This is a genomic window from Microbacterium sp. CH1 (genome assembly GCF_001595495.1).
GTDB lineage: Bacteria > Actinomycetota > Actinomycetes > Actinomycetales > Microbacteriaceae > Microbacterium.
In genome coordinates, this window is the sequence record NZ_LOSO01000015.1 from 98,350 (window position 1) to 191,393 (window position 93,044).

Annotated in this window: 104 protein-coding genes, 6 tRNA genes and 1 pseudogene (1 of these 111 running past the window's edge); 56 read left to right on the top strand and 55 right to left on the bottom strand. The window is 67.8% G+C overall.

Annotated elements, in window-relative coordinates:
• From AUV07_RS08715 to AUV07_RS17585, 11 genes are all read right to left on the bottom strand, one after another.
• Positions 1 to 95, bottom strand: the start of a protein-coding gene (locus AUV07_RS08715) for a cytochrome c oxidase assembly protein (RefSeq protein WP_062635481.1). Its footprint begins 1,810 nt before the window's first position; the window shows 95 of its 1,905 coding nt (coding positions 1-95); the start codon lies at positions 93 to 95; its stop codon lies beyond the left edge, outside the window.
• Positions 92 to 595 carry a DUF3515 family protein gene (locus AUV07_RS17305; protein WP_036331304.1) on the bottom strand — a complete coding sequence of 168 codons (504 nt, stop codon included), beginning with the start codon at positions 593 to 595 and terminating at the stop codon, positions 92 to 94. The genes AUV07_RS08715 and AUV07_RS17305 overlap by 4 nt, the downstream gene beginning before the upstream one ends.
• Positions 592 to 2,115: an apolipoprotein N-acyltransferase gene (lnt, locus tag AUV07_RS08720; RefSeq protein WP_051667918.1), complete on the bottom strand. Its 1,524-nt coding sequence runs from the start codon at positions 2,113 to 2,115 to the stop codon at positions 592 to 594. The genes AUV07_RS17305 and lnt overlap by 4 nt, the downstream gene beginning before the upstream one ends.
• A 70-nt stretch (positions 2,116 to 2,185) precedes the next feature.
• The gene (locus tag AUV07_RS08725) at positions 2,186 to 3,136 is read right to left on the bottom strand and encodes a cytochrome c oxidase assembly protein (RefSeq protein ID WP_029266234.1); all 951 of its coding nucleotides are present in this window, start codon (positions 3,134 to 3,136) and stop codon (positions 2,186 to 2,188) included.
• A 25-nt stretch (positions 3,137 to 3,161) separates the two neighbouring features.
• Positions 3,162 to 3,497, bottom strand: coding sequence for a DUF6804 family protein (locus AUV07_RS08730; RefSeq protein WP_029266233.1), 336 nt, complete (start codon positions 3,495 to 3,497; stop codon positions 3,162 to 3,164).
• Positions 3,494 to 4,003 (bottom strand): signal peptidase II, encoded by a 510-nt coding sequence (locus AUV07_RS08735; protein ID WP_231868231.1) that lies wholly within the window; start codon positions 4,001 to 4,003, stop codon positions 3,494 to 3,496. Before AUV07_RS08735 ends, AUV07_RS08730 begins: the two co-directional genes overlap by 4 nt.
• 19 nt (positions 4,004 to 4,022) lie before the next feature.
• The gene (locus tag AUV07_RS17310) at positions 4,023 to 4,715 is read right to left on the bottom strand and encodes a copper resistance CopC family protein (RefSeq protein WP_029266231.1); all 693 of its coding nucleotides are present in this window, start codon (positions 4,713 to 4,715) and stop codon (positions 4,023 to 4,025) included.
• Positions 4,708 to 5,622, bottom strand: coding sequence for a cation diffusion facilitator family transporter (locus AUV07_RS08740; protein ID WP_029266230.1), 915 nt, complete (start codon positions 5,620 to 5,622; stop codon positions 4,708 to 4,710). Before AUV07_RS08740 ends, AUV07_RS17310 begins: the two co-directional genes overlap by 8 nt.
• Before the next feature lie 10 nt (positions 5,623 to 5,632).
• Entirely contained in the window at positions 5,633 to 6,622 is a 990-nt protein-coding gene (locus AUV07_RS17315; protein WP_029266228.1) for a flavin-containing monooxygenase, read from the bottom strand.
• A complete protein-coding gene (locus AUV07_RS08745; protein ID WP_029266226.1) occupies positions 6,622 to 7,287 on the bottom strand; it encodes a DsbA family protein in 666 nt (221 codons plus the stop codon). Before AUV07_RS08745 ends, AUV07_RS17315 begins: the two co-directional genes overlap by 1 nt.
• A 79-nt stretch (positions 7,288 to 7,366) precedes the next feature.
• Complete coding sequence (locus AUV07_RS17585) at positions 7,367 to 7,837, bottom strand: hypothetical protein (protein ID WP_136025418.1); 471 nt, start codon at positions 7,835 to 7,837, stop codon at positions 7,367 to 7,369.
• Between the two features lie 94 nt (positions 7,838 to 7,931).
• Between AUV07_RS17585 and AUV07_RS08750 the strand changes: the two are divergent.
• From AUV07_RS08750 to AUV07_RS08775, 6 genes and pseudogenes are all read left to right on the top strand, one after another.
• Positions 7,932 to 8,340: pseudogene (locus AUV07_RS08750) on the top strand (arsenate reductase/protein-tyrosine-phosphatase family protein).
• A 251-nt stretch (positions 8,341 to 8,591) separates the two neighbouring features.
• Positions 8,592 to 9,029 carry a hypothetical protein gene (locus AUV07_RS08755; RefSeq protein ID WP_136025417.1) on the top strand — a complete coding sequence of 146 codons (438 nt, stop codon included), beginning with the start codon at positions 8,592 to 8,594 and terminating at the stop codon, positions 9,027 to 9,029.
• Complete coding sequence (locus AUV07_RS08760) at positions 9,029 to 9,415, top strand: hypothetical protein (protein WP_029266222.1); 387 nt, start codon at positions 9,029 to 9,031, stop codon at positions 9,413 to 9,415. Before AUV07_RS08755 ends, AUV07_RS08760 begins: the two co-directional genes overlap by 1 nt.
• Positions 9,416 to 9,535: 120 nt before the next feature.
• Positions 9,536 to 9,871 carry a Cd(II)/Pb(II)-sensing metalloregulatory transcriptional regulator CmtR gene (cmtR, locus tag AUV07_RS08765; RefSeq protein WP_029266220.1) on the top strand — a complete coding sequence of 112 codons (336 nt, stop codon included), beginning with the start codon at positions 9,536 to 9,538 and terminating at the stop codon, positions 9,869 to 9,871.
• Entirely contained in the window at positions 9,868 to 11,952 is a 2,085-nt protein-coding gene (locus AUV07_RS08770; protein ID WP_231479865.1) for a heavy metal translocating P-type ATPase, read from the top strand. Before cmtR ends, AUV07_RS08770 begins: the two co-directional genes overlap by 4 nt.
• A 44-nt stretch (positions 11,953 to 11,996) precedes the next feature.
• Positions 11,997 to 12,653, top strand: coding sequence for a DsbA family protein (locus tag AUV07_RS08775; protein WP_029266216.1), 657 nt, complete (start codon positions 11,997 to 11,999; stop codon positions 12,651 to 12,653).
• Positions 12,654 to 12,699: 46 nt separating this feature from the next.
• On the opposite strand, the gene AUV07_RS08780 is transcribed toward AUV07_RS08775, so the two are convergent.
• The 12 genes from AUV07_RS08780 to AUV07_RS08835 form a co-directional block, all read right to left on the bottom strand.
• Positions 12,700 to 13,104 carry an arsenate reductase ArsC gene (locus tag AUV07_RS08780; protein ID WP_029266214.1) on the bottom strand — a complete coding sequence of 135 codons (405 nt, stop codon included), beginning with the start codon at positions 13,102 to 13,104 and terminating at the stop codon, positions 12,700 to 12,702.
• Positions 13,105 to 13,125: 21 nt separating this feature from the next.
• Positions 13,126 to 14,124, bottom strand: a complete 999-nt coding sequence (locus tag AUV07_RS08785; protein WP_029266212.1) for a metalloregulator ArsR/SmtB family transcription factor — start codon at positions 14,122 to 14,124, stop codon at positions 13,126 to 13,128.
• Positions 14,121 to 15,218 carry an ACR3 family arsenite efflux transporter gene (gene arsB / locus AUV07_RS08790; protein ID WP_029266210.1) on the bottom strand — a complete coding sequence of 366 codons (1,098 nt, stop codon included), beginning with the start codon at positions 15,216 to 15,218 and terminating at the stop codon, positions 14,121 to 14,123. Before arsB ends, AUV07_RS08785 begins: the two co-directional genes overlap by 4 nt.
• Positions 15,215 to 15,541 carry a thioredoxin gene (gene trxA / locus AUV07_RS08795; RefSeq protein WP_029266209.1) on the bottom strand — a complete coding sequence of 109 codons (327 nt, stop codon included), beginning with the start codon at positions 15,539 to 15,541 and terminating at the stop codon, positions 15,215 to 15,217. Before trxA ends, arsB begins: the two co-directional genes overlap by 4 nt.
• The gene (trxB, locus tag AUV07_RS08800; RefSeq protein ID WP_029266208.1) at positions 15,538 to 16,515 is read right to left on the bottom strand and encodes a thioredoxin-disulfide reductase; all 978 of its coding nucleotides are present in this window, start codon (positions 16,513 to 16,515) and stop codon (positions 15,538 to 15,540) included. The genes trxA and trxB overlap by 4 nt, the downstream gene beginning before the upstream one ends.
• A 304-nt stretch (positions 16,516 to 16,819) precedes the next feature.
• Positions 16,820 to 17,008, bottom strand: coding sequence for a hypothetical protein (locus AUV07_RS18215; protein ID WP_371511042.1), 189 nt, complete (start codon positions 17,006 to 17,008; stop codon positions 16,820 to 16,822).
• A gap of 531 nt (positions 17,009 to 17,539) precedes the next feature.
• A complete protein-coding gene (locus tag AUV07_RS08805; RefSeq protein WP_029266204.1) occupies positions 17,540 to 17,884 on the bottom strand; it encodes a metal-sensitive transcriptional regulator in 345 nt (114 codons plus the stop codon).
• A 23-nt stretch (positions 17,885 to 17,907) separates the two neighbouring features.
• Positions 17,908 to 20,151 carry a heavy metal translocating P-type ATPase gene (locus AUV07_RS08810; RefSeq protein WP_371511043.1) on the bottom strand — a complete coding sequence of 748 codons (2,244 nt, stop codon included), beginning with the start codon at positions 20,149 to 20,151 and terminating at the stop codon, positions 17,908 to 17,910.
• 73 nt (positions 20,152 to 20,224) lie between these two features.
• Complete coding sequence (locus AUV07_RS08820; RefSeq protein WP_029266198.1) at positions 20,225 to 20,479, bottom strand: YHS domain-containing protein; 255 nt, start codon at positions 20,477 to 20,479, stop codon at positions 20,225 to 20,227.
• A gap of 21 nt (positions 20,480 to 20,500) precedes the next feature.
• A complete protein-coding gene (locus AUV07_RS08825; RefSeq protein ID WP_062635483.1) occupies positions 20,501 to 22,822 on the bottom strand; it encodes a heavy metal translocating P-type ATPase in 2,322 nt (773 codons plus the stop codon).
• A 45-nt stretch (positions 22,823 to 22,867) separates the two neighbouring features.
• Positions 22,868 to 23,818, bottom strand: coding sequence for a hypothetical protein (locus AUV07_RS08830; RefSeq protein WP_029266194.1), 951 nt, complete (start codon positions 23,816 to 23,818; stop codon positions 22,868 to 22,870).
• A complete protein-coding gene (locus tag AUV07_RS08835) occupies positions 23,815 to 24,027 on the bottom strand; it encodes a heavy-metal-associated domain-containing protein (protein WP_029266192.1) in 213 nt (70 codons plus the stop codon). The genes AUV07_RS08830 and AUV07_RS08835 overlap by 4 nt, the downstream gene beginning before the upstream one ends.
• Before the next feature lie 104 nt (positions 24,028 to 24,131).
• Here AUV07_RS08835 and AUV07_RS08840 point away from each other — a divergent pair, with 104 nt between their 5' ends.
• From AUV07_RS08840 to AUV07_RS08860, 5 genes are all read left to right on the top strand, one after another.
• Complete coding sequence (locus AUV07_RS08840) at positions 24,132 to 25,292, top strand: FAD-dependent oxidoreductase (RefSeq protein ID WP_051667917.1); 1,161 nt, start codon at positions 24,132 to 24,134, stop codon at positions 25,290 to 25,292.
• A 70-nt stretch (positions 25,293 to 25,362) separates the two neighbouring features.
• Positions 25,363 to 25,809 carry a DUF6153 family protein gene (locus AUV07_RS08845; protein WP_029266188.1) on the top strand — a complete coding sequence of 149 codons (447 nt, stop codon included), beginning with the start codon at positions 25,363 to 25,365 and terminating at the stop codon, positions 25,807 to 25,809.
• A gap of 94 nt (positions 25,810 to 25,903) precedes the next feature.
• Positions 25,904 to 26,512 carry a DUF305 domain-containing protein gene (locus AUV07_RS08850; RefSeq protein WP_029266186.1) on the top strand — a complete coding sequence of 203 codons (609 nt, stop codon included), beginning with the start codon at positions 25,904 to 25,906 and terminating at the stop codon, positions 26,510 to 26,512.
• Positions 26,513 to 26,657: 145 nt separating this feature from the next.
• Positions 26,658 to 27,497: a F510_1955 family glycosylhydrolase gene (locus AUV07_RS08855; RefSeq protein ID WP_029266184.1), complete on the top strand. Its 840-nt coding sequence runs from the start codon at positions 26,658 to 26,660 to the stop codon at positions 27,495 to 27,497.
• Between the two features lie 1,004 nt (positions 27,498 to 28,501).
• Complete coding sequence (locus AUV07_RS08860; protein ID WP_036331298.1) at positions 28,502 to 28,942, top strand: VOC family protein; 441 nt, start codon at positions 28,502 to 28,504, stop codon at positions 28,940 to 28,942.
• On the opposite strand, the gene lspA is transcribed toward AUV07_RS08860, so the two are convergent.
• The 3 genes from lspA to AUV07_RS08875 form a co-directional block, all read right to left on the bottom strand.
• Positions 28,943 to 29,461, bottom strand: a complete 519-nt coding sequence (gene lspA, locus AUV07_RS08865; protein WP_081859717.1) for a signal peptidase II — start codon at positions 29,459 to 29,461, stop codon at positions 28,943 to 28,945.
• A gap of 109 nt (positions 29,462 to 29,570) precedes the next feature.
• Positions 29,571 to 30,194: a hypothetical protein gene (locus tag AUV07_RS08870; protein ID WP_051667916.1), complete on the bottom strand. Its 624-nt coding sequence runs from the start codon at positions 30,192 to 30,194 to the stop codon at positions 29,571 to 29,573.
• A 12-nt stretch (positions 30,195 to 30,206) separates the two neighbouring features.
• Positions 30,207 to 32,075 (bottom strand): alkyl/aryl-sulfatase, encoded by a 1,869-nt coding sequence (locus AUV07_RS08875; protein WP_036331343.1) that lies wholly within the window; start codon positions 32,073 to 32,075, stop codon positions 30,207 to 30,209.
• Between the two features lie 266 nt (positions 32,076 to 32,341).
• Here AUV07_RS08875 and AUV07_RS08880 point away from each other — a divergent pair, with 266 nt between their 5' ends.
• The 3 genes from AUV07_RS08880 to AUV07_RS08890 all read left to right on the top strand — a co-directional run bounded on the left by AUV07_RS08880 (position 32,342) and on the right by AUV07_RS08890 (position 34,210).
• A complete protein-coding gene (locus tag AUV07_RS08880; RefSeq protein WP_029266173.1) occupies positions 32,342 to 32,983 on the top strand; it encodes a uracil-DNA glycosylase in 642 nt (213 codons plus the stop codon).
• Positions 32,984 to 33,131: 148 nt separating this feature from the next.
• The gene (locus AUV07_RS08885; protein WP_029266170.1) at positions 33,132 to 33,620 is read left to right on the top strand and encodes a hypothetical protein; all 489 of its coding nucleotides are present in this window, start codon (positions 33,132 to 33,134) and stop codon (positions 33,618 to 33,620) included.
• A 188-nt stretch (positions 33,621 to 33,808) separates the two neighbouring features.
• A complete protein-coding gene (locus tag AUV07_RS08890; RefSeq protein WP_197971866.1) occupies positions 33,809 to 34,210 on the top strand; it encodes a DUF3224 domain-containing protein in 402 nt (133 codons plus the stop codon).
• A 59-nt stretch (positions 34,211 to 34,269) separates the two neighbouring features.
• On the opposite strand, the gene AUV07_RS08895 is transcribed toward AUV07_RS08890, so the two are convergent.
• The 5 genes from AUV07_RS08895 to AUV07_RS08915 all read right to left on the bottom strand — a co-directional run bounded on the left by AUV07_RS08895 (position 34,270) and on the right by AUV07_RS08915 (position 37,162).
• Positions 34,270 to 35,409, bottom strand: coding sequence for a hypothetical protein (locus tag AUV07_RS08895; protein WP_062635485.1), 1,140 nt, complete (start codon positions 35,407 to 35,409; stop codon positions 34,270 to 34,272).
• Positions 35,391 to 35,996: a GIY-YIG nuclease family protein gene (locus tag AUV07_RS08900; RefSeq protein WP_029266166.1), complete on the bottom strand. Its 606-nt coding sequence runs from the start codon at positions 35,994 to 35,996 to the stop codon at positions 35,391 to 35,393. Before AUV07_RS08900 ends, AUV07_RS08895 begins: the two co-directional genes overlap by 19 nt.
• Positions 35,993 to 36,190 (bottom strand): hypothetical protein, encoded by a 198-nt coding sequence (locus AUV07_RS08905; protein ID WP_071327683.1) that lies wholly within the window; start codon positions 36,188 to 36,190, stop codon positions 35,993 to 35,995. Before AUV07_RS08905 ends, AUV07_RS08900 begins: the two co-directional genes overlap by 4 nt.
• A gap of 79 nt (positions 36,191 to 36,269) precedes the next feature.
• Positions 36,270 to 36,920, bottom strand: a complete 651-nt coding sequence (locus AUV07_RS08910; RefSeq protein WP_029266162.1) for a hypothetical protein — start codon at positions 36,918 to 36,920, stop codon at positions 36,270 to 36,272.
• Positions 36,917 to 37,162 carry a hypothetical protein gene (locus tag AUV07_RS08915; protein ID WP_029266161.1) on the bottom strand — a complete coding sequence of 82 codons (246 nt, stop codon included), beginning with the start codon at positions 37,160 to 37,162 and terminating at the stop codon, positions 36,917 to 36,919. Before AUV07_RS08915 ends, AUV07_RS08910 begins: the two co-directional genes overlap by 4 nt.
• A gap of 150 nt (positions 37,163 to 37,312) precedes the next feature.
• Here AUV07_RS08915 and AUV07_RS08920 point away from each other — a divergent pair, with 150 nt between their 5' ends.
• A complete protein-coding gene (locus tag AUV07_RS08920; RefSeq protein ID WP_029266159.1) occupies positions 37,313 to 37,660 on the top strand; it encodes a histone-like nucleoid-structuring protein Lsr2 in 348 nt (115 codons plus the stop codon).
• A gap of 413 nt (positions 37,661 to 38,073) precedes the next feature.
• On the opposite strand, the gene AUV07_RS08925 is transcribed toward AUV07_RS08920, so the two are convergent.
• A complete protein-coding gene (locus tag AUV07_RS08925; protein WP_029266155.1) occupies positions 38,074 to 38,355 on the bottom strand; it encodes a hypothetical protein in 282 nt (93 codons plus the stop codon).
• A gap of 29 nt (positions 38,356 to 38,384) precedes the next feature.
• On the opposite strand from AUV07_RS08925, the gene AUV07_RS17600 reads away from it, so the two are divergent.
• The gene (locus tag AUV07_RS17600) at positions 38,385 to 38,528 is read left to right on the top strand and encodes a hypothetical protein (RefSeq protein ID WP_156040315.1); all 144 of its coding nucleotides are present in this window, start codon (positions 38,385 to 38,387) and stop codon (positions 38,526 to 38,528) included.
• Positions 38,529 to 38,533: 5 nt separating this feature from the next.
• Here AUV07_RS17600 and AUV07_RS08930 read toward each other — a convergent pair whose 3' ends face one another.
• The 9 genes from AUV07_RS08930 to AUV07_RS08970 form a co-directional block, all read right to left on the bottom strand.
• Complete coding sequence (locus AUV07_RS08930) at positions 38,534 to 38,833, bottom strand: hypothetical protein (protein WP_029266153.1); 300 nt, start codon at positions 38,831 to 38,833, stop codon at positions 38,534 to 38,536.
• 20 nt (positions 38,834 to 38,853) lie between these two features.
• Entirely contained in the window at positions 38,854 to 39,198 is a 345-nt protein-coding gene (locus AUV07_RS17605; protein ID WP_143049226.1) for a hypothetical protein, read from the bottom strand.
• Between the two features lie 362 nt (positions 39,199 to 39,560).
• Positions 39,561 to 40,271, bottom strand: coding sequence for a hypothetical protein (locus tag AUV07_RS08940; protein ID WP_157523992.1), 711 nt, complete (start codon positions 40,269 to 40,271; stop codon positions 39,561 to 39,563).
• A gap of 571 nt (positions 40,272 to 40,842) precedes the next feature.
• Entirely contained in the window at positions 40,843 to 41,709 is an 867-nt protein-coding gene (locus AUV07_RS08945) for a metallophosphoesterase family protein (protein WP_062635489.1), read from the bottom strand.
• Positions 41,710 to 41,995: 286 nt separating this feature from the next.
• Positions 41,996 to 43,402, bottom strand: coding sequence for a relaxase/mobilization nuclease domain-containing protein (locus AUV07_RS08950; protein ID WP_029266145.1), 1,407 nt, complete (start codon positions 43,400 to 43,402; stop codon positions 41,996 to 41,998).
• Between the two features lie 2 nt (positions 43,403 to 43,404).
• The gene (mobC, locus tag AUV07_RS08955) at positions 43,405 to 43,923 is read right to left on the bottom strand and encodes a plasmid mobilization relaxosome protein MobC (RefSeq protein WP_029266142.1); all 519 of its coding nucleotides are present in this window, start codon (positions 43,921 to 43,923) and stop codon (positions 43,405 to 43,407) included.
• A gap of 303 nt (positions 43,924 to 44,226) precedes the next feature.
• Positions 44,227 to 44,643, bottom strand: a complete 417-nt coding sequence (locus AUV07_RS08960; protein WP_029266140.1) for a hypothetical protein — start codon at positions 44,641 to 44,643, stop codon at positions 44,227 to 44,229.
• Positions 44,644 to 44,682: 39 nt separating this feature from the next.
• Positions 44,683 to 46,503, bottom strand: a complete 1,821-nt coding sequence (locus tag AUV07_RS08965; protein WP_051667911.1) for a hypothetical protein — start codon at positions 46,501 to 46,503, stop codon at positions 44,683 to 44,685.
• Positions 46,504 to 46,967: 464 nt separating this feature from the next.
• Positions 46,968 to 47,162, bottom strand: coding sequence for a helix-turn-helix transcriptional regulator (locus AUV07_RS08970; RefSeq protein ID WP_062635491.1), 195 nt, complete (start codon positions 47,160 to 47,162; stop codon positions 46,968 to 46,970).
• Between the two features lie 95 nt (positions 47,163 to 47,257).
• Between AUV07_RS08970 and AUV07_RS08975 the strand changes: the two genes are divergently transcribed.
• The 3 genes from AUV07_RS08975 (at position 47,258) to AUV07_RS08985 (ending at position 50,178) form a co-directional block, all read left to right on the top strand.
• The gene (locus tag AUV07_RS08975) at positions 47,258 to 47,995 is read left to right on the top strand and encodes a helix-turn-helix domain-containing protein (RefSeq protein ID WP_062635493.1); all 738 of its coding nucleotides are present in this window, start codon (positions 47,258 to 47,260) and stop codon (positions 47,993 to 47,995) included.
• 14 nt (positions 47,996 to 48,009) lie between these two features.
• Positions 48,010 to 49,140, top strand: a complete 1,131-nt coding sequence (locus AUV07_RS08980) for a site-specific integrase (RefSeq protein ID WP_062635495.1) — start codon at positions 48,010 to 48,012, stop codon at positions 49,138 to 49,140.
• Between the two features lie 90 nt (positions 49,141 to 49,230).
• Positions 49,231 to 50,178, top strand: coding sequence for a hypothetical protein (locus tag AUV07_RS08985; RefSeq protein WP_029266130.1), 948 nt, complete (start codon positions 49,231 to 49,233; stop codon positions 50,176 to 50,178).
• Between the two features lie 168 nt (positions 50,179 to 50,346).
• Here AUV07_RS08985 and AUV07_RS08990 read toward each other — a convergent pair.
• From AUV07_RS08990 to AUV07_RS09000, 3 genes are all read right to left on the bottom strand, one after another.
• Positions 50,347 to 50,419: transfer RNA gene (locus tag AUV07_RS08990), tRNA-Phe, on the bottom strand.
• 68 nt (positions 50,420 to 50,487) lie between these two features.
• Positions 50,488 to 50,561, bottom strand: a tRNA-Asp gene (locus tag AUV07_RS08995).
• Positions 50,562 to 50,592: 31 nt separating this feature from the next.
• Positions 50,593 to 50,665: transfer RNA gene (locus tag AUV07_RS09000), tRNA-Glu, on the bottom strand.
• Between the two features lie 210 nt (positions 50,666 to 50,875).
• Between AUV07_RS09000 and AUV07_RS09005 the strand changes: the two genes are divergently transcribed.
• Complete coding sequence (locus AUV07_RS09005) at positions 50,876 to 52,225, top strand: M23 family metallopeptidase (RefSeq protein ID WP_062635499.1); 1,350 nt, start codon at positions 50,876 to 50,878, stop codon at positions 52,223 to 52,225.
• Between the two features lie 99 nt (positions 52,226 to 52,324).
• Here the strand turns inward: AUV07_RS09005 and ppa are convergent, their stop codons facing one another.
• Positions 52,325 to 52,816 carry an inorganic diphosphatase gene (gene ppa / locus AUV07_RS09010; RefSeq protein WP_025104593.1) on the bottom strand — a complete coding sequence of 164 codons (492 nt, stop codon included), beginning with the start codon at positions 52,814 to 52,816 and terminating at the stop codon, positions 52,325 to 52,327.
• A gap of 44 nt (positions 52,817 to 52,860) precedes the next feature.
• Complete coding sequence (locus AUV07_RS09015) at positions 52,861 to 53,517, bottom strand: TMEM175 family protein (protein WP_062635501.1); 657 nt, start codon at positions 53,515 to 53,517, stop codon at positions 52,861 to 52,863.
• A gap of 67 nt (positions 53,518 to 53,584) precedes the next feature.
• On the opposite strand from AUV07_RS09015, the gene tilS reads away from it, so the two are divergent.
• Positions 53,585 to 54,577, top strand: coding sequence for a tRNA lysidine(34) synthetase TilS (gene tilS / locus AUV07_RS09020; protein ID WP_062635503.1), 993 nt, complete (start codon positions 53,585 to 53,587; stop codon positions 54,575 to 54,577).
• A 26-nt stretch (positions 54,578 to 54,603) separates the two neighbouring features.
• Here tilS and AUV07_RS09025 read toward each other — a convergent pair whose 3' ends face one another.
• Positions 54,604 to 55,194, bottom strand: a complete 591-nt coding sequence (locus tag AUV07_RS09025; RefSeq protein ID WP_062635505.1) for a DUF937 domain-containing protein — start codon at positions 55,192 to 55,194, stop codon at positions 54,604 to 54,606.
• A gap of 120 nt (positions 55,195 to 55,314) precedes the next feature.
• Between AUV07_RS09025 and hpt the strand changes: the two genes are divergently transcribed.
• The 10 genes from hpt (at position 55,315) to AUV07_RS09075 (ending at position 64,296) form a co-directional block, all read left to right on the top strand.
• On the top strand, positions 55,315 to 55,866 hold the full coding sequence (gene hpt, locus AUV07_RS09030; protein ID WP_062635507.1) for a hypoxanthine phosphoribosyltransferase: 552 nt from the start codon (positions 55,315 to 55,317) through the stop codon (positions 55,864 to 55,866).
• Positions 55,867 to 56,138: 272 nt separating this feature from the next.
• A complete protein-coding gene (gene ftsH / locus AUV07_RS09035) occupies positions 56,139 to 58,139 on the top strand; it encodes an ATP-dependent zinc metalloprotease FtsH (RefSeq protein WP_062635509.1) in 2,001 nt (666 codons plus the stop codon).
• Position 58,140: 1 nt separating this feature from the next.
• Positions 58,141 to 58,752: a GTP cyclohydrolase I gene (folE, locus tag AUV07_RS09040; RefSeq protein WP_025104588.1), complete on the top strand. Its 612-nt coding sequence runs from the start codon at positions 58,141 to 58,143 to the stop codon at positions 58,750 to 58,752.
• Positions 58,749 to 59,558 carry a dihydropteroate synthase gene (folP, locus tag AUV07_RS09045; RefSeq protein WP_062635511.1) on the top strand — a complete coding sequence of 270 codons (810 nt, stop codon included), beginning with the start codon at positions 58,749 to 58,751 and terminating at the stop codon, positions 59,556 to 59,558. The genes folE and folP overlap by 4 nt, the downstream gene beginning before the upstream one ends.
• Positions 59,559 to 59,592: 34 nt before the next feature.
• Positions 59,593 to 59,988 carry a dihydroneopterin aldolase gene (folB, locus tag AUV07_RS09050; RefSeq protein ID WP_062635513.1) on the top strand — a complete coding sequence of 132 codons (396 nt, stop codon included), beginning with the start codon at positions 59,593 to 59,595 and terminating at the stop codon, positions 59,986 to 59,988.
• A complete protein-coding gene (gene folK, locus AUV07_RS09055; RefSeq protein ID WP_062635515.1) occupies positions 59,985 to 60,524 on the top strand; it encodes a 2-amino-4-hydroxy-6-hydroxymethyldihydropteridine diphosphokinase in 540 nt (179 codons plus the stop codon). The genes folB and folK overlap by 4 nt, the downstream gene beginning before the upstream one ends.
• Positions 60,521 to 61,003, top strand: a complete 483-nt coding sequence (locus AUV07_RS09060) for a DUF3180 domain-containing protein (protein WP_062635517.1) — start codon at positions 60,521 to 60,523, stop codon at positions 61,001 to 61,003. Before folK ends, AUV07_RS09060 begins: the two co-directional genes overlap by 4 nt.
• Positions 60,954 to 61,535: a PH domain-containing protein gene (locus AUV07_RS09065; protein WP_062635519.1), complete on the top strand. Its 582-nt coding sequence runs from the start codon at positions 60,954 to 60,956 to the stop codon at positions 61,533 to 61,535. The genes AUV07_RS09060 and AUV07_RS09065 overlap by 50 nt, the downstream gene beginning before the upstream one ends.
• A complete protein-coding gene (locus tag AUV07_RS09070; protein WP_062635521.1) occupies positions 61,532 to 63,601 on the top strand; it encodes a PH domain-containing protein in 2,070 nt (689 codons plus the stop codon). The genes AUV07_RS09065 and AUV07_RS09070 overlap by 4 nt, the downstream gene beginning before the upstream one ends.
• Positions 63,602 to 63,603: 2 nt before the next feature.
• Positions 63,604 to 64,296, top strand: coding sequence for a DUF2520 domain-containing protein (locus tag AUV07_RS09075; protein ID WP_062635523.1), 693 nt, complete (start codon positions 63,604 to 63,606; stop codon positions 64,294 to 64,296).
• Between the two features lie 27 nt (positions 64,297 to 64,323).
• Here AUV07_RS09075 and AUV07_RS09080 read toward each other — a convergent pair whose 3' ends face one another.
• A complete protein-coding gene (locus AUV07_RS09080; RefSeq protein ID WP_062635525.1) occupies positions 64,324 to 66,177 on the bottom strand; it encodes a DUF2207 family protein in 1,854 nt (617 codons plus the stop codon).
• Positions 66,178 to 66,263: 86 nt separating this feature from the next.
• Between AUV07_RS09080 and lysS the strand changes: the two genes are divergently transcribed.
• A complete protein-coding gene (lysS, locus tag AUV07_RS09085) occupies positions 66,264 to 67,796 on the top strand; it encodes a lysine--tRNA ligase (protein ID WP_062635527.1) in 1,533 nt (510 codons plus the stop codon).
• A gap of 11 nt (positions 67,797 to 67,807) precedes the next feature.
• Here the strand turns inward: lysS and AUV07_RS09090 are convergent, their stop codons facing one another.
• Entirely contained in the window at positions 67,808 to 68,917 is a 1,110-nt protein-coding gene (locus AUV07_RS09090) for a DUF4192 family protein (protein ID WP_062635529.1), read from the bottom strand.
• Positions 68,918 to 69,029: 112 nt separating this feature from the next.
• Between AUV07_RS09090 and AUV07_RS17810 the strand changes: the two genes are divergently transcribed.
• From AUV07_RS17810 to AUV07_RS09100, 3 genes are all read left to right on the top strand, one after another.
• Positions 69,030 to 69,203 (top strand): hypothetical protein, encoded by a 174-nt coding sequence (locus tag AUV07_RS17810; RefSeq protein WP_180964499.1) that lies wholly within the window; start codon positions 69,030 to 69,032, stop codon positions 69,201 to 69,203.
• 86 nt (positions 69,204 to 69,289) lie between these two features.
• A complete protein-coding gene (gene cls / locus AUV07_RS09095; protein ID WP_062635530.1) occupies positions 69,290 to 70,750 on the top strand; it encodes a cardiolipin synthase in 1,461 nt (486 codons plus the stop codon).
• A 57-nt stretch (positions 70,751 to 70,807) separates the two neighbouring features.
• Entirely contained in the window at positions 70,808 to 71,554 is a 747-nt protein-coding gene (locus AUV07_RS09100; protein ID WP_062635532.1) for a hypothetical protein, read from the top strand.
• A gap of 14 nt (positions 71,555 to 71,568) precedes the next feature.
• Here the strand turns inward: AUV07_RS09100 and AUV07_RS09105 are convergent, their stop codons facing one another.
• Positions 71,569 to 72,567 (bottom strand): diacylglycerol/lipid kinase family protein, encoded by a 999-nt coding sequence (locus AUV07_RS09105; RefSeq protein WP_062635534.1) that lies wholly within the window; start codon positions 72,565 to 72,567, stop codon positions 71,569 to 71,571.
• 98 nt (positions 72,568 to 72,665) lie between these two features.
• Here AUV07_RS09105 and serS point away from each other — a divergent pair, with 98 nt between their 5' ends.
• From serS to AUV07_RS09125, 4 genes are all read left to right on the top strand, one after another.
• A complete protein-coding gene (serS, locus tag AUV07_RS09110) occupies positions 72,666 to 73,970 on the top strand; it encodes a serine--tRNA ligase (protein WP_062635536.1) in 1,305 nt (434 codons plus the stop codon).
• A complete protein-coding gene (locus AUV07_RS09115) occupies positions 73,967 to 74,788 on the top strand; it encodes an HAD family hydrolase (protein ID WP_062635538.1) in 822 nt (273 codons plus the stop codon). Before serS ends, AUV07_RS09115 begins: the two co-directional genes overlap by 4 nt.
• Before the next feature lie 42 nt (positions 74,789 to 74,830).
• Positions 74,831 to 74,915 (top strand) — tRNA-Ser (locus AUV07_RS09120).
• 48 nt (positions 74,916 to 74,963) lie between these two features.
• A complete protein-coding gene (locus tag AUV07_RS09125) occupies positions 74,964 to 76,220 on the top strand; it encodes an LCP family protein (protein ID WP_062635540.1) in 1,257 nt (418 codons plus the stop codon).
• Between the two features lie 42 nt (positions 76,221 to 76,262).
• Here the strand turns inward: AUV07_RS09125 and AUV07_RS09130 are convergent, their stop codons facing one another.
• A complete protein-coding gene (locus AUV07_RS09130) occupies positions 76,263 to 77,108 on the bottom strand; it encodes an alpha/beta hydrolase fold domain-containing protein (RefSeq protein WP_062635548.1) in 846 nt (281 codons plus the stop codon).
• A 25-nt stretch (positions 77,109 to 77,133) separates the two neighbouring features.
• Positions 77,134 to 77,841, bottom strand: coding sequence for a potassium channel family protein (locus AUV07_RS09135; protein ID WP_082802896.1), 708 nt, complete (start codon positions 77,839 to 77,841; stop codon positions 77,134 to 77,136).
• Positions 77,842 to 78,004: 163 nt separating this feature from the next.
• Here AUV07_RS09135 and AUV07_RS09140 point away from each other — a divergent pair.
• Positions 78,005 to 78,093 (top strand) — tRNA-Ser (locus tag AUV07_RS09140).
• Positions 78,094 to 78,159: 66 nt separating this feature from the next.
• Here AUV07_RS09140 and AUV07_RS09145 read toward each other — a convergent pair.
• Complete coding sequence (locus tag AUV07_RS09145; protein WP_062635550.1) at positions 78,160 to 78,651, bottom strand: MarR family winged helix-turn-helix transcriptional regulator; 492 nt, start codon at positions 78,649 to 78,651, stop codon at positions 78,160 to 78,162.
• Between the two features lie 116 nt (positions 78,652 to 78,767).
• On the opposite strand from AUV07_RS09145, the gene AUV07_RS09150 reads away from it, so the two are divergent.
• The 14 genes from AUV07_RS09150 (at position 78,768) to AUV07_RS09210 (ending at position 89,179) form a co-directional block, all read left to right on the top strand.
• Entirely contained in the window at positions 78,768 to 79,559 is a 792-nt protein-coding gene (locus tag AUV07_RS09150; RefSeq protein WP_062635552.1) for an SDR family NAD(P)-dependent oxidoreductase, read from the top strand.
• A 51-nt stretch (positions 79,560 to 79,610) separates the two neighbouring features.
• Complete coding sequence (locus tag AUV07_RS09155; RefSeq protein WP_062635554.1) at positions 79,611 to 81,230, top strand: sodium-dependent transporter; 1,620 nt, start codon at positions 79,611 to 79,613, stop codon at positions 81,228 to 81,230.
• Positions 81,227 to 81,361 carry a methionine/alanine import family NSS transporter small subunit gene (locus AUV07_RS17325; RefSeq protein ID WP_082802897.1) on the top strand — a complete coding sequence of 45 codons (135 nt, stop codon included), beginning with the start codon at positions 81,227 to 81,229 and terminating at the stop codon, positions 81,359 to 81,361. Before AUV07_RS09155 ends, AUV07_RS17325 begins: the two co-directional genes overlap by 4 nt.
• Before the next feature lie 84 nt (positions 81,362 to 81,445).
• The gene (locus AUV07_RS09160; protein ID WP_062635556.1) at positions 81,446 to 82,309 is read left to right on the top strand and encodes an AraC family transcriptional regulator; all 864 of its coding nucleotides are present in this window, start codon (positions 81,446 to 81,448) and stop codon (positions 82,307 to 82,309) included.
• Between the two features lie 86 nt (positions 82,310 to 82,395).
• The gene (locus AUV07_RS09165) at positions 82,396 to 83,031 is read left to right on the top strand and encodes a GyrI-like domain-containing protein (RefSeq protein ID WP_062635558.1); all 636 of its coding nucleotides are present in this window, start codon (positions 82,396 to 82,398) and stop codon (positions 83,029 to 83,031) included.
• A 70-nt stretch (positions 83,032 to 83,101) separates the two neighbouring features.
• On the top strand, positions 83,102 to 83,905 hold the full coding sequence (locus tag AUV07_RS09170; protein WP_062635560.1) for a DUF1206 domain-containing protein: 804 nt from the start codon (positions 83,102 to 83,104) through the stop codon (positions 83,903 to 83,905).
• Positions 83,906 to 83,959: 54 nt separating this feature from the next.
• Positions 83,960 to 85,267, top strand: coding sequence for an aminotransferase class V-fold PLP-dependent enzyme (locus AUV07_RS09175; protein ID WP_062635562.1), 1,308 nt, complete (start codon positions 83,960 to 83,962; stop codon positions 85,265 to 85,267).
• Positions 85,264 to 85,698: a Fe-S cluster assembly sulfur transfer protein SufU gene (gene sufU, locus AUV07_RS09180; RefSeq protein ID WP_062635564.1), complete on the top strand. Its 435-nt coding sequence runs from the start codon at positions 85,264 to 85,266 to the stop codon at positions 85,696 to 85,698. The genes AUV07_RS09175 and sufU overlap by 4 nt, the downstream gene beginning before the upstream one ends.
• Before the next feature lie 59 nt (positions 85,699 to 85,757).
• The gene (locus tag AUV07_RS09185) at positions 85,758 to 86,399 is read left to right on the top strand and encodes an NADPH-dependent F420 reductase (protein ID WP_062635566.1); all 642 of its coding nucleotides are present in this window, start codon (positions 85,758 to 85,760) and stop codon (positions 86,397 to 86,399) included.
• Between the two features lie 67 nt (positions 86,400 to 86,466).
• Positions 86,467 to 87,126 carry a GntR family transcriptional regulator gene (locus AUV07_RS09190; RefSeq protein ID WP_062635568.1) on the top strand — a complete coding sequence of 220 codons (660 nt, stop codon included), beginning with the start codon at positions 86,467 to 86,469 and terminating at the stop codon, positions 87,124 to 87,126.
• Between the two features lie 99 nt (positions 87,127 to 87,225).
• Complete coding sequence (locus AUV07_RS09195) at positions 87,226 to 87,471, top strand: hypothetical protein (RefSeq protein ID WP_062635570.1); 246 nt, start codon at positions 87,226 to 87,228, stop codon at positions 87,469 to 87,471.
• The gene (locus AUV07_RS09200; protein WP_062636045.1) at positions 87,471 to 88,331 is read left to right on the top strand and encodes a hypothetical protein; all 861 of its coding nucleotides are present in this window, start codon (positions 87,471 to 87,473) and stop codon (positions 88,329 to 88,331) included. The genes AUV07_RS09195 and AUV07_RS09200 overlap by 1 nt, the downstream gene beginning before the upstream one ends.
• Before the next feature lie 113 nt (positions 88,332 to 88,444).
• Positions 88,445 to 89,029, top strand: a complete 585-nt coding sequence (locus AUV07_RS09205; RefSeq protein WP_062635572.1) for a hypothetical protein — start codon at positions 88,445 to 88,447, stop codon at positions 89,027 to 89,029.
• A gap of 77 nt (positions 89,030 to 89,106) precedes the next feature.
• Positions 89,107 to 89,179 (top strand) — tRNA-Arg (locus AUV07_RS09210).
• A gap of 77 nt (positions 89,180 to 89,256) precedes the next feature.
• On the opposite strand, the gene AUV07_RS09215 is transcribed toward AUV07_RS09210, so the two are convergent.
• Complete coding sequence (locus AUV07_RS09215; protein WP_180964500.1) at positions 89,257 to 90,192, bottom strand: LysR family transcriptional regulator; 936 nt, start codon at positions 90,190 to 90,192, stop codon at positions 89,257 to 89,259.
• 71 nt (positions 90,193 to 90,263) lie between these two features.
• Between AUV07_RS09215 and AUV07_RS09220 the strand changes: the two genes are divergently transcribed.
• Positions 90,264 to 91,994: an L-aspartate oxidase gene (locus AUV07_RS09220; protein WP_062635576.1), complete on the top strand. Its 1,731-nt coding sequence runs from the start codon at positions 90,264 to 90,266 to the stop codon at positions 91,992 to 91,994.
• Between the two features lie 92 nt (positions 91,995 to 92,086).
• On the opposite strand, the gene AUV07_RS09225 is transcribed toward AUV07_RS09220, so the two are convergent.
• Positions 92,087 to 92,359, bottom strand: coding sequence for a hypothetical protein (locus AUV07_RS09225; RefSeq protein ID WP_062635578.1), 273 nt, complete (start codon positions 92,357 to 92,359; stop codon positions 92,087 to 92,089).
• 136 nt (positions 92,360 to 92,495) lie between these two features.
• Between AUV07_RS09225 and AUV07_RS17990 the strand changes: the two genes are divergently transcribed.
• Positions 92,496 to 93,044, top strand: a 549-nt coding sequence (locus AUV07_RS17990) for a serine dehydratase beta chain (RefSeq protein ID WP_331709277.1), incomplete at its 3' end; no start/stop codon positions are given.

The window sequence follows — 93,044 nt, forward strand, 5'->3', positions numbered from 1 at the left end:
GCTCCTCCGCCGATCACCAGCCCGATGACGACGGCGACGATTGCAGAGACGACGAAAATCGTCAGCCCGGCGACGCGGAGAATAGGAGGCGTCACGGTGTCGCTCCCTCCGTCGAAGAGGTTTCTTCGTCAGGGTCTTTCGTGATCGGTTCTGTGCACGCATCGTTCTTCGGAAGCTGCTGAATCGCTCCGGCAAGTGCTTGGAGAACGGCGTCGGCCGACAACGTCGTCGTGTCCACATACACTTGCGCTGCGGGCTCCCGCCCGTAGGTCGTCAACCGTAGATTTGGTGTCTCCGCTTCGTCCACGATCCAATCGACGCCCCCCAAACTCACACATTGCAGCGTGGTGGGAGCCGGTGAGTCCAGCCCGCAGGTGAGCAGCACGCTGGTGGGACTTCCCCATGCGCCAGTGGCTTGCGCGTCCGTCCACACCCGCGCCTGATCACCGATAGAGTCGGGTAGCCGGGCCGTGACCTCCGCGCACAACGGATCGTTCGCTTTCGGAGCCGCCTCGAGATGCACGGTGGGAGCGCACCCGCTGAGCAGAAGCAGCGCGCCGAACGCCGCACCAAGCGAGAGCGATTTTGTCTTCACAGCGTGTTCCCTTCGTGAAAACGGAAATCCTCGCCCGCTCGCTGCTGACGAGTAGCGGTGGTGACGAGCAGCATCAATACGGTTCCCATGCTCAACGCCCACCCGATCCACGGCATAAGAACCACCGCTGGCGTGGTCCCGGTATAGAGGGGCACTTCGGTGACGTTTGCGCCTTGCGTGTTCACCGCGAGCTCTGCAAGTGGGGTCCCATCAGGGCGGATGACCTGGCTCGTGCCGGTCGTCGACACGTTCACGATGCTTCTTCCGGTTTCGATGGCGCGCATACGCGCAATAGCGAGCTGCTGGAGGTTCTCATCTGTGCCTCTGAAGTCGGCGTTGTTCGTCTGGAACACGTACAGTTGTGCGCCCTTCGCCGCGCTGTCCTCAATGACGTTGTCGTAGATGACGTCGAAACAGATCGCCAGACCGACGGGAACACCGCCGACGTTCACGAGGGGCGTGTTTGAGCCAGGCGTGTACTCGCGCTGAATGAGTCCGATGAGGTCAGGAGCGATGGCCTCGTAGAACCAACGGTCCGGGACGTATTCGCCGAAAGGCACGGGGTTGGCTTTGTCGTGGATCTGCTGCGGTCCGGCGCTCGTCCACAGGATCGACGTATTGAAAGTATCGTCGCCGCGCACGGTCGCCGCATTCACCAACACCGGAGCGCCGGCGTCTGCTACGAGTCGGTCAAGCCGGTCGGTGACGTCTGCATCCTGGAAAGGATCCGCGTCGACTGCGCCTTCTGGCCAGACGAGAAGATCCATCCCCCGACCGAGGAGAGGAGCTGTCGCCCCTTCCTGAGCCCGCATGATGTCGCCGGGTGCTTTGGTGTCGAAGTAGCCGCTTGGTCCGTTTCCTTGCACCCATCCGACACGTATGGCACCTGCCTGCGTAGTGGGGAACAGGGGGGCGAGCGCGGTGGCAGTGAGAGCGAGAACTGCGACTGCTCCCGGTCGCCGTCGTCGATGAGCGAGTGCGTCCAAGCTGCTCGCGCAGATGAGGACCGTCAGGAAGGAGAGCCCGGTAGTTCCCACCCAGGAGGCGGCTTCCGCGAACGGGCTTTGAGTAAGGGTGAATCCGATCCGCGCCCAGGGGAACCCCGTGTAAGGGAAAGTTCCCATCACGGTTTCGCGCAGCACCCACACGCCTGCGATGAGCGCAGGCGTGATCATGGAATATCCGCACCGCGAGCGGCTGGTCATCACCCTATATGCGAGCGCAATCAGCATCCCACCGGCACCAAAGAGCAGCGATTCCAGTCCGGCCAACGCCACCCAGGGGATGGGGCCGAGAAATCGTGAGACCCAGACGAGGTGGGTGAAATAGAACGCGGCCCCGTAGACGAGGGCAACCAAGAACGCCGCGGGTAGCGAACGCCCGCGCAGTGTCCACAGGCCGATCGTCACACTCGCAAAGGCCACAGGCCACCAGCCGAGCTCCGGGTACGCAAGATCCAGCGCGGCGCCGGCGATAGCGGACGCGACTATCGCAACGGGCAACGGTACTGCCGTCGACATGGTGCGTGGATCGAACCCGATGTGACGACTACACCTCCTGCGGGAGGCGATTGGGCGCCTCACGACTGCATCAACGTTGAGGGTCATCAGAGTTCAGTTTGCTGAGGTAGGAGTTATACGCGTCGAGCTCTGAGTTCCCATGCAGATCGACGTACCGGTCTGCAGCAGCAGCAGCGGCCGTGTCGCTGCGGAACCAGCGGTGCATCACGTACACCAGCATCAGCACCGTGGGCGCTTCGCCATACGACCAAGCCAGCGCGCCGGCAAGCTGTTGATCTTCGAGGGGGTCGACGCCCAGGGCCTCCGTGGGTGCGACGAACGAACCGACCAGGATCGTGCTGGCCATCATGAGAAACACTCCGAAAAACGCGTGGAGTGCGGCTTCGGCGAACACATCGAGTGCCCGCGCTCCGTGACCCAACCTCACCGGGAGTGGATCCGAAGACAGGATCGGAATGGTGAACAGCACGCCGGCGAGGAGGAACGCCAACTCGAGCATGACGTGGCCGGCAGGCAGGGCGAGGATGACGTCCGCCGAGCCCGCGAGGTAGAGGCCGTAGAAGGCGAACAGGTAGAGGGGAACCGTGCACCACGGGCTGAGCAACCACCTGGCGGCGCGACTCCGAAGACCGGTATGCGCTGCCGTGAGGATCATCCGGCCGGCTCCACGGTGCGGTGTCGCTCGGAGGAGAAGAGTGCCCGGCGAGCCCAGAACCAGCAACGGCGGCACCGTCATCATCAGGGTCAGCTGCTGGAACATGAACACAGAGACAAGGACTTCTCCGTACGCCTCTACCCCAAGGCCAGTGACTGCCGCCAGGAGAACACATCCGAGAAGAAAGCTGACGGTCCGCCAGACGGACCAGCGCCGACCATGCATCCATAGGCGGACCGCTCCGACGAGATAGAGGGCCGCAAGGACTCCGGCGATGACGGGCAACACAGGAATGGTCAGATCCGCCGGCGCGAGCAAGGACTGCAGCGTTGGCGGAGTGTCGGGGATCGCGCCGCTCACAAGCATGGTGTTGACGCGAGGTTCCCGCAGATCATTTCCGGATCACCTTGATCGTCGCCCCCGCCGCCAGGAAGACCACAGCGGCGACGGGCTGAGCTATCTCCCACACGACACCGGAGAAGGGGAAGGGCATCACCGGATTCCAGAGCACAGCCACCGCGACGAAGATCGGTACCCACCACCAATGACGGGCCTGCACGGCGAACCATGCGATGATCAGCCCGAAAATCGACGCAACAAACAGGACGAGTGGCGCCCAGCCCGCCTGGACGAGCAAAGGCGCGAGAAACAGGATGGCGGCAGCGACGAGGCTGGGGGCGAGAGCATTGCGCTGATAGGTGGAGGGAACACGTTGTTTGGGGCTCATGGGCGGGCCATCTCTTCGGCTGGTGCGGGATCTGTGGATTCGGGGCGAGAAGGCGAGGAGTGTCGGCGACTGGCGCGCAGACCCGCGATCACAAGGAACACGGCGCCGATACCCAGGGCGACATCGGCCAGATTTCCGATGAAGAGGTTTCCGTAGGCGAGGAAGTCGGTGACGTGTCCGATTCCGAACGACGGGGGAGAGAAGAGGCGATCGATGAGGTTGCCGATCGCGCCTCCCACGATGAAACCGAAGCCGACTGCTGACCATGCGTTTTGGGTTCGCGTAGCGGCTCCCACGAGCAGAGTGGTCGCGATGACGCCGACGACAGTGATGACCCAGGTCGCATCTTCGCCCAACGAGAAGATCGCCCCCGGGTTGAACGCCAATTGAAGACCGAGCCAATCGCCGACCAGGGGTATGCGCTGATCCTGGCTCAATGAGCTCAGAGCGAGGGCCTTGGTTCCCTGATCGACCAAAGTGACGATCGCGGCGATGATCAACACCACGGCGAACCTTCGTGCCCGGTCACGCATCGTGACCCCCCTCCCCAGCCGCCGTATCTCTAGAAGCCTGGGCACGGTCTTGCTGGTGGCGCCGGCGTCCGGCCAGAATCACTCCGACGACGCCGAACCCGAGAATCACTGCCAGGCCGCCGACGAAGAACACGGGCAGCATCTCGGACTCTGCTCCGCCTGATGGTGTGCCACCGTATGTCTGCCTGGCAGGAGCGGGCTCTGGCTCCTCCGTAGTGTTGTCGGATTCTTCCGGGCTGGGACTGGGATTGGGGCTCGGCGTTGCGGGTGGCGCGGTTTTCGTACTCGGTCCGGGCTGTCCGACGGTGTACGAGAACTGCCCGCTGATCGGATGCCCGTCCCCAGAGACTGTCTTCCAGCGCACTGTGAACAGACCATCGGCGGCTTCCGGGGAGAGATGCTGAGTGATCGATTGACCGCTCACCGTCGGCGAATCGACAGCAACGTCTTCTCCGCCTTCATCAAGGACCTCGATGATCGTCGTGCCGGCCTCGTTGTTGAGGGTTCCCGTGAACATCAGTGAGATCTCATCAGGCGAGCCGCTGATGGTCGAGTCGGCAACGGGGTACGACGAGTCGAAGTTGTCGTCAGCGACAGCGACCGTCGGGGTGGCGACGACGACTGCTCCTGACAACAGCACGGCGGATAAGACAATGGCGGTGCGTCTGGGGAGGTTCTTATGCATGGGTGTCGTGCTCTCCGGGATGCGATTCGGGTTCGATCTGGAAAGTGGAGTGCTCGATGCTGACGGCGAAGTGCTCGCTGACGCACTCCTGAAGAGTTGTCAGCAACGCCGCGGAGGTCTCCATGGTGACGGTGTCGTCGACCACGACGTGGGCACTGAGGGTGGGGAGGTCCGTTGAGACCTGAGTCGCGTGCAGATCATGCACCGCGACCACGTGCGGAAGGGCAAGGATGTGGCGGCGGACATCGTCCAGATCGAGACCCGGGGGTGTCGATTCCAACAGCACACGTCCGGATGCTCGCAACAGGATGAGCGTGCGAGGGATGATGAGCAGGGCGATCAAGATACCGGCGACGGCATCGGCCTGATACCAGCCGAAAGCGGCGATGAGGATCGCGCTGGCGATCACGCCTACGGAGCCGAGGGCGTCGTTGACGACCTCGAGGAATGCGGCGCGCATGTTGAGATTGCGTCCGCGGCCGCTGAACAGGACGAGCATGGATGCGATGTTGGCGACCAGGCCGACGATACCGAAGAACAGCAGGCTTCCTGACGCGATCTCTGGGGGTTCGAAGAGCCGCCGTATACCTTCGACGAGCGCGAAGATGCCGACCCCGAGGAGCAGCGCTGCTTGGGCGAGTGCTCCGAGAACCTCGGTCCTTTGCAGGCCAAAGGTGTACTTGGGGGTGGGAGGGCGATTCATGAGATGCGCCGCGGTGACGGCCATAGCCAACCCGGTGACATCGGTGAGCATGTGCGCCGCATCGACGAGTAGTGCGAGGCTGCCGGTGATGATCGCCCCGATCACCTCGATGACGAAGACCGAGGAGGTGATCGCGAAAGCGATGATCAGACGATTGCGGGGAGTGGCGTCACCCACTCCGTGCGAGTGCCCTGCTTCTGTCATGGTGATCCTTTCAGGGGCGGTCGATGATGTTGGGGGCGACGATGGCAGCATCACTCCATGCCCCCGGAATCGTGTCTGCGCCGGTTCGGGAGTACTTCGGGATGCCGACCGTGAACAGTCCGGGAATATGCGTGTTGGCTTGTGTCCGAGCACCGGTGGGTTCCGGGGCGGGTAGCCACTTGTCGCCGGGTTCGTAGCCGGTAGCGAGGATCATGGAGTGCGGCTGCATCGTCGACTCATCGGCAAATGTCACGACGGCTCCGTCGGCCTCCACGACGGGGGGCGCGTGGCTCACGCCGGCCAGAGCGGTGGGCGCGGGGCCGGAACGAATCGAGTGGTTGCGGCGCAGCCTCGGCCAGATGGACCATCGCGCTGACGGCCGCGGTCGTTCTGTTCGGGTGGATAGAGTGACATCTCGCGAGTGAGCGAGTTCTTCGGCGATCTGTACGCCGCTGAACCCTCCGCCGACCACCAACACGGTCCCCGAAGGGATCTGGCCCGGGTGTAGGTACTGACTGGAATGTAGAACCGTTCCGGGTGCCGACAGATTCTGGCGCCAGGTAGGGACTCGGGGCACTGCCGCAGATCCTGTGGCACAGACAACGTTTCGCGTTTGCACGTCCCCGATGGACGTCGAAAGGTGCAACGTGGATCCGTCTCCGCGGCGTTCCACCTCGAGAGCGCGAACGCCCCAGAGAGGTTTCACGCCGAGCGTCTTCTCTACAGAAGCCAGGTAGTCGCTCATCTCGCGACCGCCTGGATGACGGCGATTGTCCCCGGGAAAGGGGAACCCGGGGAGAGTGCTGTTGCGAGCATCGCTGAGAAGCCTCATCGAGTGCCAACGGGTTGCCCAGCTTCGTTGACCGGTCGGCGCGGAATCGATGATGACGAAGTCTTTCTGTGCCTCCAGCCCATAGGACGACAGCGCGGACGCCATCGCCAATCCAGATTGGCCGGCCCCGACGATAATCGCTCGGCGATGCGATAACGAACGCACCATCACTGCGTCCCGTTCACCGCAGCTTCGATGCCGTCCTCGAGGTCCGTCCACTTCTCCAATACGACCTGCTCCCCGTCGATGAAGAACGTCGGAGTGCTGCTGACGCCGAGTCGCTCGCCCTCATCAACGTCGAACTCCACTCGTTGTGCGGTCGCCGGATCCGCGACCGCTTCATCGAAAGCAGCCATATCCAACCCGAGCTCCACAGCGAAACCCCGGAACAGGTTCGCACGCGACTCCTGAGCCTCACCCCACTGGGCCTGTGTTTGGAACAAGCGGTGGTACATGTCTTCCAGCCGTCCCTGCTGGGCCGCCGCTTCTGCCGCGATCGCAGCGTTCTTCGAGTTGAAGTGGCCAGGCAACGGGAAATACCGGATGACGTAGGTGATCTCCCCATCAAACTTCTCACGAAGGTCCTCGACCAGCGGGTAGAAGGCGCCACACGCCTCGCACTCAAAATCGAGGAACTCGACCACGGTGACCGCTGCGTCGCCGCCATCGTCGAGCACATGTGAATTCTCTCGCACCACCTGAGGGCCGTCGTTGCCTTCTGTCTCGGGCGCGGAGGCCCGATTCTCACTGAGAAGGACGTACACCAGCGCGACGACAAGGAGGACAACGACGAGACCCACCGTGACGAGGATCGCCTTTTGAGACGCTTTCATTTCTCTCCAACCACAACACAGCACAACGAACGTGAACCCCACCGAATGTGAAGCGCCATCGTGAGATGGCTGATCGATGTCAGGTGCGCGACAGAGAGAGTTGCGTGAGGGAAAGAGTTCGTGCAAACGGGCGGTCGGGTGCGGCCCTCATCTCGGGCATGCGCGGAAGTCGCTCGCGATTTCCGTTCGGCACGCGATTTACGAAGGCTCGAGCGACGATGAGGATCAGGAAGGAGCAGACGAGGCCAAACACGCACCCTGTAAGGCCGATCAGTGCGTTCGCGGAGGCGCCGTCTATCAGGAGCCGTTCCGATGAGGCGCCACCAGAACCATGCGTCGACGAGCCAACCGCACCATAGCTCGTAAGCTCGGTTTCCATCGATGCAGTCGAGGTAGCAGTGAGATATGGAGAGGCGTCCGCGTCGCGATGACCACCGGACCATGCTCCGACAATCAAGAGCAGGGCCAACCCAAGGCCTGTAATGATCTTCGTTATCAGGAGCTTGTCAACAGACGCCGCCTGGTTACGAGACCGGCCAGACGTGATCATTTCACGAGGATGTTACCAGCCTCGACAATCAAACCGTACGGGTACGCACCCTCGTGGACGAGGCCTCCTGGACTAGTACCTACTAGGGCCCTCCATGACTGACACCACCACCAAGCGCTCCGTCCTCTTCGTCGGTGTCCACAACGCCGGACGCTCGCAGATGGCGGCCGGATGTCTCCGCGACATCGCAGGCGACCGCGTCGAGGTCCGCTCGGCGGGATCCATGCCCGCCGAGCGGTCCAACCCGACTGCTGACGAGGCGATGGGCGTGCTCGGAATCGACAGCACAGCCGAGCAGCCCAAAAGTGCTGACAACCGAAGCCGTGCAGGCGTCTGACGTCGTCATCAGTATGGGATGCGGCGAGGCCTGTCCGTTCTTTCTTGGCAAGCGCTACGAGGACTGGAAGCTGGACGACCCAGCGCGCCAGGGTATCGACGCCGTCCGTTCGAACTGCGACGACATCCGCGCACGCATCGAACAACTCGAGAGTGAACTCACCTGATCTCGTGGGCGGGATGGCAATCCGGTGGTGCATCGTCAGGAATGTGTCACCGCAAAGCGCGTAGAGAATCCGACGCCGTCCCCGTCCGAGTGACATCTAGCGTCATCTCACCGCGCTTCCGACATTATCGCGGCCGATGCACTCGTTCTCAGTGGGGTGTCCGACTGAACGGACATCCGGACGGGTGCAGCGGGGGGCTCCAGCGCACAAGACGCAGAACCTCTGATGTTTATCTGATGTACTCTGGTCTCATGAGCACCGCGACTTTCACCGATCTCCTCCGTAAGCCGAAGGATGTCCTTGCCCACATCGACGAGGGCCAGGTGCGTATCACTCGTCGGGATGGCGATGACCTGGTGATCCTTCGTGGCCACGACCTCGACACGCTCGAGCTTGGCGTGAAGCTCTCCAGTGAACTGCTCCGCGCTATCGGGCGGAACAGGGGCGATGTCGGCGCTGCGCTGCGGGAGCTCTTCGCGTGGACGAGTGAGTTCGATGAGGGCGAGCTGGCCACTTACGCGAGCGAAATTGAGCGGCTGGTTTACTCCGCCAGCGAGTTGGGCACGTTTGAACGCCTGCTGCGTGCTCAGCACGAGTGGCGGGAGACTGCTGCGGCTTACGCCATGGGTGCGCGGCCGGCTAAGCCGATCGATCTGACGGAGACGTCTGCGCGGGTCGAGCGCCCGTAATGGCGGGAAGGCGGGGATCGTCGGTTCCGCGACCGACAAGGGTCAGCGAGTACGAGATCGTCTTCGGCGACGTCGCGGCGGAGCGCGGGTGGCGCGACCTTCGCGCGACCGCGAAGAACGCCCTCGCGGATGCCTGGGACTACCTGACCGCTCACCCGACGCGGTTCGACAGCTCGCGCTGCTACCAGCTGAAGGGCAACCTATCTACAGCGGTGGTGGGCGGGAGGACCCTGCCCGTCTGGCAGTACAAGGTCACGGACGGCGCGAGGCTTCGCTACGCGGTCGACGCTCCCCAGCCGAAGGGCAAGAAGCCGGGACGGGTGATACTCATCGAGGCATCCCCGTCGCATCCGAACGACACGGACTCGTCGAAGAACTTCCGGTAGGCGCGATCCTGAGTGAAGCTCGGCACGTTCCAGGAGGTGGTGGACAAGGCGCCACGCCTCGATGCAGTGTCCAGTGGAGTCGCCATCGCTATAGTTCAGTGTCCCGTGTATAGTCATCGTGTGCTGACTATTGCTTCTCGTCTTGATGTGATGAACCGGCTGGGTCGGGCGATGGCCGACCCGACGCGTTCGAGGATCCTGCTGTCGCTGCTGGATGCCCCGGGTTATCCGGCCGAGCTCGCCCGTGATCTTGAACTGAGCCGCACGAACGTGTCGAACCATCTCACCTGTCTTCGGGGCTGTGGACTGGTGATCGCGACGCCGGAGGGTCGTCGCACGCGGTACGAGATCGCAGATCCGCACCTGACGGTGGGCCTGCGGCATCTTCTCGACGCGGTTGTGGCGGTCGATGAAGGCGTGCCGTGCGTTGACGAGAAGTGCGAGTGCTGCGCATGAGCGCGGAGTGCTGCGGCGACGACGAGCCGCGGAAGACAGGCACCATCCACCGCGTCGAGTTGTCGCTACCGCAGGGGGGAGACGGCTGCTGCGGCCCAGAGGTCGTGCAGGCGGCGGCGGGCGTATCTGCTCATGATGACGGCGATGCGTGCTGCGGCCCCGCCCTGCCACCAGCCGCCGGCGCCGATCACGAGTTCGAGGTGCGTCCACCGTGGTGGCGGGACATCGCTCTACTGCCGTCGGCGCTGTCCGGTGTGTTCCTACTCGCCGGGTACGCGTTCGAGTGGACGGGCCTGGAGATTGCCGCACTGGTGCTGCAGTGGGCAGCTCTGCTCGCTGGCGCGTACACGTTCGTTCCCGGTGCGATCCGGCGCGTGATCCGTGGCCGGCTCGGTGTCGGTCTGCTGATGACGATCGCTGCTGTCGGCGCCGTCCTGCTCGGGCACGTCGGTGAAGCAGCGACCCTGGCGTTCCTGTTCTCCCTCGCTGAGGCGCTGGAGGACCGAGCGATGGACCGCGCTAAGGAGGGCCTGCGCGCACTGCTGTCACTGATCCCGGAGACGGTGCGCGTCTCACGGCTCAGTGGCGACATCACGGTCCCTGCTGCCGATGTGCGCGAGCTCGACATCCTCGTCGTCGGAGCGGGCGAGCGTGTGGCGACCGACGGTGTCGTCGTCGAGGGACGCTCCAGCCTGGACACATCGGCGATCACCGGGGAGTCCATCCCGGTCGAGGTCGGGCCCGGCGACGTGGTCGCGGCAGGTTCGGTGAACGGGTCGGCGACGTTGCGGATCGAGGCGACCGCGGATGGCCGCGACAACTCCCTCACGCAGATCGTCTCGCTGGTGGAGCAGGCCCACGCCCGCAAGGGCGATCGGGCACGACTAGCGGATCGGATCGCGCGCCCGCTGGTTCCCGTCGTCCTGATCGCCGCGGCGCTCGTCGCGCTGTTCGGCTTCGTCGTCGGTGACCCCTGGACCTGGATCGAGCGGGCACTGGTGGTCCTGGTCGCGGCGTCCCCGTGCGCGCTGGCGATCGCGGTGCCGGTCACCGTGATCAGCGCCATCGGCTCCGCGTCGAAGTTCGGCGTGGTGATCAAGTCCGGGGAGGCGTTCGAGCAGCTCGGCACGATCCGCGCCGTCGCGCTGGACAAGACCGGGACGCTCACCCGCAACGAACCCGCGGTGGTCGACGTCCGACCCGCCGACGGGACCAATCGCGACGACCTGCTCGCCTGGGCTGCCGCCATCGAGGCGACCAGCACGCACCCCTTGGCCGCCGCGATCACCGCGGCATCCCCGAAGGCGCTGTCCGCCATCGATGTCGTGGAAGAAGCCGGCCACGGCATCGCCGGCCGCGTCGACGGCACACTCATCCGCGTCGGGAACGCGCGCTGGCTTGACCCGGCCGTGCTCAGCACCGCCGCCGAAGGGATGGCTGCGGAGGGCATGACCGTGGTCGTCGTCGAAGCCGACGGCGCTGTCGCCGGGCTCATCGGCATCCGTGACGAACTGCGCCCGGAGTCGGCCGAGACCGTGCGGATGCTCCACAGTCAGGGCATCGAGACCGTCATGCTCACCGGCGACAACGAACGCACCGCCCGCGCCATCGCCGCCCAGGCAGGCATCGACGATGTGCGGGCCGAGCAGCTGCCCGCCGACAAGGCCCACGCGATCGAATCCCTGACCACCGTCCGCCCGACGGCCATGGTCGGGGACGGCATCAACGACGCCCCAGCACTAGCGACCGCCACGGTCGGCATCGCCATGGGACTGAAAGGTTCGGCGGCCGCCATTGAGTCCGCCGATGTCGCGTTCACCGGCCACGACCTCCGCCTCATCCCCGGCGCGCTCGCGCACGCGCGCCGCGGGCGACGCATCATGACCGCGAACATCGCCCTGGCCCTCGCCATCATCATCGTGCTCTTCCCGCTGGCGCTGTTCGGCGTTCTCGGTCTGGCCGGTGTCGTCCTGGTACACGAGATCGCCGAGGTCGTCGTCATCCTCAACGGCGTCCGTGCAGCCCGACGCCCCGCTGCTCTCCGAGAGCTAGCGCCGGCACCCGAGCCCGCACGCGCCTGACCAACCCTGCGGTGATATCGCCGTCCGAGCTGGAGCCATCCTTCGTGAAGACCCCCGTCAAAGTCAGCCTCATCACCGGTGCCGTCGTTATCGTCCTCGTGATCGCAGCTCTGGTCGTGGTCATGCTGACCCGGCCCGCTGCTCCCGACCCTTCCGGCTCGGCGGGCGCACTGCCCGGCGCCCGGACTGACTCGCACGTCCTGGACGACGCCGGCCCGGATGCGCCGACGCTGGTGGAGTTTCTCGACTTCGAGTGCGAAGCCTGCGGAGCGTTCTACCCGGTGGTCGAACAGATCCGCGCCGACTATGAGGGCGAGATCAACTACGTCGTGCGGTACTTCCCATTGCCCGGACACTTCAACTCCATGAACGCCGCCCTCGCCGCCGAAGCGGCAGCTCAACAGGGCAAGTTCGAGGAGATGTACGCTCGCCTGTTCGAGACCCAGGCTCAGAGGGGCGAGCAGCAGACCTCTCACACCCAGTTGTTCCGGACGTTCGCCGAAGACCTAGGCCTCGACATGGACTCGTACGACGAAGCAATCGCCGACCCCGCCACCAAGGAAAGAGTCGAAGCAGACCGCAACGACGGCCAGTATCTCAACGTCAGTGGCACGCCGACCTTCTTCCTCGACGGCGAGAAGCTCGAGCTCACCCAGCTCAGGGACCTCACGGATGCCCTCGACGAGGCCGTCGCTCGCTGACACTATCGAGCGTGCGCGAGGCCCGCCTCAGCGGACAGACTTTGAATCAGAGGATTTCGTCGACCAACCTCTCGATGCGTGCCCGGATCTCGTCTCGGATCGGGCGAACAGCCTCGATGCCCTGACCGGCAGGATCGTCGAGCTTCCAATCCTCGTAGCGCTTGCCAGGGAAGAACGGGCAGGCGTCGCCGCATCCCATGGTGATCACGACGTCGGAGGCCTGCACGGCTTCGGTGGTGAGGATCTTGGGCTGCTCGGCGGTGATGTCGATGCCCAGTTCCTTCATCGCTTCCACGGCGATGGGGTTGATCTGGTCGGCCGGCATGGAGCCGGCGGAGCGGACCTCGATGCGGTCGCCGGCGATGTCGCGGAGGAACCCGGCAGCCATCTGGGAGCGGCCGGCGTTGTGCACGCAGACGAAGAGGACGGAGGGCTTGGTGGTGTCGGTCATGAGGGCTCCTGTGGGTGGTGGTCAGTGCGTGAGCTCATCGACGAGGGCGCGGACGCGGTCCTCGATGTCGTCGCGGATGGCTTCGACGCCCTCGCGGGATGCGAGGGCAGGGTCGCCGACGGCCCAGTCGTCGTAGCGGACGCCGGGGATGATCGGGCAGACGTCGCCGCAGCCCATCGTGATCACCACGTCGGCGGCACGGACGGCATCGTCGGTGAGGGGCTTGGGGAAGCGTTCGGCGGCCAGGTCGCCTTCGATCTCGGCGAGGATCGAGCGGACGTGCGGATGGATGACGTCCGCGGGAGCAGATCCTGCCGAGCGGGCGACAACCCTGCCGGCGGCGAGCTTGTTGACAAGCGCGGCAGCGAGCTGCGAACGCCCCGCATTGGCCACGCAGACGAACAACACCTGGGGTACAGCGGAGTCGCGGTCGCGCGTGAGGTCGGCGAGTCGCTGACGTGCGAAGCGTTCGGTGAGCGGGACAAGCGCTCCCGTGACTATTGCCGTGCGGGCGAGTGACGTGTACGACTCACGAACGATGCCCAGCACGGTCTCCGGGGCGAGCTCGGGGACCTCGGCGGCGAGCTCATCGGCGAGGTGGGTGATCCGCGCATCGAACTCGGGGTGGCCGGCGCGGCCTTCGGCGTCGCCGTCTTCGCCGGGCGCCGTCATGGTCGCAGGCGCGAAGGAGTCCAGCAGAGCGGTGACGGCGCCCCGGCGGCTGGGGTTGATGCGGTACCAGACCCAGGTGCCGCGCCGTTCGGAGGTGAGCACGTCGACGCCCTTGAGGACCTTCAGATGGTGCGACACGGTGGGCTGTGAGACGTGTGCGAGCTCGGCGAGATCGCACACGCAGGACTCGCCTCGCGGATCGGAAGCGATCGCGGAGAGCATGCGCAGGCGCAGCGGATCCGACAGAGCCTTTAAGGTCGCGGCGACGGTGGACGCCGCCTCGTGGCCGATGGCGTGGGTAGCGACCGGGCTGCAGCTGTCGACGGCGTCGGTGAGCGTGACGTTCATGAGGTGATCCTTTCGCCGGTGTAGGGATCGGTGTGGAACCAAGCGCGCGCCGCCCAGAGGGAGACGTAGACGAGTCCAACGAGGACGGGCACCTCGATGAGAGGGCCGACGACGCCCGCCAGAGCCTGCCCGGAGGCGGCGCCGAAGGTGCCGATGGCGACGGCGATGGCGAGTTCGAAGTTGTTCCCGGCCGCGGTGAAGGCCAGCGTGGTGGAGCGGGCGTAGTTCAGGCCCAGGCTCTTGCCGAGCAGGAGCCCTGCGAACCACATCAGCCCGAAGTAGACCAGCAGTGGCAGCGCGATCCGCGCGACGTCCAGCGGGTTGGCCAGGACCGCATCGCCCTGCAGCGCGAACAGCAGCACGATGGTGAACAGCAGCCCGTACAGCGCCCAGGGGCCGATCACGGGGAGGAACTTCTCCTCGTACCAGGCGCGGCCGCGACGCTTCTCGCCGATCCAGCGGGAAGCGAAGCCGGCGACGAGTGGCACGCCGAGGAAGACCAGCACGTTCAGGGCGATCTGCCAGACCGAGATCTCCAACCCCTGAGTGTCCAGACCCAGCCAGCCGGGCAGGACGGTGAGGTAGAACCAGCCCAGCAGTGAGAAGGCGACCACCTGGAAGACAGAGTTGATCGCGACGAGTACGGCGGTCGCTTCCCGATCGCCGCAGGCGAGGTCGTTCCAGATGACGACCATCGCGATGCAGCGGGCGAGACCGACGATGATCAGCCCCGTGCGGTACTCGGGCAGATCTGGCAGGAAGATCCAGGCGAGGGCGAACATGACCGCAGGGCCGACGAGCCAGTTCAGCACCAGCGAAGACACGAGGAGCTTCTTGTCGCCGGTGACGGCCGCGATCTTGTCGTAGCGGACCTTCGCGAGCACCGGGTACATCATCACCAGCAGCCCGAGCCCGATGGGCACCGAGATGCCGCCGACCTCGAGGTGGCCGAGCAGGTCCGACAGAGCGGGGACGAATCGGCCGAGGAGAAGTCCTGCGACCATGGCGAGCCCGATCCACAGTGGCAGCCACTTGTCGAGGGTGGACAGACGCCGGACGGCGGCGGGAGCGGAAGCTGCGGTTGCGGTGGTCATGCGAGCAGCGCCTCGATCTTCTCGGCGATGACGGGCTTCGGGTGCGCGCCGATGAGGATGTCCGTGCCGGTGCCGTCGCGGAAGAAGCCGAGGGTGGGGATCGACGTGACGCCAGCGGCGGTCACGGTCTCGGGATTCCGATCCGCATCGACCTTGACGATCTTCACTCGTCCGTCGTACTCGGCGGCGAGCTGCTCAAGAAGCGGAGCGACCTGGCGGCACGGACCGCACCAGGTGGCCCAGATGTCGACGACGACAGGGATGTCGGAGTCGAGAACTTCGTCCTCGAACGTGGCGTCGGTGACGGCGGTGAGCGTGCTCATGCGAAGACCTCCTCGGCCTCGATCGGAGCGGCCGGGTCGTTCTCGAGGTTCGAGAGGTAGTGCTGGGCGTCCTGAGCGGCGGCGCAGCCGGTGCCGGCGGCGGTGATCGCCTGCCGGTAGGTGTGATCGACCAGATCGCCGGCCGCGAACACCCCGGGGATGTTCGTGCGGGTGGAAGGATGATCCACTCGGACGAACCCGCCTGCGTCGGTGACGACCTGTCCTGTGACCAACTCCGAGCGGGGGTCGTGGCCGATCGCGACGAAGACACCGGTCGCCGCCAGCTCGCGCTCGGTGCCGGTGACGGTGTCACGGAGGGTGACGGATTCGAGCTTCTCGTCGCCGTTCAGCCGGGCGATCTCGCTGTTCCATGCCACCTCGATCTTCGGGTGGTCAAGCACGCGCTGCGCCATGATCTTCGAAGCGCGGACCTCGCCGCGACGGTGCACGACGGTCACCTTGCATGCGAAACGGGTGAGAAACAGGGCCTCCTCCATCGCGGAGTCCCCGCCGCCGACGACGACGATCTCCTGCTCGCGGAAGAAGAACCCATCGCAGGTGGCGCACCAGGACACGCCTCGGCCGGTGAGTCGCTCCTCATCCGGCAACCCGAGCTTGCGATAGGCGGAGCCCATGGTGAGGATCACCGCACGCGCACGGAACGTCTCACCCGCGCCAGTCACGATGGCCTTGATCGGTCCGTCGAGGTCGACGCTGACTGCGTCGTCGAGGAGGATGCGGGCGCCGAACCGCTCGGCCTGCTGACGCATCGACTCCATCAACTCCGGTCCGTTGACGGCGTCGACGAACCCAGGGAAGTTCTCCACCTCGGTCGTCGTCATCAGCGCACCACCGGTGGTCACCGAACCGGCGATAACGACCGGGGCGAGGTTTGCCCGGGCCGCGTAGATCGCGGCGGTGAAGCCTGCGGGGCCCGATCCGATGATGACCAGCTCAATCTGTTGATTCGACATGAATCTATATTGACATTCTTCAAAGTAAGGCGCAATCGGCGGCGAGACAGTTCACGGACACTGCACCTGGATGCCAAGAAGCGACCTCCCAATCGGGAAGTCGCCCTCTCGTGGGTCGGTCAGACTGCGCCGACGGGCCTTGCGCCGATCTGCGCAGTACGGATGGCGTGCCGCAGCAGCTGGCACCCTCGGCGTCGAAGCCGCCGGCACCGCCGCAGACCCCGGTGTCGGGAAGGACGAGCTCGTTGCGCTCCGCAGCCTCGTGATCTCCGGCAAGGTGAGCTGCGACGCTGCGGACCTGCTCCTAGCCCGTGAGCGCCAGGAAGGTGGGGGCGCGGCCATAAGACTTCGCACCGACGATGAACAGGTCCTTCTCGGGCTGCGCGAGCTGGCGTGCGCCGGTGGCTCCGACGGAGCCGCAGGAGTGGATGTTCGGGTCGATCTCCGAGGCGATGCTGGCCACGGCGTCGAGCACTGGCGAGGATACGGCCATCGCAGCCGTCCTGGTCGACCGTGTGCACAACGAATGGCTGGCCCTTGCGGCCGCTGTCTACGTCTTTGTCGCGCCCCTGCCGCGCGATTCCCGTCACCGTTGTGCCGTAGAGGACGCGGTCACCCAGCACATCGACGAGTGGGGTGAGGTACTCACTCACCCACTCCGCCCCCGTCGGGTAGCCGTTTGCCGGCGCCGTCCCGGTCGGCTCGAGCAGGCGACGCGCTGCAGTGTCGGTGAGCTCCGGCCAGCCTGAGAAGAGGCGTGCATGACCCCACTCGGACACGGCAGCACCAGCGGAGGAGCCACGCTCGACGACCACGTCATCGACGCCACGTTCGGTTAGATGGGCGGCTGCAGCCGGATGGCCAGCCCAAGCCCGTCATCGATCACGATGGCATCCTCGATCAGTTGCTCGATTCTCAGCGTCAGGACGGCGCCTTTGACTACAGGCGCGCAAAGTCCTGAGCGTCCACTCGCCCAGAGCTATCCGAGGAGCATCGAAGGCATCCGCGGGGCCGCCTCGCTGGCTTAGCGGACGAGGCGTGCGATGGCCTGGGATGCTTCAGTGATCTTGGCCTCGGCAATGTCTCCGCCTGCACGTGCGGCGTCGGTGACGCAGTGGCGGAGATGGTCTTCGAGAAGACCGACAGCAACGCCCTGGAGTGAGCTCGTCAGCGCTGAGATCTGGGTGAGGATGTCGATGCAGTACTTCTCCTCGTCGACCATGCGGTGGATGCCGCGGGCTTGTCCTTCGATCCGTTTGAGACGGGCGAGATAGCGGGCTTTGTCGGTGATGTAGCCGTGTTCGCCGTGTTCGCCGTGTTCGCAGGCGGTGTCGGACTCGACCTGGTCGGTCTCGATGGTGTCGGTCATCGTGGTCTCCGGTTCTGGATTGGTTATCGGTTGAGGATCGCGCGGGCCGTGGTTTCCGGGCGAAGGTCGAGTCGCCGCAGGAGCTGCGCGTTGAGGGCAACCACGATGGTGGACAGGGACATCAGGATCGCCCCGACCGACATCGGCAGCACGAACCCGATGGGGGCGAGGACGCCGGCGGCGAGGGGTACGGAGATCAGGTTGTAGCCGGCGGCCCACCAGAGGTTCTGCTTCATCTTCCGGTATGCGGCGCGGGACAGTTCGATGACGGAGAGCACCGAGCGGGGGTCGTCGCTGGCGAGGATGACTCCGGCAGAGGCGATGGCAACGTCCGTGCCGGCGCCGATCGCGAGCCCGACATCGGCCTGGGCGAGGGCGGGGGCGTCATTGACGCCGTCACCGACCATCGCGACCTTGCGTCCCTCGTTCTGGAGCTCCTGCACCTTCGCGGCCTTGTCCTCCGGTCGGACGCCGGCGAAGACACGGTCGATGCCGAGGTCCTCGGCCACGGTGTGCGCGACGGCTTCGGCATCGCCGGTGATCATCACGACCTGCACACCCAGCGCGTGCAGTGCATCGACGGCTTCGCGCGATTCCGACCGCACCTCATCGGCGAGCTTGAGAGCGCCGATCACACGGCCGTCCTGAACCACGTGGAGGATGATCGCACCGTCATTGCGCCACCGCTCGGCAACGGGCAGCTCCTGCGCATCTTCCTCGGTGAGCAGGTGCGGTCCCCCCACCCGTACAACGGTCCCGTCGACGGTCGCGGTGACGCCGACTGCGGGAGAGGAGGTGAAGTCCGAGCTGCGGGGCACGTCGAGGTGACGGTCGGCGGCGGCGCGGACGATGGCCTTGGCGAGCGGGTGTTCACTGTCGGCCTCCGCGGCGGCGGCCAGGGCGAGCACCCGGTCGGTGTCGTTGCCTTCGACGACTGAGACCTCGGAGACGGTCGGTTCGCCCTTGGTGAGGGTGCCTGTCTTGTCGAACAGCACGGTGTCGACGGTGCGCATGCTCTCCAGCGCGAGCCTGTCCTTCACGAGTACGCCACCGCGTGCGGCGCGTTCGGTGGCGATGGAGACGACCAAGGGGATTGCGAGACCGAGTGCGTGGGGGCAAGCGATGACGAGCACCGTGATGGTGCGGATGACGGCATCATCGGGAAGCCCAACGAGCGTCCACACGATCGCCGTGATCACGCCAGCGCCGAGAGCGAACCAGAACAGCCAGCCTGCCGCCGTGTCGGCAAGGCGCTGCGCGCGCGAGGACGAGCTCTGTGCTTCGGTGACCAGGCGTTGGATGCCGGCGAGAGTGGTGTCGTCACCGGTGGCGGTAATCTCCACGCGCAGCCCGGAGTCGGTCGCCACAGTTCCGGCCGTGACCTGGTCATCGATACCGCGCGTCACGGTGCGGGACTCGCCGGTGACCATTGACTCGTCCATCGACGCGCGACCGTCGACGATGCGACCGTCGGCGGGGACGCTGCCCCCGGGGCGAACGATGACGACATCACCGACGACGAGTTCGGCAGGCGAGACCGTCACGACCTGGTCACCTTCGACGCGTTCTGCTTCGTCGGGCAGGAGCGCGGCCAGGGAGTCGAGAGCGGACGTGGTCTGCGCGAGGGACCGCATCTCGATCCAGTGCCCGAGCAGCATGATCACGATGAGGAGCGCGAGCTCCCACCAGAAGTCGAGCTCGTGGTGCAGCAGGCCGAGGCTCGCACCCCAAGAGGCGATGAACGCAACGGTGATGGCGAGTCCGATGAGGAGCATCATCCCGGGCTTGCGGTCGCGGATTTCGCTGACAGCACCGACGAGGAACGGCTTTCCACCCCAGATGTACATCACTGTTCCCAGTACCGGGGACACCCAGGCCAGGCCGGGAATGTCGGGGAGGGTGTAGCCGAGGATCATCGCGAACATGCCCGACAGCGCGACGGTGGGGACGGCGAGGATCAGCATGATCCAGAACAGGCGACGGAACTGTCCGACGTGGTCGCCATGCCCCGCATGACCCCCGTGTCCACCGTGAGCGTCGTGTCCACCATGTGCGTCATGGCCGGCATGCTCGCCGTGACCCTGGTGGCCCATCGGCGCGCCGCTTCCGTGCGGTGCAGTATCGGGACCGTCGTGGTGCACGGCGGTGTCGTGGTGAGGGGTGTGGACGGGGGGGTCTTCTGTGGCCGCGGCGGGGACCGATGGGGTGTGCCCGTGCGCTGCGTGTTCGTGGGTGTGATCAGCGTCGTCGCTGTGTGGCTGGCTCATGAGGCTATCCTCCTCGGAAACGATGAAGCTGTGCGGGGCGATCCGTGTGCCGCCCCGCACAGGTGAAGCGATGTCAGGCTGCGGTCACGTACTTGGCGGGGTCAGCGTCGAACAGGGGGCCGCAGGCGGCGCAGCAGAAGTAATAGCGGGTGCCCTCGTAGTCGCGGTAGAGGCCAGCGGCTTCAGCGTCCGCTTTCACGACGGTGCTGCCGACCATCACGGGGCATTCGGCGAGCTGTTCGGCGGACGGCGCGAGGAGGTCCTTGCGTCCGTCGGCTGGGACAGAGCCGTGGCTGTTGTGGCTGCAGCAGGATCCGGAATCAGACATGTGTGTTCCTCTTTCGTGATTTCAGTGGGTTCCGACGGTTGCGTTCCGCGTCGCATGATCACGCGGTGCGGGCGCGGCGGTCGGGGATGGGTCCGCCGCCTGGCTGCGGAACGTGCGCAGGCGGAGGCTGTTGCCGACGACGAAGACGCTGGAGAACGCCATCGCGGCGCCGGCGAGCATGGGATTGAGCAGACCGAGGGCTGCCAGCGGGATGGCGGCGACGTTGTAGGCGAAGGCCCAGAACAGGTTGCCCTTGATCGTGCCGAGCGTCTTCCGAGACAGACGGATCGCGTCGGCCGCGCTGCGCAGATCGCCGCGGACGAGCGTGATGTCGCTGGCCTCGATCGCCACATCGGTGCCCGTGCCCATGGCCAACCCCAGGTCTGCCTGGGCGAGCGCGGCCGCATCGTTGACGCCGTCTCCGACCATCGCCACGACCTTGCCCTCGCGCTGCAGCCTGGTGACCACGTCGACCTTGTCTTTCGGGAGCACTTCGGCGATGACCTCATCGATGCCGACCTCAGACGCGATCTGCTCGGCCACGGCACGGTTATCTCCGGTGAGGAGCACCGGTGTCAGTCCCAGCGCCTTCAGCTGCCTGATGGCTTCGGTGCTGGTCGGCTTGATGGTGTCCGCGACGATGAGCACACCGCGTGCTTCCCCGTCCCACCCCACGGCGACCGCGGTCTTGCCCTGACGCTCTGCTTCGCTCTTCGCGGCGGCGAGATTCTCGGGAAGGCGCTGGGACCAGTCCTCGAGAAGCGACTCGCGGCCGACAAGGACGGCGTGCCCGTCGACGATGCCCTGCACTCCCTTGCCCTCGATGTTCGCGAAACCCTCGGGTGTCGGAAGCGTGCCGACCTCTTGGACTGCGGCTTTGGCGATGGCCTGCGCGATGGGATGCTCGGAGGCGTCCTCCACCGCACCCGCCAGGCGCAGCAGCTCGCCGCGGTCGACGCCGTCAGCGGTGAACACGCCGGTGAGCGTCATCCGCCCTGTGGTCACCGTCCCGGTCTTATCCAGAACGACGGTGTCCACCCGTCGCGTCGACTCGAGAACTTCCGGACCCTTGATGAGGATGCCCATCTGCGCGCCGCGGCCCGTGCCCACCAGCAGTGCGGTGGGCGTGGCAAGGCCCAGGGCGCACGGGCAGGCGATGATCAGCACCGCGACCGCGGCGGTGAACGCCGCCGCGGCAGGGAATCCCGCGCCGAGCCAAGCGCCCAGCGTGGCGATGGCGATCGCGATGACAATGGGCACGAAGATACCCGACACCCGGTCGGCGAGGCGCTGCACCTCGGCCTTGCCCGATTGGGCGTCCTCGACGAGCTTCGCCATCTGCGCCAACTGGGTGTCCGACCCGACCCTCGTCGCCCGGATGACGAGCCGGCCACCGGCATTGACCGTCGCCCCCGTGACGGAGTCTCCTTCGCCGACCTCGACCGGCACGGATTCACCGGTGAGCATGGACGCGTCGACCGCGGAGGTGCCGGAGACGATCACACCATCGGTGGCGATCTTCTCGCCGGGCCGTACGATGAACTCGTCGCCCTCTCGCAGGTCCGCGATGGGAATGCGGGTCTCGGCGCCGGCGCGAAGCACAGCAACATCCTTCGCTCCCAGCTCCAACAGCGCGCGCAGGGCGGCGCCCGCCTGCCGTTTCGCCTTCTTCTCGAAGTAGCGTCCGGCGAGGATGAACATCGTCACCGCGGCACCCACTTCGAGGTAGATGTTCGCCGCCCCGTCCGACGGTGCCACGGTGAGCTCGAACGGGTGGGTCATCCCGGGGACGCCGGCCGTGCCGAAGAACAGCGCGTAGAGCGACCACAGTAAGGCGGCTATCGTCCCCATCGAGATGAGCGTGTCCATGGTCGCCGCACCGTGCCGGAGATTCGTCCACGCTGCCTTGTGGAAAGGCCAGGCCGCCCAAACGATGACGGGGCCGGCCAGGGCGAGTGAGAGCCACTGCCAGTAAGTGAACTGCAATGCGGGGATCATCGACATCGCAATCACAGGAAGGGTCAGCACGATGGAAGCGATCAAACGGTTCCGCAGGCTCACCAGCTCCCTATCCGGAGCGTCCTCACCGTCGACTACCGCGGACGGCTCCGGTGAGGGAAGGGCGGCCGTGTAGCCGGTCTTCTCCACCTCGGCGATCAGCAGCGCCGGGTCGAACCCGTTCGGTGCGGTGACCTTCGCCTTCTCCGTCGCATAGTTCACGGTGGCGGTGACACCGTCCAGCTTGTTGAGCTTCTTCTCGATGCGCATCGCGCACGACGCGCAGGTCATCCCGCCGATCTCCAGCTCCACGCTGGACGCGGCTGCTGACTGCGTATCCGTCATGATGTCTCCTCGATCCTTCTTGCAACTCGATGCGCACTGAGCGGGTCAGTGCCCGTCGTGCTCGGCGTCGTCTTCGGTGTCCGCCTGGTCGCCGGTGGCGGGGGTCGCCTCGAGTACGAACTGTGCGGTGTGGACCTGTCCGTCGACCTGGAAGTCCAGGTACAGCAGGTAGCGGCCGGTGGTGGGTGTCTCGGCGGTGAATTCCACCTCGGGGCCGGCCAGATCGCCCGGCTGTGGTTCCTCGCCGCGCGCGTGCACATGCAGATACGCCAGGTCGCCATCGCGCAGGGCAACGAGGTGGCCGAACGCACCGAGGTACGGCTCCAGCACCGTGACGGGTTCCCCGTCCCGAGAGACCTTGACAGTCAGTTCGCTTCCAGTTCCGGCGACCAGGTCGCCGCTGACGGTCACGTCGAAGCCGTCGACCGTGTCGCTTGTCTTGACGGCGACCTCGGGCTCCGGTGTCAGCTGCCCCGCCACATCGACGGTGCGGGAGAGCGTGGCGCTCACCCCCTCAGAGGTGAAGTCCGCATACAGCCGGTACGTTCCCGCGGTATCCCAGGACCATGGCAGCGACCAGACCCCGGTCCTCGGGTCGAGTTCGGGGTGCACGTGACGGTATTCACGCCCGTCGTTGCGGACCACGATCAGGTGCAACTGCTTATCGTGGGCCTCGTCGAAATCGGTGATCGGGACACCTGAGGGATCGCGGATGTCGAAGGAGAGTTCACCGTCCGTCTCGACGTTCGCCGGCGCCTGTACGGGGCTCATTGTGAATCCCGATGCCGCGCTCATCACTCCACTCACCCCCATCTCCTGATCGTCTTTCGTGCCAGCAGCATCCTCGGGCGCTTGCGCGTCATGCGAGGAATGCCCGGCGTCCGCCCATGCGGTCACCGTGCTGTCGGGCACGAGTGCGCCCGCGGCGGCGAAGGCGGCGCCGAAGACAACGACAAGGCCCGCGCCGTAGAGGCCGAGGCGGCCCGGGGCGTTCATGAGAGTCGGACCGCCTCGTACCCGGCCTCATCGACGGCCGCGAGCACGGCCGCGTCATCCACTGCGGAACTCGTCGTGACGAGAAGCCGGCCGGTCTGCGCACTCACTTCGATGTTCTCGACGCCGGGGACCTGGCTGACCTCGCCGCGAACAGCGACCTCGCAGTGGCCGCAGCTCATCCCGCTCACCTGGTACTCGCTCGTGCTCATGATGGCTTCCTTCCCTCGATTCGGAATACCCCGGTAGGGTACTGGTATGCCTAACCATATACCCACCCAGGGTATTCCGGTCAAGGGGGTGAAGGGAGCTTCTCATGGATAAGACCAGCTCGGATGTGCTCATCGTCGGCGCGGGCGCCGCGGGTCATTCTGCGGCGGTCACGTTGCGGCGCAGCGGTTTCGACGGGTCGATCCGGATCGTGCATGCGGAGCCGTTCGCCCCGTACAACCGCACGCTGGTGACCAAGGGCATCCTTCGTGGCCTGCTCACCCCGGAGCAATCCGCGCTGCCTGCCTTGGACTCGATCGATGTCGAGACGATCCCCGGCAGCGCTGTCGGGATGGAAGAGCGGGGCATCTTGCTGCACGATGGCAGACGGCTGATATTCGCAACGGCTGTCGTGGCGACCGGCGCCGCCCCGCGTCCCCTGCAGGCGACAGGCGTCAGCGAGGGGGTCTTCACGCTGCACAGCGCGTCCGACGCGCTACGCATCCGAGGGCATGCGGGTCCGACGTTCGAAAGGCGGGTTGTCACTGTCCTCGGTGCCGGGCTGGTCGGAGCAGAAGCAGCAAGCTACCTTGTGAGCGCTGGTGCCAGAGTGCATCTCGTCGCGCGCTCCGAAATCCCCTTGGCGCACAGCCTCGGGTTGCCGATCGCCACCCGGCTCCGCGATCTGCACGCTGCGCACACGGAGTTCCATCCAGGCCGGACAGTGCGCTCCATCTCGGCTTCCGGAAGCGGGGGTGACGTACTCCTCGATGATGGGACATCTGTATCGTCAGACGTGATCGTCCTCGCCCACGGAACAGTTCCGGCTGTCTCATGGATCCGCTCAGACGGTGCCGCGATCGAGGTCGATGACCGGCTCCGTGCCAGGACGATCCCGGCAGTGTATGCGGCCGGTGGGGTCGCCGCTCATGTCGGTCCCGACGGTTCGCTCTATCGTATGGATCATTGGGATGATGCGGTGGCACAAGGGGCTCACGCCGCCCGAGCGCTGCTTCATGATCTGCACGGCGGGGACGATCCTGGCCCGTACCGGCACGTTTCCGGGTTCACGGTGAATGTGCACGGCGTCACGCTGAGTGGAGCGGGCGTCGTCTTGCCGCAGGCGACCGCGGAAACGACGTCATCGGCCGGCGGCGGCCTCGTCTCGACCTTCAGGACCGCCGACGGCAAGAGGGCGGGTGCTGTCGGGTGGTCAGCGGCAAGGGAAATCCTGGCGGTCAAGCACGAGCTGGCAGGCGGCTTCTGAGTGTGCACAGGATCGATGTCGGGCACACAGGCGGCGGTGCTAGCGTCGTGAGGAACAGGAAGGATCGAGGATGCAGGTGACGGTTCGCGCCACAAGCCCGCAGTTGTCGCTGCGCACCCTGCTGATGCTCGGCACCGCGGCCGTCCTGATCATCGTCGGCCTCCTGGGCATGCACACCTTCACCGCGGAACCTGCCGGGCACGGCTCCTCGGGCGTCGCCCATTCCGCATCGACAGTCGCTCACGTTCCGGACGCCACGGCGAGCCTCGACGACGGTGGTGCCGCTGCCTGCGACGGGCCGTGCCACGTGACCACCGGACAAGGGCAGGGTCACGACGACATGGTCACCGCCTGCGTACTCGCGTTGCTGGCCGGCCTTCTGCTCCTCGTCCCACCGACGTTTGCCCGACGCTCCGGCATCTCCCTTCGCGAGGTGACCAGCTGGTTGCGGTGGGAAGCGACCGATGCCCTCCCTCGTGGCCCCTCGTTGACGGTTCTTTCGATCAGTCGAACTTGAGTATTCGCACGCCGACCCAACTGTGGGCGGCCCTGCGGCGCCCGTTGGCGCCGCCGCTTCAGCGAACTCTCATACGACTTACGAAGGAACGACCATGAACAAGAAGATCCCCCTCGCACTCAGCACCGGCGCTCTCACCCTCGCCCTGGTACTGACCGGCTGCGCCGACACCGGCACCGCGCCGTCCGGTACCAGCAGCTCACCGTCCGCGTCGACGTCCTCGTCGGCCTCAACCGAGGCTGACGAGATGTTCGTCACGATGATGATCCCTCATCATGAGCAGGCCATCGAGATGTCGGACATTCTGCTGGCCAAGGACGGCGCGGACCCGCGGGTGGTCGAGCTCGCCGAACAGATCAAGGCGGCGCAGGGCCCGGAGATCGACAAGATGCTCGGGTGGCTCGAGGACTGGGGTGTGGAGTACGACCCCGATTCGATGGGCGGCATGGACCACGGCTCCATGGGCGGCGACGACAGCATGATGTCCGAAGAGGACATGACCATGTTGGAAGACGCCGACGCGACCGAGGCCAGCCGTTTGTTCCTCGAGCAGATGATCGTGCACCACGAAGGCGCCGTCGACATGGCACAGACGGCGCTTGACGACGCGCAGAACCCGGACGTCCTCGAGCTCGCGCAACAGGTGATCGATGACCAGACGGCGGAGATCGCCACGATGAAGGACCTCCTCGGAGAACTGTAGAACCACGCGGGGCGGGCCGATTCCCGAACGACCCGCCCTGCGTTTCCCGCGCGATCGCCCCGCGCGAAGACCGACCCCGCGGCGCGCTCCCTGCTGCCCGCGTCACAAGCCTGGCCACCCTCCTGGCCGCTACCCGGAAACCATCATGAAACGATCATTTCTTCTCGCCGCCGCAACCATCCCCGTGCTGACGCTCGTCATTACGGGCTGTACTGCCGCGCAGTCCGACGAGCCCGATGCGACACCCCGCATCGACCACATCCACGGCATCGCCGAAGACCCCCGCGGTGACGATCTGCTCGTCGCCACGCACAACGGCATCTTCACCGTCACACCGGACGGGAACGTCTCCGGACCCGTCGGCGGCCATGACTTCGATGCCATGGGATTCACTGTCACCGGCGACACCCTGTTCGCCTCCGGACACCCCGGAGAGCAAACCCCGGCCGAGCTGGGATCCCCGAACCTCGGCATCATCCGTAGCGATGACTATGGCCTCAACTGGTCGCCCATCGCCCTGAACGGAACAACCGACTTCCACGTCCTCACCGCCAGCCCCGACGGAACCCTGTACGGCATCGCTTCCAGCCAAATCGACCTGCTCTCCAGCACCGACAACGGAACGAACTGGACCACCCATGCCCCTCTAGCGGCAGCCGACCTCGCCGCCACAGAGTCCGGGCTCTATGCCGCCACCGAAGAAGGACTGCTCGTCAGCACCGACGGTGGCGACACCTTCACCCCCGTCCCCGAATCACCCCTGCTCTACGCCCTCGTAGCACGCACAGACGGCACACTCGTCGGCGCCGGCACCGACGGGGTCCTCTGGGCCCAAGATCAGAACGGGACGTGGCAGCAGCTGGGGCCACTCGACGGAGCCGTTCAAGCCCTCAGCACCATCGATGACCGCATCATCCTCGTCGATGACCGAGGCATCGTTGGTGTCACTGTCGACGGCTTCACCGTCCTCAGCCCGGCCCGGTAACCGCAGCCCACTCACGAATCCACCATGAACGAACACAAGAATCCGTTCCGGAACTTCGTCTTCTTCATCACCGCGGCAACGATCGCCGTCGTCCTCCTCGCCTTCGCCACCTACCTCGCGATTGGAGCGATCCTCTGATGTCGCCGGACGCACGATTCGATCCGCTCCGCCTGTCCGCGCTCAGCCATCGTTCCGCACCGAGCAGGCCGCCACCTCGCCCGTCGCGTGCGTACCGACTGCACCGCCGACTTGTGCGGTTAGGGATTGTGCTCCTGGCAGCCGGACCCGCGCTCGTCCTGATCCATCTGAGCACCGATACACAATACGGAAGCCACAATGGCACTTGGTGGACGTACACGGTGGCGAGCTACGACGTCGCCATCATCACCACGATCATCGGGGTAGCACTGGTCTGGCGATCGCCGCCGGCCTCCGATGAACGGCGTGAATGACTGGCCGAATCGCGGCGTCAAGAGACAGGGACATCCCAACGTCTCATGACCTTGTCGATCTCGACGAGGCCGGCGAAGCGGGCAACGTCGCGTCCACCCATGACGCGGTTCCGAGCGAGCTTCGCCGGGAACTGCTTCAGGGGAGGGATCTCGGTCTCGTGTTGCGGCGAGGGTCTGGCGTTGAGCCTGGACGGTCGCCGCTAGCGCACGCCGGAACGGAGCCACTGATCGTGTAGCAGTTGGCTCATCGCCACGCGTGGTGTCAGGTCACCGTGTCGAGCTCCACGCCGTAGTCATCGGCGTTCTGCGTTATCGGCACGAATATCGAATCATCCCCGGCGTACTCAGCGAGCTCCGGCGGGCAATCGAGATCGCCGATCGAGAGCGCACGTTCAGGTGGCAAGAGATGGGCTTGTTCGAAGCCCTTGCCCGAGGGTCGACGATTCGGTAGCCGTCAGCGAGACTGGCGGAGATCGAGGCCGAGGGCAGACTCGGACCGCAGATCATCGGCCCCTCGATTGCGGGGCATCCAGCTCAAGAAGGGCGGTATCCATGACCGACGCATCCACTCCCCCAAGCGACACCGTCAACGATCTGACCAACCCACCCGTGCCGCCGGGAGCCTTGTTGCTGGAGCTCGTGCCGGTTCCGGTCACCGACATCGAACGAGCAAAGACCTTCTACCGAGACCAGCTCGGCTTTCGGCTCGACGTCGACATCAACCCAGAGCCCGGCGTCCGCATCGTCCAGCTCACGCCACCGGGTTCGGCATGCTCGATCACCCTGGCCGAGGGCCTGCCCACGCTCGACATGCCTCCGGGGACCCTGCGAGGGCTGCACCTGGTGGTCGCCGACATCGAGGCATCTCGTGCCGAACTGGTCGAGCGCGGCGTCGAGATCAGCGAGGTCGAGGACCTCGGCGGAGTGTTCTACGCCTTCTTCGCCGACCCCGACGGCAACACCTGGTGCCTGCAGCACATGCCCTGGCGATAGCTACGACGCCGGCGAGGGCGCCGGGGTCGGTTTGATGCGGCGGGTCGGCACACGCAGGAGGACGAGCGCGACAAGGTAGATGCCGCCGACGACGATCGCGATGTCGGCGACGTTGCCGATGAACAGATCGAAGTAGCCGATGAAGTCGATGACGCCACCGCGTGCCAGGCGGTCAGCGGCATGACTGATCGCACCGCCGAGGACCAGGCCCAGCCCGATTGCCCACCAGAGCGATCCCACCCGCCACAGGTAGACCGTGATGGCGACCGCGGCGGCAGCGGCGAGGAGTCCGAGCAGCCAGGTGAAGTCGGTGCCGAGGGAGAACGCGGCGCCACGGTTGACGGTGAGTTGGAACTCGAGAACCGGTGGCAGGACGTCCTTCGATTCTCCGCCCGAGAGCGCAGAGGCGGCCCAGATCTTGGTCCATTGGTCGACGGCGACGACGACCGCTGCGATGGCCAGCCCGGCGAGGAAGGACCAGCGCACTCCCGAGCGTCGGTTCGTGGTCGGTGACGTCACTGTGCAGTTCCCTCTTCGTGCGATAGCTCGTGCCGGGCCGGTTTTCGGTTACCGGCTTCACCAGACTATTCGCTGGGCTATGGCCGAGAGGTCAGGGCTTCGACGCCAGTCACACTTTCACGGGGAACGTCGCCAAGATGACCACACCGATGACAGCGAGAGTCAGGCCCAGAATGAAGAAGGTGCGCCGGCGCCATTCGGCGCGCTGGTTCTGGGACAGCGCCGCGAAGAACAGCACGAGCGCGAAGAGCACGGTGAGCAGAGCGTAGTTGTCTCCGCGCTGGTTGTTCACGAGTGCTTCGTCGAACTTGGCGTCCGCGCGCGCGTGCAGGTCTTCCGCTTCCTCGGTCCCCGGCGGAATGTACTCCTCCCTGGCGAGGGGCCCCTGGGATACGCGCCCCTCCGCCGTCCAGGCGTCGAACGCGATCCGGAACTCGTCCGTGAAGCGTTCCTCGATGAAGGTGACGAGTTCCTGGTCGTCGTCTGCGGTGGCGAGCACCCATTCGGTGTAGATGGTCAGATCGTATTGGCGCGCCGCTTGGGCCCTGCTTTCGGCGGAGGCGGCCTGGACACGTGCGCTGGACGCTTGGCTGAAGGCGATAGACATCTCACCGCCCCATTTCGACGCCTCGAATCCGCACCATGCGGTGATGACCGCGGTTATGGACAGCAGCACCACCGTGGCCACCTCCAACCACCGGCCGGGATGAGTGACTTTCTCGGTGGCGTCCATGCGCGCCGTCTTTTAGGGCAGCACGATCTCGAATGCCGGGTCTCCGGGGGTCAGTACGCCGAGCAACTGCTTCAGGACGCCGAGGTCGCCGCGCACGTCCAGGCCCTCGGCGTCGAGGTCTCCGCCGGCGAGGCGGATGAGCCGCTCCTTGGTGAGGGTGAGATGCAGTGCGGCATCTGTGGCGGGTTCGCGCTCGACGTAGACGAGCACGCCGTTGCGGAGCGTGACGTGGAACGAGCGGTCGAGATCACTGAGTGTGATGTCGAATCCGAGGTCGAGGTCCCAGGCGCGCGGGCCGTCGACGGTGATCGCGACGGCATCGAACAGCTGTTCCGGGGTGAGCTGCGCTCGGATGGCTGGGGCGTTGGTCACGGTCGGGGTACCGAAGTTTCCCTCGCGCAGTTCGGTCGCCCCGGAGAGGAAGAAGTTGCGCCAGGTGCCGTTCTCAGCGCCGTAGCCGAGCTGCTCGAGGGTGTCGGCGTAGAGCGCCTTCGCTTCCGCATTGTTCTCCTCGGTGAAGACCGCGTGGTCGAGCAGTGTGGCCGCCCAGCGGAAGTCTCCCGAGTCGAAGGCGGCGCGGGCGAGCTCGAGGACCCGGTCGATGCCTCCGATCGCGTCGACGTAGCGCTTCGCCTGCTCCTTCGGCGCGTGCGGCCAGAGCCGAGCCGGGTTCCCGTCGAACCAGCCCATGTACCGCTGGTAGATGGCCTTTACGTTGTGGCTGACCGAGCCGTAGTAGCCGCGGGCGTGCCAGGCGTTCTCGAGCGCGGGCGGCAGCTGGATCGCCTCGGCGATCTCGGCGCCCTGCATGCCCTGGTTCAGCATCCGCAGCGTCTGGTCGTGCAGGTACCCGTACAGGTCCCGCTGCAGACCGAGGAACTCACGGATCTCCGCGTTGCCCCAGGTCGGCCAGTGGTGCGAGGTGAACACGACTTCGGCGTCGTCGCCGTAACGCTCGATGGCCTCGGTGAGGTACTGCGACCACACGTGCGGATCCCGCACGACCGCGCCCCGCAGGGTGAGCAGGTTGTGCAGCGTGTGCGTGGCGTTCTCCGCCATGCACAGCGCCCGGTACTTCGGGAAGTAGAAGTGCATCTCGCTGGGCGCCTCGGTGCCCGGCGCCATCTGGAATTCGATCTCCAGCCCGTCGACGGTGTGGGTCTGCCCCGTCTCGGTGATCTCCAGCGTCGGCGCGAGCAGGGTCGCCTCCCCGGTCGACGTCGTCTGTCCGAGACCGGCGCCGACTGCCCCCTGCGGGCCGCGTGCGAGTGCCGCGCCGTACATGTACCCGGCGCGCCGGCCCATCGCGGTGCCCGCGTAGACGTTCTCTGCCACCGCGTGCTCGACCATGCCCGCGGGGACGATGATCTCGACCCCCGCGTCGACGTCGGCCTGTGAGACGATGCCCTGCACGCCGCCGAAGTGGTCGATGTGAGAGTGGGTGTGGATGACAGCGGTGATCTTGCGGTCACCGCGGTGACGCCGGTAGAGCGCCATCGCCGCGGCTGCGGTCTCCTTCGAGATCAGCGGGTCGATCACGATCACGCCGGTGTCGCCCTCGACGAATGACATCACCGACAGGTCGAGCCCGCGGATCTGGTACAGGCCGGGCACGACCTCGAACAGGCCGTGCTTGGCGACCAGCGTGCTCTGGCGCCACAGGCTCGGGTTCACCGTCTCCGGAGCATCACCCTGCAAGAAGTCATAGGTGGACGCGTCCCAGATGATATCGCCGGCGGCGTTGCGGATCGCAGGCTCGTCTAGCGTGCCGATGAATCCTCGCTCGGCCGCCGCGAGATCCCGCTCATCGTCGAACGGGAGCCGTGCCTGCAGCTCTGCCTGCTGTTGCCGGATGGTCTCTGATGCGTCGCGCTGACCCATGATGGTGCTCCCGTCTCCGAAGAACAGTTCACGACGAGTCTTGCGGTCACGAAAGACGGTGACAACCACCTTTCGTCTGAACCTTGTGCCGGCCGCTGTCACGCGGCATCCTGAGGTATCGGATCACCGCGGGCCCCCGCGGGTGTCCGGTTCTGGGGACGAGGCTGGGGAGGCCTCACGCGGGATGCCTCATGGGTGGCGACTCCCTCGGTCGCACGTGCGGCATCCCGCACACCCGGACGGACGCTGGCTGATACCGTCGGCGCATGCCCCGACGTATGGCGGACCCTGAGTTTCGACAGCAGCAGTGGGACGATCGCTATGCGCTGCACATCGCGCCGGTCAACGAGTACGTCGACGAACTGCGTGAGGTCGGCCGCGGGTGGGCGCCGTACGTCGCGCCCCTTCATGGTGGAGTCGAAGCGCGGGTGCTGAGCATTCTTCGCGATCCAGGGCCCGCGACGCAGGACGGCAAGGGTTCGGGCTTCATCTGCGTCGAGAACAACGACGGCAGCGCCGAGCTTCAGGCGGTCCTGCTCGAGCAAGCAGCGCTATCTCCGTACGAGCTGCTGCCGTGGAATGCGTACCCCTGGTACATCAACCGCGCCCCGAAGGCGGCTGAGCTGGATGCCGGCGTCCAGACGATCCTGCACCTGCTGGAACTCGCGCCGAGGCTGAAGGTCGTGCTACTCCAGGGTGGTGATGCGGATCACGCCTGGCGCCGGTTGCTTAGGCAGTCCCCTGAGATCGAGCGTGAGCGGGGTCTCACCGTCGTTCGGACGTTTCACCCTTCGCCGCAGGCTCTCTTCGTGCGGGATCTCGAGGAGAGAGCTGCACGCGTAAAGCGACGAGCCGACGCGTTCGTCGAGGTGGCAGGTCTGCTCGAGCCCGTGCGATCGACGCCATGACGGGCACGGGGAGCTCGCCACGCGAGCGCTGATGACCGTCCGGTAACGATGGTCATCAGCGCCTTTCGCGTCTCGCACTGAGAACCGAAGGTGTCAGTAGGCGCTGATACGGTCAGCGTCGACATCAACCTGCTCGGAGAGGCATCCCTTGAACATCACAGCACCCAAGCTCGGCGCGACCATCGCACTTCTGGCACTCCTCGGCATCAGCGCCGTGGGGTGCGCATCTCCCGAACCGTCCAGCTCGTCGTCTGGCGGCGAGTCCTCCTCGTCCGAGACCGAGCAGGTCCAGGAGGAGGAAGCTCCGGAGCCGGTGAGTCTGGAGGGCTCCTGGAAGCAGAACAACTCCAACTCCGAGGACGCGTGGCAGGAGGCCACGATCACCGGTGACACGATCGAGGTCCACTGGGTCGCCGACGGCGGTGACACGAAGTCGCTGTACTGGGCCGGCACCGTCGAGGTCCCGGCAGAGGGCGACTCGTTCACCTTCGATTCGGCGAACGACACGTCCAAGACCGAGTCCTCGATCATGGCATCGAGCGACGCGACCAAGACGTTCACGTACGAGAACGACGAGCTCAGCTACGAGGTCACCGCGATGGGCACCACGATGACCGTGCGCCTCAGCCGCGAGTAAGCACTTCGCTCACTAGTCGGCACAGCCCCCACGCTCTCGGAGCGAATGGGGGCTGTTCTGTTGCAGTTGGTGGCTCGTTCCAGGCGAGTCCCGACGGACACATGGTGTCGCGAATCTTCAAGCACGCTGGTTCTCGCGCCCCGTAACGTCGAAGCCATGACAGGAAGAGGACACCGTTGAGCGCGTTGATGGGCGAAGAGATCAGGACCGCGGAGGTCAGTGGCGACATGAGGACGGCAAGAGGAACGTTCGAGGTGTCGCTCGAGCCCGCGGAGCACGATCAGGCGGGCATCCGCCGAATGGTCATCACCAAGACATGGCGGGGTGACCTTGCCGGGCAGGGGGCCGGGACGATGCTCGCAGCTGGCGATCCGGCAACCGGAAAGGCGGGCTATGTCGCCGTGGAAACCGTTGACGGCGAGCTCGACGGGTTGCGCGGAGGCTTCGCGTTCCAGCAGTTCGGAACGATGACGGCACCCGACCAACAGCTGCGCTACGAGATCGTGCCCGGCTCGGGAACCGCGGACCTGGCAGGAATCACCGGAACGCTCGACCTCGAGATCATCGACGGGAACACCGCTACCTGTTGACCTACGCGCTGAGCTGACAGCACGGGTGAAGCGCAAGCGGCTCGCCTGTTGAAGGTGTCTCAGGCCTGACTGAGATTGCTCGCGGCTTCAGTCTGCTGGTCAGGCGCGGCGGCGTCGAAGACGCGCGTTCTGATGACCTGGTCGACGCCGACGAGGCCGGCGAGCTTCACTACATCGCGGCCGCCCATGATGCGGTTCAACATGAACTGCGGCGGGAAGAGGTCCAGCAGCGGGTTCTCACCGTCGAACGACCGCGAGGTCCTGGCGGCGAAGATGCGCGTGGTGTCGAGAGCTCTGAAGCTGTCGATCGAGAGGATGGACGTTCGGGGATCGGGCCAGATCAACCGGTCCAGAGGCTTCGCACCGGTCCAGTGCTGCTTGATGCGCTTCATCACTCCGACCGAGGCGTTCGTCGCGCCGACATACGCCTGGCGGTACTCGTCGAGCACCATGACGTAGAGGCCGGGCACCCCATCCCACTTCGTGAGATCGGTGACCTCGGTCATGCCCGGTTGGCTGGTGATTGCCGCCTGCAGCGCGGCATCGAACTCGGCAGTGTCGAGGGAGGCGAAGTGCGCCATGTTGAGGTCGTAGTTCGCCAGTGCCAGCTCCTGGAGGAACGAGCACCATGCGTCTGTGTAGATGCGGTGGTCGGGGTCCTCGTATCTGTCGTCGATCGCGTCCCAGAGATACGGGTCCTCCTCGCGGTACCAGCGTTGCAGGGAGGAGCGCTTGTTGATCCGGGCGTAGGTCTCGCGCGACATGCGGAGGCCGAGCTCGCGGCTGCCGCGGACCTTGAGTCCGAAGTGCACGGCGCTTTCGACCGGACTGGTGCCTGCTCGGCGACCACGCTGCGACGAGACGGCGACCCCCCAGATCTTCCGGGCTGGTCGCGGATGCCACCGGTGCCAGAAGAGCACGTGACCGGAGTCGACGAGCATCTGCAGGGACGCGTTCGCGTCGGCGCCGATGTCGACGTTGAAGATCCGCGCAGGGTCGAACTCGAGATGCTCGCCCTCGGGGATGATGCTCTGCTGGTTCAGCTCCCACGGATCAGCATCGAGCACTAGGTAGCCGGAGTCAGTCAGCTCTCGTCGCAGCTGTGCAGCGTGCTCGGTCGACGGCGCCCAGACGAGTGTCTCGCGCGGAGTAGCGGTGATCTCGAGTTCCACGATGGCGTTCAGCCCTCGGGGCGCCACGCGGCGGCCTCGGCGGCCATCGCGGCTCGAGCAGCCGAGAGCCGGGGGAGCCTGCCGGGGTTCTTGTCCAAGTTGATCGGTGGTGTGAGGCGCACGATGACGCTGGTCTCGACGTCGCCGAGCGGGACCCGCATGTCCGCTGGCGCCGGCCAGACAGAGAGCTGGAGGCGCGCGTGCATCCACTCGTTGAGGCGTGCGTCGCCGCCGTCGGCAAGGGCGTAGTTCGCGAAGCGCTCCGGCTTCGCGAGGTTGCGCGGGACCGCATGCAGATCGAGGAAGTCGCGCAGGAGGGCGGCGAACGACCGCCGGACCGTGGACCCGCCGGTGCGGGGCTTGGACTTCGGGTTCGTGGCGAAGTGACCGTTCAGGTCGCGCGAGACCAGGCTCTCCTCGGCCTTGCCGACGTACAGGGGATGATCCGGAGCCGGCTCAAGCTGGAGATCCCGCCAGGCCTGCTCGTCGCCGTAGATGGCGTACAGTCCGGGACGGGCGGGGACGAGTTGCGCGGCCTCCATGATCGCCCAGCGCTCTCCGGTGAGCGCGGCGACGGCAGGATTGGTGAGGTCGTGCAGGGAGTCAGCGCTCACGCCGAGGTCCTGCCGAAGTGCGCACGAACCTCGTCGGCCTGCTCGGGGGTCAGCTCCCAGCGCTGGTTCTTCAAGTGGTCGGGGTAGCGCTCGCGCAGATAGCGGCGCACAGTGATGCCGGGCCGATCACCGTCGTTGTGACCGAGTTCGCGGCCGAGCTCGGCGGGGGTGATGACGTCGTGCGATGCGCTCATGAGGTCATCATGCACGATGCCCTCGTTGACCGCATTCCCACGGATTGTCCTCGAAGGTCGGCAGTGTCCCGGGTTGTTCTCAGTGCTGCAGGCCATCTTCTCGCTGAGGTGCGGAGGAGCCAGCAAGACCATACCGATCGAGGTGCACACCGCGAAGCTCGGGGAAGGCATCGGAGACGCGCTTCGGTGGCGCGGGAGTCCGCGGCACCTTCGGGGCGGGGGTGTGCTGAGCCGCACTCTGCAAGCTGGACCGAACCATGTGCGAGGTGAACTGTCGCGGCCGCATCATCAGCCGGCCGTTCCATGCGGGACCGAGATCGATGAGGTGATGGTCGGAGGAGACGATCACGTCCGCGTCGACGGCGGGGTCCTTCGCGAGGGCGAGGATGTTATTGTCCTCGTGATTCCCGATGGCATAGTCGCGGACGACCGGGTCCACGATCGCGCCTCCGGAGTCGTCGCAGGCCTCGGCGACGAACTCGATGTACTTGGCCGTGGTTCGTTCAGACTGCCCGGAGGCGATCATCAGGCGGTGGACGTTCCGCAGGATGTGCGGCGAGGTGAACAAACGCACCTGCTGATCGAACGCGAGCGAGAGAGCGTCGGATGCCGCCGAAGGGGAGGGGAGCTTGTCGGGGAGCAGCATTCCGGTGCCGCTACGGATGTGGTCGAGGTAGACGTTGATGTCGTAGACGACCGCGATCCGAGGGCGCTCCCGCTGGCTGTTCATGAGGTTCCCAAGTCCTCGATGAGCTTGAGCGTTTCCTCGGTCGTGTAGACCTTGCCGCCGCGCTCTTCGAGCATCTCGGCGTGCAGATCGTTCATCTGCTGGACGCGGAGCTTCTTCTTGAACTCCTTCATGGCGACGCGCAGGAATTCGCTGCGGTTGCCGCCGCCGAACGCATCGGCGAGCTCCTGGAGCAAAGGGACGTCCGTCTCTTCGACGGCGAAACTGATCGGTCGTGCAGCCATTCGAGGCCTCCAAGCGTGTTAGTAATGCATTAGTAATGGTACGTCGAGAGGTCGACATCGACAAGAGTGGTCTCGAATCCCGCACGCAGTTCGCGGGATATCGGCCACCATTGCGATTCGGCTTAGATGCTGGCTGATATGTTCGGCGGCATGGCCCGCAAAATCGTGCATCAGCTCGTCGACGACATCGACGGAGAAGTCCTGGAAGTCGGATCCGGCGAGGCGGTGACCTTCTCCCTGAACGGCACCGCGTACGAGATCGATCTGTCCGAGAAGAACGCAGCAGCGTTGCGAGAGGCCTTTGAGCCGTGGATCGCGGCAGCCCGCCGGGTGTCCGCCGGCGGTACTCGCGGAGGCCGTGGGCGCCGGAACTCGCAGGGCGCCGCCAAGCGCGACCTCTCGGCAATCCGCGCGTGGGCGAAGGAGAACGGTCACCAGGTCTCCGACCGCGGCCGCGTCCCCGACGCGGTGCAGCAGGCGTACGACGCCGCGCACTGAGGCCGCCGTGGGAGAGGCGCGCGGGTTCGAGCAGGGGACGAACTGGAAGGCGAAGAACGCCGCGAGTATCCGTCTGCGCGTCGGCGACGGAAAGAAGCACCCGGTTCGTTCCTCTGATGGCGCCCCGCGGCTTACGTCTGAGGAGCAGCGGCGAGCGGACGTCCTGCGTGAGCAGGAGCGTGAACGCATCGCGAAAGAGCGCCAGGCGCGCGCGGGGCGCGCACGTGGGCAACGGCGTGAGGCCGGGCTCGACGCACGCCATGCTGAGCGCGATCACACACCAAAGGGGTGGGTGCCGGCGAACCGGCGAGGGTACGTCGATCCGCTCTCGCAGGCAGCTGATCCACGGCCGACGGCGCCGCTCAAGAAGAAGAAGTTCCGTCGCGGCCGCCGCGAGCTACAGTAGCTGAATCTCAGCGGTACTGACGAGCCTGCGCCGCGAGAATCGCTTCGCGCATCACGTCGCCGAGTTCGGCGACGATGATCTCGATGCCGGCGTCGCGGATGGAAGCCGTCAGCCACGCGCCCGGGCGATGCAGGTAGCTGGCCGCCGCCTCGTCAGCCACGGCGAGGATGAGCCGGGTCGCACCGAGCTTCTGACCGGCCCAGGCGAGTTTGAACGCGTCGGTGGCGAGCTTGCGGGGCTGCGCACCCTTGAGTGCGCCGATACGGGCGTAGGCCTCCACGAGGACCATGCGGTCTGGGGTCGCCCGTCGATCTCCATGTGGGCGTCATCGATCGCGATCCGAGCGGGAGTGAGCGCGACGCCCAGCTGCTCGGCGACGGCCGCGACGATCGCGCGCTCCGCCATGCGCTGCTCCGCCATGCGCTGCTCGGCCGAGTCGGAGGCGTGCGGGGTGGCGGATGACGGACTCATTCCGCGGCCACCAGGTCCGCGCACCCGATGGCGAACTTCGACGTATAGTCGACATGGCCACAGGCACTGCTTTCTGCAGCCTGGAGCTGGTCGCTCGAGACGGGCGCTTTGCCTGCAGCGGCGTGGAGAGCGTTCACTGCTGCGAGCATCTGCTCGCGTTCATAGAGAACCCATCCGAGCTCCGTGTTGCCGTCCTCGAGCTGGACAAATTCCTGGCGCCGATAGCGCGTCTGCTGAGCACGCGTGAGCGTAGTGCGAAGGTATTCGAGGTCTTGAGACCAGGTACGGGCGGTCATGACACCCTCCTTTCGGGTCTCTACGCCAAGCCGAGGCCTAGGGTCTTCGCGAACGACTCGAGCGTCACGGTGAGTCCAGGCGAGCTGAGTTCGATGTCCGCGGTCGGGCTCACCGGCAGGGCGTCTTCGGCGCGCTCCCACAGCGCCGCGGCGCGAGCCTCGGGGAGCTGCGGACGCTGCGCGATGGTGCGGGGGCGGTAGAAGACGCCGTCGACGTCGGGATATGCCTGGTGGATGGCGCGGGCCCACGGCCGGGACAGCGACCGATCGCCAGTGTTGATCTGATCGTTCCCGCCGACGTCCGTGACCCAGGTGCTGTCGATAAGGTCGAGGAGTGTGATCTCGCGGGTGGTCGCGAACAGCACGAACCGAGGCTGCGTGCCCCCGGTCCCTCCCGCTCCGACGCCACCGCGTTCGATGACGCCTCGGTCGCTGAAGCACTCTGATAGGCAAACGAGCAGGAGGCTCTGAACTGCCGTCTCCGGTGGAACCGTGATCTGGGGCGTGACGTAGGTCACGGCGTGGTTCGGATGGTGACCCACGGGATCGGGGTGGTGATCGAATCGGCTCCCCGTGGGCCCGAAGTGGCGGAGCTCGTGCCACCGGGCAGGGTGAGCGCCGCCGGCGTCGTAGATGCGTCCGAAGATCGTGCCGGCCGGCAGCGTACGGACAGCGCTCGGGGGGAGAGGATGCGGGAACTTCGATGCGTCGGGGGCAGGAAGCGCGCTCATCGGATCGAGAACGCCTGCTCGGCCAGCGCCGCGACAGGTTCTGCGGGCTTGCCGGCTGCGAGCCACTGGGCAGGAGTCAGCTCGCCGTCTCCCAGGTCGGGGTGAGCGTGAGTGAGGAAGTACTCCACGGCCACGGGGTTCGCCCCTTCGGGCAGCGCTCGGCTCACCGTTCCCCAGCCCGGGAGCTCACCGTGGTCGGTGAACTGGAACGTCGGGAACCGCAGGCCGCGGCCGGGGCCCGGGATCGCGAAGAGAGTCCCCTCGCCGTGGCGCTGGCGCACTCGGCCTTCGGTCACGTCGAGCAGTTCTGCGACGCGCTTAGTCGGCAGCGCCTCAGCGAGGATGTCCTGCTGGCGGAGGGCCGTGAGCACGCTGGGGCGCTCTTCGACAGGCAGCGCGTTCTCCGGCTCAACGAGCGAGCCGGCTGCGCGCAGTGCGTCCTGCTCAGCCTCCGTCAGCGACGAGTGCCCAGGCTCTTCCTCGAGCCGGAGCGCCTTGTTCACGCCCTGCAGGATGCTGATGAGGTGAGCGCGCCGACCGCTGGAGCCCAGCACGTTCAGCTCGTGCGCGAGCTCCTCGGCCTCGTGGTCCGTGAATTCCACAGGACCGACGATCTTGATGGTGATCTCGCGACCTTCGTCCGACCGAGTCGCCGTGAGGTATGCGCGTCGATCGCTGCGGAGGGGGTGTGCGGTTGCGTTCGACATCATCGGATCCTAACGGTCATTAGCGAGTATAGCTTGCGTAAGCGGCGGGGGGTCACTGTTGATGCAGAACCTCAGCGATCAGGTCGACATCGTCGTAGTCGGCGCGGCCGGGGCAGGCGCCCGTGACCTAGCTATCGACGTCCCGCGTCGATGTGTTCAGAGCGACGTGACCACGTAGCTGCGTGGGCCGGCGTGCGCGCAACGTGAGCTGCCCCGCGAAATAAACAAAGTAAATACGATTCGGCTCATCGAGTTCAGCATCGAGCCGGGTTCATCATCATCCAGGCCGCTGGCGGTCCAATGACACACTTAGCTCCATCGGCGTCCGGTGAGGTCTCATTCCCGTGATTAGAAGGGCAGAGAGGTCAGATTTGTGCCACGCCCGGAGACGAGTTCTGGGCGGATGAGCACAGGGCTCAGCGGAATGCTCCTACGGAGCTGGGGCGCTCGCTAAGCCCCCAGCAACCGGTTCGGGGCAGCGCGATCTGCGCCTCGAAGTGGAGAGCGCATGAGGCCAGTCGCTTCCGGGCTGCTCGCATCATCCCGCGGAGGGTGACGATCCGCCGGTCCATCAGCTGCGAACGACGGCGCCATCGCCTTGATCAGCGCGGTGCTTGTACCGTCGTCTTCCGCCGCGGATCTCGTTGAGTGGAAGTGGGCTGAACGCGAGGCCCGCGAGGTCGAGCACTCCTGCGTTGCAGGCAAACGTGTCCCGATCGAGACTGACCACGGTCCTGCCGTCCTCGCGCTCAAACTTACCGTAAACGTGCATATGGCCGTGCATGTGCAAGCGGGGGAGCGCAGCATCAGATACACGTTGCACACGCTCTCTCTGTGCAGCAGATACGGCCAACGCCTCGGGAGGAAAATCATGCGGATTGTTCGTGAGCAGCCGCTGCACCTCCGGTACCGCGATCGCTGGAGACTCGTGCGTGAGCATAAGGTCGGCCGGGCCGCCGGCAATCGCGGCGGCTTCCATCGGTTCCGTGATGAGTTCATCCTCGAACCAGTCCTTGCCCGCAGTTCGAAACGCCTTGTCGACGCTGGACGCGCCGCCGAGCGATAGCACCTCGCGTCCCGCGATCTGAAAACGGAACGGCCGGGGGATGAGCCACACGACGTCACTGACCCTGATCGCCATACCGGAGGCGCTTTCCTGCGCCGGGGTGATGTGGTTCCACTCTTCGTGGTTGCCAGGCGTGACCAGCACGCGCTCGATGCCTGTGCGCTTCGCCCAATAATCGACCGGGCCAGTCCCGGGCTGAGCATGCTCGAAACCGTAATCTCCGAGTTGAAGGATGGTGCGCAGCGATGGGTCATGCCGACGCATCGCGGGCAGCAGCGGTTGAATCCATCCAGCATTGCCGTGGAGGTCGCCCACGACCCACACGCGCTCATCCGGCAGGTCGAAGCTGTCGGCTGTCTCATGGATCTGCATCCATCCATCATGCCCGTGAGTGCCGACTCGGACATGGCGTCGACAACTCAACGTGGAGAATGCGAAACGGCCGAGATCAGTGGGCGCCGAGCGACCATATTGTGGTCATGTTCTGGCCACCCCTGCTGCCCAGCGAAATGCCGGTGTCCCGTTAGTGACCACGAACCGGCCTGTAAAGGACCAGCTGAAGCCCGTTTTTCGGACTGCCACTAGCGACTATGTAGTGTGGGCACCGTCGGACCACTATATGGACACGAGGCGGTCACCGGCCACCCACTGCACAGTGCTAGTCGCCGATGCTCCGTTCTTGGTGATCGGGCGCGGAAAGCTCCGCCTCTTCGAAGAGTGCGGGGAACCGCAGTCGCAGCGGGCGAGGCTTGGGGGAGGTCTCCTGATTCTCACCGGTGTTAGCCTGCGGCCGCGCCGATCGCGGTTGCTCGACGTCGTGCGGACGGTAGTCGGGAACCGTGACCTCCGTTTCTGGTTCCTCTGGGTCCGCGATCCGTGGCTGAGTTTCTCGGAGTTCCGACAGTCCCATTGTGCCCGGGACTGCGGGTAGCTCGGTGGGAGCGTGCGCACCGGAATTCTCGTGTTCGCTTGTCATCGCGTCGGCGTTTGACAGGGCTGTAGCCACCAGGCGTTGCGCGGCGCGATTTGCCTCCTGTGTCGCCTCGTCCAGAGCGATCATCATGCGTTTCTTGGGCGACAGTCGGCGTTCAACAGTCGTGTGTTGTGGCACGGACAATGTCACCGCGCTGTTGCGAGCGAAAGCGGTCTCAACAGCGTCCCTCTCGAAGGCCGTGCCGAGTGTGGTGCAGCGGCGTCGATCACTCGGCGTTGGATCGGCTGGGGTTCGGTCCGGATTCTCGCGAAGCATGCCGTACGAAATGCCACGGCCCTTCTTGCCGCGCTGTTCGATCTGAACGCCTCGGGTTCTACCGACTTCGACGAAGCTGTCCCAGTCGACAACGGCTGGATCGGCGAGCGTGTTCTCGATGCTCGCCCTCAGCACGGTGAGACTAAAAGGTTGCTTGTTGCGGGGCGCACCGAACTCATCCGCGAGGTCGCATTCTGTTTCCCAGATGATGTGCCGCTGCCATTCGCGAAGCTCACTGTCCGCGGTCGACCCGGCGCGGCGAAGACCGCTCGGCTCGCCCCGCTCGAAGCGCTCGTTCGCGTCGCTGAAGGCCTGCTTGAGGTCCGCTCGCTGCTCGAAGCCGCGCTGTTCAAGAACACGCTCATGTGCCTCGACAAGGCGTGCGTGCGTGACGACTGAACTGTTGAGACTGCGGCCGGTTTTGGTCTCGATGGAGTTCGCGACGAGGTGGTTGTGCACACAGCCTGTTCGCCCGTCTCGTTGTGTTACAACGAGCACCTGTCGGCCGGGGAACCTCTCTTCTGCGAGTGCTGTCCCGAGCTTCTGAGCCGTCAGCCAGTCGTCTGGCTCTTCGGGGTCCAACTCGTCCTTCGCGAAAGACTGGATGACGTGATACGCCTGGACGAACGCGCCAGGCTTGTCCTTACCCCACTTCTTGCGGACGTCGCGCATCTGCTGCTTCGCGACCGATACCAGCATGCCGCCCACGCCGGACGCCATGACGTACCGCTCGCCATCTTGCTCGGGCTTGTCATCGAGCGCATAGTTGATCAGCGCATCGGCCGACCGCGTCGAGCTCGCCACCACAACAGGCATAACTACACCGTCCCGCGCGGCGGCAGGCCATGGTCCACGAGGCGTGCGATGCGCTTCTCGATATCGTCGGGAACATCGCGTAGCTCAGCCACCGTAAGGAGAGCCTCCGAGACCTCCCCAGCGGTCACCGGGTCGCCGATATTCAGCCGCTTCGCGATCTGATTGAGGTTGCCGCCGATATGCGCGATGTGATTGCGAATCGGACCGAGCTCGTACCCGAGCCGATCGGAGATGTCGGCCAGGCCCCAGTCGGTCACGTTCGGGCCCTGGCGCTCGATAGCCAGCGCCCTCGCTTCCACCTCGGCGGCACCCTCACGGTCAGTAATGAGCAGGCGCAGAGCTTCGGAGAAGGAGACCTCTTCGAGGTCGCGTCCGGAGGACTTGGCCAAAGCTCGCCGCACGTCGTCGACGGCTCGTTCCTCGTCGTCGCTGAACCTCAGTGTGCGGCGCTTCGCAAAGTTGACGACCCTCTTCCTCGGACGACGCGGCGTCGCTTCGCTCGCCTTGCCGGTCCTCGTCATCAGGTCGTCCCCTTCGCTCGGTTCTTTGTGCAGTCTGGGCCTTTGCTTCCCCGCTCCGCGAGGGTGGTCCCAGACTACACAAATAACGGCAAGCAGTTTATCCGTCAGACATATCGCTGCGCTCCTGTCCTTGGATACTCCTTGGTCAGGCCTCCGGCCCGACACCCGGATGAAGGCTCCCGCCTCCACGCACAGGTCGTGGCGCCACCTTCCGAAACGGAGAAACCCCATCAGCGCCTCTTCGAGGGCAGATGGGGTTTCTCTACTCGCCGCGACCGCACGGGGCCGCGGGCGACGCAACGCTCAGGCGGCTGGCTGCTTGACCGCCGTCGGCGTGCTTGAAGTCGTCGCGACCAGGGCCGGAGAAGCCGCCTGCGGCGGTCTCTCAGCTGCCTGAGCAGGAACCTGACGATCACTGCCGACTGGTTGCGTCGTAGGCTGCTCCTCAATTGATAGCAGGACGGTGACAGCCTCGATGAGGCGAGCAGCGCGCTTGGCCTCGTCCTTATCGGACGTGACCTCGTAGCGGCCGTGCTTGCCATCACGAATGATGGGTGGTTCAGGCTGGACGTCGAGAAGCTCGTACAGCTGCTCGACGGCGTCACAGCGTGCGAACGCCGCGACCTTGATCGCGTCGTTCACGTTCTTGTCGTAGGCGTCCTGCTCGGCCTGCAGCGCGGCGATCTGCGCAGCTCGGAGCTGACTACGGGTCCTTCGCATGGTGTTCTCCTAACGGTGCGGTGTAGTGGTCAGCCCCGATCAACGGGGCTCGGTCTTAGGTGGGGCTACGGTCTCCTCGCCCCTACCCGGAGGTGCAAAGGGATCGCTGCCGACGTACTGGTCCAGGTCAGCAACGCTGATACCGAGAGCCGTGAGTTCGTCCGCGAGTCGTGAGGTCAGCGCTCGGGACCGCTGCAACGGCGTGTCCCACTCGGAGCGCCAGCCGGCAGTGCAGCCGGGCGTCCGGCAAGTGATAGGGAAGCCCGAGCTCGCAGCGGATCCGTGGTCGGTGGCGCATGAGGCGGTGGCCCCGTTCGCCATGAACCTAGCGATCCACGCTCGAACGTCTTCAGCGACGAACTCGCGGGTCAGTTTCACGCTCGCAAGATCCGCATCGGAGATGGCGGAATCCGGAGGCACCAGAACCCAAGTCTTGGAACGCTTGGTGGTCGGGTCCGGCTTGATCTCGTCGATCTGCCACCCTGCCTTTCGAAGATCCGGAGCCACTCGCCGGAGCTTGCCACTCATGCCACGAGGCTCGGGCCAATAGCGATCGTCCGAGGGTCTGCGCAAGAGCTCGTGAAGGGCCTTGCCGGTACCCGTCCAGCGACGTTTGATCGTCTCGGTGATCGCCACCAGGAACTGGTCGGTGCTCACGATGTCCTCGGCGACAGAATCTTGCGCCCGCCGGTAACGGCTCAGAGTGTCTGACCCCGTTGCATGATCAAGAGCGGCCAAGATCTCGGCGAAGTCCGCCATCCGAGGCTTGTTGCCGAGTTTCACGACGGGCAGCTGCTGCAAGGTCAGAACAACAAGGTCCAACAATGCACCCACCATCGAGGCGTAGCTCGCGTTCCAAGCGGAGTTCAACTCGCGTTCTGAGCGACGCCTGTCTGCGGGGATCACCTCAAGATCTCCCCAGACGCATCGCTCGGCGAGGTCGCCGTTGAGAACGCCGATATCGATACTGGTGAATCCCAGGACGCCCTGCACCTGCATGATGCGCACGTCGTCGTCGGTGTACAGCGCGCGGTCGACATCAGCTTCACCGGTCACGAATCGGCACAAGCCGTCCGACAACCAACGCGGCATCGACGACATATTGTCGAAGACCACGCCGCGCGAGTGAGCCCCGGCGTGAAGCAGCCGGTCCGCATCGTTCGGTGGGCGCCTCACCGGCGCGGTGGTCGGATCGAACAGGGAGAAGAGCCGTCGTGCACTACTGGTCTTGGCGGTTCCCTGTTCACCGAGCAGAGCCAAGGCCGGGCACGGAAGACCGACAAGGATCGTCGCAGCGACGAGCCAGCCGATGATCAAGCCGCGGTCCGAGGCCGGCAGATTGACGAACTCCCACAATGCGTCGAGGTTTCCGCCGCGCGCAGGGACGGGCAAAGGGGCGGTCACGGCGGTGCGGCGAAACAGCACGGGAAGGTCATCGTCGCCGTCGAGGATCTCCCAGCCGGCTGCCGTCACGCGGATGACCTGCTCACTGCGATCGCCGATGTCGATGAAGATCTCGTCGTCGCTGGGGCGCGCCGTGCGCAGGTGCAGCTTGATGGGCTCGAAACTCTCCTCCGCCTCGTACTCAAGCGCGCTCATCGCCTCAGTCAACGCGTTCTGCGAGGCTGTGCGAGCGGTCCGACGCCGGTACATGCCGCCGAGTTCCTTGCGGACGGAGCGTCTGCTGCCGAGGAGAGGAATCGCTACGTGACCGCCCTTGCGAACACCGAAAGGCTTGCCATCGGTATCGACGTGAAGGTCGTAGTGATCGAGGGCCAACTCAACGAGCTGCTGCGCGGTGGACCGCTTCCCGAGCGCCTCGGGGATATCGCGGTCTTCAGGTACGCTGGTGGTAGTCAAATGCAGGATCTCCTTTCAGATCCGCCATGGGGTCGCCGAGTTGCAGCTCGGTGGCCCTTTTTGTTTCTTCCGTATGGGTAGTGCTCGCTCAGGGTTCGAGCGTGATGTCGATCTTGTGGTTGCGGTCCCTTCGTATCCGCGCCTGCACCCTGCCGTGCGCGTGTTGAGCACCAGCAGGCCGCTTCGGGGGCGAGGCAAGAGCAGGCACGCTCCCGGGAGCCGAGGAAGATCGGTAGTGCGGAAGTCACCCCCGCACTTCTCCTGCGCGGACTGCACCTATTTCGCCTCCGAGGTGCCAATAGAGAAGTGATGGGGTTCCGTCCGCATCTCCGCTCCCGTGCGCGGGTTATCTAGGCGACGGCGGGGCGCGCCACGTGCGGAACACCACGCGGAACGTGTCGGTCCCGACAGTTGCCTCGAAGTTCCGCACGGTTTCCGCGCGCAATGGGTCCGGCGAGGACGCATCACATCGCCGGCTCGAGCTGCTCCTCGATCCAACGGTCGACATCGGCCTGACGCCAGCGAACAGCGGCGCCGATCTTCACGGCCCGGGGGAGCGGCTCACCGAGCGACCGCTTGCGGTAGATAGTCGACACAGACATGCCGGTCTGGGCGGAGAGATCGTGAACGTCGAGGAGGGTGTTCGTCGTCTGTGTCATGCGGAGTCCTTTGATAGCGAGTACCAGAAATTTGTAACTTGTGAGGTACCGTAACACAAGCTACATGATTCTGGTAACTTGTAAGCATGGAATCAATGGCATACGCGGAAGCGGTGGGCGGATTTCTTGCCGCCTACCGGCGGCGGCACGGGATTACCCTTGAGGCGATCGCGACCGTTGGACGCGATTACGGAGCAACGTGGAGCCTGTCTAGCGTCCAGGCGATTGAGCGGGGCAAGGCTGCGCCGACGGTTCCGACGCTTCTCACGCTCGCACTCGCACTTGGAAAGCTCTCTGGTGAGCCGCTTCGACTCGCCGACCTTCTTGGGGCTGCGGAGTTGCTGGAACGGCCGTACGAGCTCCGTGAGGATCAGCCCGTGCGGCGGGAGTGGGTCAACCGCGTACTGTCGGGCGCACCGATCGCGCTCGAGGATGGCGACTATGCGCACGTGGGCGCCGCGCCGATAGGTGGGGATCACGAGTGGGACGAGGAACTCGAGATGGCGGCCCTTGAGCATATGAGGGTGCACGGCAGGAAGTCCGAGTCGTATGACCAGGTGGATGCACAGTGGGGGGCCATGACGGAGGTGCCCGACCGTGACACGCGTCAGAGCGCTCGTCGGCCTAGTGTGAGCCTTGCAGAGTCTCGGGCGGCAAAGAAGCTTGGGATACGCCCACCTCTGCTTCAGCAGTACGCGGCGCGACTCTGGGGCCATTCCCTTGAAGTCGAGGCCCTGCTCCGTGCCGGCGAGGACAGCACGCCGCAGGCGCGTGGGCGCGTCACGCGTGTGCTCATTGACGAACTCCGCGCATCCACCGACGGTGAAGTCTGATGGCCAGACCTCGAATGGCGATCGGAACCTACGGCACCATCCACGTGGCCGAGGTTCAGCCGGGGAAGTGGCGTGCCCGCACGCGGTATCGTTTCGCGGACGGCAAATCCCGCCAGATCGAGAAGCACGCGCCGAGCAAGGCCAAGGCGACGGCCGCGCTGAGGCATGCGCTGACCACGATCGAGGCCGACCGCGGTGGCGAGCTGAAACCGGCAACGCACCTCCGCGCCCTCGGCCAGAGGTTCTTGGAGTCCCGGCGTGAGTTGGGGCGCTCAGAAGGCACGCTGGAGACCTACGGCTATGCAGTCACCGCTCATATCGCGCCCCGGATCGGCGACCTCTCAGTCGCCGAGGCCACACCTGAACGGCTGCAGAAGTTCCTTAACGCCGTTGAGAAGGAAGCCGGCCCGGGGGCAGCAAAGAACTGCCGATCGGCGCTGAGTGGCATGCTCGGCCTAGCGGTGCGGAACGGGGCTTTGTCGCACAACCCCGTGCGTGAGCTCGAGCGCGTCACCCAAAGGAAGAAGAAGGGCAGCACCGCAATCCCGTTGGACGAACTGCCGATGTTTCTCCAGCGCGTCCGTGAGGACGAGAAGCTCAACGAGTGGGACACGGTGGATCTGATCACGTTCATGCTCGCGTCAGGGTGGCGAGTGGCCGAGGTGTGCGCGCTCGAAGCGAGCGCTATCGACTTCGCCGCCGGCACAGCTTCCGTTGTCGCGCAGAATGTGCGTGTGAAGGGGCGGGGAATTGTGCGGCAGGAGTTCGCGAAGACCGACAAGTCCGCGCGTACCACCCACTTGCCGGAAGCGACCATGCTCCTCCTTCACAAGCGGCACGAGAGGCTGCGCGCCGATACCAACCTCATCTTCCCGACTCCGCTGATGCGCCCTCGCGATCCCTCGAACACGCAGCGGGAGCTTCGAGACCGTCGCGACGGCCTGGGGTACCCGGGATTGTCAACGCACGCGTTCCGAAAGTCGGTAGCCACGATTCTTGACAAGGCTGGACTGTCCGCGACAGAGATCGCCGACTACCTCGGACACGAGAACCCGAGCATGACCCAGGACGTGTACATGAACACCATCAAGGGCTCCACCAAAGCTGCAGGCATCATGGGCCAGAAGCTGGACGGGCTGATCTAATCCGGTGCGAGAAGCAGCCCGGGGCGGAGTGAGGAGAGGGCTTCCGCTCTACCCGATCGTAGTGTCCGTGGCTGCGGATACGATCCATCGATGACTGATGAGCAGCCGCCGGCGCCTGATCCTGCGAGCGGGCTGAATCTTGCGGACGAGCTGAACCGTGACTTCTATTCGCATTCACCATCGCAGTACCTGCGAACTCGAATCGCGTTGCTCGTCGCCCTCGGCGACGCCGATGCCGCCTTGCATCCCGCGCTCGTTGGAGGTGTCCGTGCGTGGGGTATGGGCGTCGAGCTAGAGGTGCCACTAGACGACGAAGAGATCGACGGATTCGCTGTGGTCGAGTCGATCTCGATCATGTACCTCGCGGCGGAGGCACTCCTGCGGTTGTACTTCGCGCACGTGGAACCGGAGCCTTGTCCGCCGCTGAAGCTCTCGTCGTTGACGAGCTTCGCGAAGTTCAAGCAGATGGCGGGCGACTTGTTGACCAGCCCTCCGCGCAATGAGCTATTGCGCGAGGTATTCCGCGGCAGGCTCGATGCGCCTGCTGAGGTATCCGCGGAGGCATGGACAGAGGACGCTGACGTCCTTCGATTTCTCTTGACTCGGGCAGCCGCGCTGCTCGCCCGCGAGGCTAACGTGTACAACTCGACGAAGCACGGGCTTGCAGTGCAACCTCGGAAATCCGGGCTGCGCCTCGGTAGCGAGGAGGACCCGAATGGCGTGATCATCGACCACCACGGACCGTCCATCCGGTTCCTCAGCAAGGGTCCTAGCGCCGAAGAGGGGGTGCAACAGTGGCGAGAGACGATCCAGTTCGCGTTCCCTTCCATCAACCTCGCAGTTGCATCCGCTTTCGCCGACGAGATCGACGCGATCCACGCGGTGGCGAAGGCGCGCTTGACTGGTGAACAGGGCTCAGTGACGATTCGTCAGCGAGCGTTGATTGACCACCTTCGTGCCGTGCCCTTCGCTAGCAACTACACGGGGCTTCTATCTCTGGGGATGCATCGAGACTTTGGGGTCAGGATTGGGCGCTAGTTGCGTTCGGGCGACGCTGCTGCCTGAGCCTGATAGTGCGGAGTTTGTGCGGAGTCCACGACTGAAAACCCCAGAGCCTGCCCGGAGGGAGGCAGTCGCTGACGCGGAAAAACCCTGATAAGCGCATAAAAGAACCCCCGCGATGTAGAAGCTACGCGAGGGTTCCAGTGGCTCCGACCGGCATCGATCCGGTGACCTTTCGATTTTCAGTCGAACGCTCTACCAACTGAGCTACAGAGCCGCGCGGCGATGATGCTGCCGCGTCCTAGACGAAGAGCCCTCTCCGAAGAAAGAGCTCGTCGCACGGAGCGACCCTGACGGGACTTGAACCCGCGACCTCCGCCGTGACAGGGCGGCACGCTAACCAACTGCGCTACAGGGCCATACTGGTGTTTTCAATTGTATCGGATGGAGTGACCCCAACGGGATTCGAACCCGTGCTACCGCCGTGAAAGGGCGGCGTCCTAGGCCGCTAAACGATGGGGCCGAGTCAGTCCCGGGGGACTTCCTTGCCGACGCTCAAGCATAAGGGATCATTCGGGCAAATCGCGAATCGAGCCCCGAACCGGCTTCCCCCGGGCGTGTTCGAGCGGGACGATGGGGGGTCGGGGATGCCGTTTCCTACGCTCCACGAGCCTGGTGCTGGTGTGAAGGTTGTTGTTACTGTGGCATCTGTGAAACCGGCGGAAGGGGCCGTGTGAACGACAAGACCACGCAGGATGCGGCACTCGCGGCATCCGCGGACTGCGGGTGTGCGCCCACCCCGACGGAGCGCCGTACCCTCTTCGGCGACGGCATCAGCCGCCGCGGCGCTCTCGGACTCGGCGCGCTCAGCGTCGTCGCCCTCAGCGCGTTCGGCATCACGTCCGGAGTCACGGCCGCCCACGCCGCGTCGTACCCGAGCTGGGACGACGTGCAGAAGGCCAAGCAGAACGAGGCCGCCAAGGCCGCTGAGGTGACGCGCATCGAGGGGCTGATCCAGTCGCTCACGCAGAAGGTCTCCGAGACGCAGGCCGCCGCCGAGGTCGCCTCGACCGAGTTCTACAACGCGCAGCAGGCCTACTTCGCCGCGATCGCGGAGGCCGACGCGCTGCAGGAGAAGGCGGACGCGCAGGCCGCCGTCGCCGATGAGTCCGCCCGCAAGGCCGGTCAGGTCGCCGCCCAGCTCTACCGCAACGGCGGTGACGACACGTCGCTGGAGCTGTTCTTCGCGGGCTCCGCGGCCAACGCCGACGAGCTCCTCGCCCGCCTCGGCTCGATGGACAAGCTCCTCGAGTACAACCAGACGGTCTACAACGACGCGGTCGCCGCGCGGAACTCCGCGCAGTCCCTCAGCGACCAGGCGGTCGTCGCCCGGGACGAGCGCGACCGGCTCCAGAAGATCGCCGAGGAGAAGATGGTCGCGGCGCAGCAGGCCGCCGACGCCGCCCAGGCCGCTCTCGACGAGCAGTCCGCGAACCTCGCCACGATGCAGGCGCAGCTCGCCGCGCTGAAGGACACCACCGCGACCACCGTCGCCGGCTACCAGAAGGGCGTCGAGGAGCGCGAGAAGGAGCGCAAGCGCCGCGAGGCCGCCGAGGCCGCCGCGAACGCCGGGGGGAACAGCGGCGGAGGTGGCACCCCGGGAAGCGGTGGCTGGGTGCGTCCGCACGGTGGCTACCGCAGCTCCGGCTACGGCCCCCGCTCGCAGCAGTGCAACGCCAACGGCTGCTCATCGAGCTGGCACTACGGCGTCGACCTCGCTAACGGCTGCGGCGCGGCGATCTACGCCGCCCACTCCGGCACCGTCGACGCAGCCTTCTACAACGGCGGCTACGGCAACTACGTCCGCATCCAGCACGGCGGCGGCATCGCCACCGGCTACGCGCACATCAAGCCCGGCGGGTTCGCCGTGCGCAGCGGCCAGTGGGTCGAGGCCGGACAGGTCATCGCCTACGCCGGCAACACCGGCGGCTCCTTCGGCTGCCACCTGCACTTCGAGGTCTACATCAACGGCCGCTACACGAACCCCATCGACTTCATGGCGGGCAAGGGCATCTCCGTCTGACGGACGGCTGGACAGCAGAAGACCCCCGGACGCCTGGCGTCCGGGGGTCTTCGCTTCGACAGGCTCAGCGACCCAGAGAGGTCGGCGACCCAGATAAGGTCAGTGGCCCTGCTCGCCGAAGCGGACGATGGCCTCGTCGAGGATGCGCTGCGCCTCGGCGGCGTTGCCCCACTCGTCGACCTTGACCCACTTGTTGGGCTCGAGGTCCTTGTAGTGCTCGAAGAAGTGCGCGATCTCCTTCTTCGTGTACTCCGGAACGTCGTCGATGTCCTGGATGTGGGCCCAGCGCGGGTCCTTGGAGAGCACGGCGACGAGCTTGTCGTCTCCGCCGGCCTCATCGCTCATCTTCAGCACGGCGACGGGGCGGACCTCGACGACGACGCCGGGGTAGATCTGGTGGTCGAGGAGCACCAGCACGTCGAGCGGGTCGCCGTCCTCGCCGAGCGTGTTGTCGAAGTAGCCGTAGTCAGCGGGGTAGCCGAAGGTCGTGTAGAGCACGCGGTCGAGGTGCACTCGCCCGGTCTCGTGGTCGACCTCGTACTTCACGCGGCTGCCGCGCGGGATCTCGATGACGGCGTCGTGTGCGCCCATGCGTGTGCTCCTCAGGAAGATCGGTTGGGATGCCGCCGACCAGCCTACTCGGGGGTCGCGGGATGGCTGTCCCGGTGCCGCCGCTGGACGATCCGATTCAGGAAGCGTGAGAGAGGACTGCTCAACAGGAGGACCAGCAGCCCCAGGTAGCCGTTCGGCGACGCGGCGACGGCGATGACCAGGGCGACCGCGAAGAGGACGATCGCCGCGAGATCACCGGCGATTCCGCCGCGGATCACCGCCGGGGGTGCCGTGATGAGCTCCCTGTGCCGCTGCAGATAGAGCCAGCCGGCGAGTGTCGTGACCTGCGTCAGAAGGAGGGTGCCGATGTAGAGGACCGCCTGCAGAGGGTCGGGCTCCATCTGACCGATCATCGCCGTCGGCACCGGCAGCCACACGATGGTCGCCATCCACGCCACGTTGATCCACAGCAGCGCGGGCGTGACCGCCTGGACGTCCCGGTACTGACTGTGATGCCCCATCCAGAACACCGCGATGAGGAGGAAGCTCAATCCGAAGCTCAGAAGCTGGCCGGCGTGTGCGGTGAGGAACTCTGCCGTATCCAGGTGATCGGCGGCCGCCTCGGCGACCGAGTCCGTGAGCGGCAGGATCAGCAACGTCATCGCGATCGCCACGACCGCATCGACGAACGCCTTGAAGCGCTCAGGGCGGAACGACGGAGCAGGGGAGCGACCGGTCACGGCGCCAGGATAGCCCTGCGCGGTTTCGGGCGACACGGCAGCCGAGGCGGTGCCCTAGCGTGGAGGGATGCCTTCCCTCGACCCCGCCGTCGCCGAGATCCGCCTCGCCGTGCGCACCGCGCTCGCCGACCTGCCCGAGGGCTCGACCGTCGTCGTCGCGGTGTCCGGCGGTGCCGACTCGCTCGCACTGGCGGCGGCCACCGCGTTCGAGGCCGCGAAAGTCGGGGTGCGTGCGACCGCGGTGACGGTCGACCACGGTCTGCAGGACGGGTCCGCCGAGGTCGCCGCCGAGACGGCACGCATCGCCGGACGACTCGGGTTGGAGGCGCTCGTCGTCCGTGTCGAGGTCGACGGCGGCGGTGGTCCGGAGGCGGCCGCGCGGGACGCGCGCTACCGCGTGCTCCGGGACGCGGCGGGCGACATCGGCGCGCGGGCGGTTCTGCTCGGTCACACGCTCGACGATCAGGCCGAGACGGTTCTGCTCGGACTCGCCCGCGGCTCCGGGGCGACGAGCCTGCAGGGCATGGCGCCGGACCGGGAGGACGACGACGGCCTCCGGTGGCTGCGCCCGCTGCTCGGCGTGCGCCGCGAGACCACCCGTGCCTTCTGCGCCGCGGCGGAGCTGCAGCCGTGGGACGACCCCCACAACACCGACGACCGCTACACGCGGGTGCGGGTGCGCCGCCACGTGCTCCCGGTGCTGGAGACACAGCTCGGTCCGGGTATCGCCGAGGCGCTGGCGCGCACCGCCGAGCAGCTCCGGGAGGACGCGGAGGCGTTCGACGAGATGATCCACGAGACGATCGAGGACATCGTCGAGCACGCGGAGGCCGGGATCTCGGTGAGCGTCGCCGCGCTCGCCGCCAACCCGGCCGCGCTGCGCAACCGCATCATCCGTCTCGTGGTCGACAGCGAGTTCGGGGCGAGCCTGAGCCGCGCGCAGACGATCGAGGTCGCCCGCCTCGTGACCGACTGGTCGGGTCAAGGGCCGATCGACCTGCCGGGGTGCGCTGCCGTGCGCCAGGGCGGCCGGATCGTGTTCACCGCCGCGACCCGCTGAATCTCAGGCCGCGGCGGCGTCACGTCCTACTTCTTGCCGCCGAAGAGGCCGCCGAGGATGCCGCCGAGGTCGATGCCGCCGCCGGAGCCGCTCTTGCCGCCGCCGAGGAGGCCACCCAGCACGTCGCCCAACCCGCCGCCGGAACCGGAGTCGCCGCCGCCGAGGATGCCGCCGATGACGTCGCCGATCCCGCCGGAGCCCTCCGTGCCCGCGTCCGCCTTCGCCGTCTTGTCCTTGGTCGCGTTGGCGATGAGGCCCATCACGATCGGCGCGAGGATGGGGAGGAGCTTTCCGAAGTCGATGCCCGGAGTCGCCTTCGACTCCGTCAGCTCCTTCGTGACCTCCTTCTCCTTCCCGCCGAGGATGTGGGAGACGATCTTCTCGCCGTCCTCCTGGTCGATGTCGTCGACCGTCGCCGGGCTCGACGCACCGCGGTGCTTGCCGAGGGCCTTCTCGATGGCCGCCGATCCCTCCGAGCTCTCCGCGTTCTTGGCCAGCCCGCCGAGGAGCACGGCGCCACCCTGCTCGACCGCGACCTTGGCTTCGTCGCGCGACACTCCGAGCTTCTGCGCGATGTCGTCGAGGGGGACCTGGCTGAGGATGTCTTGGGTCGCCATGGGGATCTCCTTCCGTCGGGGCGTGCGCCCGCGTCACCGTCAGAGTAGTGCGGTGTCGACCTGCGGGGGAGGTGCGCGCCCACGACCGGAGCACACCGCCGCGTCGCCTAAAATCGATCCATGCGCGCCGCGGAGATCCAGGACGACCTTGCACAGATCCTCGTCACCGAGGAGGAGATCCACGCCAAGCTCGACGAGCTCGCGGCGCAGGTCGCGAAGGACTACGAGGGCAAGGACCTCATCCTCGTCGGCGTGCTGAAGGGCGCGGTCATGGTCATGGCCGACTTCGCGCGCTCGCTGCCGTTCCACGCGCCGATGGACTGGATGGCGGTGTCGAGCTACGGCGCCAGCACGAAGTCGAGCGGTGTCGTGCAGATCCGGAAGGACCTCGACACCGACCTGCACGGCAAGCACGTGCTCATCGTCGAGGACATCATCGACTCGGGCCTCACCCTGAGCTGGCTCCTGGAGAACTTTGAGTCCCGCGGTGCGGAGTCGATCGAGGTGCTCGCGCTGCTGCGCAAGCCGGAGGCCGCGAAGGTCGAGATCGACTGCAAGTACGTCGGCTTCGACATCCCCGTGGAATTCGTCGTCGGCTACGGACTCGACTACGCGGAGCGCTACCGCAACCTCCGCGACGTCGCGGTGCTGGCGCCGCACGTGTACAGCTGACGCTTCGACAGGCTCAGCGACCCAGGCGGGCTCAGCGACCCAGGCGGGCTCAGCGACGCAGGCGGGCTCAGGGCCCGGGCGGGCTCAGCGACCTAGGCGGGCTCAGCGACCTAGGCGGGCTCAGCGACCCAGGCGGGCTCAGGGCTCGGGCGGGCTCAGCGACTTGGGTGGGCTCCGGGCCCGGGCGGGCTCAGCGACCCAGCGGCGGGGCGTTGCGCCGTGGGTGAACGCACAGCGGCCCCCTAGCACGGAGGCGATACGCTGATCCGACCATGGATGTGAAGAAGCTCACCCGCAATCCGCTGATCTACGTCGCTCTGATCGGCGTGCTGCTCTTCGGCGGATTCCTGCTGATCTCGAACCTCGGTGCGCCGAAGCAGATCACGACGCAGGAGGGGCTCGAGCTGCTCTCCGGCACGACCGTGACCGAGGTCGTCACCACCGACGGCGATCAGCGCGTGGACATGACGCTGTCCAAGCCGTTCGAGGGCTCCGAGAAGGTCCAGTTCTACTACGTCGAGGCCCGCGCCGACGAGGTGGTCTCCGCGATCGATGCGGCCGCCCCGAAGGACGGCTTCAACGACGCCGTGCCGCGCGCGACCTGGTTCGACGGCTTCCTCTCCCTGCTGCTTCCCCTCGTGCTGCTCGGCTTGCTGTTCTGGTGGCTCCTGTCGTCCATGCAGGGCGGCGGCGGCAAGGTCATGCAGTTCGGCAAGTCCAAGGCCAAGCTCGTCAACAAGGAGACACCGACGGTCACCTTCGCCGACGTCGCCGGTGCCGACGAGGCCATCGAGGAGCTCCACGAGATCAAGGAGTTCCTGCAGGACCCGGCGAAGTTCCAGGCCATCGGCGCCCGCATCCCGAAGGGCGTGCTGCTGTACGGCCCTCCCGGAACCGGAAAGACCCTCCTCGCCCGCGCCGTCGCCGGTGAGGCCGGAGCCCCGTTCTACTCGATCTCCGGTTCCGACTTCGTCGAGATGTTCGTCGGCGTCGGCGCCTCCCGCGTGCGCGACCTGTTCAGCCAGGCCAAGGAGAACGCTCCGGCCATCATCTTCATCGACGAGATCGACGCCGTCGGCCGCCACCGCGGTGCCGGCATGGGCGGCGGCAACGACGAGCGCGAGCAGACGCTGAACCAGATGCTCGTCGAGATGGACGGCTTCGACCCGAACGCGAACGTCATCGTGATCGCGGCCACCAACCGTCCCGACATCCTCGACCCCGCGCTGCTGCGCCCCGGCCGCTTCGACCGTCAGATCGGTGTCGACGCCCCCGACCTCAAGGGCCGCCAGAAGATCCTCGAGGTGCACAGCAAGGGCAAGCCGCTGTCGAAGAACGTCGACCTCGAGGTCGTCGCCCGCAAGACCCCCGGCTTCACCGGTGCGGACCTGGCGAACGTGCTCAACGAGGCCGCGCTGCTCACGGCCCGCTCGAACGCGCAGCTCATCGACAACCGCGCCCTCGACGAGGCCATCGACCGCGTGATCGCCGGTCCGCAGCGTCGCACTCGCGTGATGAAGGACAAGGAGAAGCTCATCACGGCGTACCACGAGGGCGGACACGCGCTCGCGGCGGCGGCGATGAACTACACCGACCCCGTGACGAAGATCACGATCCTTCCCCGCGGCAAGGCGCTGGGCTACACGATGGTGCTGCCGCTCGACGACAAGTACTCCGTGACCCGCAATGAGCTGCAGGACCAGCTCACCTACGCCATGGGCGGTCGCGTCGCCGAGGAGCTCGTCTTCCACGACCCCACCACCGGCGCCTCCAACGACATCGAGAAGGCGACCTCGATCGCCCGCAAGATGGTCATCGAGTACGGCATGACGACGCAGGTCGGCCCCGTCAAGCTCGGCACCGAGGGCGGCGACATGTTCGTCGCGCGCGACATGGGCCGTGGCCGCGAGTACTCCGAGAAGGTCGCGGAGCGCGTCGATGCCGAGGTGCGGGCGCTCATCGAGCAGGCGCACAACGAGGCGTACGCGGTGCTCAGCGAGAACCGGGACATCCTCGACCGTCTCGCCCTCGCGCTCCTCGAGGAGGAGACCCTCGACCACAACCGCATCGCCGAGATCTTCACCGAGGTGAAGAAGCTCCCCGAGCGTCCGCTGTGGCTGTCCAGCGAGGACCGCCCGGTCTCGGAGCGGCCGCCGATCGAGGTCCCGAAGAAGGACGTCTCGCTCGCCGCCTCGGTCGAGGCGCCGACGGCCCCGCCGCGTCCGCAGCAGGGCTCCGCCGGAGCGGGCAACCCTCGTCCCGCGACGGCGTGACGTGACCGTCGACAAGGGACGCGTCGAGCGGCTCACCAGGGAACTCCTGGAGGCGATCGGCGAGGACCCCGATCGTCCGGGGATCAAGCAGACGCCCTCCCGGATGGCCGAGCTCTACGCGGAGTTCTTCGCCGGGGTGGGCGAGGATCCCGCCGAGCCGCTCGCCCACACGATCAGCGTGACCCGCGGGCCGGCGCCGGACACCCTGCCGTCCGGCGCGGTGCTGCTGCGCGACATCCGCTTCCGCTCGGTGTGCGAGCACCACCTCCTGCCCTTCGCAGGGCATGCGCACATCGCCTACCTTCCGGGCGAGCAGGTCGTCGGCCTCGGTGCGCTCGTGCGCGTCGTGGAGATCCTCGCCGCGCGGCCGCAGGTGCAGGAGCGGCTGGGGGAGCAGATCGCCGACACGATCGCCGAGAACCTCGACGCGCGCGGCGTGCTCGTCGTACTCGATGCCAGCCACGGCTGCGTGACGATGCGGGGAGGGCGGCAGACCGAGGCCTCGACGCTGACCATCGCGGCGCGCGGGGTCTACACGGATCCCGTGGCGCGTGCAGAGCTGGTGACCCTGATCGGCATGACCGTGCCGGGGGCCGGGACGTCGCGCGCATGACCGGCATCTGGGGCATCGTGAACGTCACCCCCGACTCGTTCAGCGACGGCGGGCGGTATCTCGACGCAGACCGCGCGGTCGCCCACGGCCTCCGTCTGCGCGCGGAAGGGGCGTCCGTCCTCGACGTCGGGGGCGAGTCGACCCGGCCGGGCGCGGAACGCGTCGGGGTGGACGAGGAGCAGCGCCGGGTCCTTCCGGTCGTCGAACAGCTCGCGGCGGCCGGTGCCGTCGTCAGCATCGACACCCTCAACGCGTCGACCGCCTCGGCCGCCGTGCGCGCGGGAGCGCGCATCGTCAACGACGTCTCCGGCGGACTCGCCGACCCCGACATGCGCGCCGCGGTGGCGGAGTCGGGAGCCGACTTCGCGATCGGGCACTGGCGGGGCTTCTCCGCCGACATGTACGCGAACGCCGATTACCGGCGCGTCGCCCGGGAGGTGGCCGGCGAGCTGCGCGAGCGCATCGGGGAGGCGGCCGCCGCCGGGATCGCGCCCTCCCGCCTGATCGTCGACCCCGGTATCGGGTTCGCCAAGGCCGGTGCCCAGAACTGGGACGTGCTGCGGGGCCTCGACGAGATCGTGGGTCTCGGCTTCCGCGTGCTGGTCGGGACGTCGCGCAAGCGCTTCCTCGCCGACGTGCTGCAGGAGGCGGCGCCGGGCGGTGACGGCGTGACCGAGGAGCGCCGGGACCTGGCCACCGCGGTGACGAGTGCGCTCGCGATGCGCGCCGGCGCCTGGGCGGTACGCGTGCACGACGTCGCGGCCACCCGCGACGCCCTCGCGATCACCCGCGCCTGGGAAGGCTGAGTGCGAGGTCGGAGCGTCGCCGTACCCTAGAGGCATGGACTTCCTCGACGAGATCGTGCTGACAGGGCTGACCGTGTTCGGCCACCACGGCGTCTACCCGCACGAGCGGGAGAACGGGCAGGAGTTCACGGTCGACCTCCGGCTGCGGCTCTCCCTCGAACAGGCCGCCGCGTCCGACGATGTGACCGACACCGTGGACTACGGCGAGCTCGCGCAGCGGGTGGCCGCGGTCGTCGCGGGGGAGCCGGTGAACCTCATCGAGACCCTGGCCGAGCGGATCGCGGACGTCGCCCTCGGTGACCGCCGCGTGCAGCAGGTGACGGTGACGGTGCACAAGCCGCAGGCGCCGATCGCTCTGACCTTCGGCGACGTGGCCGTGACGGTGCATCGGACGCGGGCTCCGGAGTCGCTGGAGGACATCACCACATGAGCCGCAACCTCTCCCGCCCGCCGGAGGTGCCGGGCCCCCGAGCTCCGCGCCCCGAGACGGTGGCGGTCGTCGCGCTCGGCGCCAATCTCGGAGACCGCGAGGAGACGATCCGTGCCGCGGCCGCGCGCATCGCTCGGCTTCCGCTCGTCTCGGACGTGCGCCTTTCGCGCCTATTCGAGACGGTGGCGGTGCGCGTGGACGGCCCCGATCCGGACGCGCCCGGGTACGTGAACGCGGTGGCCCTGGTGACCACCCGGCTCGCTCCCGAGATCCTCCTCGGCATGCTGCACGCCATCGAGGACGAGAACGGCCGCGTGCGCGGAGAGCGGTGGGGCGACCGCACTCTCGACCTCGACCTCATCGCCTATGGCGACGTCGTCTCGGACGACCCTCGGATCCAGCTGCCCCATCCGCGGGCGGCGGAGCGGCTGTTCGTCCTGGAGCCGTGGCTCGACGTCGACCCCGACGCCGAGCTCGTGGGGCGCGGCCGGGTCGCCGATCTGGCGGCGGACCTTCGCGCGCGAGGCGAGGGATGAAGCGCACCTCCGCCGGACTTCTCGCCGTCCTCGCGCTCGTCGGCGCCGGGGCCGGCTTCATCCTCGACCAGACGCTCACGGCGACGGGGCGGGCCACGTTCACGCCGTCCCTCTTCCTCCCGGTGCTGCTCGTCCTCATCGCGGGCGCATCGCTCGGGGTGGCCTGGCCGGTGCGGCGCAGCGTCCGCTCCGGGGTGCGCATCGACCCGTTCCGTGCCCTCCGGGCCGCGACCCTCGCGCGGGCGTCGAGTCTGCTGGGGGCGATCCTGGCGGGCTTCGGGGCGGGCCTGCTGGCCTTCCTCCTCACGCGCCCCATCGATCCCCCGATAGGGTCGACTGTGGCCATGGTGGCGCTGATCGCGAGTGCGGTCGTGCTCGTCATCGCCGCTCTCGTCGCCGAACAGTTCTGCACCCTGCCGAAGGATCCTGATGACTCAGAACCCAGAGACCGCGCCCCTGAACCCGGCGGAGGGCACTGACCTCGGCGCCCTCGACCAGGGCACCTACACGGGCCTGCGCACGGCGCGCAACGAGGCCCGCCTCGAGCTCGACGGCACCTGGCACCAGATCTCGCCGCGCTACGTGGTGTCGCAGATCGTGCAGAACGTCATCTTCCTGGCGCTCGTCGTGGCGGCGGCCGTCGTACTGAACATCGTGCTCGAACAGGACTGGGTGTGGATCCCGGCCGGGGTCATCATCCTCATCACCCTCGTGACGCTGGTCATCCTCCCGCGTCAGGCGCGCGCGATCGGCTACATGCTGCGGGCGGACGACATCGTGTTCCGCAAGGGCATCCTCTGGCAGCGCATGATCGCCGTGCCGTACGGTCGCATGCAGCTCGTGGACATCACCCAGGGGCCCCTCGACCGGGCGTTCGGCATCTCCCAGCTCAAGATGGTCACCGCGGCGGCGACCACCGGCGTGCAGATCCCCGGCCTCACCCAGGCGGCGGCCGAGGCGCTGCGCGACACACTCATCCAGGTCGCCGAGACCCGCCGGACCGGACTGTGAGCGAGTCGCAGCTCCCCACCGCCGCGCCGGGGCAGACCTCCGCGGGCGCGCCGTCGACGCACCTCGCGGACGGCGAATGGCACCGGATGCATCCGCTGACGCCGCTCTTCAAGGGCGGCCTGGCGCTCATCATCGTCGGCGGCATCGTGATCGCGAACATGCGCGACCGCGTCATCGCCTGGCTCGTCGGGCAGTTCGCGCCTGAGGAGGCGCACTACGACGACTACACCGGCGGCGATCCGGTCGACTGGGTGCTCGCCAACAACTTCGCCCTGATTGCCCTGCTGGGTGTCCTGGCGCTCGTCGTGGTGCTCGTGGCCATCTTCTGGTTCGTCTGGCGCTTCCAGCAGTTCCGGATCACCGGGGAGCACGTCGAGGTGCGCAAGGGCATCATCTTCCGGTCGCACCGTCGCGCCCCGCTCGACCGTGTGCAGGGCGTGAACCTCACGCGGCCGTTCCCCGCACGCATCATCGGCCTCGCGAAGCTCGAGGTCGTCGGCGCGGGCACGGATGCGAACGTCGCGCTCGAGTACCTGGCCACGCCGCGCGCCGAAGGGGTGCGCGCCGAGATCCTGCGCCTGGCCTCCGGTGCGCGAGCCGCTCGGCACGCGGCGTTGGATCCGCAGAGCGGCGCGCCGTCCAACGGGACCGCTCCGGCTTCCGCTCGGGCACAACTCGTCGGCTCGATGAACGAGGGCGTCAACGGCCTGCTCGCCGGCGTGGACCTGCAGGACGTCGTCCCCGAGAGCGTCGTCAAGATCCCGGCCGGCCGGCTGATCGGCTCGCAGCTCATCTCCGGGTTGCTGTGGCTGGTCTTCTTCGGCGTGATCTTCGCGATCGCGATCGGCAGCACCCTCATCGGCATCCTCGTCGATGGCGATCCCGACGGCGGGGTGGTGCTGCTGGGCATCGGGCTCGGCATGGGCGTCCCCATGGTCATCGCCGTGGTCGGCATCACCTGGGCGCAGATCTCCAAGTCGCTGCGCTACTCCATCGCGCCCACCCCCGACGGCGTGCGCATCACCTACGGCCTGCTCACCACGGTCACCGAGACCCTTCCGCCGGGCCGCATCTTCGCGGTCGAGGTGTCGCAGTCCCTGCTGTGGCGGCCGTTCGGCTGGTGGACCATCAAGATCAACCGCATGAGCGGCAAGAGCGCCGCGCAGCAGTCGTCGAGCAGCGGTCAGCAGTTCAACGTCGTGCTCCCGGTCGGCAAGCGCGCCGACGTCGAGCGCGTGTTGTCTCTCGTGCTGCCCGACGTGCCGGCCGAGAGCATCCCCGCGCTGTGGGACCAGGGTGTCGTCGGTCCGACCGATGCCGACCCCTATCGGACGATGCCGCGCCGGGCCTGGTGGCGGCGACCGTTCTCCTGGAAGCGGCACGGCTATACGGTGACGACGGACGGTCTGCTCCTGCGCCGCGGCATCGTGTGGCGCAAGCTCGCGGTCTTCCCGCTCGCGCGTCTCCAGGGCGTGTCGCTGAGCCAGGGGCCCATCGACCGGGCCCAGGGGGTCTCCGGTGCACAGGTGCACACCGTGCCCGGGCCGATCACCGGCCTCCTCTCCGGGCTCGAGCGCGCCGACGCCCTCGCACTGCTCAACGAGGTCAGCGTCGCCGCGGCCGAGGCGGCGTCCCGAGACCACACGCACCGCTGGAGCGAGCACGCCGTGGCCGGAACTCCGGTCGCACCGCCCGCTCCGCCGGTGTTCGGTGGTCCTACGACGCCGGCGTCTCCCGCGTTCGGAGGGGCGGCATCCGCACCGCCTGCTCCGCCCGCTCCGCCGGCCCCGTTCGCGCCGCCGGCTCCGGCGACCGGTGTTCCGGGGGCGGCGACTCCGCCGGTCCCGCCCGTCCGGACTCCTCCGGTGACGCCGCCGCCGGCTCCGCCGGTCACGGCGCCCCCGGTCGCGCCGCCGCCGGCCCCGCCGGTCACGGCGCCTCCGGTCGCTCCGCCGCCGGCGCCGCCGGTCGCGCCGCCACCGCCGCAGACGGCTGCCCCCTCGATCTCTCCGGCGCCGACCGGTCCGACCCCGCCGGCGCGACCGGACACGTCGCGCGAGGAGTGAGCGTGGTGCGCGACGGGCGCCTCGGCGTCGGCATCGTCGGGGCCGGGCGCGTCGGTCCGGTGATCGGCGCGGCACTGGCCGGAGCCGGGCACGCGATCGTCGGGATCACGAGCGGATCGGACGACGAGCGTGCGTCCGCGGTGCTCCCGGGCGTCCCGGTGCTGGACACGCAGGAGGTCGTGCGGCGCGCCGAACTGGTGATCCTCGCGGTCCCTTCCGCCGAGCTTCCGGCCCTCGTCTCGGGCATCGCGGAGCTGGGCGGGTGGCAGATCGGCCAGCTCGTCCTGCACACCGATCCGGCGCAGGGCATCGAGGTCCTGCGCCCGGCGGCGGAGCGCGGTGCCATCCCGTTGGCGGTGCACCCGGCGATCACGTTCACCGGGACCTCGATCGACCTCCGGCAGTTGCAGGCGGGCTTCGCGGCGGTCACCGCTCCCGCCGCCGTGCTCCCGATCGCTCAGGCGCTCGCCGTGGAGATGGGGTGCGAACCGGTGGTCATCGCGGAAGCCGACCGTGCCGCCTACGCCGACGCGATCGCCACGGCCACGGAGTTCTCCCGCTCGATCATCGGACAGTCGACCTCGCGGCTCCGTGACATCGGGGTCGAGAACCCGGGTGGCTTCCTGTCGGCTCTGGTGCAGTCGACGGTCGAGCGGGCGCTGCGCGACGCCTCGGATCCGCCCCCGCTGGTCTGATCGCCTTCCCGGCGCGTCGGCTCGGCCTCAGCGTCCGCCGGAGAAGCCGCCTCCGCCTCCGCCCCCGGAGAACCCGCCGCCGAACGAGCCGCCAGTAGCGGACGAGGTGCCGGTGGACGGGGCCGAGTAGGTCGCGGCCGCCGTGGAGGAGCTCATGAACGCCACGAGCGACGTGCGGAGGGCGAAGGACGTGGGGTCGCCGATCCAGGTCGGGCCGTGCGCCTCCCGACTGTAGGCACTCTCCAGCACCCGGCCCCACTCGTCCTCCATGCCGAACAGCATCGCGTAGGGGAGGAGGCGCTCGTAGACATGGATGACGTCCGCCCCCTCCTCGGTGCGCCGTTCTGCGCCGGTGTAGGACTGCAGCATCCGCAACCGGTCCTCCTCCGCGACGCGGATGAACTCGCGCACCCCCTGCAGATGCTCGTACGCCTGCGCACCTTCCGGCGTCAGCACTGTGTGCCGTGAGAAGGTGAAGAAACTGGACGCCGCGACGAGCAGCGTCCCGACGGAGATGGCGAGAAGCGCGGGGCCGGCGGACAGGCGTCCGGATGCCACGGCCACGATGGCGACGACGAGACCGGCCACGGCGACGGCGATGGCCACGGACTGCAGGATGACGGCAGTGCGGCTGCGCGCCGTGGTCGTCAGCCCGCGGCGGGAGGCCTCCTCCTGGCCCTTCGTCGTCAGCGCGGTCATCCGCGTCGCGAAGGCCTCGCTCTCGGTCGGCAGGTCCACGACGCCGTCCGCATCCGCGTGGAGGAAGAGCGCGTCGAGCGCAGCCTGATCGAGGGGGCTCGGCGCCCTGCCGTGGGGCTGTCGTCGCAGCCGGGGCGCTTCGGCTGATGCGCCTTCCTCGATGCGCAGGGCGCCGCGGACGGCGAGGTGCACGATCTCGGCGGGCACCACGTTCTTGGCACCAGGGAGGAGCGCGGCCGCGAGGAGGGGAGGCTGGTCGTCGGGGACCTCGTACTGCGCCACGATGATCCCGGTGGCGCGGCGCCGACGTCGTCCCGAGCCCACCGTGGCCGCCCAGCCGGCCGCGGACAGGCCGACGGCGCCGACCGCAGCGAGCACCGGCCCGAGGTCGGCGACGGGATCGGGCAGGCGGGCGGCCGGTTGGGTCACGGTCCCCGGTGCGAAGCCGACGGCCACCGTCACCCCGTCCCCGGCGGGAAGCGACCGGGCCTCGACATGGAACGTCGCGCCCTCCCCGCCCGCGATCGGCCCCGCGAGCTCGCAGGGAGCCGTGGATCCGGCAGGGCCGATGTAGCATTTCGTCGCGCCGGTGAGATGGGTGGCCAGCGCCGGGTCGAAGCGGATGTCGGCCCGGAACGCCTCGATCGGCTGCGTGCTGTCGAGGGGGAGGAGATCCCAGTAGAACTCGTCCGCGGTACGGGAACCGGATGCATCGGGCGCACTGCCGACGATGATGTCGCGCATCTCGTATTCGATGACGTAGGTGGTCAGGCCGTGGACGAAGTCGTCGTCGCCGGTGAGGACGAAGAGCGTCCCGTCGTCCTCGTCGGTCTCGTACGGGATGGCGGCTCCGTCCTCGTCGGTGACCGCGAGCACCCGGGTGTCGAGCGCGGCGTCCTTGTACGTCGTCGCCAGCCCCCGCACGATGCCGCGGTTCTGGTCGGCGTCGGGGAATCGCGCGACGACGGTCTCCGTCACCTGCATGCGCGCCCGCCCGTCCTCGTCGAGCCCGACGTTGTACACCGCGTCCCAGGAGGCGTAGGAGAAGTCGTCCACGTCGGCGGCGGAGACGCCGGTGGTCGCGGTCGCCGGGGCCGCCGCGACGGCGATCTCCGGCGCGAGGACGGGGACGGTGGCGAGAGCGACGACGGCGCTCGCGCGGAGGATCCGAGTGGGGGCCATGCCTCGAGGCTACCCAGCACGCCGCGCGGCGAGGACGTCCCGCGCCATCTCGGTAAACTGGGGAGGACTTCCAAGGAGCCCCGCACATGACTGACGCGTCCGCCGCGCCCGAAACGGCCTCGGCCGCCCCTTCCGCCGAAGAGGACATCCACGAGCAGAAGGCCGTCCGCCTCGCCAAGCGCGAGCGTCTGATCGAGAAGCGCACGGACGCCGGCGGCGGTGCGTTCCCGGTCGCCGTGCCCGTGACGCACAGCATTCCCGCGCTGCGCGCGGAGTACGGAGACCTCGAGCCCGGCGCCGAGACCGGCGTCGTCGTCGGTGTCGCCGGCCGCGTGGTGTTCAGCCGCAACACCGGGAAGCTCTGCTTCGCGACGCTCCAGGCCGGCGACGGCTCCCGGATCCAGGCGATGGTCTCCCTCGCCAACGTCGGCGAGGAGTCGCTCGCGGACTGGAAGGAGTACGTCGACCTCGGCGACCACGTCTTCGTGCACGGTGAGGTGATCTCCAGCCGTCGCGGCGAGCTGTCGATCATGGCCGACGACTGGACCATCGCGTCGAAGGCGATCCTCCCGCTGCCCAACGCCTACGCCGAGCTGAGCGAAGAAGGACGCGTCCGCAGCCGCTACCTCGACCTCATCGTCCGGGAGCAGGCGCGGACGACCGTGCGTGCGCGTGCGGCGGTGAACGCGAGCCTGCGGGCGACGTTCGCGTCCCACGGCTACCTCGAGGTGGAGACGCCCATGCTGCAGGTGCAGCACGGCGGCGCGTCCGCTCGCCCGTTCGTCACCCACTCCAACGCGTTCGACACGGAGCTCTACCTCCGCATCGCCCCGGAGCTGTACCTCAAGCGCGCGGTCGTCGGCGGCATCGAGCGGGTCTTCGAGATCAACCGGAACTTCCGCAACGAGGGCGCCGACTCCACGCACAGCCCGGAGTTCGCGATGCTCGAGGCCTACCAGGCCTACGGCGACTACAACCAGATGGCGGCACTGACGCAGGAACTCGTGCAGCAGGCCGCGATCGCGGTGGCCGGGTCGACCACGGTGACGTGGGCGGACGGCACCGAATACGACCTGGGTGGCGAGTGGGACCGTATCTCGATGTACGAGTCGCTGTCGGACGCCTCCGGGCGGACCGTCACGCCGACGGACGCCGTCGCGGACCTGATCGCCTTCGCCGAGGCGAACGGCGTCGACGTGCCGCCTCAGGCCACGCACGGCAAGCTCGTCGAGGAGCTCTGGGAGCACTTCGTGAAGGGCGACCTCGTCCGGCCGACGTTCGTCATGGACTTCCCCGTCGATACCTCGCCGCTCGTGCGGGAGCACCGCTCCGTCGAGGGCGTCGTGGAGAAGTGGGACCTCTACATCCGTGGATTCGAGCTGGCGACCGGGTACTCCGAGCTCGTGGACCCGGTCATCCAGCGTGAGCGGTTCGAGGAGCAGGCGAAGCTCGCCGCCCGCGGCGACGTCGAGGCCATGCCGATCGACCAGGAGTTCCTCCGGGCTCTGGAGCACGGCATGCCGCCGTCCGGAGGGATGGGCATGGGCATCGACCGTCTCCTGATGGCGATCACCGGCCTGGGGATCCGCGAGACCATCCTCTTCCCGCTCGTCAAGTAGCGGCGAGGCGCTCATTCTCCGCGCCGCCCACGGAAAGCCCACTCCGGCAGGACCGCCCCGCCGATCATGGCGTCGAGCAGCAGCGCGAGACTGTACGTCGGGTCGATCTCCCGAGCCATCTCGAGGTAGCGGCCCGCGTGCGTGGCGCGTCCGAGCGCCCAGGACAACCAGGCCGCCACGGTCAGCGGGCCGGGGCGTGCCTCCCGCGGCGCCCGTGCCGTGGCCTGGCGCACGGCACGAAGCGCGGTGCGGAGTCGCTCGCCGTCCGGCGCCGTGCCGCGGCCGAGGAACACGCGCCCGATGTCGTCGGGCACGGGCGCCCCGGCGGCGGTGAAGGCGAGCTGCGCCTCCATGGTGCGGATGCCCTGACGATGGTCGGTCGCCCACTGCGCGATCGCCGTGTCGCGGACCGGTGGTCGCCCCAGGCACCACACGAGCGCGGCGGCGGTGAGAGGCGGGAGCGGGTCCGCAGCCTCGAGAACCGATTCGAGGAACGCGGGGATGTCGTCGAGCAGAGCGGCGGCGGCGATCACCTGCGGCTCGCCGGCGCGCGTCGTGCGCTCCGGTCCGAGCGCACGGTCGAGGCCGTGCAGGATGCGGGCGACCTGGCGAGCCTCCGCGGCGGGGGCGGATGGCAAGGCCGCTCCGGAGAACTGGTCTCCCGAGACGTCGCCGAGCGCGGCGGCCGCGGGCGGCGGAACGATGTCGGTCAGCGGATGCAGCACCGGATCGGTGTCGTCGTACCGGCTCCAGCCCTCCGGCGTCACGCACAGGGCCTCGACCACGCGGAGCCCCGCGCCCTCGGCACAACCCAGAAGCGTGTCGACTGCCACCGCGTGTGGCAGCACGAGACCGTCCGGCGTCTGCTCCGCCGCGGTGTCGGTGTAGACGACGACGGCCAGGGCGTCGGTCCCCGGCACCCGGACGACCAGGTCGACGGCCCCCGCGGCGTAGTGGAGGACGGGGATGACGTGATCGGGGAGGTCGAGGCGCATCGCCCCGTCGCTGCGGGAGCCGCGGAACGGGAGGAGGACGATGCTCTCGCGTGGCGTGAAGCCGGCGAGGGCGGGCACGATGGCCAGGAACTGGGCGGAGTCGGAGGCGCGGAGCATGGTTGTCATGAGGAGAGGGTGACGTGCTCCCACACTCGACGGGGCACCGGAGGGGCGCTGTGGATGAGAATCCTGGGAAGCGCCACCTGTGCACGAGTAGTCGCTCGCGTACGATGGAGACATGGACAACTTCTGGCTCGCCGCGGCATGGTCGCTCCTGCCGACGGTCGGCGTCAGCATCGTCTTCTTCGTGGTGCTTCGCGGCATCCTCCGGTTCGATCGCACGGAGCGCAAGGTGCACGCGCAGATCGAGGCCGAGGAACGCGCCGCGCGCGGGCTGCCGCCGCGCTCCTGAGTCCGGCCCATCGGCTACTGTGAAGCGAGCGCGCCCGGTCCGGCGCGCCCCGGGGTGAGCATCCTCGGTGTGGGTGAGGGGGCGTGATGACCGCGGAGTCCTGGGGTTGGTGGGTCGCCGCCTTCGTCCTGGTGCTCGACATCATCATCCGCGTCACTGCGATCATCGTCATCCCGCGCAATCGCCGTCCCACCGCGGCGATGGCCTGGCTCCTCGCGGTGTTCTTCATCCCTGTGGTCGGCGTCTTCCTGTTCCTGCTGATTGGGAACCCCCGCCTGCCGCGCGCACGGCGACGCAAACAGGAGCAGATCAACCAGTACATCGCGGAGACGAGCGAGCACCTCCACTTCGGGACGCTCCGGCCGAACGCCCCCGCCTGGTTCGGGCCGATCGTGCAGATGAACCAGCGTCTCGGCGCCCTGCCGCTCTCCGGTGACAACGGCGCCCACCTCATCTCCGACTACCAGGAGTCGCTCGACGAGATGGCGGAGGCCATCCGCACGGCGCAGGAGTACGTGCACGTCGAGTTCTACATCCTGCAGTCGGACGACTCGACGGACAACTTCTTCCGCGCCCTCGAAGAGGTGGCCGCGCGGGGCGTGGCCGTGCGCGTGCTCCTGGACCACTGGGCGAATCGGGGCAAGCCGCGCTACCGCCAGACCATCGCCCGCCTGAACGAGATGGGCGCGGAGTGGCACCTGATGCTCCCCGTGCAGCCGCTCAAGGGCAAGATGCAGCGTCCGGATCTGCGCAATCACCGCAAGCTCCTCGTCGTGGACGGCAACATCGCCTTCCTGGGCTCGCAGAACATCACGGACTCGACATACAACCTGCGGAAGAACATCCGCCGAGGTCTGCACTGGGTCGACCTGATGGTCCGCCTGGACGGGCCGGTCGTGCTGAGCGTCAACGCGATCTTCCTCAGCGACTGGTACAGCGAGACGGACGTCGTGCTTGAGGAGATCGACATCTCGCACGCCAACATCGGCTCCGGCGACCTGGACTGCCAGGTGGTGCCGTCGGGGCCGGGCTTCGAGGTGGAGAACAACCTGCGGCTCTTCCTCGCGCTCCTGTACGCGGCGAAGAAGCAGATCATGATCGTCAGTCCCTACTTCGTGCCGGACGAGGCCCTGCTGCTCGCGGTCACCGCCGCCGTCGACCGCGGCGTCGAGGTGCAGCTCTTCGTGTCGGAGGAGGGCGACCAGGCGATGGTCTATCACGCCCAGCGCAGCTACTACGAGGCGCTGCTCCGGGCGGGCGTGCGGATCTGGATGTACCGGAAGCCCTACATCCTCCACACCAAGAGCCTGACGATCGACGACGAGGTGGCCGTCATCGGCTCCAGCAACATGGACATGCGCTCCTTCGGCCTGAACCTCGAGGTCTCGATGCTCGTGCGCGGCGAGGAGTTCGTCGCCGAGATGCGCGAGGTCGAGGACAAGTACCGGTCGCTGAGCAGGGAGCTGACGCTCGAGGAGTGGCTGCAGCAGCCGCTGCGCTCCACCGTGCTCGACAACCTCGCGCGGCTCACGTCCGCCCTGCAGTGATCACGCGATCCGTCAACCCCCGTTTCGAGACGAGGGAGCCGTCGCTACCCTGAGGGCATGACTCCCCGCAGGCTCGTGTTCGCCGTATCCTCCGCGCTCGCCGCGGCCCTCGTCCTCGCCGGTTGCACGGTCGGTCCCGGCGGCGCTGCCCCGAACGCGACCTCCGACCCCTCCAGCGGTCCCGGGAGTGCGGGGAGCACCGAGGACCAGGACGACATGGACGGGGCGCTCCTCGACGACGGACGGATGTTCGCCATCGTGAGCTGGGGGTCGTCGACCTGTCTTCCTCAGGTGGACGACGTCTCCGCGGAGGGACAGCGGGTTTCCGTGACCCTCGTCGAGCCGGAGGGCGACGGCGCCACGGAACAGGCCTGCACGGCGGACCTCGCGCCCCGGGCCACCGTCGGAGCGCTGCCGGACGGTGTCGACCCGACCAAGGACGTGACGCTGGTGGTGACGTACGGCGACCTGATCGATGAGATCGACGTCGACGGCGACCCGGCCGCCACGGCGACGCCCGGTTCGTCGACCGAGTACCAGCCGTCCGCGGCCTGGTTCGACGACGGCGGACTAGTCCTGCTGACGTGGGGCTCCTCCAGCTGCGCTCCGGTCGTGGAATCGGTCGAGGCGGACGGCTCGACGGGGACCGTGACCTTCGTCACGGACGAGGCTCAGGTGTGCACCATGGACATGGCGCCGCGGGCCACGGTGGTCGAGTTCGCCGAGGACGAGGTCGACGACGACGCCCCGTTCGAGTTGACGCTCGTCGGCGCGGGGCTCGACGGCACGGTCGAGGTCCGCTGAGCCGGACGATCCCGTCAGAGGATGTGCACCGGGTGGCCGGTGGGCAGCGCGAGCAGAAGCGCGCCCGGGGCGGCCCGACACGTGAGGTGCACGGCCTCGCCGAACTCGTCGCCATCGAGTTCGACGGGCGTGGGGGCGGACACGGCGGCCTCGGCGCGGGCACCGCGGAAGTAGTGGACCGAGGCATCCGTGCCGCGGCGTTCGAGCACCATCCGGCCGGCACGTGAGCGGCGCAGCACGGAGTTGTCCCACCAGATCTTGCGCCAGACCCCGAGCCAGCCGAGGACGCCGGTCGGTTGAATGACCGCCACGTCGAGGGTGGCATCCGTGATGGAGGCGTCAGGGATGAGGGAGATGCCCGCCGGGAGCGTGCCGCAGTTCGCGAAAAGGATGCTGTGCACCTTGGTGGAATGCAGGCGCCCGGTGCCGATCTGGTACACCGCGCGGAAGGGCTTGGCGCGGGGGAGGGATCGGGCGGCGCCGTCGACGTAGGCGATCCAGCCGACGGACTTCTTCAGGTCGGCACGGGTGTTCGCGATCATGTCGGCGTCGAGCCCGATGCCGGCGAGCACGACGAAGGCATGCTCCTCCTCGGAACCGTCCTCCCTGGTCATCCGCGCCCAGCCGATGTCGATCGGATGACGGAAGTCGCCGAGGGCGGCGCGGATCATCTCCGCCGGGTCGGCGAGCGGCAGCCCGAGGTTCCGGGCGAGGAGGTTCCCGGTGCCGCTCGGCAGGATGGCGAGGGGGACCCCGGTGCCTGCGATGGCCTCCGCGACGGCGCGCACCGTCCCGTCTCCGCCGGCCACGAGCACGACATCCACGCCGCGCGCCAGCGCCTCGGCCGTCGCCCCCTGGCCCGCATCCTCCACGGTCGTCGGATAGAAGGCGGGGTGATCCCATCCCGCCTCTCGGGACAGATCGCGGACCTGCGCGCGCAGGCGCTTCCCGTCGACCTTCACGGGGTTGTACACGAGCGCCGCCTGCTTCAGAACGCGGGGACTCGTGGTCATGGCGCTACTCTAGACCGGCATCCGCCGAGGAGCGGGACGCCGGTGGAGGGAAAACCCGGACGCCCGGTCTCGCGCCGCTCACCTCGTAGACTTGCGGAATGATCGACCTCGCACTCCTCCGCGAAAATCCGGAGATCGTCCGCCGTTCGCAGGCTGCCCGTGGCAACGACCAGAGCACCGTCGACGTCGCACTCGAGGCCGACCGATCGCGCCGCGCAGCACTGGCCGCGTTCGAGGAGCTGCGCGCGGAGCAGAACGCCTTCGGCAAGCAGGTCGCGAAGGCGCCCAAGGAGGAGAAGGCCGCCCTGGTCGCGCAGGCCAAGGACCTCGCCGACCGGGTCAAGCAGGCCCAGCACGCGGCCAACGAGGCCGCCGACGCCGCGGCTGCGGCCCTCGCCCGGATCGAGAACGTCGTCATCGACGGTGTTCCCGCCGGCGGTGAGGAGGACTTCGTCGAGCTGCGGCGCGTCGGGGAGGTGCCGGCGTTCGACTTCGAGCCGCGGGATCACCTCGAACTCGGGGAGATGCTCGGCGCGATCGACATGGAGCGCGGTGCCAAGGTCTCCGGCGCCCGGTTCTACTTCCTCCGCGGAATCGGCGCCCGCCTCGAGATCGCGCTCATGAACCTCGCCCTCGACACGGCGTTGCAGAACGGCTTCGTCCCGCTGATCACGCCCACGCTCGTGCGTCCGGAGATCATGCAGGGCACGGGCTTCCTCGGCGAGCACGCCGATGAGGTGTACCACCTCGACAAGGACGACGACCTCTACCTCGTCGGCACCAGCGAGGTCGCGCTCGCCGGGTACCACAAGGACGAGATCGTCGACCTCGCGCGCGGGGCCCTCCGCTACGCCGGATGGTCGACCTGCTACCGCCGGGAGGCCGGCTCCCACGGCAAGGACACCCGCGGAATCATCCGCGTGCACCAGTTCAACAAGCTGGAGATGTTCGTCTACACCACGGCCGAGGACGCCGAGGCGGAGCACCTGCGGCTCGTCGCGCTGCAGGAGGAGATGCTGACCTCGCTCGGTCTCGCGTACCGGGTGATCGACGTCGCCGCGGGGGACCTCGGGTCGAGCGCGGCGCGGAAGTACGACATCGAGGCCTGGGTGCCCACTCAGGGCGCCTTCCGCGAGTTGACCTCCACGTCGAACTGCACGACCTTCCAGGCGCGGCGTCTCGACGTCCGGTACCGCCCGGCTGCGGAGGACGGCGGCACGGCTCCGAAGACCCAGCACGTCGCGACGCTCAACGGCACGCTCGCGACCACGCGCTGGATCGTCGCCCTGCTCGAGACCCATCAGCAGGCGGACGGCTCGGTGCGGGTCCCCGAGGTCCTGCGCCCCTATCTCGGCGGGCTCGAGGTGATCCGCCCGCTCGCCGACGAGCAGGCCGCCCGATGACGGCGCCCTGGCTGGTCGGCCTCGACGTCGACGGGACCATCCTGCTGCAGGACGAGACGATGAGCCCCGGCGTGCCCGAGGCCGTCGCCCGGGTGCGGGACGCGGGTCATGTGGTGACCATCGCGACGGGACGCAGCTGGATGGCTACCCGCCGCTACGTGGAGGAGCTCGGGCTGACCGCAGACTACGTGGTGTGCTCCAACGGCGCGGTGACGATGCGCCGCGACGGCGACGAGTGGGAGCGCTGGCACGTCGAGACCTTCGACCCGACGCCGGTGCTCGCCCTGCTCCAGGAGCGCCTGCCGGATGCGCGCTACATGGTCGAGCTCGGGTCGGGGCAGCGGCTGTTCACCGAGCAGCTCGACGACTGGACCCTCGACGGCGGCCGCCAGGTCGACTTCGAGGAGCTCGGGGCGCTCCCCGTGTCCCGTATCGTCGTCGTCTCGCCCGGACACGACGAGGACGATTTCCACCGACTCGTCGCCGACGCCGGGCTCAACGAGGTCTCATACGCCATCGGCTGGACGGCGTGGCTGGACATCGCCCCGCAGGGCGTGGACAAGGGCACGGCGCTGGAGCGCGTGCGCGGCGAGCTCGGCCTCGACGCGGCCCGGGTCCTCGTCGCCGGGGACGGGCGGAACGACATCGGCATGTTCGGCTGGGCGCGCACCGGCGGCGGTCGTGCCGTGGCCATGGGGCAGGCGCCCGCCGAGGTGAAGGATGCCGCGAGCGAGGTGACCGCCGACGTCGAGCAGGGAGGGCTTGCGGCGGCTCTGAACACGCTTCCAGCACCTGCCCAGGTCGACGCAGGAGAATAGAACTCGGCTAGACTCGCGCCTGGTCGGCAGATGTTTCTGTCGGGAGGGTTGTCCGAGCGGCCGATGGAGCTGGTCTTGAAAACCAGTGGGCAGAGATGTCTCGTGGGTTCGAATCCCACACCCTCCGCTTCCTGAGCGCGGTACCTCCGCCGTCGCTGAATTCGAAAGGGTCCGAGTGAGCGAGAACACCCGCCGCCGCCGCACCGTCGCGCGTCATGGTCAGCTGCGCTCGCCCGGCGCCGCCAGTCAGCTCCTCAAGCTCCTCGCGATCAGCATGGCGGTGGTGCTCGTCAGCGGCATCGGGGTCGCGGCCTACATCTGGTTCGACTTCTCGAGCACGGTCTCCGCGAACGCGGTCGACCTCGACGGTCAGGAAGACCTGCCGCCGGACATCGGGGAGTACAAGGGCGGGTTCAATCTCGTCCTCACCGGCGTCGACACCTGCGAGGACGACTACAAGCAGTACTTCGGCGACCGGTGCACGGGTGGCGACGCCGAGGGCACCCTCAACGACGTGAACCTGCTCGTGCACGTCTCGGAGGAGCCGCGGCGGATCACGGTCGTCAGCTTCCCGCGCGACCTGATGATCCCCATCCCGTCCTGTGAGGACGAGGACGGCAACGCCACCGCCGCGATGAGCAAGCAGCCCCTGAACGTCGCGTACACCGACGGCGGGCTGAACTGCGTCGTCCGCACGATCTCCGCCCTCACGGACCAGGAGGTGCAGTTCGCCGCCTCCGTGACGTTCGGCGGTGTCATCGAGATCACCAACGCGATCGGCGGCGTCGACGTCTGCCTCGCCAACCCGATCCGCGACCGCTACACCGGTCTCGACATGGCCGCCGGCACCCACACCGTCCAGGGCCTCGAGGCCCTGCAGTTCCTCCGCACCCGGCATGGTGTCGGCGACGGCAGCGACCTCGGCCGCATCGGCAACCAGCAGCAGTACATGTCCAGCCTCGCGCGCAAGCTCATCAGCGGTGAGGTGCTGGGCAACGTGCCGGTCATGCTGAAGCTCGCCAACACCGGCATCCAGAACCTGGAGACGAGTACGTCGCTCGCCGACCCGATGATGATCGTGCAGATCGCGCTCGCCGTGAAGTCGGTGCCCTTCGAGGACATCGTGTTCGTGCAGTACCCGACGCTGACCGACTGGAACGACCCGAACAAGGTCGTGCCGAACGAAGAGGCGGCCGCCGCTCTGTGGGACGCGATCGAGGCGAACGCCCAGCTCCAGATCACGCACGAGAACACGAGCAACGACGGTGTGGTCGTGCAGGAGCCGACGGCGCCGGCGGAGCCGACCGAGCCCACGACTCCGGATCAGGAGGCGACTCCGACTCCGACCGATCCGGGCGTCGTGGCACTGCCCGACTCCATCAAGGGCAACTCCGCCGCCCAGCAGACCTGCTCGAACGGCAACGTGCGCTGATCGGCCCTCAGGCGCCCCGCGGGCGGTAGGCCGTCGGCGGTTTCAGGCCAGCTCGCGGATCTGGGCCGCGAACCGCTCGATCGTCGCGATGAACGCGGGCTCCTCCGGACGGTTGAGGTGCCCGTGAGTGGTGCCTGGTTCGACGACGGCGGTGACGTCGACGCCCGCGGCCTCCAACGATCGCGCGAAAGCCTCGCCGGAGACCCGCAGTTCGTCGGTCTCGTCGTTGACGATGATCGTGGGTGGGAAGCCGGCCAGCGCCGCGGGATCTGCCGTCCCGGGGATGGCGTAGACATCGGCGAGCGCCGGGTCGCCGCCCAGGTAGTTGGCATACATGCCGTGCACGAAAGGTGGGGGGAACACGTCGGCGGCGGGGTTCGCATCCAGCAGGGCGCGAAGTTCGGAATCGGGGCGGCCCTGCACCGCCTGGAGAGTCGGATAGGCGAGCACGACGAGAGCCGGTGCCGGGCCAGTTTCGTGGGAGAGGCGGAGCGCGGCACCGGCGGCGAGGTTGCCTCCGGCGCTGGCACCACCGAGCGCCCAGTCAGACGCCAGCCCTGACGATGAGGCCCAACGGAACGCGGTCACGAGCTCATCATGAGGGACCGGGTAGTGAACTCCGTCGCGCTCGAGCACGCCCAGGCGCTGCGTCCACTCCGCAGTGACCGGTGCCAGCGCGTAGTCCACGCTCACGACGAGGATCCCGCGATCTGCGAAGGCTTTCGCCACCGCATCGGCTTCCGGCATGTCGAGGTCGCCACCCGCGAAGCCCCCTCCATGCGCCCACACGAGTCCATGGCGCGCCGGCGCGTCCGGATGGTAGACCCGGATCGGAAGGGGGCCGTGCGGTCCGTCCACGACATGATCCGCTGCGGGGGGCGTGCTCATTCGAATCAGAGTACCGGCGGCCGGGTCAGGCCGGCGTCGATGTGGTGCGTTGGGCGCTCGCACCCCGCATGATGCGGGCGACGGCGGTGATGAGGAAGAGCTGCCCGGTGATCCCCTCGGCGACGGCCACCGCCTGCACGCCCGGTCCGACGGGGACGAGGTTCCCGTAGCCCGTCGTGGTCAGTGCCGTGAACGAGAAGAAGAGCTGGTTGCCGAGCGAGTCGTTCGCCGCATCCCCGAACAGCGGGGTCGGCAGCAGCAGCGACAGCAGGTTGTAGACGAAGGCGAAGAACATGCCGACGAGGATGTACGCGGTCACCGCGGCCAGGAGCGCCTCGACGTCGAGGCCTCGGCGGGTGACCTGGTGCGCGATGATGGCCCACGGCGCGACCAGCAGCGCGATCATGGAGGCGGCGGAGAGCGCCACGGCGAGCGCCGGACTGTCCGTGGCGAAGAACGCCGCGAGGAGGGCGGCCAGGCCGGCGGCCGAGAGCACGACCCACGACACCCGCTGCACGAGGGCGTGCGCCCTGGTCACGCGGAACACGATCGCGACCGTGACCAGCATCGCGAGGAACGCCCAGGGGCTGGGGACCGTTCCGGGCTGAGCCGCACACAGTCCGTACGACACGATGAGGAGGGCGAGCACCGCGGCATAGCCCAGGGCGCCGCGCCTCGGGTCGGCCGGGGCGGCGAACCCCGCGCGGACGTGCGCTCCGGATGGCTCGGACATGGCGTCTCCTCTCGCGTCCGCGGGGGCCGGACCCTCGCAGCGTGCGGCCAGTATCGCAGGGCATGCGGCCGGCTCCCGGGAGCATCCGAGACCGGCGGTTCGTGACCACGCGCCGGACCCGTTATGATGGTGGGGTGCATCCGTGCTCTCGAGCCGGATGCCTGGAGACGTCGCATAGTCCGGCCTAGTGCACCACCCTGCTAAGGTGGAGTCCCCTTACGGGGACCAGGGGTTCAAATCCCCTCGTCTCCGCACAGAGAAGCCCCGACGAGTCCGCTCGCCGGGGCTTTCGTGTTCTCGCGTGCGGGCGGGCCCTCCTCACGCCGGCGCCTCCGGCATCCAGGTCGGGTCGGGGGAGAGCGCGGCGGAGATCTTCCGGCTCGCCGCGCCGAGCTGCCGGGCCTGCGCCGGGGTCAGGGTGTCGAAGACGACGCGGCGGATGAGGGCCTGGTGCGCGGGGGTCGACTCCTCGACCTTCCGGTGGCCGGCGTCGGTGAGGATGCCGAGGGTGAAGCGCCCGTCCTCCGCATCGACCTCGCGCCGGATCCAGCCTTTCGCCTCCAGGCGGGTGACCGCACGGGAGAGTCGGGACAGCGTGCTGTTCGCGTAGCCGGCGAGGACACTGAGGCGGAGCGTGTGCTCCGGTGCCGCATCGAGGGCGTAGAGGATGCCGTGCTCGAAGTGGGTCAGTCCGCTGTCGCGCTGCAGCTGCGCGTCGAGGGCCGCGGGGAGCCGTTCGAGGAGCGTCGCGAGTGCCGACCAGACGTCCATCTCTTCGGTGCTCAAGGGGGCGGGGGAGGATGACGACATTCCTCCACGGTAGCGGTCGAGCCGTGCTCTTCGTTTGCTCAGGAAAGTGACTGGAGGCTAATATGACTTGCTCAGGCAAGTGATGCGGAACGTCCGCGGAAGTGAGAGGGAGACGGATGGAACTGGGGCTGCGCGGCAAGAGGGCGTTCATCAGCGGATCGAGCCAGGGGATCGGATACGCGGTCGCGTCCGCTCTCGCCGCCGAGGGGGTCGATGTCGTGATCAACGGTCGTGACGAGGGACGGGTCGACGCGGCGGTCGGCGTGCTGGCCCTCGCGCACCCGGAGGTGACCGTGTCCGGGATCGCCGCGGACTTCACCGACCCGTCGCAGGTGGCGCGGCTGACGGAGCGGCTCGGTGACGTCGACATCCTCGTCAACAACGTCGGTCTCTTCGGTCTCGCCGACTTCGCGGACGTCGCCGATGCGGACTGGGCGCGCTACTTCGAGGTGAACGTGATGAGCGGCGTGCGCCTCTCCCGAGCTCTCCTGCCGGGGATGCGGGAACGGGGCTGGGGGCGCATCGTCTTCGTCAGCAGCGAGTCCGGCGTCAACGTCCCGGCCGACATGGTGCACTACGGCGTGACGAAGGCCGCGATGATCGCGCTCGGGAACGGGTTGGCCAAACTCACCCGCGGCACCGGCGTGACGGTGAACACCGTCCTGGGCGGCCCGACCTACTCGGAGGGGGTCGCGGCGAGCGTCGCCGCGGTCGCCGAGGCCCGGTCCGTCTCCGAGGAGGTGATGAAGGAGGCGATCATCGGACAGAACACGACCAGCCTGCTGGGTCGCTTCCTCGATCCGGCCGAGGTCGCCGACCTCGTCGTCTACCTCTCCAGCGTCCGCGCATCGGCGACGAACGGCGCCGCGCTGCGGGCGGACGGCGGTGTGCTCACCGCGATGCTGTGAGCGCGGCCGGGCGAGTCGCCCGGGTGTCCCGGTTCGGGTATCCTCGCGGGCATGCCTGAACCGACCCAGACCCCGCAGCGCGAGGCCTTCGGCTCGCGGAACGTGTTCATCCTCTCGGCGATCGGCTCGGCCGTGGGTCTCGGGAACATCTGGCGCTTCCCCTACGTCGCCTACGAAGGCGGCGGCGGTGCGTTCCTCATTCCGTACCTGTGCGCGCTGCTGACCGCCGGCATCCCGCTGCTGTTCCTCGACTACGCGATCGGCCACCGGTTCCGGGGCTCCGCGCCCCTCGCGTTCCGACGCCTGCACCGGGCCGCCGAACCGCTGGGCTGGTGGCAGGTGCTGATCTGCGTCGTCATCGCGGTGTACTACGCCGTGATCGTCGCGTGGGCGGGTATGTATACCTGGTTCTCCGCGCAGCTCACCTGGGGCGCGGGCAACGAGAACGACTTCTTCTTCGTCGACTTCCTGCAGTCCGCCGACGTCGCGGAGGTCGGCCTGTCCGGTGAGTTCGTGCCGCAGGTAGGCCTGCCGCTGATCGCGGTGTGGCTGATCGTCATCATCATCATGGCGCTCGGCGTCAAGCGCGGCATCGGTCGCGCCAACATGATCCTGATGCCGCTACTCACCCTCATGTTCGCGGTGCTCGTCGTGCAGGCCCTCTTCCTCCCTGGCGCCCTGGACGGTCTGAACGCGTTCTTCACGCCGAACTGGGAGGCGCTCGCCGACCCGGCCGTGTGGGCCTCCGCCTACGGGCACATCTTCTTCTCGCTGTCCGTCGCGTTCGGGATCATGGTGACGTACGCGTCCTACCTCAAGCGCAAGACCGACCTCACCGGCTCCGGTCTCGTGGTCGCGTTCGCCAACTCCGGTTTCGAGATCCTCGCCGGTATCGGCGTGTTCGCCGCCCTCGGGTTCATGGCCCAGGCGCAGGGCACGGATGTCTCCGGGGTCGCGACCTCGGGCATCGGTCTCGCGTTCGTCGCGTTCCCCACGATCGTCTCGCAGGCGACCGGCGGCTCGATCATCGGCGTGCTGTTCTTCGGCGCCCTCGTCTTCGCGGGGGTAACCTCGCTCATCTCGATCCTCGAGGTGATCGTGGCCGCCCTCCAGGACAAGCTCGGGTGGGGACGGGTGCGCACCACCCTCATCGTCTCCATCCCGCTCGCCGTCATCTCGATGGCCCTGTTCTCCACCACCACCGCGCTGTCGGTGCTCGACACCACCGACGCCTTCGTCAACGCCTTCGGCATCATGGCGGTCGCCCTCGTCGCCGTGATCGTGGTGGCCTGGGTGCTGCACCGGCTGCCGCAGCTGCAGGAACACCTCAACCGCCGATCCAGCTTCCGGGTCGGGCTGCTCTGGCGCCTGCTCGTGGGTGTGCTGGCCCCGCTCGTGCTCGGTTACCTGCTCATCACCGAACTCCTGACGAAGATCGCCGAGCCGTACAGCGGCTACCCCGGTTGGTTCCTCGGGGTGTTCGGCTGGGGCATGGTCATCGCGCTGGTGATCGGGGGAGTGCTGCTGTCGCTGGTGCCGTGGAGCAGGCGCTCCCGTGCCAAGGACGATGCCGGCTACGACGACTTCCTCGACCAGGAGGAGTACGCCGCCGACCCGGAGACGACGAGCATCGCCGTCCCGGCGGCGCAGACGAAGGGAGCGGGAGCATGACCACCACCGCGATCGTCATGATGATCATCGCCATGGTCACGGTGTGGGGAGGCCTCATCGCCGCCGTCGTGAACCTCGCCCGCCATCCGGAGGTGGAGGACACGGAGCCGGCGGTCCCGGTCGAGCTCTGATCCCCGACCCGATCGCATCGGACCACGACGATCGGGTGCAGGCGGGGACTGCGGCGAAACGATGGTGGGGAAAGGAGGGCCCCCGTGATCGGCACGCTCAACGCCCTGGTCGACCTCGTCGACGCGGACCGCGGTCAGGAGATCGACGTCGCCGCGTTCGCCCGTGCGCACGGCACCACCGAGTACCACCTGCGCCGGATGTTCTCGGCGCTCGCCGGGATGCCGTTGACCGAGTACGTGCGGCGTCGTCGGATGACGCTCGCCGGCGCGGAGCTCGCCGCCGGCGCGCCGAGTCTGCTCGATGTCGCGGTGCGGCACGGCTACGGATCGACCGAGGCGTTCGCCCGGGCGTTCCGCGCCGTGCACGGCATCGGGCCGGCGGACGCGCGTCGGCACGGGGGTCCTCTCCGCACACAACCCACGCTCCGGTTCCGCCTGAGCGTCGAAGGGAGTATCCCGATGGATGTCACCATCACCCACCGTCCCGCGTTCGTCCTCGCGGGCCATGCCGCGGAGGTCCCGCTGATCCACGTCGGCGTCAATCCGCATATCCAGGCGCACATCGCCGCCATCCCGCCCGAGGAGCACGCCCGCCTCAAGGCCCTCGGGAACGAGGAGCCCGCAGGCATCCTCGCCGTGACCGCCGACATCGATCCGGATGCCCCGGAGGGGACGCCGCTGACGTACCTGCACGGGGTGGCCGTGCGCGCCGACACCGCGGTTCCCGACGACCTCGACGCCCTGCGCGTGGCGGAGGGCACCTGGGCCGTGTTCGGCGCGAGCGGACCCTTCCCCGAGACCCTGCAGAATCTGTGGGGGGCGACGGCGACCGAGTGGTTCCCGTCGAACCCGTGGCGGCTGCGGCCCGGGCCGTCGATCGTCCGCTACCGGGAGTTCACCGGCGACACGGCTTCCTGCGAGCTCTGGCTCCCCGTCGAGCAGAGCTGACCGCCCATCGGGTCGGGCCCCTGGGGCTCGACCCGATGTCGGTGCCCCGTGGCACACTGACCGCACGACGTACCGAGAGGCGGGCCATGACGGCGATCGATCCCAAGAAGACGCTCGACGCCTATCAGGCGAAGCGGGGCGCCTTCCGTGTCCTCGAGGTGCCGCCGCTGACCTATCTGATGATCGACGGCGCCGGAGATCCGAACACCGCTCCGGCCTTCTTCGACGCGGTCGCGGCGCTCTACCCGCTGGCGTACACCCTCAAGTTCGCCAGCCGGGCCGAGCTCGGCGTCGATCAGGTCGTGATGCCCCTGGAAGGCCTGTGGCACGCGCCCGACATGGCCTCGTTCACCACGCGACGCGACAAGTCGACGTGGCTCTGGACGCTCATGATCATGGTGGGCGACCACGTCACTCCCGCCCTCTTCGACCGCGCGGTCGAGACGGTCGCGGCGAAGGTCGCGAAGAAGGGGGAAGAGCTCCCGGCACTGGCCGCCGTCCGGTGCGAGGTGCTGGACGAGGGCCTCTGCGTGCAGACGTTGCACATCGGGCCGTTCGACGATGAAGGACCCGTGCTCGAGGAGCTGCACGAGCGCTTCGTCCCGGAGAACGGTCTGCAGATGCGCGGGCGGCACCACGAGATCTACCTCAGTGACCGCCGTCGGACGGCTCCGGAGAAGCTGCGCACCATCCTGCGGCAGCCCGTCGAACGGATCACCTGAGCGCTGTCGCACCGGGGGTCCGGAAAGCAACCCCCTGATCGGGACGCACCGCGGCGGATACTCTTCGAGCATGAGCACCGTCAAGCATGCGGCGCGCGTGGCGAAGGACTCCACCGCGTTCCGGCGGACCGCCCGCGCGGGATTCGTGGTCCTCGGCATCATCCACATCATCATCGGCGCGATCGCCATCACGATCGCGGCCGGCGGGTCGGGGGACGCCGACCAGGACGGCGCGATGGAGCAGGTGCGCAACAACCCCATCGGCGGACTGCTGCTGCTCGCGATCGCCGTGGGCCTCTTCGCGCTCGCCGTGTGGCAGGTGGCGAGCGGGTTCCTGGCCGCCGACCCCGCCGAGACGAAGAAGTGGGGCAAGCGCCTCAAGCTCTTCGGGATCTCGGGCACCTACCTGGTGATCGCCGGCCTCGCACTCGTCTACGCGGTGGGCGGCCGCGCGGAATCCTCCGACGCGTCGAAGACCCTGAGCCAGGTGGTCCTGGCCGCACCGGGCGGGGTGCCTCTGCTCGTGGTGATCGGCCTCAGCGTCATCGGTGTCGGCATCGGCTTCATCATCGGCGGGATCATGCGCTCCTTCCGCAAGCTCATCGACGTGCCGACCGGAGCCGCCCGCGCCGGCGTGATGGCGCTCGGCATCGTGGGCTACATCGGCAAGGGCATCGCGGTGGGGGTCACCGGGGTGCTGTTCGTGGTGGCGGCCGTGACGCAGGACCCGGAACGCGCTGCGGGTCTCGACGCCGCTCTGCACAGCCTCCTCAGTCTGCCGTTCGGCCGGCTCATCCTCGGTGCTGTCGGCGTCGGCTTCGCGCTGTACGGGGCCTTCTGCATCGCCCGCGCCCGCCTCGCCCGTATGTCCTAGTCCTTCCGCGCCTCCGCCGGGCCCCGGTCAGCCGGAAGATGGGAGACTGGAACGATGAGCGCTTCTCCCGGAGTCGACGTGATCACCCCGCTGACCGAGACCGAGGTGCAGCGGATCCGCGAGGACTTCCCGATCCTGCACACCCGCGTCCACGGCCACCCGCTGGCGTACCTCGACTCGGGGGCGACGTCGCAGCGTCCGGAGTCCGTGCTCGACGCCGAACGCCGCTTCGCCACCACGATGAACGCGGCCGTCCACCGCGGCGCCCACACGCTGGCCGCCGAGGCGACCGAGCTCTTCGAAGACGCCCGCAGCACCCTCGGCCGGTTCGTGGGCGCCGACGACGACGAGATCGTCTGGACCTCGAACGCCACCGAAGCGGTCAACCTCGTCGCCTACTCCCTCTCCAACGCCTCCCTCGGCCGGGGTGGTGCCGCGGCCGAGCCTCTCCGGCTCCGCGAAGGGGACGAGATCGTCACCACCGAGATGGAGCACCACGCCAACCTCATCCCCTGGCAGGAGCTCGCCGCGCGCACCGGGGCCACGCTCCGGGTCATCCCGCTCGACGACGACGGGGCCCTCCGCCTTGATGCGGCCGCGGAGCTCATCTCGGACCGCACGAAGCTCGTGGCGTTCACGCATGTGTCGAACGTGCTGGGCGTGATCAACCCGATCGAGATTCTCGTCGCGCTGGCGAAGGAGGTCGGCGCCTTGACGCTGCTCGACGCCTGTCAGTCGGCTCCGCACCTGCCGTTGGACCTGCATGCCCTGGGTGTCGACCTCGCCGTCCTCTCCGGCCACAAGATGCTCGGCCCCACCGGCATCGGCGCCCTGTACGGCCGGCGCGAGGTCCTCACCGCGATGCCCCCGTTCCTCACGGGCGGTTCCATGATCACGACGGTGACCACGACCGAGGCCGAGTACCTGCCGCCGCCGCAGCGCTTTGAAGCGGGGACGCAGCGCGTGTCCCAGGCGATCGCGCTCGCCGCCGCCGTCGACTACCTGTCCGCGGTCGGCATGGAGCGCATCGCCGCTCACGAAGCCGCGTTCGGGCAGCGTCTCGTCGACGGGCTCGCGGCGATCGAGGGCGTGCGCGTCCTGGGGGCAGGTATCGAGCTGCCGCGGGTCGGGCTCGCGAGCTTCGATGTGGCCGGGATCCACTCGCACGACGTCGGGCAGTTCCTCGACGACCAGGGCATCGCGGTGCGCGTCGGGCACCACTGCGCGCAGCCGCTGCACCGCCGGCTGGGTGTGACTTCCTCGACGAGGGCGAGCACCTACCTGTACACGACCGCGTCCGAGGTGGACGCCGTCATCGAGGCGGTCGCCGGGGCGATCGCGTTCTTCGGGAGGGGCGCATGAGCGACCTGCAGAGCTTGTACCAGGAGCTGATCCTCGACCACTCGCGCACGCCGCACGGCTTCGGACTCCGCGAGGAGATCCCGGCGCAGTCGCACCAGCTCAACCCGACCTGCGGCGACGAGATCACCCTGCAGGTGCACCGCAGCCCGGACGGGGCCGTCGAGGCGATCGCGTGGGAGGGACACGGGTGCGCCATCTCCCAGGCGTCCGCCAGCCTGCTCGCCGAGCTCGCCGAAGGCCTCACTGTGGAAGAACTCGAGGTGCGCATCGCGGCCTTCCGCGAGGCGATGCGTTCTCGGGGCGCGATCGAGCCGGACGAGGAGATGCTCGGCGACGCCGCGGCCCTCGGCGGGGTCTCCCGGTATGTGGCGCGCGTGAAGTGCGCCATGCTCGCCTGGGTGGCGGCCGAGGACGCGCTCACGCGCCTCTGACCTCGTCCGCTCCTGCCTCGAACCGGGAATAGCATCGGGCGGCTGACGTTGGCCCGAGCATGACAACTCTCGGAATCATCGGAGCAGGCAACATCGGCAGCCAGATCGCCCGTGTGGCGCTGGCCAACGGCTATGACGTCGTGATCGCGAACTCGCGGGGGCCGGAAACGCTCGCCGACCTCGTCGCGGAGCTCGGACCGCAGGCGAAGGCGGCGACGGCGGACGAGGCGGCCGCGGCGGCGGACGTCGCCGTGGTGACGGTACCCCTGCACGCCATTGATCAGCTCCCCGCCGCACAGCTCGCCGGGAAGATCGTGCTCGACACGAACAACTACTACTTCGAGCGCGATGGGCACATCGAGGCGCTCGACAAGGGTGAGACCACGACATCCGAGCTCGTGCAGGCGCAGCTCCCGGAGTCGAAGATCGCGAAGGCCTTCAACCACATCTACGCCGCGGACATCACAACGGATGGCGCGCCGGCCGGTACGCCGAACCGTCGCGCGCTGGCCACCGCCGGTGACGACGCCGAGGCCGTGGCCTTCGTGACCCGCTTCTACGACGAGGCCGGTTTCGACACCGTCAACGTCGGTCCGCTCAGCGAGTCCTGGCGAGTCGAGCGCGATCGCCCGGCGTACGTCGTCCGGCAGAACGCGGAGGAACTGACCGCCAACCTCGCCCGCGCCAACCGCCTGCCCTGAGTCGCCGGCGCCCCGGTCTGGGATACCAAACTTGGCCAATCCCGGGCCGGGGTGCGACAATGCCCGGATGGCGGGGGCTGTGGGGGAACGCGGGGAACTCGAGTCGGTCAGGGTCACGAGGATCCTCCGAGACGACATCGTGCTCGGACGGCGTGCTCCGGGGTCCCGGCTCGTGGAGCGCGATATCGCCGCGGAGCTGAACGTCTCCCGGCTCCCGGTGCGCGAGGCGATCCGCACGCTGGTGGCGGAGGGCGTGGTGGTCGCACGGCCCCGCACCTGGGCCGTGGTGCGGGAGTTCACGCACGACGACATTCGCAACTTCGCCGAGGTGCGGGAGGCGATCGAGACCCTCATCTTCGTCTTCGCGGCCGAGCGACACGACGGCGCCGGCCTCGCCCGGCTCCGCGACGCGTACGAGCGGGAACTCGCGGCGGCCCGCGAAGGGGACGCCGAGACGGCTCGAACGGCGGCCGCGGCATTCCATGAGATCGCCGTCGACCTGGCCGGCAACGAGATGCTGGGGGAGCTCGTCGCCGTGTTCCTGACCCGGCTGCGCTGGTTGTTCGGGCAGCACGACGATCTGGTGGCGATGGCCGAGGAACACCGTGTCATCCTCGACGCGGTCGCCGGGCGCGACGTGGAGGCTCTCCGTCGGATCGTCCCTGCGCACCTCGCCAGCGGACACTCCGCCGCCGAACGCCGGCTGGCGCGGACCGCGACTGGCTGAGGCGCCTTCGCGAAGACGCACCCCGCTGCGCCGAACCCCGGTTGTATCCTTGTCCGGTCGGAGTCGGTCCGGTCTGTTCGCGTTGTCCTGGGGAGCGAGATGCGAAGTCTTGCTGTCGTCATCGGGGGAATCCTCCTGCTCGGTGGTGCCGCGCTCGTCGTCGTGGCGGACCAGCAGCGTGCCGCGGACCTCGCCGCCGTGCGGGCCGAGATCGACCGGATCGAGCAGGCTCTCGACGAATCCGAGGCGGCGAACCTCGCTCTGGCGGAGCGGCTCACGGAGCTCCGGGCCCGGATCGCGGAGCAGGACGCCGAACTGTCGGACACGACGGGCTTCCTGCCGTGATGCGTCGCGTGCTGGCGGTGACGCTGTCCGCGGCCGTCCTGTTCGGGGCTGCGGTCGTCGCGCGGGCGGACGCGCTGGACCGTGAGCGTGCGGAGGCCCTCGCGGAGCTCTCCGTCCTGGCGGACCGTTCGTATGACGCCGCTCAGCGCACCGATCACCTGTCCGGGAATGTCGCGCAGGCCGAGCAGGACGCGGAGGATCGGGCCGCGGTGCTGGCGGTGCGTCCCGCGTTCCTCGAGGAGCTCTCGACCCTGGCCGCAGTCCTTCGCGGTGCCGACGGCAAGGTCGATACCGCGACGCATCTCGCCGCAGCGCGATCCGTCCAGGAGACGGTGCACGCGGAGCGTCACGACCCCGGCATCGTGGTGGCGGCGACCGCGACCGTCGAGGCGCTCACGCAGAAGGTCGGTACCGAGGTCGCCGGGTGGCAGGCAGCCCAGAACGCCGGTCCCGGCGGCACTGCCTGGACGTCGAGCGGGCCGGACGGCTACGCGCGGGTGCGCGCCGCCCTCGACAGGGTGGGCGGCGGGGGCGTCGGACTGTACGAGTCGTCGTCGTGTGCGGGCGGCACCGCCCCGGCCTGCGCCAACAGCAACGGGTATATCAAATACCGCGCGGATATCGCCCGGTGGAGTGACGGACGCCTGAATTGGGCGATGGCGCATGAACTCGCCCACATCTACCAGTTCCGGGTCTGGGGCACCCTCACCTCGTCCAGCACCTACGCGGCGATGTTCGGCGGCGATCCGGAGTTCCTCGCCAACTGCATGGCCGTCGTCCGCGGTTTTCCCGGTTCGGTCGGGTGCTCCGCTGAGCAGCAGACCTGGGCGTCGGGCATCTGGGTCGGCGTCGTCGGCTGAGCCCCCGCCCGGCAGGATGCCGATGTCGGACGTCTGCGGCATGCTGATCCGGAGCACATCCGGCCGAGACTGCGCGGCATCGATACCGGTACGCTCGAAAGAAGGAGGTGCCGGTGGGACGGACTGCGGATGCCATCGCCGAAGGCGTCGCGATCGCGACGGCCGCTGCGCGCCTCGCCGTGAAGAATCACATCCTCATCGGCACCATCGCGGAGGACGGCGTCTTCGACCTCGACAAGTACGTCGAGGACGCCCGGGCTGCTCTCGGCGCGATGGCGGAGGAGTCGGAGGAGGCCGCCGCCACGGTCACGGCCTTGCGCAAGCGCGCCCGCGGCCGGCATTCCGATCCGGTCGGCACGCACGACTACCGTGACCGCGATGTGCGTAATCTTCGGCGGCGGGCCAAGCAGTCGCTCGGCGTCGCGCAGCGTCTGCGCGAGATGATGGACGACCGTGCCCAGCTGGAGAGCATCGTCGAGGAGGCGCGCGCGGCGGCCTGGGCCGACGTGCGGCACAACCTCGACCGCCGGCTGCGCGTCGAGGGCATGCGACCGGATCAGGACCCGGACTACGCGCGCATGCGGGAGGCGCGCATGCAGGCGCTGCGCCTTGTCGATCTCCAGGCGCTCTCGTCGCAGCAGCGGGCCAAGGAGAAACGGCGGAAGAAGCAGGAGAAGGCGGCCGCGAAGGGGGAGTGAGGCCTCGTTTCGCTTTCCGGTCCCGTCTGTTGTAGGCTGGTCGTCGGCCCGCTGAGCGGTAAAGCACCGCGGGTCCTGCGCCTCTAGCTCAATGGATAGAGCATCTGACTACGGATCAGAAGGTTGGGGGTTCGAGTCCCTCGAGGCGCACACTGTGTTGAGACAGTACGAGAACCCCCGTCGCGCAAGCGGCGGGGGTTCTCGCTGTTCCGGGGCGAGTGCTCCGGTCAGAGCAGGCTGGTGATCGCCGGGTCGCGCTCGGCGAGGTCGGCTGCCGTGGCCATGATGGCGGTGCGCATCGCGGCCACCGCGACCGCGGGGGTGACGTCGGAGCGATGGGCGAGACTGATCGTCCGCGACATCGCCGGGTGGGCGAGGCGCGCCGACCGCAGCGCGGGGCGTTCGTACAGCACCATGGCCGGGACCACCGCGACCCCGACGCCCCGTTCGACGAAGCGGAGCACCGCATCCATCTCCGCACCCTCCAGCGCGAGGGTCGGGGTGAGATCGGCGGCGCGGAAAGCGGCGTCCATCGCGGCCCGCAGCTCATAGCTCTCGTCGAACTGGATGAGCGGGAGGGTGGCGAGGTGCGCGAGGCTCACGGACGGGCCGTGGGTGACCGGAGGTGCGGACGCCGACGAGATCACCACGAGCTCCTCGGCGAGGAGCGGAACGTGCGTGAGGCTGACCCCCGCGGGCACCGGTCCCTCGGACTGGGTGACGAGGGCGATGTCGACCGCCCCGACCGCGAGCTGCTCGACCAGCAGCCGGGAGCCGCCCTCGGTGAGGTGGAGATCGATGCCGGGGTGGGTGGCATGGAACGAGCTGAGGGCCTCCGCCACGAGGCTGATGCAGAGCGTGGGCGGGGCGCCCAGGCGCACGCGGCCGCGGCGGAGTCCGGCGAGCTCGGCCACCTCGTCGCGGATGGCGTCGGCTTCGGCGAGCATGCGCTGCGCATGGGGGAGGACCGTCTCGCCGGCGGCTGTCAGGGCGATGTGACCGCGAGCGCGATGGAACAGCTCGGCGCCGAGTTCCCGCTCGAGGGTCGAGATCTGACGGCTCAGTGATGGCTGGGCGAGGTGGAGGTGCTCGGACGCGCGGGTGAAATGGCCGAGGCGGGCGACTTCGACGAACCCGCGGAGCTGCTCGAGGTTCATATCCATAGCGTACCCGCATGGTTTCCAGACCAACTATGCATTGGAGTTATTAGGATCGCCTAACTAGCGTCGAGAGCATGAATGCACCCGAACGACAGATCTCCACCACGGTCCTCGTGATCGGCACCGGAGGCTCCGGGCTCCGCGCCGCGATCGAGGTCGCCGAGCACGGCGTCGACGTGCTCGCCGTCGGCAAGCGCCCCCGGCAGGACGCCCACACGTCGCTCGCGGCGGGCGGCATCAACGCCGCTCTCGGCACGATGGATGCCGAGGACAGCTGGCAGCAGCACGCGGCGGACACGATCAAGGAGAGCTACCTCCTCGCCAATCCCCACACCGTCCAGATCGTCACCCAGGGCGCCGAACGCGGCATCCGCGACCTCGAGCGCTGGGGCATGGACTTCGCCCGCGAAGGGGACGGCCGCATCTCGCAGCGTTTCTTCGGCGCGCACACGTACCGCCGCACGGCCTTCGCCGGCGACTACACCGGCCTCGAGATCCAGCGGACGCTGGTCGCCCGTGCCGAGCAGCTCGATGTCCCCATCCTCGACAACGTCTACATCACGCGCCTGCTCGTGCGCGACAACGTCGTCTTCGGCGCCTACGGCTTCGATCAGGCGGACGGCACGCGCTACCTCATCCATGCGGACGCCGTGATCCTCGCCGCCGGCGGACACAACCGCATCTGGCGCCGCACGTCGTCGCGCCGCGACGAGAACACCGGAGACTCCTTCCGGCTCGCCGTCGAGGCGGGGGCGCGACTTCGCGACCCCGAGCTGGTGCAGTTCCATCCGTCCGGCATCATCGAGCCCGAGAACGCCGCCGGCACGCTCATCTCCGAGGCCGCGCGCGGGGAGGGCGGCATCCTCCGCAACGCCCTCGGCGAGCGGTTCATGGCGAAGTACGACCCCGAGCGGATGGAGCTGTCTACTCGCGACCGGGTCGCGCTCGCCGCTTACACCGAGATCCAGGAAGGGCGCGGCACCGCGAACGGCGGCGTCTGGCTCGATGTGTCCCACCTACCCCGCGAGACCATCATGACGCGGCTTCCGCGTGTGTATCAGACGATGATGGAGCTGCAGATGCTCGACATCACGGCGGAGCCGATCGAGATCGCGCCGACCGCGCACTACTCGATGGGCGGCGTGTGGGTGCGGCCGGACGACCACCAGACCGACGTCGACGGGCTGTACGCGATCGGGGAGGCGTCGAGCGGACTCCACGGCGCGAACCGTCTCGGGGGCAACTCCCTCATCGAGCTGCTCGTCTACGGCCGGATCGTCGGTCAGGCCGCGATGGCCCACGCCGCGGGGCTGGACGCCCAGCGCCGGTCGGCCGATGCGGTCGCCGCCGCCCGTGCCGAGATCGACGACCTCCTCGCCGCGGAGGGGCGCGAGAACGTGCGGGCTCTGCAGCGCGCGATCCGCAACCTCATGACGGAGTACGCCGGCGTGGTGCGGTCGGAGGACGGGCTGAACGCCGGCCTCGCCGACCTCGACATGATCGAGGGGCGGATGGAGGACATCGGCATCCACCCGGACATCGCCGGGTTCCAGGACCTCGCACACGCGTTCGACCTCAAGGCCTCCGCGCTCGCCGCCCGGGCCACGCTGGAGGCGGCGCGGGAGAGGCGCGAGACCCGCGGATGCCACAACCGCAGCGACTTCCCGGACACCGATCCCACGCTGCAGGTGAACCTCGTCTGGTCGCCCACCGCCGGCGTGACGCGCGAGGAGATCCCCGCGATCCCCGACGAGATCGCCGAGCTCATGCGCGACGTCGACACGACTGGCAAGCTCGTCGAGTAGTCCCCCGAGACCCCGCTTTCGCGTCGAGACCCCGCCCTGCACGCATCAGCAGGGCGGGGTCTCGGCGATAGTGCGGGGTCTCGGGTAGGGGGTCAGTCGACGCCGAGGCCGACGGCCTCGTGGTCCGGCTCCGGGTCGTCGCGCTTCGGGGCCTTCGGCTCCTCGCCCGGGGCCTTCTCGGTGCTGGGCTCCTCAAGCTCCTCGGTGCTCGGGACCTCGGCCGGGTCCGCGTCCTCGGGGGAGTCCGCCTGCTCCGGCGTCGTCGCCTCGCCCTCCGTGGTGTCGGAGGCCGGGGTCGGGGTGGGGGTCTGCGCCTCGGGCGAGAGGTCGTCGTTCGCGGTCGGTTCGGGAGTGCTGTCGGTCATGATCGTCCCTTTCTGCGATGTCGTGTCCTCAGCCTGCCTCCGCCTCTGCGGAACATGAAGGGCCTTGACGCGGACCCGCCGGCCGCGCGGTTAATCGCGGTGAACCGGAATCCCGAACTCGGCGTAGCCTGGAGGGGTGACTGCGTACGTCTCGGCCTTCGACCTCTTCTCCATCGGCGTCGGCCCGTCCAGCTCGCACACCGTCGGACCCATGCGCGCCGCGCTCGACTTCGCGCGGCAGCTGACCGCCTCCGGGGAGCTCGACCGCGTCGGCCGCGTCGAGTGCACGCTGTACGGCTCGCTCGGCGCCACCGGGATCGGCCACGGCACCCCGGATGCGGTCGTCGCGGGGCTTCGCGGTCTCGCTCCCGAGACGTGCGATCCGGCGGCCGTCCGTGCGGCGTGGTCGGCGTATCCGGAGGGGGAGCCGTTGCGGATCGACGGCGCCCATGCGGTGCCGTTCCGGAAGGACGACATCGTGTTCGCGCCCCGGACCCGCCTTCCCGGCCACCCGAACGCCATGACGCTCATCGCCCGTGATGCCGACGGGACCACCCTGTTCGAGCAGACGTACTACTCGATCGGCGGGGGGTTTATCCGGCGCGAGGGGGAGGAGGCGCACCTTTCGACCGGTGCCTTCCCGCATCCCTATGCCGATGCCGCCTCGCTACTCGCCCTCTGCGAT

What these genes read in the sequence shown, in the direction of transcription:
- lnt (WP_051667918.1), bottom strand. Translation starts at nt 2,115, where the DNA reads ATGTCGACGGCAGTACCGTTGCCCGTTGCGATAGTCGCGTCCGCTATC.
- AUV07_RS08725 (WP_029266234.1), bottom strand. Translation starts at nt 3,136, where the DNA reads ATGCTTGTGAGCGGCGCGATCCCCGACACTCCGCCAACGCTGCAGTCC.
- AUV07_RS08730 (WP_029266233.1), bottom strand. Translation starts at nt 3,497, where the DNA reads ATGAGCCCCAAACAACGTGTTCCCTCCACCTATCAGCGCAATGCTCTC.
- AUV07_RS17310 (WP_029266231.1), bottom strand. Translation starts at nt 4,715, where the DNA reads ATGCATAAGAACCTCCCCAGACGCACCGCCATTGTCTTATCCGCCGTG.
- AUV07_RS08740 (WP_029266230.1), bottom strand. Translation starts at nt 5,622, where the DNA reads ATGACAGAAGCAGGGCACTCGCACGGAGTGGGTGACGCCACTCCCCGC.
- AUV07_RS17315 (WP_029266228.1), bottom strand. Translation starts at nt 6,622, where the DNA reads ATGGTGCGTTCGTTATCGCATCGCCGAGCGATTATCGTCGGGGCCGGC.
- AUV07_RS08745 (WP_029266226.1), bottom strand. Translation starts at nt 7,287, where the DNA reads ATGAAAGCGTCTCAAAAGGCGATCCTCGTCACGGTGGGTCTCGTCGTT.
- AUV07_RS17585 (WP_136025418.1), bottom strand. Translation starts at nt 7,837, where the DNA reads ATGATCACGTCTGGCCGGTCTCGTAACCAGGCGGCGTCTGTTGACAAG.
- AUV07_RS08755 (WP_136025417.1), top strand. Translation starts at nt 8,592, where the DNA reads ATGAGCACCGCGACTTTCACCGATCTCCTCCGTAAGCCGAAGGATGTC.
- AUV07_RS08760 (WP_029266222.1), top strand. Translation starts at nt 9,029, where the DNA reads ATGGCGGGAAGGCGGGGATCGTCGGTTCCGCGACCGACAAGGGTCAGC.
- AUV07_RS08770 (WP_231479865.1), top strand. Translation starts at nt 9,868, where the DNA reads ATGAGCGCGGAGTGCTGCGGCGACGACGAGCCGCGGAAGACAGGCACC.
- AUV07_RS08780 (WP_029266214.1), bottom strand. Translation starts at nt 13,104, where the DNA reads ATGACCGACACCACCAAGCCCTCCGTCCTCTTCGTCTGCGTGCACAAC.
- AUV07_RS08785 (WP_029266212.1), bottom strand. Translation starts at nt 14,124, where the DNA reads ATGAACGTCACGCTCACCGACGCCGTCGACAGCTGCAGCCCGGTCGCT.
- arsB (WP_029266210.1), bottom strand. Translation starts at nt 15,218, where the DNA reads ATGACCACCGCAACCGCAGCTTCCGCTCCCGCCGCCGTCCGGCGTCTG.
- trxA (WP_029266209.1), bottom strand. Translation starts at nt 15,541, where the DNA reads ATGAGCACGCTCACCGCCGTCACCGACGCCACGTTCGAGGACGAAGTT.
- trxB (WP_029266208.1), bottom strand. Translation starts at nt 16,515, where the DNA reads ATGTCGAATCAACAGATTGAGCTGGTCATCATCGGATCGGGCCCCGCA.
- AUV07_RS18215 (WP_371511042.1), bottom strand. Translation starts at nt 17,008, where the DNA reads ATGGCCGTATCCTCGCCAGTGCTCGACGCCGTGGCCAGCATCGCCTCG.
- AUV07_RS08805 (WP_029266204.1), bottom strand. Translation starts at nt 17,884, where the DNA reads ATGACCGACACCATCGAGACCGACCAGGTCGAGTCCGACACCGCCTGC.
- AUV07_RS08810 (WP_371511043.1), bottom strand. Translation starts at nt 20,151, where the DNA reads ATGAGCCAGCCACACAGCGACGACGCTGATCACACCCACGAACACGCA.
- AUV07_RS08820 (WP_029266198.1), bottom strand. Translation starts at nt 20,479, where the DNA reads ATGTCTGATTCCGGATCCTGCTGCAGCCACAACAGCCACGGCTCTGTC.
- AUV07_RS08825 (WP_062635483.1), bottom strand. Translation starts at nt 22,822, where the DNA reads ATGACGGATACGCAGTCAGCAGCCGCGTCCAGCGTGGAGCTGGAGATC.
- AUV07_RS08830 (WP_029266194.1), bottom strand. Translation starts at nt 23,818, where the DNA reads ATGAACGCCCCGGGCCGCCTCGGCCTCTACGGCGCGGGCCTTGTCGTT.
- AUV07_RS08835 (WP_029266192.1), bottom strand. Translation starts at nt 24,027, where the DNA reads ATGAGCACGAGCGAGTACCAGGTGAGCGGGATGAGCTGCGGCCACTGC.
- AUV07_RS08840 (WP_051667917.1), top strand. Translation starts at nt 24,132, where the DNA reads ATGGATAAGACCAGCTCGGATGTGCTCATCGTCGGCGCGGGCGCCGCG.
- AUV07_RS08845 (WP_029266188.1), top strand. Translation starts at nt 25,363, where the DNA reads ATGCAGGTGACGGTTCGCGCCACAAGCCCGCAGTTGTCGCTGCGCACC.
- AUV07_RS08850 (WP_029266186.1), top strand. Translation starts at nt 25,904, where the DNA reads ATGAACAAGAAGATCCCCCTCGCACTCAGCACCGGCGCTCTCACCCTC.
- AUV07_RS08855 (WP_029266184.1), top strand. Translation starts at nt 26,658, where the DNA reads ATGAAACGATCATTTCTTCTCGCCGCCGCAACCATCCCCGTGCTGACG.
- AUV07_RS08860 (WP_036331298.1), top strand. Translation starts at nt 28,502, where the DNA reads ATGACCGACGCATCCACTCCCCCAAGCGACACCGTCAACGATCTGACC.
- AUV07_RS08870 (WP_051667916.1), bottom strand. Translation starts at nt 30,194, where the DNA reads ATGGACGCCACCGAGAAAGTCACTCATCCCGGCCGGTGGTTGGAGGTG.
- AUV07_RS08875 (WP_036331343.1), bottom strand. Translation starts at nt 32,075, where the DNA reads ATGGGTCAGCGCGACGCATCAGAGACCATCCGGCAACAGCAGGCAGAG.
- AUV07_RS08880 (WP_029266173.1), top strand. Translation starts at nt 32,342, where the DNA reads ATGCCCCGACGTATGGCGGACCCTGAGTTTCGACAGCAGCAGTGGGAC.
- AUV07_RS08890 (WP_197971866.1), top strand. Translation starts at nt 33,809, where the DNA reads ATGGGCGAAGAGATCAGGACCGCGGAGGTCAGTGGCGACATGAGGACG.
- AUV07_RS08905 (WP_071327683.1), bottom strand. Translation starts at nt 36,190, where the DNA reads ATGAGCGCATCGCACGACGTCATCACCCCCGCCGAGCTCGGCCGCGAA.
- AUV07_RS08910 (WP_029266162.1), bottom strand. Translation starts at nt 36,920, where the DNA reads ATGAACAGCCAGCGGGAGCGCCCTCGGATCGCGGTCGTCTACGACATC.
- AUV07_RS08915 (WP_029266161.1), bottom strand. Translation starts at nt 37,162, where the DNA reads ATGGCTGCACGACCGATCAGTTTCGCCGTCGAAGAGACGGACGTCCCT.
- AUV07_RS08920 (WP_029266159.1), top strand. Translation starts at nt 37,313, where the DNA reads ATGGCCCGCAAAATCGTGCATCAGCTCGTCGACGACATCGACGGAGAA.
- AUV07_RS08925 (WP_029266155.1), bottom strand. Translation starts at nt 38,355, where the DNA reads ATGGTCCTCGTGGAGGCCTACGCCCGTATCGGCGCACTCAAGGGTGCG.
- AUV07_RS08930 (WP_029266153.1), bottom strand. Translation starts at nt 38,833, where the DNA reads ATGACCGCCCGTACCTGGTCTCAAGACCTCGAATACCTTCGCACTACG.
- AUV07_RS08940 (WP_157523992.1), bottom strand. Translation starts at nt 40,271, where the DNA reads ATGTCGAACGCAACCGCACACCCCCTCCGCAGCGATCGACGCGCATAC.
- AUV07_RS08945 (WP_062635489.1), bottom strand. Translation starts at nt 41,709, where the DNA reads ATGCAGATCCATGAGACAGCCGACAGCTTCGACCTGCCGGATGAGCGC.
- AUV07_RS08950 (WP_029266145.1), bottom strand. Translation starts at nt 43,402, where the DNA reads ATGCCTGTTGTGGTGGCGAGCTCGACGCGGTCGGCCGATGCGCTGATC.
- mobC (WP_029266142.1), bottom strand. Translation starts at nt 43,923, where the DNA reads ATGACGAGGACCGGCAAGGCGAGCGAAGCGACGCCGCGTCGTCCGAGG.
- AUV07_RS08960 (WP_029266140.1), bottom strand. Translation starts at nt 44,643, where the DNA reads ATGCGAAGGACCCGTAGTCAGCTCCGAGCTGCGCAGATCGCCGCGCTG.
- AUV07_RS08970 (WP_062635491.1), bottom strand. Translation starts at nt 47,162, where the DNA reads ATGACACAGACGACGAACACCCTCCTCGACGTTCACGATCTCTCCGCC.
- AUV07_RS08975 (WP_062635493.1), top strand. Translation starts at nt 47,258, where the DNA reads ATGGCATACGCGGAAGCGGTGGGCGGATTTCTTGCCGCCTACCGGCGG.
- AUV07_RS08980 (WP_062635495.1), top strand. Translation starts at nt 48,010, where the DNA reads ATGGCGATCGGAACCTACGGCACCATCCACGTGGCCGAGGTTCAGCCG.
- AUV07_RS08985 (WP_029266130.1), top strand. Translation starts at nt 49,231, where the DNA reads ATGACTGATGAGCAGCCGCCGGCGCCTGATCCTGCGAGCGGGCTGAAT.
- ppa (WP_025104593.1), bottom strand. Translation starts at nt 52,816, where the DNA reads ATGGGCGCACACGACGCCGTCATCGAGATCCCGCGCGGCAGCCGCGTG.
- tilS (WP_062635503.1), top strand. Translation starts at nt 53,585, where the DNA reads ATGCCTTCCCTCGACCCCGCCGTCGCCGAGATCCGCCTCGCCGTGCGC.
- AUV07_RS09025 (WP_062635505.1), bottom strand. Translation starts at nt 55,194, where the DNA reads ATGGCGACCCAAGACATCCTCAGCCAGGTCCCCCTCGACGACATCGCG.
- hpt (WP_062635507.1), top strand. Translation starts at nt 55,315, where the DNA reads ATGCGCGCCGCGGAGATCCAGGACGACCTTGCACAGATCCTCGTCACC.
- ftsH (WP_062635509.1), top strand. Translation starts at nt 56,139, where the DNA reads ATGGATGTGAAGAAGCTCACCCGCAATCCGCTGATCTACGTCGCTCTG.
- folP (WP_062635511.1), top strand. Translation starts at nt 58,749, where the DNA reads ATGACCGGCATCTGGGGCATCGTGAACGTCACCCCCGACTCGTTCAGC.
- folB (WP_062635513.1), top strand. Translation starts at nt 59,593, where the DNA reads ATGGACTTCCTCGACGAGATCGTGCTGACAGGGCTGACCGTGTTCGGC.
- folK (WP_062635515.1), top strand. Translation starts at nt 59,985, where the DNA reads ATGAGCCGCAACCTCTCCCGCCCGCCGGAGGTGCCGGGCCCCCGAGCT.
- AUV07_RS09060 (WP_062635517.1), top strand. Translation starts at nt 60,521, where the DNA reads ATGAAGCGCACCTCCGCCGGACTTCTCGCCGTCCTCGCGCTCGTCGGC.
- AUV07_RS09065 (WP_062635519.1), top strand. Translation starts at nt 60,954, where the DNA reads ATGACTCAGAACCCAGAGACCGCGCCCCTGAACCCGGCGGAGGGCACT.
- AUV07_RS09080 (WP_062635525.1), bottom strand. Translation starts at nt 66,177, where the DNA reads ATGGCCCCCACTCGGATCCTCCGCGCGAGCGCCGTCGTCGCTCTCGCC.
- lysS (WP_062635527.1), top strand. Translation starts at nt 66,264, where the DNA reads ATGACTGACGCGTCCGCCGCGCCCGAAACGGCCTCGGCCGCCCCTTCC.
- AUV07_RS09090 (WP_062635529.1), bottom strand. Translation starts at nt 68,917, where the DNA reads ATGACAACCATGCTCCGCGCCTCCGACTCCGCCCAGTTCCTGGCCATC.
- AUV07_RS17810 (WP_180964499.1), top strand. Translation starts at nt 69,030, where the DNA reads ATGGACAACTTCTGGCTCGCCGCGGCATGGTCGCTCCTGCCGACGGTC.
- cls (WP_062635530.1), top strand. Translation starts at nt 69,290, where the DNA reads ATGACCGCGGAGTCCTGGGGTTGGTGGGTCGCCGCCTTCGTCCTGGTG.
- AUV07_RS09100 (WP_062635532.1), top strand. Translation starts at nt 70,808, where the DNA reads ATGACTCCCCGCAGGCTCGTGTTCGCCGTATCCTCCGCGCTCGCCGCG.
- AUV07_RS09105 (WP_062635534.1), bottom strand. Translation starts at nt 72,567, where the DNA reads ATGACCACGAGTCCCCGCGTTCTGAAGCAGGCGGCGCTCGTGTACAAC.
- serS (WP_062635536.1), top strand. Translation starts at nt 72,666, where the DNA reads ATGATCGACCTCGCACTCCTCCGCGAAAATCCGGAGATCGTCCGCCGT.
- AUV07_RS09115 (WP_062635538.1), top strand. Translation starts at nt 73,967, where the DNA reads ATGACGGCGCCCTGGCTGGTCGGCCTCGACGTCGACGGGACCATCCTG.
- AUV07_RS09130 (WP_062635548.1), bottom strand. Translation starts at nt 77,108, where the DNA reads ATGAGCACGCCCCCCGCAGCGGATCATGTCGTGGACGGACCGCACGGC.
- AUV07_RS09135 (WP_082802896.1), bottom strand. Translation starts at nt 77,841, where the DNA reads ATGTCCGAGCCATCCGGAGCGCACGTCCGCGCGGGGTTCGCCGCCCCG.
- AUV07_RS09145 (WP_062635550.1), bottom strand. Translation starts at nt 78,651, where the DNA reads ATGTCGTCATCCTCCCCCGCCCCCTTGAGCACCGAAGAGATGGACGTC.
- AUV07_RS09150 (WP_062635552.1), top strand. Translation starts at nt 78,768, where the DNA reads ATGGAACTGGGGCTGCGCGGCAAGAGGGCGTTCATCAGCGGATCGAGC.
- AUV07_RS09155 (WP_062635554.1), top strand. Translation starts at nt 79,611, where the DNA reads ATGCCTGAACCGACCCAGACCCCGCAGCGCGAGGCCTTCGGCTCGCGG.
- AUV07_RS17325 (WP_082802897.1), top strand. Translation starts at nt 81,227, where the DNA reads ATGACCACCACCGCGATCGTCATGATGATCATCGCCATGGTCACGGTG.
- AUV07_RS09165 (WP_062635558.1), top strand. Translation starts at nt 82,396, where the DNA reads ATGACGGCGATCGATCCCAAGAAGACGCTCGACGCCTATCAGGCGAAG.
- AUV07_RS09170 (WP_062635560.1), top strand. Translation starts at nt 83,102, where the DNA reads ATGAGCACCGTCAAGCATGCGGCGCGCGTGGCGAAGGACTCCACCGCG.
- AUV07_RS09175 (WP_062635562.1), top strand. Translation starts at nt 83,960, where the DNA reads ATGAGCGCTTCTCCCGGAGTCGACGTGATCACCCCGCTGACCGAGACC.
- sufU (WP_062635564.1), top strand. Translation starts at nt 85,264, where the DNA reads ATGAGCGACCTGCAGAGCTTGTACCAGGAGCTGATCCTCGACCACTCG.
- AUV07_RS09185 (WP_062635566.1), top strand. Translation starts at nt 85,758, where the DNA reads ATGACAACTCTCGGAATCATCGGAGCAGGCAACATCGGCAGCCAGATC.
- AUV07_RS09190 (WP_062635568.1), top strand. Translation starts at nt 86,467, where the DNA reads ATGGCGGGGGCTGTGGGGGAACGCGGGGAACTCGAGTCGGTCAGGGTC.
- AUV07_RS09195 (WP_062635570.1), top strand. Translation starts at nt 87,226, where the DNA reads ATGCGAAGTCTTGCTGTCGTCATCGGGGGAATCCTCCTGCTCGGTGGT.
- AUV07_RS09200 (WP_062636045.1), top strand. Translation starts at nt 87,471, where the DNA reads ATGCGTCGCGTGCTGGCGGTGACGCTGTCCGCGGCCGTCCTGTTCGGG.
- AUV07_RS09215 (WP_180964500.1), bottom strand. Translation starts at nt 90,192, where the DNA reads ATGGATATGAACCTCGAGCAGCTCCGCGGGTTCGTCGAAGTCGCCCGC.
- AUV07_RS09220 (WP_062635576.1), top strand. Translation starts at nt 90,264, where the DNA reads ATGAATGCACCCGAACGACAGATCTCCACCACGGTCCTCGTGATCGGC.
- AUV07_RS09225 (WP_062635578.1), bottom strand. Translation starts at nt 92,359, where the DNA reads ATGACCGACAGCACTCCCGAACCGACCGCGAACGACGACCTCTCGCCC.